Annotated in this window: 77 protein-coding genes and 1 tRNA gene; 36 read left to right on the top strand and 42 right to left on the bottom strand. The window is 62.3% G+C overall.

The window, feature by feature from the left end; translation table 11 throughout:
* Window positions 1-728 precede the first annotated feature (728 nt).
* The 3 genes from PQQ52_RS29325 to PQQ52_RS29315 form a co-directional block, all read right to left on the bottom strand.
* Window positions 729-2129 (bottom strand): sigma-54-dependent transcriptional regulator, encoded by a 1401-nt coding sequence (locus PQQ52_RS29325; protein ID WP_408219320.1) that lies wholly within the window; start codon window positions 2127-2129, stop codon window positions 729-731.
* Window positions 2130-2445: 316 nt separating this feature from the next.
* Window positions 2446-2724 (bottom strand): hypothetical protein, encoded by a 279-nt coding sequence (locus tag PQQ52_RS29320; RefSeq protein ID WP_408219317.1) that lies wholly within the window; start codon window positions 2722-2724, stop codon window positions 2446-2448.
* Window positions 2725-2772: 48 nt separating this feature from the next.
* Window positions 2773-3090 carry an ElaB/YgaM/YqjD family protein gene (locus PQQ52_RS29315; protein WP_408219335.1) on the bottom strand — a complete coding sequence of 106 codons (318 nt, stop codon included), beginning with the start codon at window positions 3088-3090 and terminating at the stop codon, window positions 2773-2775.
* 367 nt (window positions 3091-3457) lie between these two features.
* On the opposite strand from PQQ52_RS29315, the gene PQQ52_RS29310 reads away from it, so the two are divergent.
* The 3 genes from PQQ52_RS29310 to PQQ52_RS29300 all read left to right on the top strand — a co-directional run bounded on the left by PQQ52_RS29310 (window position 3458) and on the right by PQQ52_RS29300 (window position 6095).
* On the top strand, window positions 3458-4519 hold the full coding sequence (locus tag PQQ52_RS29310; RefSeq protein WP_408219315.1) for a sigma-54 interaction domain-containing protein: 1062 nt from the start codon (window positions 3458-3460) through the stop codon (window positions 4517-4519).
* Between the two features lie 362 nt (window positions 4520-4881).
* The gene (locus tag PQQ52_RS29305) at window positions 4882-5478 is read left to right on the top strand and encodes a hypothetical protein (protein WP_408219312.1); all 597 of its coding nucleotides are present in this window, start codon (window positions 4882-4884) and stop codon (window positions 5476-5478) included.
* Window positions 5475-6095: a hypothetical protein gene (locus PQQ52_RS29300; RefSeq protein WP_408219309.1), complete on the top strand. Its 621-nt coding sequence runs from the start codon at window positions 5475-5477 to the stop codon at window positions 6093-6095. The genes PQQ52_RS29305 and PQQ52_RS29300 overlap by 4 nt, the downstream gene beginning before the upstream one ends.
* Before the next feature lie 60 nt (window positions 6096-6155).
* Here PQQ52_RS29300 and PQQ52_RS29295 read toward each other — a convergent pair whose 3' ends face one another.
* The gene (locus tag PQQ52_RS29295) at window positions 6156-7502 is read right to left on the bottom strand and encodes an ABC transporter ATP-binding protein (protein ID WP_408219306.1); all 1347 of its coding nucleotides are present in this window, start codon (window positions 7500-7502) and stop codon (window positions 6156-6158) included.
* An 18-nt stretch (window positions 7503-7520) separates the two neighbouring features.
* A complete protein-coding gene (locus tag PQQ52_RS29290) occupies window positions 7521-9272 on the bottom strand; it encodes an ABC transporter permease (protein WP_408219303.1) in 1752 nt (583 codons plus the stop codon).
* 723 nt (window positions 9273-9995) lie between these two features.
* On the opposite strand from PQQ52_RS29290, the gene PQQ52_RS29285 reads away from it, so the two are divergent.
* Both PQQ52_RS29285 and PQQ52_RS29280 read left to right on the top strand, forming a co-directional pair.
* A complete protein-coding gene (locus tag PQQ52_RS29285) occupies window positions 9996-11687 on the top strand; it encodes a sensor domain-containing diguanylate cyclase (protein ID WP_408219300.1) in 1692 nt (563 codons plus the stop codon).
* A 195-nt stretch (window positions 11688-11882) separates the two neighbouring features.
* Window positions 11883-12149 (top strand): hypothetical protein, encoded by a 267-nt coding sequence (locus tag PQQ52_RS29280; protein WP_408219297.1) that lies wholly within the window; start codon window positions 11883-11885, stop codon window positions 12147-12149.
* Between the two features lie 107 nt (window positions 12150-12256).
* On the opposite strand, the gene PQQ52_RS29275 is transcribed toward PQQ52_RS29280, so the two are convergent.
* Window positions 12257-13573, bottom strand: coding sequence for an ATP-binding protein (locus tag PQQ52_RS29275; protein ID WP_408219294.1), 1317 nt, complete (start codon window positions 13571-13573; stop codon window positions 12257-12259).
* Window positions 13557-14282 (bottom strand): response regulator, encoded by a 726-nt coding sequence (locus tag PQQ52_RS29270; RefSeq protein ID WP_054035058.1) that lies wholly within the window; start codon window positions 14280-14282, stop codon window positions 13557-13559. Before PQQ52_RS29270 ends, PQQ52_RS29275 begins: the two co-directional genes overlap by 17 nt.
* A 219-nt stretch (window positions 14283-14501) precedes the next feature.
* Between PQQ52_RS29270 and PQQ52_RS29265 the strand changes: the two genes are divergently transcribed.
* Entirely contained in the window at window positions 14502-15023 is a 522-nt protein-coding gene (locus PQQ52_RS29265; RefSeq protein WP_408219291.1) for a Spy/CpxP family protein refolding chaperone, read from the top strand.
* 236 nt (window positions 15024-15259) lie between these two features.
* Here PQQ52_RS29265 and PQQ52_RS29260 read toward each other — a convergent pair whose 3' ends face one another.
* Window positions 15260-15970: a pirin family protein gene (locus PQQ52_RS29260; RefSeq protein ID WP_408219288.1), complete on the bottom strand. Its 711-nt coding sequence runs from the start codon at window positions 15968-15970 to the stop codon at window positions 15260-15262.
* Window positions 15971-16551: 581 nt separating this feature from the next.
* Here PQQ52_RS29260 and PQQ52_RS29255 point away from each other — a divergent pair.
* From PQQ52_RS29255 to PQQ52_RS29235, 5 genes are all read left to right on the top strand, one after another.
* Window positions 16552-17328 (top strand): ABC transporter substrate-binding protein, encoded by a 777-nt coding sequence (locus tag PQQ52_RS29255; RefSeq protein ID WP_408219285.1) that lies wholly within the window; start codon window positions 16552-16554, stop codon window positions 17326-17328.
* 266 nt (window positions 17329-17594) lie between these two features.
* Complete coding sequence (locus PQQ52_RS29250; RefSeq protein WP_408219282.1) at window positions 17595-18284, top strand: ABC transporter permease; 690 nt, start codon at window positions 17595-17597, stop codon at window positions 18282-18284.
* Complete coding sequence (locus tag PQQ52_RS29245) at window positions 18281-18994, top strand: ABC transporter permease (RefSeq protein WP_408219279.1); 714 nt, start codon at window positions 18281-18283, stop codon at window positions 18992-18994. Before PQQ52_RS29250 ends, PQQ52_RS29245 begins: the two co-directional genes overlap by 4 nt.
* 49 nt (window positions 18995-19043) lie before the next feature.
* Window positions 19044-19823 (top strand): ABC transporter ATP-binding protein, encoded by a 780-nt coding sequence (locus tag PQQ52_RS29240; RefSeq protein WP_408219276.1) that lies wholly within the window; start codon window positions 19044-19046, stop codon window positions 19821-19823.
* A gap of 592 nt (window positions 19824-20415) precedes the next feature.
* The gene (locus PQQ52_RS29235; RefSeq protein WP_408219273.1) at window positions 20416-21570 is read left to right on the top strand and encodes a porin; all 1155 of its coding nucleotides are present in this window, start codon (window positions 20416-20418) and stop codon (window positions 21568-21570) included.
* A gap of 239 nt (window positions 21571-21809) precedes the next feature.
* Here the strand turns inward: PQQ52_RS29235 and glnK are convergent, their stop codons facing one another.
* Both glnK and PQQ52_RS29225 read right to left on the bottom strand, forming a co-directional pair.
* Complete coding sequence (gene glnK / locus PQQ52_RS29230; protein ID WP_006048444.1) at window positions 21810-22148, bottom strand: P-II family nitrogen regulator; 339 nt, start codon at window positions 22146-22148, stop codon at window positions 21810-21812.
* Between the two features lie 144 nt (window positions 22149-22292).
* Window positions 22293-23993 carry an NAD+ synthase gene (locus tag PQQ52_RS29225; protein WP_408219271.1) on the bottom strand — a complete coding sequence of 567 codons (1701 nt, stop codon included), beginning with the start codon at window positions 23991-23993 and terminating at the stop codon, window positions 22293-22295.
* A gap of 131 nt (window positions 23994-24124) precedes the next feature.
* Here PQQ52_RS29225 and PQQ52_RS29220 point away from each other — a divergent pair, with 131 nt between their 5' ends.
* Window positions 24125-25294, top strand: coding sequence for a GNAT family N-acetyltransferase (locus tag PQQ52_RS29220; protein WP_408219268.1), 1170 nt, complete (start codon window positions 24125-24127; stop codon window positions 25292-25294).
* Window positions 25295-25304: 10 nt separating this feature from the next.
* Window positions 25305-25637 (top strand): GIY-YIG nuclease family protein, encoded by a 333-nt coding sequence (locus PQQ52_RS29215; RefSeq protein ID WP_408219266.1) that lies wholly within the window; start codon window positions 25305-25307, stop codon window positions 25635-25637.
* A gap of 140 nt (window positions 25638-25777) precedes the next feature.
* Here the strand turns inward: PQQ52_RS29215 and PQQ52_RS29210 are convergent, their stop codons facing one another.
* Window positions 25778-27883 (bottom strand): FUSC family protein, encoded by a 2106-nt coding sequence (locus tag PQQ52_RS29210; RefSeq protein ID WP_408219264.1) that lies wholly within the window; start codon window positions 27881-27883, stop codon window positions 25778-25780.
* A 248-nt stretch (window positions 27884-28131) separates the two neighbouring features.
* Complete coding sequence (ppa, locus tag PQQ52_RS29205) at window positions 28132-28659, bottom strand: inorganic diphosphatase (protein ID WP_325045585.1); 528 nt, start codon at window positions 28657-28659, stop codon at window positions 28132-28134.
* 261 nt (window positions 28660-28920) lie between these two features.
* Between ppa and PQQ52_RS29200 the strand changes: the two genes are divergently transcribed.
* From PQQ52_RS29200 to PQQ52_RS29190, 3 genes are all read left to right on the top strand, one after another.
* On the top strand, window positions 28921-30360 hold the full coding sequence (locus PQQ52_RS29200) for an aldehyde dehydrogenase family protein (protein WP_408219262.1): 1440 nt from the start codon (window positions 28921-28923) through the stop codon (window positions 30358-30360).
* A 74-nt stretch (window positions 30361-30434) separates the two neighbouring features.
* Window positions 30435-31193: an SDR family oxidoreductase gene (locus PQQ52_RS29195; protein ID WP_408219260.1), complete on the top strand. Its 759-nt coding sequence runs from the start codon at window positions 30435-30437 to the stop codon at window positions 31191-31193.
* An 84-nt stretch (window positions 31194-31277) separates the two neighbouring features.
* A complete protein-coding gene (locus PQQ52_RS29190) occupies window positions 31278-32597 on the top strand; it encodes an MFS transporter (RefSeq protein ID WP_408219257.1) in 1320 nt (439 codons plus the stop codon).
* A 214-nt stretch (window positions 32598-32811) separates the two neighbouring features.
* On the opposite strand, the gene PQQ52_RS29185 is transcribed toward PQQ52_RS29190, so the two are convergent.
* Genes PQQ52_RS29185 through hemC form a run of 3 tightly spaced genes read right to left on the bottom strand, consistent with a single transcriptional unit; the run spans window position 32812 to window position 37027 of the window.
* The gene (locus PQQ52_RS29185; RefSeq protein WP_408219254.1) at window positions 32812-34002 is read right to left on the bottom strand and encodes a heme biosynthesis protein HemY; all 1191 of its coding nucleotides are present in this window, start codon (window positions 34000-34002) and stop codon (window positions 32812-32814) included.
* 2 nt (window positions 34003-34004) lie between these two features.
* Window positions 34005-36023 carry a fused uroporphyrinogen-III synthase HemD/membrane protein HemX gene (gene hemDX / locus PQQ52_RS29180; protein WP_408219251.1) on the bottom strand — a complete coding sequence of 673 codons (2019 nt, stop codon included), beginning with the start codon at window positions 36021-36023 and terminating at the stop codon, window positions 34005-34007.
* Complete coding sequence (gene hemC / locus PQQ52_RS29175; protein WP_408219248.1) at window positions 36023-37027, bottom strand: hydroxymethylbilane synthase; 1005 nt, start codon at window positions 37025-37027, stop codon at window positions 36023-36025. Before hemC ends, hemDX begins: the two co-directional genes overlap by 1 nt.
* Before the next feature lie 395 nt (window positions 37028-37422).
* On the opposite strand from hemC, the gene ppc reads away from it, so the two are divergent.
* Window positions 37423-40647 (top strand): phosphoenolpyruvate carboxylase, encoded by a 3225-nt coding sequence (gene ppc, locus PQQ52_RS29170; RefSeq protein WP_408219245.1) that lies wholly within the window; start codon window positions 37423-37425, stop codon window positions 40645-40647.
* Window positions 40648-40732: 85 nt separating this feature from the next.
* On the opposite strand, the gene PQQ52_RS29165 is transcribed toward ppc, so the two are convergent.
* Window positions 40733-41101 (bottom strand): hypothetical protein, encoded by a 369-nt coding sequence (locus PQQ52_RS29165; protein ID WP_408219242.1) that lies wholly within the window; start codon window positions 41099-41101, stop codon window positions 40733-40735.
* 133 nt (window positions 41102-41234) lie between these two features.
* Complete coding sequence (locus PQQ52_RS29160; protein WP_408219239.1) at window positions 41235-41987, bottom strand: class I SAM-dependent methyltransferase; 753 nt, start codon at window positions 41985-41987, stop codon at window positions 41235-41237.
* 182 nt (window positions 41988-42169) lie between these two features.
* Between PQQ52_RS29160 and PQQ52_RS29155 the strand changes: the two genes are divergently transcribed.
* From PQQ52_RS29155 to PQQ52_RS29135, 5 genes are all read left to right on the top strand, one after another.
* Window positions 42170-42982: a helix-turn-helix transcriptional regulator gene (locus tag PQQ52_RS29155; RefSeq protein WP_408219236.1), complete on the top strand. Its 813-nt coding sequence runs from the start codon at window positions 42170-42172 to the stop codon at window positions 42980-42982.
* Between the two features lie 99 nt (window positions 42983-43081).
* Entirely contained in the window at window positions 43082-44488 is a 1407-nt protein-coding gene (gene argH, locus PQQ52_RS29150; protein WP_408219233.1) for an argininosuccinate lyase, read from the top strand.
* 410 nt (window positions 44489-44898) lie between these two features.
* On the top strand, window positions 44899-45450 hold the full coding sequence (gene tolA / locus PQQ52_RS29145; protein WP_408219332.1) for a cell envelope integrity protein TolA: 552 nt from the start codon (window positions 44899-44901) through the stop codon (window positions 45448-45450).
* Window positions 45451-45810: 360 nt separating this feature from the next.
* Window positions 45811-47118, top strand: a complete 1308-nt coding sequence (locus PQQ52_RS29140) for an MFS transporter (protein ID WP_408219230.1) — start codon at window positions 45811-45813, stop codon at window positions 47116-47118.
* A 98-nt stretch (window positions 47119-47216) separates the two neighbouring features.
* On the top strand, window positions 47217-47396 hold the full coding sequence (locus PQQ52_RS29135) for a hypothetical protein (protein ID WP_408219227.1): 180 nt from the start codon (window positions 47217-47219) through the stop codon (window positions 47394-47396).
* 158 nt (window positions 47397-47554) lie between these two features.
* On the opposite strand, the gene PQQ52_RS29130 is transcribed toward PQQ52_RS29135, so the two are convergent.
* Together PQQ52_RS29130 and waaC are read right to left on the bottom strand one after the other, a co-directional pair.
* Window positions 47555-47689 carry a hypothetical protein gene (locus PQQ52_RS29130; protein ID WP_256390474.1) on the bottom strand — a complete coding sequence of 45 codons (135 nt, stop codon included), beginning with the start codon at window positions 47687-47689 and terminating at the stop codon, window positions 47555-47557.
* A 729-nt stretch (window positions 47690-48418) separates the two neighbouring features.
* Window positions 48419-49423 carry a lipopolysaccharide heptosyltransferase I gene (waaC, locus tag PQQ52_RS29125; protein ID WP_408219224.1) on the bottom strand — a complete coding sequence of 335 codons (1005 nt, stop codon included), beginning with the start codon at window positions 49421-49423 and terminating at the stop codon, window positions 48419-48421.
* A gap of 212 nt (window positions 49424-49635) precedes the next feature.
* Here waaC and PQQ52_RS29120 point away from each other — a divergent pair, with 212 nt between their 5' ends.
* A complete protein-coding gene (locus PQQ52_RS29120; protein ID WP_408219221.1) occupies window positions 49636-51051 on the top strand; it encodes a chloride channel protein in 1416 nt (471 codons plus the stop codon).
* 233 nt (window positions 51052-51284) lie between these two features.
* Here the strand turns inward: PQQ52_RS29120 and PQQ52_RS29115 are convergent, their stop codons facing one another.
* The 6 genes from PQQ52_RS29115 to map all read right to left on the bottom strand — a co-directional run bounded on the left by PQQ52_RS29115 (window position 51285) and on the right by map (window position 55717).
* Window positions 51285-51596 carry a hypothetical protein gene (locus tag PQQ52_RS29115; protein WP_408219218.1) on the bottom strand — a complete coding sequence of 104 codons (312 nt, stop codon included), beginning with the start codon at window positions 51594-51596 and terminating at the stop codon, window positions 51285-51287.
* 348 nt (window positions 51597-51944) lie between these two features.
* Window positions 51945-52208 carry a cell division topological specificity factor MinE gene (gene minE, locus PQQ52_RS29110; protein ID WP_028196771.1) on the bottom strand — a complete coding sequence of 88 codons (264 nt, stop codon included), beginning with the start codon at window positions 52206-52208 and terminating at the stop codon, window positions 51945-51947.
* Window positions 52209-52222: 14 nt separating this feature from the next.
* Entirely contained in the window at window positions 52223-53038 is an 816-nt protein-coding gene (minD, locus tag PQQ52_RS29105) for a septum site-determining protein MinD (RefSeq protein ID WP_063495093.1), read from the bottom strand.
* Between the two features lie 104 nt (window positions 53039-53142).
* Complete coding sequence (minC, locus tag PQQ52_RS29100) at window positions 53143-54003, bottom strand: septum site-determining protein MinC (RefSeq protein ID WP_408219214.1); 861 nt, start codon at window positions 54001-54003, stop codon at window positions 53143-53145.
* A gap of 208 nt (window positions 54004-54211) precedes the next feature.
* Window positions 54212-54745: a GNAT family N-acetyltransferase gene (locus PQQ52_RS29095; RefSeq protein WP_408219211.1), complete on the bottom strand. Its 534-nt coding sequence runs from the start codon at window positions 54743-54745 to the stop codon at window positions 54212-54214.
* Window positions 54746-54931: 186 nt separating this feature from the next.
* Window positions 54932-55717, bottom strand: a complete 786-nt coding sequence (gene map, locus PQQ52_RS29090; RefSeq protein ID WP_408219329.1) for a type I methionyl aminopeptidase — start codon at window positions 55715-55717, stop codon at window positions 54932-54934.
* 391 nt (window positions 55718-56108) lie between these two features.
* Here map and PQQ52_RS29085 point away from each other — a divergent pair, with 391 nt between their 5' ends.
* From PQQ52_RS29085 to PQQ52_RS29075, 3 genes are all read left to right on the top strand, one after another.
* A complete protein-coding gene (locus PQQ52_RS29085; RefSeq protein WP_408219208.1) occupies window positions 56109-57086 on the top strand; it encodes a ferritin-like domain-containing protein in 978 nt (325 codons plus the stop codon).
* Between the two features lie 121 nt (window positions 57087-57207).
* On the top strand, window positions 57208-58512 hold the full coding sequence (locus PQQ52_RS29080) for an Nramp family divalent metal transporter (RefSeq protein WP_408219205.1): 1305 nt from the start codon (window positions 57208-57210) through the stop codon (window positions 58510-58512).
* Between the two features lie 38 nt (window positions 58513-58550).
* On the top strand, window positions 58551-59606 hold the full coding sequence (locus PQQ52_RS29075) for an alpha/beta hydrolase (RefSeq protein WP_408219202.1): 1056 nt from the start codon (window positions 58551-58553) through the stop codon (window positions 59604-59606).
* A 92-nt stretch (window positions 59607-59698) separates the two neighbouring features.
* Here PQQ52_RS29075 and PQQ52_RS29070 read toward each other — a convergent pair whose 3' ends face one another.
* The 9 genes from PQQ52_RS29070 to PQQ52_RS29030 all read right to left on the bottom strand — a co-directional run bounded on the left by PQQ52_RS29070 (window position 59699) and on the right by PQQ52_RS29030 (window position 69339).
* On the bottom strand, window positions 59699-60211 hold the full coding sequence (locus PQQ52_RS29070; RefSeq protein ID WP_408219199.1) for a chalcone isomerase family protein: 513 nt from the start codon (window positions 60209-60211) through the stop codon (window positions 59699-59701).
* A 1-nt stretch (window position 60212) separates the two neighbouring features.
* Window positions 60213-61424 (bottom strand): class I SAM-dependent methyltransferase, encoded by a 1212-nt coding sequence (locus PQQ52_RS29065; RefSeq protein ID WP_408219196.1) that lies wholly within the window; start codon window positions 61422-61424, stop codon window positions 60213-60215.
* A gap of 12 nt (window positions 61425-61436) precedes the next feature.
* On the bottom strand, window positions 61437-62282 hold the full coding sequence (locus tag PQQ52_RS29060) for a DUF1365 domain-containing protein (RefSeq protein ID WP_408219193.1): 846 nt from the start codon (window positions 62280-62282) through the stop codon (window positions 61437-61439).
* Window positions 62279-63583: an NAD(P)/FAD-dependent oxidoreductase gene (locus PQQ52_RS29055; RefSeq protein WP_408219190.1), complete on the bottom strand. Its 1305-nt coding sequence runs from the start codon at window positions 63581-63583 to the stop codon at window positions 62279-62281. The genes PQQ52_RS29060 and PQQ52_RS29055 overlap by 4 nt, the downstream gene beginning before the upstream one ends.
* Before the next feature lie 244 nt (window positions 63584-63827).
* Entirely contained in the window at window positions 63828-64982 is a 1155-nt protein-coding gene (locus tag PQQ52_RS29050; RefSeq protein ID WP_408219187.1) for a transporter substrate-binding and LysM peptidoglycan-binding domain-containing protein, read from the bottom strand.
* Window positions 64983-65024: 42 nt separating this feature from the next.
* Entirely contained in the window at window positions 65025-65789 is a 765-nt protein-coding gene (locus tag PQQ52_RS29045) for a hypothetical protein (RefSeq protein WP_408219184.1), read from the bottom strand.
* A 532-nt stretch (window positions 65790-66321) separates the two neighbouring features.
* Window positions 66322-66411, bottom strand: a tRNA-Ser gene (locus PQQ52_RS29040).
* 183 nt (window positions 66412-66594) lie between these two features.
* Window positions 66595-67890: a serine--tRNA ligase gene (gene serS, locus PQQ52_RS29035; protein WP_408219181.1), complete on the bottom strand. Its 1296-nt coding sequence runs from the start codon at window positions 67888-67890 to the stop codon at window positions 66595-66597.
* A 135-nt stretch (window positions 67891-68025) separates the two neighbouring features.
* Entirely contained in the window at window positions 68026-69339 is a 1314-nt protein-coding gene (locus tag PQQ52_RS29030; protein ID WP_408219178.1) for a replication-associated recombination protein A, read from the bottom strand.
* A gap of 396 nt (window positions 69340-69735) precedes the next feature.
* Here PQQ52_RS29030 and cytX point away from each other — a divergent pair, with 396 nt between their 5' ends.
* The gene (gene cytX, locus PQQ52_RS29025) at window positions 69736-71052 is read left to right on the top strand and encodes a putative hydroxymethylpyrimidine transporter CytX (protein WP_408219175.1); all 1317 of its coding nucleotides are present in this window, start codon (window positions 69736-69738) and stop codon (window positions 71050-71052) included.
* A 117-nt stretch (window positions 71053-71169) separates the two neighbouring features.
* Here cytX and speB read toward each other — a convergent pair whose 3' ends face one another.
* Window positions 71170-72159, bottom strand: a complete 990-nt coding sequence (gene speB, locus PQQ52_RS29020; RefSeq protein ID WP_408219174.1) for an agmatinase — start codon at window positions 72157-72159, stop codon at window positions 71170-71172.
* Between the two features lie 169 nt (window positions 72160-72328).
* Here speB and PQQ52_RS29015 point away from each other — a divergent pair, with 169 nt between their 5' ends.
* Complete coding sequence (locus PQQ52_RS29015; protein ID WP_408219171.1) at window positions 72329-73249, top strand: LysR family transcriptional regulator; 921 nt, start codon at window positions 72329-72331, stop codon at window positions 73247-73249.
* Window positions 73250-73332: 83 nt separating this feature from the next.
* On the opposite strand, the gene lolA is transcribed toward PQQ52_RS29015, so the two are convergent.
* Both lolA and PQQ52_RS29005 read right to left on the bottom strand, forming a co-directional pair.
* Window positions 73333-74070: an outer membrane lipoprotein chaperone LolA gene (lolA, locus tag PQQ52_RS29010; protein ID WP_408219169.1), complete on the bottom strand. Its 738-nt coding sequence runs from the start codon at window positions 74068-74070 to the stop codon at window positions 73333-73335.
* A 232-nt stretch (window positions 74071-74302) separates the two neighbouring features.
* Window positions 74303-76618, bottom strand: coding sequence for a DNA translocase FtsK (locus PQQ52_RS29005; RefSeq protein WP_408219166.1), 2316 nt, complete (start codon window positions 76616-76618; stop codon window positions 74303-74305).
* A 335-nt stretch (window positions 76619-76953) separates the two neighbouring features.
* Here PQQ52_RS29005 and trxB point away from each other — a divergent pair, with 335 nt between their 5' ends.
* The 3 genes from trxB (at window position 76954) to PQQ52_RS28990 (ending at window position 79663) form a co-directional block, all read left to right on the top strand.
* Window positions 76954-77952 carry a thioredoxin-disulfide reductase gene (trxB, locus tag PQQ52_RS29000; protein WP_408219163.1) on the top strand — a complete coding sequence of 333 codons (999 nt, stop codon included), beginning with the start codon at window positions 76954-76956 and terminating at the stop codon, window positions 77950-77952.
* 303 nt (window positions 77953-78255) lie between these two features.
* The gene (locus tag PQQ52_RS28995; protein WP_408219326.1) at window positions 78256-79029 is read left to right on the top strand and encodes a Smr/MutS family protein; all 774 of its coding nucleotides are present in this window, start codon (window positions 78256-78258) and stop codon (window positions 79027-79029) included.
* Between the two features lie 13 nt (window positions 79030-79042).
* Window positions 79043-79663, top strand: coding sequence for a trimeric intracellular cation channel family protein (locus PQQ52_RS28990; protein WP_408219323.1), 621 nt, complete (start codon window positions 79043-79045; stop codon window positions 79661-79663).
* 147 nt (window positions 79664-79810) lie between these two features.
* Here the strand turns inward: PQQ52_RS28990 and fliD are convergent, their stop codons facing one another.
* Window positions 79811-81319, bottom strand: a complete 1509-nt coding sequence (gene fliD / locus PQQ52_RS28985) for a flagellar filament capping protein FliD (RefSeq protein WP_408219161.1) — start codon at window positions 81317-81319, stop codon at window positions 79811-79813.
* 345 nt (window positions 81320-81664) lie between these two features.
* Here fliD and PQQ52_RS28980 point away from each other — a divergent pair, with 345 nt between their 5' ends.
* Together PQQ52_RS28980 and PQQ52_RS28975 are read left to right on the top strand one after the other, a co-directional pair.
* On the top strand, window positions 81665-82324 hold the full coding sequence (locus PQQ52_RS28980) for a glutathione S-transferase family protein (RefSeq protein ID WP_408219158.1): 660 nt from the start codon (window positions 81665-81667) through the stop codon (window positions 82322-82324).
* Window positions 82325-82506: 182 nt separating this feature from the next.
* On the top strand, window positions 82507-83424 hold the full coding sequence (locus PQQ52_RS28975) for a LysR family transcriptional regulator (RefSeq protein WP_408219155.1): 918 nt from the start codon (window positions 82507-82509) through the stop codon (window positions 83422-83424).
* A gap of 143 nt (window positions 83425-83567) precedes the next feature.
* Here the strand turns inward: PQQ52_RS28975 and PQQ52_RS28970 are convergent, their stop codons facing one another.
* The 4 genes from PQQ52_RS28970 to PQQ52_RS28955 all read right to left on the bottom strand — a co-directional run bounded on the left by PQQ52_RS28970 (window position 83568) and on the right by PQQ52_RS28955 (window position 88020).
* Window positions 83568-84683, bottom strand: a complete 1116-nt coding sequence (locus PQQ52_RS28970) for an ABC transporter ATP-binding protein (protein ID WP_408219152.1) — start codon at window positions 84681-84683, stop codon at window positions 83568-83570.
* Window positions 84684-84786: 103 nt separating this feature from the next.
* A complete protein-coding gene (locus PQQ52_RS28965; RefSeq protein ID WP_408219149.1) occupies window positions 84787-85644 on the bottom strand; it encodes a carbohydrate ABC transporter permease in 858 nt (285 codons plus the stop codon).
* Complete coding sequence (locus PQQ52_RS28960) at window positions 85634-86575, bottom strand: carbohydrate ABC transporter permease (protein WP_408219147.1); 942 nt, start codon at window positions 86573-86575, stop codon at window positions 85634-85636. Before PQQ52_RS28960 ends, PQQ52_RS28965 begins: the two co-directional genes overlap by 11 nt.
* 197 nt (window positions 86576-86772) lie before the next feature.
* Window positions 86773-88020: an ABC transporter substrate-binding protein gene (locus PQQ52_RS28955; protein WP_408219144.1), complete on the bottom strand. Its 1248-nt coding sequence runs from the start codon at window positions 88018-88020 to the stop codon at window positions 86773-86775.
* A gap of 531 nt (window positions 88021-88551) precedes the next feature.
* Here PQQ52_RS28955 and zwf point away from each other — a divergent pair.
* From zwf to PQQ52_RS28940, 3 genes are all read left to right on the top strand, one after another.
* Entirely contained in the window at window positions 88552-90015 is a 1464-nt protein-coding gene (gene zwf, locus PQQ52_RS28950; RefSeq protein ID WP_408219141.1) for a glucose-6-phosphate dehydrogenase, read from the top strand.
* 196 nt (window positions 90016-90211) lie between these two features.
* Window positions 90212-90934 carry a 6-phosphogluconolactonase gene (gene pgl, locus PQQ52_RS28945; RefSeq protein WP_408219138.1) on the top strand — a complete coding sequence of 241 codons (723 nt, stop codon included), beginning with the start codon at window positions 90212-90214 and terminating at the stop codon, window positions 90932-90934.
* Entirely contained in the window at window positions 90912-92828 is a 1917-nt protein-coding gene (locus PQQ52_RS28940; RefSeq protein WP_408219135.1) for a bifunctional transcriptional regulator/glucokinase, read from the top strand. The genes pgl and PQQ52_RS28940 overlap by 23 nt, the downstream gene beginning before the upstream one ends.
* Window positions 92829-92901: the final 73 nt, after the last annotated feature.

Here is a 92901-nt window from a genome sequence, read left to right as displayed (position 1 = left end):
CAGTGGTGCATCTGGAATCTGTGTTCTCGCCCACTCCGCGTGAGTGACCAGGCAGTCATGCTTCCCGCCTCGCACTACGCGCTCGCCAGAAGAGTCCATCAGGAAACATGGGCTTCGTTTGGGCGCGTTGGGGCCATCGGCTTCGCCTCGGCGAAATGCCAACGGACTCCGTGTTTCGGAATCGTCGCCGACACAAAACATAGCCCGTATGACGTGCGACTGGCGCCGAAAACGGTAACCTGCCCTTTGACGTGCCGAGACCATCAAGTACGACAGAAAGCTTAGCGAATTGCCACGAGCAGCAAGCACGGCAGACGGCTTTGTGAAGTACCGCGCGCATCGAGTACGGCAAGGCGGCTTTGTGAGGCACCGCGCGCATCGAGTACGGCAGGCGGCTTTGTGAGGTACTACTGGGCGAAAAAAGGCGGTGGGTGGTGAATGAAGCACCGCGACGGCGCGCGCAGCGCCGCCGGATGTATGACGGCCTTGTCACCGAGGCTGAAGGTGCGAGAACACAGATTCCAGATGCACCACTACCGTGGCTGCGCGCGGGACCCGCTTAAGAATTAGCGGTGTGAGCCGCTTTCTTTGCTTACTTTCTTTGCGGTGGCAAAGAAAGTAAGTGCCTGCCCCGCACAGGGGCGAACGCTAATAAACCACTAAGAAAACAAGGAAAGGCCAACGCCGCAGGCAATCAACCCCATCGCCAAAGGCAAAAAAACCCACCTTCAGGCATCCGCCCCCCCCAAAGCCCGCGACTCATCAGCAGCATCGCCATCATCACGCGCATCATTGCCATACTCAACGAGACGGTTATAAAGCGTCTTCAAACTAATCCCAAGGATCTCAGCAGCGCGCGTCTTCACGCCACCACATTGCTCGAGCGTAGCCAGAATCAACTGACGGTCCGCTTCGGCAAGCGAAGTGCCAAACGGAATCGTAATCGCCGTGCCGGCGGCCGGCTTCGACAACGTGATCTGCAACGGCACCGTCGCCGTGCTGTCCGAATCCGTACCCGACATGATGTGCGCGCGCTGCACGTAATTCTTCAGTTCACGCACATTGCCCGGCCACGGATACGACATCAGCATTTCCTTCACAGCGGGCGGGAAATGCTTCTTCGTACTGTGACGCTCATTGAGATCGTCGAGGAACGCTTGCGCGAGCAGATCGACGTCCTTACCCCGGTCGCGCAACGGCGGCAGACTGATCGGAAACACATTCAGACGGTGGTACAAGTCGAGCCGCAACTTGCCTTCCAGCACCGCCTGCTCAGGATCGCGGTTAGTAGCCGCGATCAGGCGCACGTCCGTTTCAATTTCCTTAGTCGTGCCGACCCGCATGAACATGCCGGTTTCCAGCACGCGCAGCAGTTTCACCTGCAACTCGATCGGCATTTCAGTGATTTCGTCGAGGAACAGCGTGCCGCCGTTCGCGCGTTCGAAATAGCCTTTGTGTTGACGGTCCGCGCCGGTGAACGAGCCGCGCTCGTGGCCAAACATTTCCGATTCGATCAGATTCGGCGAGATCGCGCCGCAGTTCACCGCGAGAAACGCATGCTTGCGGCGCAAGCTGAGCTGGTGCAGCGTCTGGGCGGCGACTTCCTTGCCGGTACCGGACTCGCCCACCAGCATGACCGAGGCCGCCGTCGGCGCAACACGGCCGATCTGGTCGTAGACCTCCTGCATGGCGGGTGAATTGCCAAGCATCAAGCCAAAACGGCCCATGCGGCGCAACTCGCCGCGCAAGGTGCCGATTTCCGCCTTCAGGTCGCCAGCGCGCGGCAGGCGCGACAGGATCGCCTTCACGCGCTGCATGTTGATCGGCTTCACCAGATAGTCGGTAGCGCCCATTTTCAGCGCATTGACCGCCGACTCCACCGTGGCGTGGCCGGTAATCACGATCACCTCCACGCCGGAGCGCGGATCGAGATCTTCAAACAGATCGACCCCACTGCCGTCAGGCAGCTTCAGGTCGGTAAAGACCACGTCCGGCATCTGCCGGACCAGTTGAATGCGCGCTTCGCGCAAATCGCCCGCAGTGGCGGTAGTCAAACCGTCTTCCCCGATGATGGCGGCAAGCGCCTCGCGGGTACCGGCATCGTCATCGACAATCAGTACGTGTGGCATCGCGTCTCGAGAGCCCGAAAGCGTGAATGAGGGAACATTTAACACCGTATGCTGGACAGCCAGCCGACGGCTTGCCGCTGCGCCGCGTATGCGTTCAGATGTGAGCACACGCTAACCTTTCATAGCAGCGCCGAACCTTCGACTTGATTCAATATCGCAACAATCTGCGGGGAAACCCCGCCACAAGGCGCGACATTGTTGTCTATTTACCTATTATACGGCTTTATCGAGACAAATCTGTAATGTGGCCAGACGCCGCATCCCGAAGCGGCACGCAGACGAAGGCGGCGCGCGCAGGCGTCCTCAAGCGCGGTACTCAACTGCGCGGAAACGGCCACGCGCCTTCTTTTCCATTGGGATGCGCCGAGCCATTTGCGCCGTGCGCGGTATCTGGCGTAGACGCGACGGCACTCGCGGCGGTCACGCTGCCGGCCGGCGTAGGCGGCGTTGCCACCGTGCCGCCCTCGTCTTCCCAGCGGCTCAGCTCACGTGCCACCGGAATCTGCGCGGCACGGTTTCGCTGCACATAGCGCAAAGCCAGAAAGCCGCCCAGCGCCATCAGCGCGCCAAAAATACCAATTTTGGGTCGTCCCATCACGAACTCCTTGTTATCGTCAGACGGATTGGTGTCGAGCACGGCGCGTTAGCGCGCGCTCAAAACGCCAAGCAGAAAGCCGGCGCCCGCGGCAATACCGATCGAGCGCCACGGGTTGTGCCGCACGTAGCGTTCGGTATTGACCGTCGCGACCCGATAGCGTCGCTGCGCGTTCTGCTGCGCATCGCCGAGCGCCGATTGCAGCGTTTCGACATGCGCGCCCAGCCGGTCGCGCAGCGCGTCGACGCCCTCGCCCGGCACATTGGCGGCAAGTCGCAGCATCTCTTCCGAGTCCGTCAGCAGTACCCTCAGATCCTCGACAATCTTCTGACCGCCGAGTGCAAGCTGTTGCGTGGTGTCAGTCATCATTCACTCCTATGTCTGAATTCGGTATTTGCGCATTGTTTGAGCCTTATTCCCGGCGCGTCGAGATCAATCGACAACCCGCATCCGTTGCCGGCGCGCTTTGAACCGAGTCGCTCAAAAAGCATTCGCGTGTCGGAGGAACAACGCAAACGTCGTGCCCGGTAAATTTGCCGCCCTCATTCGATGCCGGCACGGATTAAGGCATTTTCGACCGCTGGGCTATTTCGCCGACCGTCACATGGATTGCCGGAAGTCGCGCCAAAGTGGTTAAATCGAATTTCTGTGAGATAGTGGCCGCATGGGTCCGTCTTGCTCCAAGGCCTGCGCGCCGCAACACCGAACCCCATTTGCACAGGATTCCCCGTTTATGGCGTCAATCGATCTGGACTCGCCCACCGTCACCACCGGCGGCAATGCTCCGGCACAAGCGAAGCAGCGCGTCGCGGACGGCATCGCGGGACTGAAATCGTACGGGCTGCTGTATGGCTCATCGCCGGTGATGCTCGATCTGTACGAACAGATCGAACGCGTCGCCAGCACTGACGCGACCGCGCTGATCATCGGCGAATCCGGCACCGGCAAGGAACTGATTGCCCGCACGATTCACGATCAAAGCAGCCGCAAGGACGCGCCGTTTGTTGCCGTGAACTGCGGCGCGATTCCCGACGAACTCATTGAAGCCGAATTGTTCGGCCACGAAAAAGGCAGCTTCACCGGCGCGGTCCAGGGCCGCATTGGCTACTTCGAACATGCGAACGGCGGCACGCTGTTTCTCGACGAAATCACGGAAATGGCGCCCGTGCGCCAGGTCAAGCTCTTGCGCGCGCTCGAGACCGGCACGTTTTTCCGGGTCGGCGGCAACGAACTGATTCGCGGCGACGTGCGCGTGATCGCAGCGACCAATCGCGACCCCGCGGTAGCCGTGAAGGAAAATGGCCTGCGCGAAGACCTGATGTACCGGCTTGCCGTTTTTCCATTGCGCGCGCCGCCGTTGCGCGAGCGTGAGAGCGATCGCGAACTGCTCGCGCAACACTTCCTCGCCTTGCTGAACCAGCAGGAAAGCGCAAGCAAGAGCTTCAGCAAACGGTCGATCGAAACACTGCGAACCTGGTCGTGGCCGGGCAACGTGCGCGAGCTGAAGAACGCGGTGTATCGCGCGTTCATTCTCGCGGAGAAGACGGTCGAGCTGCCGCACCCGCATCTCGCGTCGCGCGTGAAAAAGCCTGTGACCCAAGGCGACGCGATGAGCGTGTGGATCGGCACTCCGCTCGCCGATGCGCAAAAGCAGATCATTCTCGGCACGCTCAAATACTGCGGCGGTGACAAGCGGCGCGCCGCCAAAGCGCTCGGCGTGAGTCTGAAAACGCTGTACAACCGCTTGAGTGTGTACGGCGGTGACGAAGGCGCTGAAGAAGAAAACGAGCAATAAGCCGTGCCAGGCACTCATGCGGCTCGCCCGCGTGAGCCTGTGTTTTTGACGCTCACCCTCTACTTTTTACATCGCTCTTGGCCGCCTGCTTTGCATCCCCTCGCTGCTGAAACGTCCGTTTCTGCACACCAGTCATCTCATAATTAATCCCTTCGCACCCCCAATCAAATCGGCGCCGGCCAAGCAGAAACTGATTTGACTCGCACCATCTTTTGCAATTGCTTGCACTTTCCCACTGCCAATTACAAATGGCATCCTGCAAAATGCGGCAGCGCATAGTGCAGCAATGAGAAAGACGTGCCGCTCGTTTACACATCTGCTTCGCGTGAACGAAAGGCAGTCGCAGGAGCAGAGACAGGGAAATGCAAAAAAGTATGGTGTGGGCCAAATGGGCAAAGCAAACAGCCAACGCGGCTAAAGCAGTCAAACGCGGACGTCCGAATGCAACGGCGCTCGCCGCGTTGGCCGTGGCGATCACGTCGGCGTTGAGCGGATGTAGTTCGCTCTATTCGGAAGGCGCCACCGCCGGCGCCGGTATCGCAGGCGCCGCGCTCGCGGCCAAGGTCACCAGCAATGCGGCAGTCGCTACCGGCATCGGTCTCGGCGCGCTGGCCGCGGCGCGCGCCGGCGTGCAGTACTCGGAGCGCGTGGTGCACACGAATACACAGGACGGCATCGCCAAAATTGCCGGGCCGCTCGAAGTCGGCGCGATCGCACCGTGGAGCGTGACGCACTCGGTGCCGATCGAAGACGACGAACACGGCCGCGTAACCGTTAGCCGCACGATTAGCGCCGGCGCGCTCGACTGCAAGGAAATCGTCTTCTCGGTCGATCAGACCGCCACCAAGAATGTGCCGGCGAGCAGCGCGTTCTACGTCGCGTCGATCTGCCGTGACGGCGACAACTGGAAATGGGCCTCGGCCGAACCTGCAACCGAACGCTGGGGCGCGTTGCAATGAGGGCGCTGTCACCTCCACGCACCCGGAATGAACACGCGCTGTCCGGGCGATGCCTCGCCGATGATGCGCGTGCCGCCCTGGTCCCGCGCACCTCTGCTGCAGCGCTTTCAGGCAACCGGCTGCGGCTCGTGCTGGCTGGTGCGATCTGCGTCGGCGCCAGCCTGCTGACGAGCGGCTGCTCGTCGGTCGGCGCGGCGAGCGGCGCCGCAGCCGGTGTCGCGTCAGGCCTTGTGACGTCCAACCCGGCAGTCGGCATCGGTGTCGGTATCGCCGTCCAGGCCGCGACCGACGAAGCCGTCGGCCGCTATATGCGCAACATGCATACCGATCAGCAGAACATGATCGCGGCGTTGGCGGGTGCAATGCCGGTCGGCGAGACGCGGCCTTGGGCAGTCAAGCACACGCTACCGATCGAGAACGGCCACGGCCAGGTGCGCGTGACGCGCGCGTTCAGCTCCGCGCTCGCGCTGTGCAAGGATTTCGTGTTCTCGGTACAGGACGGCGACGGCCCGAACGCGCATGAAGCCTGGTACACGGCGAGCGCCTGCCAGCAGGACAAGGGCTGGAAGTGGGCGTCGGCGGAGCCAGCGGTCGAGCGCTGGGGCAATCTGCAATAAAAAAAGCGGCAGGTTCTCCCCTGCCGCTTTTTGCCTGAAGCCGTCTTGGCCAACGCGGGTTTAAGACTCCACGTCTTCCAGACTGAAAATTTCCGTCTGGTCGTTGTACGAGAAGATCTCGCCATAGCGGCCCCAGTTGATCACTGCGTCGAGCGTCTCTTCCGCGGCGCTGTCCGACAGAAAATCCTCGAGCTCCTGTTCGAAGCGCACGCGCGGCGCGCGATGCCCTGGCCGTTCGTTCAACACCTTCTTGATCCGCGCGGCGAGCGGCACATGGCGCAGCAGATGCTCGGCGAACATCATCTTGCGCTCCTGGGTACCGAATTCAGAGAACACACGGGCTGGCGGCGTCAGGAAAATATCGCCTTCGCGCACGTCGGCGAAGCCCAGGTGCTGCAACACTTCGGCGACCGGAAACAGATCGTCCACCTCCAGATGCAGCGAACGGGCGATTTCCGGCATGTCCGCGCGGCCATGGTACGGGGCGGCGGCCAGCGTTTCGATCAGACCGGCCATCAGGTTGGTCGACACATGCGGCAGCCAGCTATGCAGCTCGAGGCCCTTCTTGGTCTTTTCGTCGGTCTGACGCGCGGTCATCTTCGCGTAGATCTCGTCAACCAGACGACGGAACGCCGGGTCCAGACGGTTACGCGGATGCTTGAACGGCACCTTGATCTCGGCGATCACACGCCCCGGATTGGACGACAACACCAGAATCCGGTCGCACATGAACACCGCTTCCTCGATGTTGTGCGTAACGATCAGCACCGCCTTGATCGGCATGCGGCCTTGTGTCCACAGGTCGAGCAAGTCGGTACGCAGCGTTTCGGCGGTCAGCACGTCGAGCGCGGAGAACGGTTCGTCCATCAGCAGCAGCGTGGGGTCGACCACCAGCGCACGAGCAAAGCCGACGCGCTGACGCATGCCACCCGACAACTCGCGCGGATAAGCGTTTTCGAAACCGTCGAGACCGATCAGGTCGATTGCCGCGAGTGCGCGAGTGCGCCGCTCGCTCGCGCCCACACCCTGCGCTTCGAGACCCGCTTCCACGTTTTGCAGCACGGTCAACCACGGGAACAGCGCGAAGGTCTGGAACACCATCGCCACGCCCCTGGCCGGGCCGTCGAGCGGCTTGCCCATATACGTGACTTCGCCGTCGGTCGGCTCAATCAGACCGGCGATGATGCGCAGCAGCGTCGACTTGCCCGAGCCCGAGCGACCCAGCAAACCGACAATCTCGCCTTCGCGCAAAGAAAGATTCGCGTCGTCGAGGACGAGCAGTTCGCCCTGCGACTTGTTGAACCCGCGGCACACGTCCTTGACGCACAGGATCTCTTCGCCGAGGCGCGGCGGCTTCGGCGGGGTCTGGATCGGCGCGGCGGTCATAGCAGCTTTAGGATTTTGCATCGCGTTTAGCCTTTATTCTCAATCTAGCCGGAGCTTGGCTTCGGCATAGGCGTACATCGGACGCCACAGCAGGCGGTTGAACAGAGTCACGAACAGGGACATCACCGCGATGCCCAGAATGATCTTCGGATAGTCGCCCGCCGCGGTGGTCTGCGCGATATAGGCGCCGAGGCCATGCGCGGCGACTTTGGTGTCGCCCCACTGGACGAATTCCGCGACGATACTCGCGTTCCACGCACCGCCCGAGGCGGTGATCGCGCCCGTCACGTAGTACGGGAAAATGCCCGGCAGCATGATCTGGCGCCACCATTGCCAGCCGCGAATGTGGAAGTTCTTGGCCGCCTCGCGGTAGTCGTTCGGATACGAACTCGCGCCGGCAATCACGTTGAACAGGATATACCACTGGGTGCCGAGCACGATCAGCGGCGACAGCCAGATATCCGGGTTCAGATGAAAGCGCACGATGGCGATCACGAACACCGGGAACAGCAGGTTCGCAGGGAACGCGGCGAGGAACTGCGCAATTGGCTGCATCTTCTCCGCCAGCGCCGGCCGCAGGCCGATCAGCACACCGATCGGCACCCAGATCACCGAGGCGATTGCGATCAGCAGCACCACCCGCAGCAGCGTGATGAGCCCCAGGACGAACACGTGCCAGACTTCGTCGAGCGACACGCCAGTTCGCACGTAGGTGATCACGCGGAACACCACATAGACCGTGGTCACCAGCACCAGAATCGCCCAGGCAATATCTCCCAGGCGCGAGGACTTCTCGCGCTGCGGAATATGGAAGCGCGGGCCATGGAATACCGGCAACCGGAACGGCATACGCGCGGCCTTCGCAAACATCCAGCCGAGCGGCACCAGCAAGCGGTGAATCAGCCGGGTGCGGCGGATCAGGTCGAGCAGCCACGATTCCGGCGCATTGCCCGAGCTGGTGGTTTCCATGCGGAATTTGTCGGCCCATGCGACCAGCGGGCGGAACAGAAACTGGTCGTAGGCGAGAATCACGACCGTCATGGCGAGGATCACCCACCCGACCGCATGCAGGTTCTTATCGGAGATCGCCTGCGCAAGGTAGGCGCCGATACCCGGCAGCGTGATCGTATTGTTGCCGACCGTGATGGCTTCGGAAGCGACCACGAAGAACCAGCCGCCCGACATCGACATCATCATGTTCCAGATGAGGCCCGGCATCGAGAACGGCACTTCGAGTTTCCAGAAGCGTTGCCATGAAGTCAGATGAAAGCCGCGCGAGACTTCGTCCAGATCGCGCGGCACCGTGCGCAGCGACTGGTAGAAGCTGAATGTCATGTTCCACGCCTGGCTCGTGAAGATCGCGAAGATCGCCGCGAGCTCGGCACCGAGCACACGTCCTGGAAAGAGCGCGAGGAAGAACGTGACCGTAAACGAAATGTAGCCGAGCACCGGCACCGACTGCAGGATGTCGAGAATCGGCACCAGCACGAGGCCGGCGCGGCGGCTCTTGGCAGCCAGCGTGCCGTACACCAGCGTAAAGATCAGCGAGGCGACCATTGCCGCCAGCATGCGCAGCGTGGTGCGCATGGCGTACTCGGGCAGATTCGACGGGTCGAGCGAAATCGCCTGAGTCTTGAGCGTCGACATCGGCGCCAGGGTTTCGTGGAAACCGATCGCGGCCATCGCGATGATGCAGATGATCAGCGGAAAGGCGACGAAGTCCCAACGGTTGGGCAACACCCGCCATGCCGACGCATTGGCGGTGCGCTTCAGGTTGAAGCTGAAATCCATCAGACGCTCTCCCTATTCATACAGGCATTCAAACGCACGAGGGGGGCCGCGGCTTCGGCGCGGCAGTCTGAAGATCGGTCCGGAAAGCGGAAATCAGGCATGGCAAAAACGCATGTGCGCGGTAAATCGTTAGCGTTGGAGACACGTGACCCGGTGACGGATGTGTCCGCGGGCGAGCCGTCCGGGACCGCAACTGTCAAGCCGGGCTCCTGTCGCCGCAGGCGCCGCCCGAAGGCTGGCGGGCTTTCCTTGTTTTGGACGGCACGACACTACACCATCCTATGTTTCAGGCACAACCTTTCACGGCAAATAGCGGCAAATAGCGCTGAACGCCCCGGCAACGGCCTTCGCCAGCCGCGGCCCAAGGCGGTAAAGCGAGCCATCGACTCCCGTGCGCCAGCCACTTTTCCCGCCATCGCGATGACAGCCTGGGCTAGTTTCAAACACCCGGAAAACCCGCGCTGCCATTCAGAAAGCTGACACGTTGCCGTTAAGAATCGGATGGACGCGGTGGGCGCACTTCGCATTCCCGCAATAACGGTGGCGTCAAGCCCCATGACGGTTAAAATCAAGAGACGACGCACCTCTTTGCGGTTATGCCGGACCAGCGCGCGGCCCACACCGAGGGCGTATCGCCGGCCGCTTCCGCAGGGGCGAAACAGCGCCAGCGCGCTGCCACGAATGAGCTAGTTGCATGTCACAGCCAGACGGATCAGAGGGTCGATGAACAGGACAACCTTGCGCCAGGCAACCGGACCGATCAGCTTCGCGCTGATCGTGCTCGTTTGCTGGTTCGTGGCTGGCATGGTCGCGGACCGGATGGTACAGCAAGAGCTGGGCGCGGCCTTGCGCACGCAGCGGCAAATGTCCACGTCAATCGTCGACAACATGGCGGAGGTGATTGCCAGTGACCTCGCGATGTCTCGGGCCATCCCCGCAACCATGGCCGAAATGGACGTGATCCAGCACGCGCTGGTGCAATCCCAGAATTATGCCGCGAACAACGGAGCGACGGAACCCGCCCTACGCACCGCGTTGTTAAAAGACCCGCAGATGACCGCGGTGAGTGATTTCCTGCATGACGCGCAAGGCTTCTCCGGGCTCGACCAGGTCTGGCTCGTCAACGCCAACGGCATCTGCGTCGCATCGAGCAACTCCATCAATCACCCGCTCGGTGCGGAACACTCCTTCGTCGGCGTCGACATGCGCACGCGCGGCTACCTGACGAATGCCCTGCTCGGCGCGTTTTCGGAAGCCTATGGCGTCGGCCGCAATAGCGGCGAGCCTGGCATTTTCATCGCGGCGCCGGTGTACGGCGAAGGCCTGCTGGTCGGCGTGGTGGTGGCCAAGGTGGGGATCGCGCGACTGCGCCACTGGGTCGCGCATGCAGGTACCTTCGTCGCCGATGAAAACGGCGTCATTATCATGGCGCACAACAGCGAACTCGAAGGTCACGCGCTGCCGAACTCGCGCGTCGCGCAGATGAGCGCAGCCGAGCGCATGACCATCTATCGCCGCGAAATCCTCCCCGACATACGGATTCAGGTCGACCCGCAAGTGCGCGAACAGGCGCCCTGGGTGCCCACAAGCGTCGCCGGACAGCTGTTCGGCATGAGCGAGCAACCAGCGCCGGCGCTGTATCAGGCACGCAGCGGCTTGAATTCGGGGCTGTCGGCGCATCTGGTCGATCCGCTCGCGGCCTGGCCTGAACTGTTGCGCAATCACAAGCGCGATCATCTGCTGGTGTTTCTGACGCTGGCCGGCACCGTCGCGCTCGCGTGGGTCATCACCGTGTCGTACGTGCGCGAGCGGCGCCACCATCGCGCCACGCGCGATCTCGCCGAGCAATTGCAATCGGCCAACACCCTGCTCTCGGCCGAGGCGCGCCACGATGCGCTGACCGGCGCGCTGTCGCGGCGCTACTTCCTCGATCTGCTACGCCGCGAGATCGAACATGCGCATGCGGCCAACGAACCGCTGTGCATGGCAATCGCCGACCTCGACCACTTCAAGCAGATCAACGACCGCTTCGGCCATGCCGCCGGCGACCGCGCGCTCGAACATTTCGTCGACACCTGCCGCGCCGAGTTGCGTGGCTCCGATGCGGTTGGCCGGCTGGGCGGCGAAGAATTCGGCTTGCTGCTGCCGGCCACGGACCTGGCCGGCGGCCGCGAAGTCGTCGAGCGCTTGCGTCTGCGTCTGAAGGCGGTTCCTTCGCCGCAGTTGCCCGCCTCGGTGGGCTTGAGCGTGAGCATCGGCATCACCGAACTCTCGTCCGACGATCTGCCCGAACGCATCATGAGCCGCGCCGACACCGCGCTTTACGCAGCGAAGACAGGCGGCCGCGACCGCACCGAAGCGCTTCCGCCCGACGACACCGCGCCGCCCGCGCGAACGGTGGCCACCGCGTGGTGACGTCTGGTGAGTCCGGCTGATACCTGGCAGCGCGCCGGTCACCGCCGGCAATCCATGTCCATTCAGTGCAATCCGTGCCCCGGTGAGTCAGCTCACTGACGCAAAGCAAGTCCCGGCCTCGGGCGTCCCGTAACGAAGCAGGTATCATCGACCCTGACATTGAGGTTGCCGCTACCGCTTTAACGGGAGATTCGCATGAAGGGAAATTTGGTCATCGTCTGTCGCGATCACGATGCTGACGCATTCGATCATCTGCTGGCCGAATACGGCGCGTTCCAGACTCGCCTGTCGTCGACTGCGTGGTATCTGAAACTGGAAGTCGCGCCGGAACTGATTCAGGAAGAAATACTCGCGCGTCTTGGCAAGTACACCACGCACTACATCTTCGAAGCCGAAACGGTGACGTGGAATACGGTGGATGGTGACGCGGCGAATGCGTTGAACACGCTGTTTTCAGACTAGCGCATCGGGCCCGGGACGCCGTATTCCGAACATTGCGTCCGGACATCGCATTGCGGCACAGACATAGCGGGGCGGGCGCCTGCCGCCCTTGCCCCGCTCAGCTCAACCTACCAGACGCTTTCCGAGATCGCCTGGACCCGCGGGACCACTTCGAACGGAAAGCTCATCATGACCCGCAAGCCACGGCCGCCGTGGTTGCCAATCTCCCACTCCCCGCCCGCACGCCTCACCAGACGCTCGACGATCGCGAGCCCCAGCCCGCTATGGCCGTTGCCGCCGCGTGCCGGGTCGAGCCGGACGAACGGCCGGCTGGCATTGATCAGGTCCTGCGCGGCGATACCGCTGCCGTTATCGCTCACCGAAAGCGTGAAACCCTGTGCCGTGCGCGCCGTGGCGACGACGATCGGCGGCGCACCGTAAGCATGTGCGTTGTCCAGCAGGTTCGACAGGATCCGGTCGAGCGTCGCCGCGGGCAGCAGGAAACCAGGACCCGCGTTGAGTTCGGTCCGCACAGTGGGCGCACCGGCAGCAACCGCACGATAACTGCGGACCACGCGCTCGCATTGCGCGTCCACTTCGACCGCTTCGCTGCGATCGGCGCCGTCATGTGCGAACACCAGGAACTGTTCGACGATATGCGTCATTGAATCGACGTCACGCACGACACCGTCGCGCATCTTCACTTCTTCCATCATTTCGGCACGCAGCCGCAAGCGCGCCAGCGGCGTTTTCAGGTCATGCGCGACGCCGGCCAGCATCACGGCCCGGTCGTTTTCAGTACGTGCCACTTCCTGAACCATCTGGTTGAAGCCGTGCGTCAACTGCCGCAATTCGCGCGGACCGCGCTCGGGCACCGGAGGCACCGGCAAGCCGCGGCCGAAGCGCGCCACCGCCTGGGCGAGCGAGCGCAACGGCTGCTGCAGCGCCCACGCGGCAAAGAGCGCCGCCATTACCGCGAACGAGAAAATGATCGCGAGCCACAGCACCGTGCGATCAAGCGAACGGGGCGGGCGCAACGGCTGCACCGGCACCACGATCCAGCTGCGATCCGTCGTGGTGCGCACCCACAGCGTGGGCGGACGGCCTGGCTGACCGACCCGCACCTGAGTGCCGGCGGGCATGCGATCGCGCACGTCCTCGATAAAACGTTCGAGCGGCGGCGGCAGCGTGGCGATATCCGGCGGCACGTCAGCGCTCGTTGGATCGACCAGCCTGACGCGTGACGGCAAGGGCTGGTCCGGCGTACGGGCGACGTGCTGGCGCACCGCGTCGACGAGGAAGGTGGCTTCCTCGACTGCGTAGCGCGTTTGCAGCTGGCTGCGCTCGAGCCGCATCAGCGCATACCACGCGAAATGCGACAGCAGCAGCACCGCAATGACTAGCAGCGCGAGGCGCCCGAACAGCGAATCAATGGGCCGGCGCATGCTGTTCGCCATCCGGCACGAACACGTAGCCGCGTCCGCGCACCGTTTGAATGAAGCGCGGCGTGGACGGGTCGGTTTCGAGAATGCGACGCAAACGCCACACCTGTACATCGATACCGCGGTCGGTGCCGTCGTATTCCGGGCCATGCAGCAGTTCGAGCAGGCGCTCACGGGTGAGCGTGCGCATGGGGTGATTGACGAAAATCTTCAGCAGCGCAAATTCGCTGCCCGACAGCGTAAGCGGCTTGTCTTCGAGATGCAGCGTGCGCGACTGGAAATCCAGCGTGAAGCGGCCGAAGTTGAACGGCTCGCGCTGCTCCGGCGCAGCCGCCGACGGCAGCGTGCGGCGCCGACGCAGTACCGCCTGCACGCGTGCCAATAGTTCGCGCGGATTGAACGGCTTGCCGAGATAGTCGTCCGCGCCGAGTTCGAGCCCGACAATCCGGTCAACGTCATCAGCACGTGCGGTGAGCATGATCACGGGGATGTCGTCGCCCGACGCACGCAGCTTACGCAGCGCGGTCAGCCCGTCTACGCCGGGCATCATCAGGTCGAGCACGATCAGATCCGGACGCTCGCGTTCGAGCCTGCGCTCGAGCGTGCCCGCGTCGTGCAGCACCGAGACTTCGATGCCCTGACGGGCCAGATAGTCGCGCAGCAGATCACGCAATTCGACGTCGTCGTCAACAACAAGTATTTGAGTAGCCATGGCATGAAGTTTAACGCGCAGCAGGAAGGGTTTTCGATTTCAGACGGCCCGCAAGGGTTACCGGGTGTTACGGTGAAAGGCGTACGTAATGGCCCGTAATAGCGACATTAACCCACGTAACACAGCGCCGGGCGCAGTTCTCTACGCTGTGACTTACCGAATGCAGGCCGTCCACATTACCGGTTGCATCGTCGGCTATTCCATTACAGGGAGTCTTAAATGTCCACCAAAAAAATGTCGCGCGTTCTCGCCGTTGCCGCCACTGCCCTCGCCATCGGCGCGGGCGCTGCCTATGCCGCACAGCCCGCCGGTCACGACGGCCCCGGCGGCTGGCATGGCCACTTCATGAAGGAACTGACGCAACTGCATGATCAGTTGAAGCTGAACGCGGATCAGGAAAAGCAATGGCAGGCCGCGCTCGACACGATGAAGCAGAATCACGAAGCCATGCGTGCCAATCATGAGCAGATCAAGAACCAGATGAAGGCCGCGCAGCAGCAGCCGATCCTGGATCTGAACGCCATGGCTTCCGCGCACCAGCAAGTCGAGCAGAAAGATGCGCAGCTGCGTCAGCAAACCACGGACGCGTGGCTCAAGTTCTATAACGGTTTGAACGACCAGCAGAAGACCACCGTCAGCACCGCGCTGAAGCAGCGTTTTGCGAAGATGGAAGCGCGTCACGAGAAGATGCGCGAGCGCTGGGAGCATCGCAAGGGCGCGGCGCCGGCGGCGAATCAGTAATCGGTAGGACGTCGGTGGAAGGCGGCCTGCGCGGCCGTCGTCCGAATGCAAAAACGCCACGGAAGCGCTTCCGTGGCGTTTTTGTTTGCGTACAGCTTGCGCTTCAAGCTGGGGTGCTCGTTGCGCTAGCCGCTACTAAATAGCACCTCTGGCACCTGGCAGCTCCCAGATAGCACCGGCACCCATCAACCGTCGGCCGAGGAATGGAACCGCCGGTGATGGGCGCTTACCCGCACTTATCCGTTGAGCGGGCCGAGATCGAACAGCAGCACTTCAGCGTTCTGGCCCTTTTCGAGCATCACCCGATCAGTCTCGCTGAGCCTGGCGGCGTCGCCGGCCTGGAGCGCTTCGCCATTCACAGTCAGCGCGCCGCGCGCCACGTGCACATACGCCAGCCGGCCTTTCGGCAACGTGAAGGTAGCCTGTTCCGCGCCGTCGATCAGCGCCGCGTAGATCGAGGCATCCGCATGAATCGTGACGGAACCGTCCCGGCCGTCAGGCGAGGCGATCACGCGCAGACGCCCGCGCTTATCGGCATCGTCGAAGCGTTTTTCCTCGTAGCTGGGCTGGTCGCCCGCGCGTTGCGGGATCACCCAGATCTGCAGCAGGTGCGCCGCCTCGTCCTGCGATGCATTGAATTCGCTGTGCTGCACGCCCGTGCCGGCGCTCATGCGCTGCACGTCGCCGGGGCGGATGGTCGAGCCGTTGCCCATGCTGTCGCGGTGCGCGAGCGCACCTTCGAGCACATACGTGACGATTTCCATGTCGCGATGGCCGTGCGTGCCAAAGCCCTGCCCGCCGGCGATGCGGTCTTCGTTGATCACCCGCAGCGGTCCGAAATGCACGTGTTGCGGGTCGCGGTAGTCAGCAAACGAAAAGCTGTGATACGAGTCGAGCCAGCCGTGATTGGCGTGGCCGCGTTCGTCGGAACGGCGAATCTCGATCATGGGGTGTCTCCGGGAGAGTAAATAGCAATGCCCAGAATGTATGGGTGCGAAGCACGCTAAACAATCGGCAACGGTGCACCGGATCGTTTCATAAATCCGTGCAATCGTGCGGCGGTCGGGCGCGCGGCACTGCCTGAGCGGCGGCTGGCAGCCATTCTCTCAATACTGGCCACCTGTTTGCCGATCATGAACCTGAATGCGCGCGAATGGGCGCGCGCCAAAGGTATCTCTACCGCGCCCCGGCAACGTCGCGCATCCACAACGCATGCACCCCGCCACCGGCAGGCAGCGGCGTCCGGCACTGGCGCCCGGCCCTTGTTCGGGTAAAATACCGCCCTTTTCGAGACACGTGGACGCTCAAGCCGCGCCGGCGGCCCCGGCTGCCTGGGCCGCGACGGGGCAGCCACGGGTTTCAGCGCCTCGCCAATTTCCCTCGATAACGCCGAAAAGACGTCGGCATGACCGAAGCGAACCCATACGCGGCGCGACAATTTTGACCGCCTAGAATAGCGACGGCCGGCCATGAGCCGGCGGTCGTCGAGATCGGCACACCACGACGATCAGTTTGATCCAGGAGAAACATGAAGAAGGCCGCACTGTGCGTGGCGCTCGCCGTCATGGCCACCAGCGCGATGGCGAAAGAATGGAAAACCGTGCGCATCGGGGTAGACGCCAGCTATCCGCCGTTCGAATCGACGGCGGCCAGCGGCCAGGTCGTCGGCTTCGACGTCGATTTGACGAAGGCGCTGTGCGCGAAAATGAACGTCAAGTGCGTGTGGGTCGAGCAGGATCTGGACGGGATCATCCCGGCGTTGAAAGGTAAGAAGTTCGACGCGATCGTGTCGTCGCTGACCGTCACGGACAAGCGCCGCGAGCAGATCGACTTCTCCGACAAGCTGTTCGATGCGCCGGCCCGCATGATCGCCAAAGCCGGCTCCCCGCTGCTGCCCACGGCTGAATCGCTGAAGGGCAAGCATGTCGGCGTCGAGCAGGGTTCGACTCAGGAGGCCTACGCCAAGGCGTATTGGCAGCCCCAAGGCGTGACCGTGGTGTCCTATCAGAACCAGGATCAGGTGTATGCCGACATCGCGTCAGGTCGTCTCGACGCCGCGTTGCAGGACGAATTGCAAGCCGACGCCGGGTTCCTGCAGACGCCGCGCGGTAAAGGCTTCGCCTGGGCCGGCCCGGAAGTGAAAGACCCAAAGACAATCGGTGAAGGCACGGCCATTGGCCTGCGCAAGGATGACGTCGAGCTGAAAGCGATGTTCAACCAGGCGTTGGCGCAAGTGCACCAGGACGGTACGTTCAGGAAGCTCGAGAAGCAGTACTTCGACGTCGATATTTATCCTGGTCGTTGAGATGGTCACTAACTCGGGGCTCGCCCGCATGGGCTTTCCCGAGGCTTCGTAATACAGTCGCAAGAGATTCAAAAGCAGCTTCAACCCCGATTCAGAACGAGAGTCGACAAGCGCGCTGCAAGACTGGCAACGGTCATGCAGTCATGATTTGCACAGCGGTGCGCTGTGCGCCGCAGGAAACGGCGAGCTCAGGCTCGCGGCAAACGCGGCGCAGAGCTGGCCGCGTCTTTCGCGGTGCGCCACAAGCGCATCGTCAAGGACCCCATATGTTCCTTCAAGGCTACGGCCCGCTGCTTCTTAACGGCACCTGGCAAACCGTCAAACTGGCGGTGTTGTCGCTGGCGTTCGCTTTTGTGCTGGGCCTGCTCGGCGCGGCGGCGAAACTGTCGAAGAATCGCTTTACCTATAGTGTCGGCACTGTCTACACGACGCTCGTGCGCGGCGTGCCCGACCTGGTGCTGATGCTGCTGCTGTTCTACAGCATCCAGATCTGGCTGAACAACCTGACCGATCTGCTCGGCTGGGACCAGATTGATATCGACCCGTTCGTGGCCGGTGTCGCGGTGCTGGGTTTCATCTACGGCGCGTACTTCACCGAGACTTTCCGCGGCGCGTTTCTCGCGGTGCCGCGCGGCCAGCTCGAAGCGGGCTCGGCCTACGGCATGAGCAGCTGGCAGGTGTTCTCGCGGATCATGTTCCCGCAGATGATGCGCTTCGCGCTGCCTGGCATCGGCAATAACTGGCAGGTGATGGTGAAAGCCACGGCGCTGGTGTCGATCATCGGTCTCGCGGATGTGGTCAAAGCCTCGCAAGACGCGGGCAAGGGCACGTTGCGGTTCTTCTTCTTCACCCTGCTCGCAGGGGCGATCTATCTCGTCATCACCACAGTGTCCAACTTCGTGCTGATGTACCTCGAAAAGCGTTACTCGACCGGCGTACGAAAGGCGGATCTATGATCGAGATCATTCAGGAATACTGGCGCAACTATCTTTATAGCGACGGCTACCGCCTCACCGGCGTCGTGATCACGCTGTGGCTGCTGGTGGTGTCGATCGGACTCGGCTTCTGCCTCTCGATCCCCCTCGCGGTCGCGCGCGTGTCGAAGAAGAAGTGGCTGGCCGGCCTGGTGTGGCTGTATACGTATATCTTTCGCGGCACGCCGCTCTATGTGCAACTGCTGCTCTGCTACACCGGCTTGTATAGCCTCGAGATCATCCGCAATCACGAGCTGACCAACGCGTTCTTCCGCGACGGCATGCATTGCACGCTGCTCGCGTTCACGCTGAACACCTGCGCGTACACCACCGAAATTTTCGCGGGCGCGATCAAGGCCACGCCGTATGGTGAAATCGAAGCGGCGCGCGCCTATGGCATGTCGTCGTTCACGCTGTACCGGCGCGTGATTCTGCCGTCGGCGCTGCGCCGCGCATTGCCGTACTACAGCAATGAAGTGATCCTGATGCTGCATGCCACCACCGTCGCGTTCACCGCGACCGTGCCGGACATTCTCAAGATCGCGCGCGACGTGAACTCGGCCACGTATCAGTCGTTCAATGCGTTCGGCCTCGCCGCCCTGCTCTATCTGTTTATTTCTTTTGCGCTCGTGTGGCTGTTCCGCCGCGCGGAGCGTCGCTGGCTCGCTTACCTGCGGCCGCAAGGCAAGTAATTAAGAAAGGGCACCGCGCCCCAAGCAAGTAAGCCCGCCAAGGATCCTGATGAACACCAAGAAGCAAAAGCTCTTCGTTGACGAGCTTCACAAACAGTACGGCGACAACGAAGTCCTCAAGGGCGTGTCGCTGAAGGCCAACGCCGGCGACGTTATCAGCGTGATCGGCTCGTCGGGCTCGGGCAAGAGCACGATGCTCCGCTGCATCAACTTCCTTGAACAGCCGAACTCCGGGCGCATCTTTGTCGACGGCGAAGAGGTCCGCACGCAGATCGCCAGGAACGGCGCCTTGCGCGTCTCCGATCCGAAACAGTTGCAGCGCGTGCGCACCAGGCTGTCGATGGTGTTCCAGCACTTCAACCTGTGGTCGCACATGAACGTGCTCGAGAACATCATCGAGGCACCGGTCAACGTGCTGGGTCTGAAGCGCAAGGAGGCCGAAGAGCGGGCGCGTGAGTATCTGGAGAAAGTGGGCCTCGCACCGCGCCTGGAGAAACAGTACCCGTCGCATCTGTCGGGCGGCCAGCAGCAACGCGTGGCGATCGCGCGTGCGCTGGCCATGCATCCCGATGTCATGCTGTTCGACGAACCGACTTCCGCACTCGATCCCGAGCTGGTCGGCGAAGTGCTCAAGGTCATGCAGACGCTTGCCGAAGAAGGCCGCACGATGATCGTCGTCACCCATGAGATGGCGTTCGCGCGCAACGTGTCGAATCACGTGATGTTCCTGCATCAAGGCCGCGTCGAAGAAGAAGGTCATCCGGACGAAGTCTTCAGGAACACGAAGAGCGAACGGCTCAAACAATTCCTTTCCGGCAGCCTCAAATAAGACTGTCGTGTAACCTGGTATTTGGGTTGTAGTCAAAGTAGCATTACAAGGCGCTTACGAGCGCCTTTTTTACTTCGCTCACCTGTGCATTCCGGCCGTTCTGGCCTCGAAAATGGGCTTGAACCACGCCCAAGGCGCCCTCTCCCCGCCTTACTCTGCCGCATTTGAAGCGTCAATAGTGGCAATCCTTAACGTTGTTCGTCCCAATCCGTGATTCCCTTACGGCATAAGGGTTTCCCGGCTTTTTTGGGACGTTGCGACGCTTCCTCGCGCACATTCGTATTGCAATTTGGAGACACCGGCCCAGGCCGGTACTAATTTCTTCTCCCAGCCAGGGGTATTTTTGATAAATTAGTAACCAAAGTAGCAAAACAAAGTTCATTAAAAGTAGTTTCACTTCAAAGCAACAGAGGAGAACCGGTCGGCGAGGGATCGGCATGACGCAAAGAATAGCCCGCTGAGGCTATCCGTCACGGCAGGAGACCCAATCCACCCGCTAATCTCCCTGGTACCGATTTCTGTTCGGCGCGCTTGCGTCCGAACACCATTCGCAGTACTGGGTTTCACTTTTTGACAGGGTATGGAGGAGAAGATGAAGAAAGCTTTGCTCGCCGCTGCGCTAATGACAGCCGGTGTAGTTGCTCACGCCCAAAGCAGCGTGACGCTGTACGGCCGCCTTGACGCTGGCCTGGAATACATGTCGGGCGTTCCGCAAGGCGTCGGTGCAAATGGTCAGGCAACTGGCAGCACGAACCGTTTCAAAGCAGAAAGCGGTGACTGGGGTACCAGCCTGTGGGGTATGAAGGGCGTTGAGGACATCGGTGGCGGTAACAAGGTCCTGTTCCAGTTGGAAGGCTCCTTCAACACGATGAACGGCACGGGCCCTGGCGGCGGCGGTCTCTTCAATCGTTGGGCGACGGTCGGTATGTCGAACGACGCATTCGGTACGCTGTTGTTGGGTCGCGAACTCTTCATCTCGAATGGCGTGTGGGACTTCGATCCGTTCGGTCAGTCGAACTGGTCGTCGGCGTCGCTGGTGCGTGGCCGCAACTGGCCGCAATCGAGCAACAACATTTCGTACCAGTCGCCGAAGGTCGCAGGCTTTGACTTCTACGGTCAATACGCCCTGTCGAATGCAACGAACTGGAACGGCAACGGCACGACCGCTCAAGGTCGCGAAGCTGGCGCACAGGTCACTTACACGAACTCGCTGTTCCAGGTTCGCGGCCTGTATGACGAAATTCGCAACCCGGGCAACGGTGTCCTGTACGGTCCGGCTGCCGCCACTCCGGCCAATGCGGCTAACATCTCCACCGGCATCTTCGCGGCATCGCGCGAATACTCGGCTCTCGTGAACGTGTTCCTCGGCCAGTTCAAGATTCAGGGCGCATTCCAGGCTGTCCGTTCGGCAGGTGCTACGGGCGTTCTGCCGGGCCAGCCGACCACCCTCGATCACGAATGGGGCGGTGTGACGTGGCAAGCAACGCCGGCTGCAGCACTGATCGCAGCGGTCTATCACGTCAACGGCAACAATGGCGCAGGCAATGCGACGATCTACACGATCGGCGGCTCGTACAACCTGTCCAAGCGCACGCTGCTGGATATCCAGATCGCTACGGCACGCAACAGCAAGAATGCCAACTTCGGCCTGAATGCTGACAATGCCGGCACGTCCACCGCAACGGACAACCCGCTGCCGGGTCACAGCCAGTCGGGTGTGTATGCAGGTATTCAACACTCGTTCTAATCGAACGGTGTGCCCCGAGGGGATTTCCTTCGGGGCGCTGTAACGAGTTCTTCAAGAGAATCTTTTTCACGCTGCTGCGAGAGGCGCGTATCGGTGCGATGTCCGAAAGGGTATCGCACCGTTTTTTATTTGTGCGCACAGTTTTGCCACCGCCCCGGCGCACCTGATCGGTGCGTGCGTGACGCGGGGGTCAATACCAGCGCTTTAACTCTGCGCTTCAACCGTACGAGTCGAGCCGCTCAAACCGCCGCTTCGTTCTCCTCGCCCGTGCGAATCCGGATCACACGCTCCACGTCCGCGACGAAAATCTTGCCGTCGCCGATCTTGCCGGTGCGCGCCGCGCCGATGATCGCGTCGATCACCTGATCGCACTGATTGTCCGCGACCACTACTTCGATCTTCACTTTCGGCAGAAAGTCGACCACATACTCTGCACCACGATAGAGCTCAGTGTGGCCTTTTTGCCGCCCGAAGCCTTTGACTTCAGTAACGGTCAACCCCGTGAGGCCGACTTCAGCGAGCGCCTCGCGCACTTCGTCGAGTTTGAACGGTTTGATGACTGCAGTGATGCGCTTCATGGCGGACCTCGTCTCGTGATTGGAAGGTTGAAAGGGAAATGGATGATTTTGATTCTACGCCGCGCTGGATGCGTTGCGGCATTCCGGCATTCCGGCGCGCGCTTCTGGGCTGCTTCGAGTAAGCCCGCAGCAGCCGTTCGCTTCTCACTGAACCGGTTCGGTGTAGCGCGATGTAATGGGATACCGCCAGTCGCGGCCGAACGCGCGATGCGTGACGCGAATGCCGATCGGCGCCTGACGGCGTTTGTACTCATTGATCTTGATGAGGCGCGTGACGCGTTTCACGTCGTCGACCGCGTAGCCGGCCGCGATGATTTCCGCCAGCGAGCGGTCCTCTTCCATGTACATGCGCATGATCGCGTCGAGCACTTCGTATGGCGGCAAGCTGTCCTGATCGGTCTGGTTATCGCGCAGTTCGGCCGACGGCGCGCGCGTCAGAATCCGCTCGGGGATCACGTCCTGCTTATCGAAGGTCGTGGCCTGGTTGCGGTAATGGCACAGCTTGTAGACCAGCGTCTTGGCGATATCCTTGATCACCGCGAAACCGCCGGCCATATCGCCGTAGAGCGTGCAGTAACCCACCGCCATCTCGCTCTTGTTGCCGGTGGTCAGCACGATCGAGCCGAACTTGTTCGACAAGGCCATCAGCAACGTGCCGCGGATGCGGGCCTGAATATTTTCTTCCGTAGCGTCTTCGGCGCGGCCCGCGAATTCTTCGGCCAGCGAGCCACGGAACGCGTCGAACATCGGCGCGATTGCGATTTCGTCGTAGCGTACGCCGACGCGGCGTGCCATCTCGGCGGCGTCGGTGGTTGAAATGTCCGCGGTATAGCGCGACGGCATCATCACCGCGCGCACGCGGTCGGCGCCCAGCGCGTCGCACGCAACAGCCAGCACCAGCGCCGAATCCACGCCGCCCGACAGGCCGATCAGCGCGCCCGGGAAGCCGTTCTTGTTGATGTAGTCGCGCACGCCCATCACGAGCGCGGCGTACACCTGCGCCTCCAAAGAGAGCTCTGGCGCGATCGCGCCGGCCAGCGGTTTGCCGCTGTCGAACTCGACGATCGCATTGCCCTCTTCGAACTGTGCCATCTTCGCGACGAGCTGACCTTCACCGTCTAGCACGAACGAGCCACCGTCGAACACCAGTTCGTCTTGCGCGCCAACCATGTTCACGTAGACCATGGGCAAGCCGGTCTCGCGAATCCGCGCGCGCAGAATGTCGAAGCGCACCGCTTCCTTGTTCAGGTGATACGGCGAGCCGTTCGGAATCAGCAGCACTTGCGCGCCCGCCGCCTTCGCCATTTGCGCGGCCGACGCGTGCCACGCGTCCTCGCAAATCACCACGCCGTACTTCACGCCGTCCAGTTCGAACACGAACGGCTTCGGGTCGGAAGCGAAGTAGCGCTTCTCGTCGAACACCTCGGTATTGGGCAAATCCTGCTTGCGATAGGTACCGACCACTTCCCCGTCGACGATCAGCGAGGCCGCGTTGAAGGTATCGACCGGCGGCACGCCGCGCTCAATCGGCGCGTTTGCATTACCATGGCCGTGCGCCGCGCTGTGCGCAACATCACGCAGCGGATGGCCGACGATCACGTGCAAGCCGGCGAAGGGCTTCAGTTCCGCGGCCAGATCGGCGAGTGCCGCGGCGCTCGCGGTGTAGAACGCGGGACGCAGCAACAGATCTTCGGGCGGATAGCCGGATAGCGCGAGTTCAGGCGCGATTAGCAGCTTCGCACCATCGTTGTGCGCGGCGCGCGCGGCAGCGACAATCTTCGCGACATTGCCGGCGAAGTCGCCGACGGTGACATTGATTTGGGCAAGAGCGATTCGGGTCTTCATGGCAGGATCGACAGGCAAGCCAGACGGCTTGCGAGTACCGCGGCTGGTTAGCTCGACGGCAACGGACAATCGGATAAACGAACGACGCATCGCTACAAGCCTGCGTCGCTCATTGGGAACAGTCACACAGATTGAACCAGGAACGCTTTGATTATCGCACGGGCATTCTGGCGTCGCCTTCCGAGGTGGATGCCGCTGAATGGAATGCCCTCCTCGCCCAGCAAGCGCAGCCCACGCCGTTTTTGCGGCACGAGTTTTTGAGCGCGCTGCACGCGACCCGATGCGCGGTTGCCGATACCGGCTGGGCGCCGCAATTCGTCACGCTCACCGACCCGCGCACCGACAAGCTCGTGGCGGCCGCGCCCGTGTATCTGAAGGGACACTCGTACGGCGAATACGTCTTCGATTGGGCTTGGGCCGACGCGTACAAACGCAACGGTCTGCCGTATTACCCGAAGCTGCTGTGCGCGGTGCCGTTCACACCGGTGCAAGGCAACCGGCTGTTATCGGCGGATACCCATGCGCTCCGGCATCTGGCCGCAACGCTGATGGCGTTCGCCGAGCAAGCCGACGTGTCGTCGCTGCATGTGCTGTTTCCGACCGAAACGGAAGGCGCTGCGCTGACCGAGATGGGCATGATGCAGCGCGAAGGCGTGCAGTTCCACTGGCTGAACGACGGTTATCGCGACTTCGACGATTTCCTCTCCACGCTCGAACAGAAAAAGCGCAAGAACATTCGTGCGGAGCGTCGCAAGGTCCAGGAGGCCGGCGTGACGATGCGCCGGATTCGCGGCGAAGATATCCAGGACGCCGACTGGCGATTCTTCAGCAAGTGTTATCGGCAAACCTACCGCGAACACTTTTCGAGTCCGTATCTGAACCTCGATTTCTTCCGGATGATCGGCGCGTCGATGCCGGAAAATCTGCTGCTGGTGATCGCCGAATACGAAGGCAAGCCGATCGCCAGCTCGCTCGTGGTCTACCAGCGCGACGGGAAAACCGGCGGCACGCTCTATGGCCGTTACTGGGGCGCTTTGGAACACGTGCCCTGCCTGCACTTCGAAACCGCGTACTATCAGCCGCTCGAATTCTGCATCGAAGAAAAGCTCGGGGCATTCGAAGGGGGCGCCCAGGGCGAGCACAAGATGGCACGCGGCTTTCTGCCGACTGTCACGCGCTCGGCGCATTGGCTCGCGCATCCGGCCTTCGCCGACGCGGTCGGCCACTTCCTCGACAACGAAAAGAACAGCATCCACGCGTATGTGGACGAGCTGCGCGAACACAACCCGTTCAAAGGCTAAAAGCGTACCCATGGCGTGGTTTCTGTATCTGCTCGAATGCTCGGACGGCAGCGTCTATACCGGCATTGCCACCGACGTGCAGGCGCGCTTCGACAAACACGTGAGCGGCGAGGGCGCGCGTTATACGCGTTCGCGCAAGCCGGTGCAGGTGCTGGCGTCGTTCGAGTTGGCGAACCGTTCGAGTGCATCAAGTGCGGAGTATTGGGTCAAGCGGTTGTCGCCTTCCGAAAAGCGGGCGCTGGCTGGGGGGCTGCGTACGCTCGAATCGGTGCTGCCGCTGCCTGAGCCTGAGCCTGAGCCCGTGGCCGTCGACGAAAAGGAAGAAGAAAGCGGCGCGTCCTGACTGCGCTTTGCGCACCTTCAAGGTATTCGCTCTTTTTAGCGGTTTGGCTTCCTGTCACGCATTCGCTTGCTCTAGCGCGTTGACCGTGGCGCTGCGCGCCATTAAATGGCTGGTTGGGCGGTTGCGCTTATCCGCTTCCGCTATCCCCTCGCCTCACGCATCCGCTCAGTCAGCAGCCGATGCATCAGCGCGATTTCCCCCACCGCATCCGCCTCCAGCGACGTCAACCGCTCTCGCGCAGGCAGATCGCGCCGTATCGGGCGCAGGGTTCGATTCAAGGCAGCCTCGATGTCGGCGCTCGTGGCGGCAATCCACGCGCCGAGCTCATCGTGCATGCCGCGCCGGTTCATACTCAAGCGCAGTTGGGTCGCCGTTCCCGCCATTTTTCGCAACACGCTCAGCACAGTCAGCGTCACCGTATCGACCATCGAGTCCTCGAGCTTTTCGAGTCGAATACGGCCAATCGCCTCCTCGGCGTTATTGCTGCCCAACCCGGCGGCTCGGCGCAAGCGTTCCATGTCCTTCTCGCTGCGCTCCGGTGATTCCAGTGCCGCCCTCAGATATCCGAGATTGGCTCGCACCGCCTCGCCCAAGTAGGCGCGATAGTCGACTTTCTCGCGCGTCGGCCACAGATAGAACGTTGCCAGCAGCGCCAATACGCAGCCGAGCACATTGTTGCCGAGTCGCGTCAGCGCGTAGGCGAATTCGTTCGCGCCGGGCGTCGCAAAGTCGGCCACGAGCACAAAGGTCGGCGTCAGGAACAGAACGAACAGGCTGTAGCTGACGGGGCGCAGCGCCATCGTGGCCACCACCAGAGGAAAGACCGCCAATGAAATGCCGATGGGCGAATGGATCGCGTAGCCGATACCTGCCGCCAGCACACCGCCGACGATGCTCCCGGCCGCGCGCTCGATACTCCTCGGCCAGGTCGCGGCAATGGACGGTTGCAGGATCAGCAGCGTCGCCATGGTGGCCCAATAGCCGAAGGGAAGCCCGAGCGCCCGTATGACCAGAAAGCCCGCCGTCGTCGTGACGCCCACACGGGCAGCGTGACGCAAGCCGACCGACTGGCTCGAAAGGTTCGCCTTGAGGGTCGACCATGTCCGCGTCAGCAGTCTGGCGGCACGCTCCGGCCACCCCAGCGGCTCAGCGTACGTCGGCGCGAAGTCGACCAGTTCGAAATCAGACTTCAACGTCACCGGTTCCATCAATGCGGATTCGAGCCGTCTTGCGAGGCGGCGAAAACGGCGTTGCAGGTCAGCGAGACGGTTCCATTGCGCTTCATTGGTGGCCGTGCCGATTCTTCGCAGCACCTCGCCTATCCCGGTCAGCAGACGAGCCGCGCGTCTGGCGTGACGTGCGTCTTCCGGCGTTTTTTCACAAGCACCGGTGACCGCAATCAGATAAGCAAAGAGCGCTTCACTCTCGGTTAGCAAGGCGAGGAGATTGTCGTAGGTTTCCCGGCCGGCCGTTCTCGAGTCCGGCACGTTCGCCAGCGCCTTGCGCGAGCGCTCAAGCGTTGCCCGCGCATCGGCGCGAAACTTCGCGGCATGCGTGGCCCATTGTCCAGGGGCTGCGCGCTGCTCGAGCAGGCGCGCGCTGTCGAATGCGATGTCAGCCAGACGCAAATACACAGCACGCAGCGAAGCGCGGCTCGTGCCGAACGGATGAATGCGCCAGACCGTCAAGCTCAGCACAATGGCAAACAGGCATCCGACCAGGTAGGTGCCGAGAAACGCCATGCCTTCGCGAACGTCGTGCATCGGCCGGTCGACCATCACGACGCAGGCGGTCGCGGCAAGAATCGTCACCTGCGATGTCGCGGCCCCCCAGATCCTGCCGAACCCGCCGAGCGTTGTGAATATCAGAATGGCGAGCGCCGCGAACGCGGTCCCCTCGCCCGATGCGAAGGCGGTCACGCCACCGCACACGGTAGACAGAAGCGCGAAGCCCATCATCGAGGCGAAGCGCGCACGATTCGAACCGGCCGCGTCGGCAAGACAGGTCCAGAAAGCGCCAATCGCGGCCCATGCGAAGGCCGGGTCGTGCAGCAGATTGCCAAGCACCAGCATGGCCGTGGACGCACAGGCGGCTCTCAGTCCTTCCGACAGATTGGCCTCGCTCGTCGAAAACGAAACCATCCATACCGGCCGTCTGCGGTAGATCGCGGTGACGAGCGCGTATAGAGCCGCGTAAAGGCGGCTCGACCAGCGCGGCGACGAAGGGTTGGACTTGCGATTCAGCATCCGGACGGTGGGCTCCCAAAAACGCGCATTGGCGCTGCGTCAGCGCATTAATACCCCGCCAGCAGGAAACCGGCTACGGTCGCCGAATGCTAAGGGTTAACACTGAGATATAAAAATGCCTTCGGTTCATCCCATTGATGCGTTGTGTCTATGGGCTGGAACGGACGCTCTGACAACGCCACCCATGAAAAAACCGCGCGGCCCTTGCAGGCTCGCGCGGTTTTTATCGATCACCGGTGCAACGCAGCTTACTTCTTGAAGTTCGCCACGCCTTCCGTGATTTCCTTGTGCGCGGCTTCGATGCCCGCCCAGCCTTCGACCTTCACCCACTTGCCCTTTTCCAGCGCCTTGTATTGCTCGAAGAAGTGCTTGATCTGGTCCTTCAGGTACGCCGGAACGTCGTCGATCGACTTGAGATCGGCGGTCATCGGGCAGACCTTGTCGTGCGCGACGGCGACCAGCTTTGCGTCCACGCCCGATTCGTCGGTCATTTGCAGCATGCCGAGTGCGCGTGCGCGGACCACCGAGCCGGCCAGCAGCGGGAACGGCGTGATCACCAGGACGTCGACCGGGTCGCCGTCACCCGACAGCGTTTGCGGAATATAGCCGTAATTCGCCGGATAGCGCATGCCGGTGCCGATGAAACGGTCGACGTGCAGCAGGCCCGTTTCCTTGTCAGCTTCGTACTTCACCGGATCGCTTTGCGCCGGGATTTCGATGATGACGTTGAAATCTTGCGGAAGGTCTTTGCCTGCGGGGACGTGATTGAAGCTCATGAGCGCTCTCTGATCAGATGGAATTCGGAACACGGCGTGCGGCGCGTGAGTTCGACCGGCGTGAATCGTGAAATGCGCCAGGACGAGGTGCCGCGGCCGGACAGTGCGGAATACGCCATTATAGCCAATCGGCCGATGGCGCCTCTGGTTGGATCGGCGCGATAATCATCCGGCGTCTCTCGATTGTGCCTCTCGTTTGTGAACACCGCGTATCTGAACTTCGGCCTGGACGTCGGTTGCGCGACACCCCAAGGAGCATGCATGGAAGAAGCCCGGCATTTCATCGGCGGCGAATGGTCCGCTGCATCAGGCGGCGAGACGATCGCCGTGCTCGATCCCTCCGACGGCCAGCCGTTCACCCGGCTTGCTCGCGGCACCGCAGCGGATATCGACGACGCCGTTCACGCCGCCCGCCGCGCCTTCGAAGGCGCATGGGGTGAAGCAAGCGCCGCCGAACGCGGCCGCGTGCTGTACCGGCTGTCGATGCTGGTGGCCGCCCACCAGGAAGAACTCGCCCAGATCGAAGCCCGCGACACCGGCAAGCCGCTCAAACAGGCGCGCGCCGATTCGGCGGCGCTGGCCCGCTACTTCGAGTTTTACGCCGGTGCGGCGGACAAGCTGCACGGCGAAACGCTGCCCTATCAGGCCGGCTACACGGTGCTGACGATCCGTGAGCCGCACGGCGTGACCGGTCATATCGTGCCGTGGAACTACCCGATGCAGATCTTCGGCCGCAGCGTCGGCGCGGCGCTTGCCACCGGCAATGCGTGCGTCGTCAAGCCGGCGGAAGACGCGTGCCTCTCGGTGCTGCGCGTCGCCGAACTGGCGGCCGAGGCGGGTTTGCCGGCCGGCGCATTGAATATCGTCACCGGATTTGGGCACGAAGCGGGCGCGGCACTCGCGCGTCATCCCGGCATCGATCACATCTCATTCACCGGCTCGCCGGAAACCGGCAAGCTCGTGACGCAGATGGCCGCCGAGAACCACGTGCCGGTCACGCTCGAACTGGGCGGCAAATCGCCGCAAATCGTTTTCGCCGACGCGGATCTCGACGCGGCCTTGCCCGTGCTGGTGTCGGCGATCGTGCAGAACGCCGGGCAAACCTGCTCGGCGGGCAGCCGCGTGCTGATCGACAAGGCAATTTACGAGCCGCTGCTCGACCGGCTGAGCGGCGCGTTCCACGCGCTGCGGGTCGGCCCGTCGCATGCCGATCTCGACTGCGGTCCGCTGATCAACGCCAAGCAGCAACAACGCGTGTGGGACTTCCTCTCCGATGCGCAGCACGACGGTATTGCGATGGCAGCGCACGGCGAAGTGATTCCCGAAGCGCCGGAGAGCGGTTTTTATCAGGCGCCCACCCTGCTGCGCGACGTACCGGCAAACCACCGCCTCGCGCGCGACGAAGTGTTCGGCCCGGTCCTCGCCGCCATGTCGTTCACCGGCGAAGACGAAGCGCTTGCGCTCGCCAACGGCACGCAGTACGGCTTGGTCGCGGGTATCTGGACGCGCGACGGTGCCCGTCAGATGCGCCTCGCGCGGCGTCTGCGCTCCGGCCAGGTGTTCATCAACAACTACGGCGCGGGCGGCGGCGTCGAGTTGCCGTTTGGCGGCGTAAAGCACTCGGGCCATGGACGCGAGAAGGGTTTCGAAGCGCTGTACGGCTTCACGGTATTGAAGACCATCGCGATCCGTCACGGTTAGGCACTCGCATTCGCAGCAAACGGAAACAAACAGATGCAAGCGCATCACCATCCACAACAAACAATGGAGACATCATGCGGTTGACAGGTAAAACGGCCATCGTCACGGGTGGCGGCTCGGGTTTCGGCGAGGGCATCGCGAAGACCTACGCACGCGAAGGCGCGAATGTGGTGATCAACGATCTGAACGGCCCAGCGGCCGAACGCGTGGCGAGTGAAATCGCGCTCGCCGGCGGCAAGGCGATCGCGGTGACCGGCAACGTCATGCAACGTGAAGACTGGCAGAGACTGCGCGAGGCCGCGCTCGAAGACTTCGGCAGCGTACAGATCGTCGTCAACAACGCTGGTACGACGCATCGCAACAAACCGGTGCTCGACGTGACAGAAGCCGAGTTCGACCGTGTCTATGCGGTGAACGTCAAAAGCATCTACTGGAGCGTGCAGGAATTCGTGCCGTATTTCCGCCAGCAAGGCGGCGGCGTTTTCATCAATATCGCGTCGACAGCCGGCGTCCGGCCGCGGCCGGGCCTCATCTGGTACAACGGCAGCAAGGGCGCGGTAATCATCGCCAGCAAGTCGCTCGCCGTCGAACTGGGCCCGGACCGCATTCGGGTCAACTGCGTGAACCCCGTGATGGGCGAGACAGGGCTGCTGTCGGAATTCATGGGTGTCGAAGACACGCCGGAGAACCGCAAGCGCTTTCTCGCCGGCATTCCGCTCGGGCGTTTTTCCACGCCGCAGGATATCGCCAACGCGGCGCTGTATCTCGCCTCGGACGAGGCCGAGTTCATCACCGGTGTATGTCTCGAAGTGGACGGCGGGCGCTGCGTGTAAACGCCATGCAAGCCAAACCATCCGGCACGGCTAGAATCGCGATCGAAGCAGGTACTTCATTTCCACAAGAAAAAAGGAGACACCATGGCTAGTCCCGCAAATCCGCTCCACCATCCCGGCGCGGGGGCGCCACCTTCCACGTTCGAGGAGGCGACCTATCGCAAGGTGACCTGGCGGCTCGCGCCGCTCCTGATGCTCTGCTATGTGGTCGCGTATCTCGACCGCGTCAACGTCGGCTTCGCCAAGCTGCAAATGACCACCGACCTCGGCCTGAGCGACGCGGTCTACGGCTTTGGCGCGGGGATTTTCTTCGTCGGCTATTTCATCTTCGAAATTCCGAGCAATGTGATCCTGCATAAAGTGGGCGCGCGCGTGTGGATCGCGCGGATCATGGTGTCGTGGGGCGTGATCTCGATGCTGACCATGTTCGTCACCACGCCGGCCATGTTCTACGTCATGCGCTTCCTGCTCGGTCTCGCCGAAGCGGGCTTCTTTCCCGGCATCATCCTGTATCTCACGTACTGGTATCCGTCGCACCGTCGTGGCCGCATGACCACCTGGTTCATGACGGCCATCGCATTGTCCGGCGTGATCGGCGGCCCGATGTCGGGCTATATCCTGAAGAGCTTCAACGGCATGAACGGCTGGCATGGCTGGCAGTGGCTGTTTCTGCTCGAGGGGATTCCCTCGGTGATTGTCGGGATCATGGTGTTCCTGATGCTCGACGACCGCGTCTCGAAGGCGAAATGGCTCACCAGCGAAGAGAAGGAATTGCTCGAACGTCAGGTATCGGCCGAAGAAGCCACCAAGCACGACATGCCGATTCGTCAGGTGCTCACGAGCGGCCGCGTGCTGATGCTGAGCCTCACGTACTTCTCGTTCGTGATGGGCCTGTATGGCGTGAGCTTCTGGCTGCCGACCATCATCAAGGCGACCGGCGTGACAGATTCGTTCATGATCGGCTTGCTGTCCGCGATTCCGTTTGCGGCAGCGGTGGTCGCGATGGTGTTTGTGTCGCGCAGTGCGGACCGCCTTCGCGAGCGGCGCTGGCATATCGCGTTGCCGGCATTCGCAGGGGCGGTTGGCCTCGTGCTCTCCGTGGTGTGGGCGCACAACACGGTGCTGGCGATGGCCTCGCTCACGCTCGCGACCATGGGCATCCTCACCACCCTGCCGCTGTTCTGGAGCCTGCCGACGGCGATCCTGGCCGGCACAGGCGCGGCAGCCGGCATCGCGATGATCAACTCGATCGGCAATCTCGCGGGCTTTCTCAGCCCGTATGCAGTCGGCTGGCTGAAGCAGGCGACTGCCGCGAACGACTCCGGCATGTATATGCTGGCGGCGTTCATGATCCTTGGGGGTCTGCTGGCGATCAGTGTGCCCGCGAAAATGGTCAACAAATGAGGGGATTCGCTTCGTGACGTAAGGCAGGAGGCGCCGTCAAACGCCGCTCGTCACGAATCATGAGTCGCGGGGCGCGAGCCCCGGTTCACGTTTCAAGTAATGCGCACCACGCATCACATCGCCAATGAAAAAGCCCCCGGCATCTAACTCATGCCGGGGGCTTTTTCCATCTACCGCAGCGCGCAATCAAACAAGCGCCGCAGCGATCAAGGCGTCACACGATATTCATCGCCAACGCGCTTTCACGATAATGCTGGCTCGCCTTATCGGCATCGCCGATCTGTTCATGCAAACGCGCCAACGCGCGATGCGAGCGAATCTTCAATGTCTCGTTGTCGGCCAGTTTCAGCGCACGCTCGAGGAACGATTGCGCCTTGCCCCACAATTGCTGATGCAGGCACAAGCGACCCAGGGCGAACATCAAATCCGCGTCTTCCGGGCGATCCTTCTGCCACCCTTCGGCCTTCTGGATCAACGGCAACGCGTCGCCCCCGGCCGTGTCCGGATAACGGCGCAACAGCCGCGCGTCCCAGTTCTGCGCCAGCGCTTCTTCGACGATCTTGCGTGCTTCCTGCGGACGGTTCAACGACACCAGCAGTTCGGCCGCAAGATCGGCGAGACGCGGCGAATGACGCTCGGTGGCCGATAGCGAATTCCACAACTCCAGCAGTGCATCAGCGTTATGACGCCGGTCGCGCAGGAGGTTTTCCGCTGCGAGCTGACGCAAGCGCACCGCTACCGCCGGATGGATCGCTTCGCGTTTTTCCAGCGTCTTGACGAGCTTGAGCACTTCACCCCAGTTCTTCAATTGCTGTTGCGCGCGCAACGTGATCTGCTGCGCGTGAATCCGCCGTGCGCCCTGCGACTGCATTTCAGTCAGCGCGGCGAGTGCGCCGTCCGCGTCGCGGCCATCGGCACGCATGTCGGCGGTGGCCATCAGACGTGCGTCCTGCCAGTCGGCTTCGTCGATCTGGGCGAGCCATTCGTCGCGCCGCGCATATTCATGCATGCGGTGCGCCGCGGTGGCCGCGATCAAACCGGCCGCGCCCTTGTTGTCGCCATTCGTGAGCGAATCTTTCGCGGCTTTTTCGGCGCGCGAGAAACGCCCGGCGTACAGATTGCCGATCGCGTCACGCAATGCAGCGTGTGCCTTCGCGACACGCGAGCGCGCACGATAGGCCGCCACGCGCTGCGGCATGCGCCAGATATTGCGCACGATGCGCAGCAGCGCGTACAGCAGGATGAACAGCACCACCAGCCCGACCACGAACAGATTCAGCGAGATGTCGACGCGGTACGGCGGATAGATCAGCAGCACCTGCCCCATGTCGAAGCGTCCGACCACCGCCAGCACCACCGCGATGGCGAACAGCAACGCGAGCCATAGAAGTCCCCGGATTGCCATGATTAACCTCGGCTCCGGTATTGATTGACAGCCTGCAGGCTGGTGTTCAGATTCGGCAGTTCAACCGCGGCCGAGCCCGCATCCACCTGCTTGACCAGATCGACCACGGTCTGCGTTTTCTTTGACGTGTTGTCGAAGTAGCGCGTGAGCGCGGCCTGCGCCGCCTGCAGGTCGGACTTCAGCGTGGTCTGGTTGCGCGAGAGCAGCGCGAGCCGCGCCGACAGCAAACGCAGCTTCAGATTCTCGCGCACGAAGTAGCCCTGATCGGGCGTGACGAGCATGGCGTCGGCGTTGTCGATACGGCGTACCTGCACGAGGCTCGTCAACTGCTGGCCGATGCCGGTCGTGACTTCGCGCCACCACACTTTCCAGCGCGGCTCGCCGGTGGCCGCGGCCACCTTGGCCGTGTCGGCCCAGCTGGCGGCCTTCGGCGTGGCATGGGCAATCGGTGCTTCGCCGGAGAGCGGCAGGCTGTCGATCTGGTCGATCGCGTTATCGAGCTTGATCGCCATACCGGTCAGGTCCGTGGAAGGCGCGGCCTTCAGCTTGTCGATGTCTTGCGCGATCGCCTTGCGCACGGTCACGGCCTGCGGGCTGTCCGAGGCGGCGAGACGCGTGTCCGCGCTTTGCAACGCAAACAGCGCGAGTTGCGTATTGCCGGTGAGCTGCAACTGCTGGCTCGCGGCCGACAGCATCTGGCCGACTTCAGCCATCGTCCAGTCGTCGCGATTGCGGGCGAGATCCGTGTATTGCTGCTGCAGCGCTTGCTGCGCGGTTTGCGCGTCAGCCAGCTTGCCTTCGAGTTGCGCGACCTGCGAGTCGGACTGATGCACCGTGGCCAGCGCCTGATCGGTCTTGACGCGCAGTTCGCTGGTCTGCGCGTCGTTCGCCTGCTGGCGTTGCACGAGCTGCTGCTCGGTGCGCTCCACCTTTCGATTGAGCGCATAGCCGCCCACACCCGCCGCACAAGCGATGATCACGACGACAAACCACAGCAGCGGTCCGCTCGCGCTGCGGCGCTTTTGCGCTTCGTAGGGCGTGAAGGGTGGATTCGGCGGCAACGCGCTGGTTGCGGCCGGCTGGGGTGAAGCGTTCGTGGATGCGTTCGTTTCAGTCATGCGTGATTTAGCCGGTGAATGAGCCGGGTTGGACGGTACCGGTTGAACAACGGTCGGGACGGCGGCAAGCAAGGCACGGACAATCCGATCATCGCCCGCACCGGACACCGTAATGCTATCAAAACCCAATGCCCGCGCGGTCTGCGCGATACGGGGATGCGGCGTAACCAGATTGGCGTGCTTCAGTTGCGCAATTTCGCCGGCGGTCAGATGCTCTTGTGCGAGCTCATGCAGATTGCGCACACCTTCAGAACTGGTGAGCAGCCAGGCGTGCGGCTCGCCAGCGAGCAATGCGTGCACGCGTGCCCAGCCGCCGATCGACGGTTCCGGCACGAGGCGCCGATAGGCCGCAACCGTTTCGACTTCGGCGCCCGCCTCGCGCAAGCGATCGGCGAGCCATTCGCGGCCGCCGTCGCCGCGCACGATCAGGACGCGCTTGCCTTCAAGCGCGCTCGCGCCGAGCGCGGTATCGATCGCAGCGAACAGGCCTTCGGAATCGAAACGTGCCGTATCGTCGTCGGCTGCGGACGGCGGGCTGATGACGTTGTATGCCGGCGCCGTGACGCCGTGACGCACCAGCGCCTGCACACTCCCCGGCCCGACCACGCCGATCGGCAGGGCGTGCGGCCAGATTGCATCGCTCCTGGCAAACGCGTGATCGACCGCATTGGGCGAGACGAACACCACCAGTGCATAGCGCTCCAGAGAAGCCAGCGCGGCGCGCAACGGTGTTTCGTCGACGACCGGCGCGATGTCGATCAACGGAAAGTCGAGCACGGCAATGCCCGCCGCCGCGAGTTGCGCGATCATTTCGTTCGACTGACCGGCCGGTCGCGTAATCACGACCGTGAACGCCGCCTTGCCGGCGGATGAGGATGTGTTGCCCGGGATATCGGCCGCCATCACTCGCCGGTCGCCGCGCTGTCCGCGGCCCCTGTTGCGGGCCCGCTGGCCGTGCTCAGCGCGCGGACGATTTCCATCGCGCCTTGCTGCTCGAGCGCGCTCGCCACTTCCTGGCCGAGCGCGATAGCACGTTCGACGGTGGGCGCCGGCGCCGACGCCTGCGCGCTCAAGACGCGCTGGCCGTCGGGCGTAGCGACGATGCCGCGCAGATGCAGCGCGCCGTCGTGCCAGTGCGCATAGGCCGCGAGCGGCACTTCGCAACTGCCGCCAAGGGCACGCGAGACCATCCGCTCCGCTTCGACGGCCGCGGCCGTATGTTCGTGATGCAGGGGCGCAAGCCATGCCGCGAGTTCCGCGCGATCGGCGCGGATCTCGATGCCGAGCGCGCCCTGACCGGCTGCGGGCAAGCTGTCTTCGGGATCGAGCAGCGCACGGATGCGCTCGCCGAGACCCAGGCGCTTCAGACCGGCAGCCGCCAGAATGATCGCCGCGTAGTCGCCGCGATCGAGTTTCGACAGGCGCGTGTCCAGATTGCCGCGCAACGGCCGCACCACGAGGTGCGGGTAACGCATGCGCAGCATGGCCTCACGGCGCAGGCTGGAGGTGCCGACCACGGCGCCGGCCGGCAGCGCGGCAAGCGAGTCGTAATCGTTAGACACCAGCGCGTCGCGCGGATCTTCGCGTTCCATGATGGTGGACAGCGCAAAGCCCGTGGGCAATTCCATCGGCACGTCTTTAAGCGAGTGCACTGCCAGGTCAGCGCGGCCGTCGGCCAGCGCGGCTTCCAGTTCCTTGACGAAAAGGCCCTTGCCACCAACCTTCGACAAAGTGCGATCGAGAATTTGATCGCCACGTGTCGTCATTCCGAGGATTTTTACGTCACAAGATGGATATAATTTGTGCAGCGCACATCGCACATGCTCCGCCTGCCACATGGCAAGGCGGCTTTCTCGCGACGCAATCACAAGCGTGTGGGGTGGCGTAGAAAACGTCTCGGTGTTCATTAGCTTGCTGATCGAATGACGGGATGTAATAACAATCAATGTTAGCACGCGACCCCGTGTCTCAAGGCACAGCGGAGCGCCGTGCCGGCGCGGTATCGATGGAGGAGACGGGTCTCGCAGCGCGCGCGCCTGCCCCATCCCAGCCTGTTCAAGCACGGTCGTTCGCGCACCGGGGCGCGGCATGCGGGATGATGCAATGCGGCGCAACGTGCCTGGCGTGCATTCAACGCATGCCATGCGCCTCGTGCGTTTTACGCACAATGCGCGCGGCCACCTCTCCGGCGTATTGCCATCGGCGCATACCGTTTCGTGCAGTTCACGTTGCAGCTCATAGTGCAGTTCCGCAGTAGCAGTTCATCACTCAACAGACCCTGGCTTCCCTGAGGAAACCCATCGTGACGTCTTCCGGATCGGCGCGCCCTGCCCGCCGCAACACTGCATCGCCCAACGCTCAAGCGGCTGACGCCGCCGCGGCACCCGCCGCTTCCGCTTCCGCTGCAACGGCTGCCCAGTCCACACAGGCCAAACGCGCCGGCAAGACTGCCACGGCAACCCAGGCCGCGAGTATCGCCAAAGCCACCCGGCCCGCCAAAGCCTCGTCGCCCGCCAAGGCGGACAAGGCGGTGAAGGCCGTCAGGACAGGTAAGGCAACGCAAGCTGCGAACACCGCCAAGGCGCTGAAGCAGGCCAAAGCCAAGTCCCCGAAAATCAAGGTCGTCGTGAGCGAAGCCGCGCCGCAAGCCGCCAAAGCGCCCAAACTGCAAGCCGTTTCACAGAATACGGTCGTGCCGGCGTCGAAAAGCAGCGGCCGCACGCGTGAGGACAAGGATCATCCGCTGTTCCAGGACATCCGCTATCTGGGACGCCTGCTCGGCGACGTACTGCGCGAACAGGAAGGCGACGCGGTGTTCGATGTCGTGGAAACGATCCGCCAGACCGCCGTGCGGTTTCGCCGTGAGGACGACAGTGCCGCCGCGCAGACGCTCGACAAGAAACTGCGTTCGCTGAGCCCGGAGCAAACGGTTAGCGTGGTGCGCGCGTTCAGCTACTTCTCGCATCTTGCCAATATCGCTGAAGACCGCCACCGCAATCGCCGGCACCGGATTCACGCGCTGGCCGGCTCGACTTCGCAACCGGGCACCATGGCGCACGCGCTCGAACGCCTCGTCGAGGCGGGCAACGCCGCGACGCCGGTCCTGCAGCAGTTCTTCAACGAAGCGCTGATCGTGCCGGTGCTGACCGCGCATCCTACCGAGGTACAGCGCAAGAGTATTCTCGACGCGCAGCACGACGTCGCGCGCCTGCTGGCCGAACGCGATCAGCAGTTGACCAACCGCGAACGCGCGCATAACGAAGCCATGCTGCGTGCAAGCGTCACGTCGCTCTGGCAAACGCGGATGCTGCGCGATTCGCGGCTGACGGTGGCCGATGAAATCGAAAATGCGCTGTCGTATTACCGCGCGACCTTCCTCGAAGAAATTCCGGCGCTTTACGCCGACATCGAGGAAGCGCTCGCCGAGCACGGCCTCGCCGCGCGCCTGCCGCCGTTCTTGCAGATGGGCAGCTGGATCGGCGGTGACCGCGACGGCAATCCAAACGTCACCGCCGAAACGCTCGAGCACGCGATCACCCGCCAGGCCGCGGTGATCTTCGAACACTATATGGAGCAGGTGCACAAGTTGGGCGCCGAGTTGTCGGTGTCGAACCTGCTGGCCGGCGCAAGCGACGCGTTGAAAGAACTCGCGGCCGCCTCACCTGACCAGTCGCCGCACCGTACCGACGAACCGTATCGCCGCGCCTTGATCGGCATGTACACGCGGCTCGCCGCCAGTGCGCGCGTGCGTCTCGGCGAAGGCAGCGTACCGGTGCGCAGTGCGGGCCGCGGCGCGGCGCCGGTGCGCGCCAAACCGTACGGCGACTCCGCGGAATTCGTGCGCGATCTGCACGTGCTGATCGATTCGCTCGCCGAGCATCATGGCGCGCCGCTCGCTACACCGCGTCTGTCGCCGCTCGCGCGCGCCGCCGAAGTGTTCGGCTTCCATCTGGCGAGTATCGACTTGCGCCAAAGCTCCGACATTCACGAAGCGGTGATCGCCGAGTTGCTGAAACGCGCGGGCGTCGAAGAAGACTATGCGTCGCTCTCCGAAGAAGACAAGCTCAAGGTACTGCTCGCCGAATTGGCTCAACCGCGCCCGTTGCGTCTGCCGTATGCGGAGTATTCCGATCTCGTGAAGAGCGAACTCGGCGTGCTCGAAGAGGCCCGCATCACGCGCGAAAAGTTCGGCACGCGCGCGGTCCGCAACTACATCATTTCGCACACCGAGACCGTCAGCGATCTGGTCGAAGTGATGTTGCTGCAGAAGGAAACCGGCCTGCTGCACGGACGTCTGGGCGACGCGAACGATCCGGCGCGAGCGGGCTTGATGGTGATCCCGCTGTTCGAAACGATCCCCGACTTGCGCAACGCGCCGCACATCATGCGCGATCTGATCGCGCTACCGGGCGTCGACGCACTGATCGAACATCAGGGCAACGAGCAGGAAGTGATGCTCGGCTATTCGGACAGCAACAAGGACGGCGGTTTCCTGACGTCGAACTGGGAACTGTATCGCGCCGAACTCGCGCTGGTGTCGCTGTTCAATCAACGCGGCGTGACCTTGCGCCTGTTCCACGGTCGGGGCGGCACGGTTGGCCGTGGCGGCGGTCCGACTTATCAGGCGATTCTGTCGCAGCCGCCAGGCACGGTCGACGGCCAGATCCGTTTGACCGAGCAAGGCGAAGTGATCGCAAGCAAGTTCGGCAACCCGGAAATCGGCCGGCGCAATCTGGAAACGGTGGTGGCCGCGACGCTTGAAGCCTCGTTGTTGCCGCACGGCATTGCGCCCGCGCAACTGCCCGCCTTCGAAGAGACGATGCAGCAATTGTCCGACGCGGCGATGGCGTCGTATCGCGCGCTGGTCTACGAAACGCCGGGCTTCAAGGAGTATTTCTTCGAATCGACGCCGATCTCGGAGATCGCCGAGTTGAACATCGGCAGCCGTCCGGCTTCGCGCAAGTTGCAGGACCCGAAGCAACGCAAGATCGAAGATCTGCGCGCGATTCCGTGGGGCTTCTCATGGGGTCAATGCCGTTTGCTGCTAACCGGCTGGTACGGTTTCGGCAGCGCGGTGGCCGCGCATCTGGACAGCGCGCCGAGCGATGCCGAGCGCACCCGCCGTCTGGCGCTGCTCAAGAAGATGCACAAGACCTGGCCGTTCTTCTCGAACCTGCTCTCCAACATGGACATGGTGCTGGCGAAGACCGACCTCGCGGTCGCGTCGCGCTACGCACAACTCGTGTCGGACAAGAAGCTGCGCAAGCATGTGTTCGAGCGGATCGTCGCGGAATGGGAGCGGACGTCGAAGGTGTTGTCGGAGATTACCGGCAAGAGCGAACGGCTCGCGGAGAATCCGCTGCTCGCGCGTTCGATCAAGAACCGCTTCCCGTATCTCGATCCGTTGAATCACTTGCAGGTTGAATTGCTCAAGCGTCACCGCGCGGGCGATACCAACGCGCGCGTGCGGCGCGGGATTCATTTGAGCATCAACGGGATTGCGGCGGGGCTGCGCAATACGGGTTGATCGAGTCAGCCAGGCGGGTGGTTTAACCGCCCGGCCTGACAGGCGGCCTTGTCAGAATCGCTTGAAAAACGAAGCCGAGCGCGGATCACTTAGCCGTAATCGGCTTCGGCATTTCTGCCGCAGGAATGTTGAATTTGAGCGGAGGTTCGCGGCGTGCCTGGATCCGCTTGTCGCGCTCCGCGTTTTCGAACTGGACGCGCGAATCGAGGTCGCGCCGCGCTTGCCGCGACATGTTCGCATTGGAACCGGGCGCGATGACGGTGAACGGCCCGCTGGTTGAGGAACTTGAATCAGGAACCGGATCGGAGGACAGTGAGCGCGACAAGGTGTTGTCGTAGGAATAGCCGTTGTAACCGTTATAGGCGTTATGGCTGTCATTGAACCGAACGCCCTGCGCCGACGTAGTGCCAGGCAGCGCAACCGTTGTCGCCACAAAAAGAATCAGCCTCTGCATCTACATACCTCTGAATTGATTAGCAATCCAGAGATTATCACGGCACGCCCGCCCTTCTTTTGAGATCGACATCAAATTCGGGTGGGCGCGTCGCCATGCCGCACCAGCGGCTGCAGCAGCGCCGTATGCCGGCTTATTGCGCCTCGACCATCAGCGCGTCGAGCTTGAACGAGCCGTCTTCCTGCACGTCGAAATACTGACGGACTTCGTCGGGCGAGTTGCTCCACAGCGAGCGAATCGCCACCACGCGCGGCTCCGGCGTGCGCATGCGCGCCACCCACGACGTGAATTCGATGTCGATGCGCCAACGCTCGCGAATCGCTACCTTGAAACCGGCCGCTTCGAAGAACGCAATCCATTCGTCAGCGCGGTAATCGCGAATATGCGAGCCGTCGCGCAACACTTCGACCGCCTGAATATGCGTGTCGAGCAGCGGATGATCGGCGCCGGCGATGTCGATGAACAGCACCTTGCCACCTGGCTTCAACACGCGCCGCACTTCGGCGAGCGCGAGCGGCACGTCGTGCCAGTGATGCGCGCTCATCCGGCTGATGATCCAGTCGAACGAATGATCGTCGAACGGCAGCGTTTCGGCAGCACCCTGTTGCGTGCGGATGTTGGTCAGGCCGCGATCCTTCGCCGCACCGTCGACCGTCGCCAGCATTTGCGGCGCGATGTCGTACGCGACCACCTCTTTTGCGTGCGGCGCCACCGCGAAACTCGCGTGACCCGCGCCGCAGCCCATGTCGAGCACCGTGGCATCCGGCGTCGCGGCGATCGATTCGGCCAGCGTCTGCAGATCGGCGCCGGTGGCATGCGTCTGACTCGTCAAATACGCGGCGGCGGTCGAGCCGAAGGCGTCGGCGACCTGATCGTGATGCTTCATGGAAGGCTCCGGTTATCTGTGTGGGGTTGGGCCGGGCTTGGGCCGGGTTGGTCTGGACGGTGTTGCGCCGTTCCAGCCGTTACAATAGAGGCCGCCGTGTACCAGTACAAGTTAAGCAATTATTCTGGTATCAATAGCACCACCCGACACCACCTCCCCTTTCCACGCGCTGCCTGACAAGAATGACCACGCCGTCCTCCGCCGACAACCCGCCGCCGCTCGACGCCACACCTGCCCGCGCGCTCGGCGATTTCATCCGCGCTCACCGCGAACGGCTCACGCCGCAAGCGCTCGGCCTGCCGCCCGGCCCGCGCCGCCGCACCCCCGGCTTGCGGCGCGAGGAAGTCGCGCAGCTGTGCGGCGTGAGCCCGACCTGGTACACGTGGATCGAACAGGGCCGCCCGGTCTCCGCCTCCGCCGAGGCGCTGGCGCGAATCGCCGTTGCGCTGCAACTGTCGCGCGCCGAGCGGGCCTATCTGTTCGAGCTGGCGGCCCAGCGCGACCCGGCCGAGCCCGATCCGGCCGCCGCCGACGCGCCCGCCACCCTGCTCGAAACCGTGCAGCTCGTGAACGCGCCGGCTTACGTGCTCGACCGGCAGTGGAACGCGCTCGCCTGGAACGAGCGTGCCGCCGACCTGTTCGTCGGCTGGCTTGACGGCGCGCACGACCGCAATCTGCTGCGCTACACCTTCACCGAGCCGGCCGCGCGCGAGCTGATCGTCGACTGGGAAACGCGCGCGCGGCGCCTCGCTGCCGAATTCCGCGCCGACTCGATCCGTCATTTGAACGACGCGCCCACCCGTGGGCTGATCGACTCGCTCACCACCGCCAGCGACGCGTTCGCCCGCTTCTGGGCGTCGCAGGACGTGGGCGGCCGCGAAGGCGGCCGGCGCGAATTCAATCATCCGCGCGACGGCCGCATTGTCTACGACCAGATCACCTTCAAGCCCGCGCATCGCGAGGATCTGAAGCTGGTCGTGCTGGTGCGGGAATAGCCCAGTGTTAAAATCACCGTCTTTCTTCGCTTCGGCGGCGCCTCTGCACTGATGCAAACGCCGTCAGCCTCTTCACCGCTCGCTCAACTGCCCAACACCATGACGTCCCAACTGCACAAAAAAGGCGAAGCCTGGTCGGCTCGCTTCTCGGAGCCGATGTCGGAGCTCGTCAAACGCTACACGTCGTCAGTTTTCTTCGACAAGCGTCTGGCGCTCGTCGATATCGAAGGGTCGCTCGCGCACGCCTCGATGCTGGCCGCGCAGAAGATCATCGCCGACGACGACCTCGCCGCGATCCAACGCGGCATGACGCAGATCAAGGGTGAAATCGAGCGCGGCGAATTCGAGTGGCAACTCGATCTGGAAGACGTCCACCTGAACATCGAAGCGCGCCTGACCGCACTGATCGGCGACGCCGGCAAGCGCCTGCACACGGGCCGCTCGCGTAACGACCAGGTCGCGACCGACATCCGTCTGTGGCTGCGCGGCGAAATCGACCGGATCGGCGGGTTGCTGACGGAACTGCGCACGGCCCTGCTCGACATGGCGGAGAAGAACGCGTCAACCATCATGCCGGGCTTCACGCACCTGCAAGTGGCACAGCCGGTCACCTTCGGCCATCACCTGCTCGCCTACGTTGAAATGTTTTCGCGCGACGCCGAGCGTATGGTGGATTGCCGCAAGCGCGTGAATCGTCTGCCGCTTGGTGCAGCCGCTCTGGCCGGCACCAGCTATCCGATCGACCGTCATGCGGTGGCGAAGACGCTGGGCTTCGACGGCATCTGCGCGAACTCGCTCGACGCGGTATCCGATCGTGATTTCGCGATCGAATTCACGGCCGCGTCCGCACTGATCATGACGCACGTGTCGCGCTTCTCCGAAGAACTCGTGTTGTGGATGAGCCCGCGCGTCGGCTTCATCGATCTGGCCGACCGTTTCTGCACCGGTTCGTCGATCATGCCGCAAAAGAAAAACCCGGACGTGCCCGAACTCGCGCGTGGCAAGACGGGCCGCGTGAATGGCCATCTGATCGCGCTCCTGACCTTGATGAAAGGCCAGCCGCTCGCGTACAACAAGGACAACCAGGAAGACAAGGAGCCGCTGTTCGACACCGTCGATACCGTCGCGGACACGCTGCGCATCTTCGCTGAAATGGTCGCCGGCATTTCGGTGAAGCCGCAAGCCATGCGCGACGCCGCGCTGCAAGGCTTCTCCACGGCAACCGATCTCGCCGACTACCTCGTCAAGCGCGGTCTGCCGTTCCGCGACGCGCACGAAGCGGTGGCGCTGGCGGTTCGCGTGTGTGCCGATCGCGGCTGCGATCTGGCCGACCTGACGCTGGAAGAAATGCGTCAGGAACTGCCGAACGTCGCACATCTGATCGGCGAGGACGTGTTCTCGTATCTGACGCTCGAAGGTTCGGTGGCGAGCCGCAATCACCCGGGCGGCACGGCGCCTGAGCAGGTGCTCGCGGCAGTCAAGGCGGCACGGGCAGCGTTGAAGTAAGGCAAAGCCAGGCGCGCGTTAGCGCGTCCGGCCCGGCAACGCGTGTCACGAGACTGCGCTGTGGCTTGCATTACCGCAGGCATCGCTGCAAGCACCAGGCGGCACGCGAAAACAAAGGCGAACTCATCGGCGGGTTCGCCTTTTTCGTTTTTGAGCCCGAATTGATTGATTGCGCGAAGCGGCGCACAAAAAAGAAAGCCCGCGCGAAGCGGGCTAAATGAAAGACTTCCACCGATGCCTCTCGAAAGAGGCCATCAAAGTGTAGGCTCGTTTTGGCCACGAACCAATCCGGTCATATTTCAGCCTGTTACAAGCACGCAAATCGCTCTCGGCGCGGGTGAACGACAATTGCATCCTGGCGGTTTTTGACTACCATCAAGGTAGATCCTTTCCCCATGCTTGCCACGACGATGCTCACCCGCACGCGTCACCTTCGCCGCTTGATCGGACACTTCGCTTCCCGCGTTGGCGCATCCCCATTGCATGCACATGGCGCGATTTCGGCGTTGACGGTGGCTTCGGTTTTGGCGCTCGCAGTCCTGGCAGGCTGCACGATCACGCCGCCGCAGCGCCCGCTCATCATCGCGCCAGCGGCGCCCCTCAACAGTGCCGCGCTCGATCAGTACCGCAGCGCGGTCGCCAAACGCATCATCGAACGCAGCCCCTCCTATGTGTTGCACGGCACGCCGCAAGCAATGCTGCGCTCACTGGTTGTGGTGTCGTTCACGGTGGATCGCAATGGCGAGGTGCTGCAATCGTCGGTGTATCGCACCAACGGCGACGACGAAGCCGAAAGTACCGCGCTCGCCACCTTGCGACGCGCCTCGCCGCTGCCGCAGCCACCCGGCAAACTGCTGAACGGTCGTGGCCAGCTCGAGCTGTTCGAAGACTGGCTGTTCAACGACAACGGCAAATTCCAGCTGCGCGAGTTCGCCTCGCCGCAAGCACAGACCATCGACTGAACGCGGCGCCGAAACAGCACCCTCATGGGCAAGACGCAAGGCAAGTCATACACTGCCTTGCTGCGCCGCCGCCGCGCTCGCTATAATTTTCCGATCCCCACGCCGGAGCTTTCCGGCACGGCTCACGCCGCCCGCGCACCTGTTGGCACGGCGCGAGCCCAATTGCAGCGCCGCCGCTCCATCCGCGTGGGCGGCCTGCCGTTGTATCCTGTCGCATCGTCGCCCGCGCCGGGTATGGCTTCAACCGCCAGCAAGACGCGCCGAAGCGCTCGAATCTAAACAAAGATGCCGCTTGACCACGCGCCGCCCGCACATAAAAAGTACGGCGTCCAACGGCATCACGACATAGGGAGACCCTGCATGTCCACTTCGCCGATTTCCGCGGCCCAGCCCAATGCGGCCGGGCAGAACAGCAGCGCGCGAATCATCTTCGCAAGCTTCATCGGCACCGCAATCGAGTTCTACGATTTCTACGTCTATGCGACCGCCGCGGCGCTCGTTATCGGACCGGTATTTTTCCCGCATGGCTCGGCGACCGCCCAGGCTTTGTCGGCTTTCGTCACGTTCGGCATCGCGTTCGTCGCGCGGCCGATTGGCTCGTTCATCTTTGGTCACTTTGGCGACCGGATCGGGCGTAAATCGACCTTGGTGGCTTCGCTGCTGGTGATGGGGGTGTCGACCACGCTGATCGGTTTCGTCCCGGGCTACGACTCGATCGGCAGCCTCGCGCCGATCCTGCTGTGCGTGCTGCGCTTCGGCCAGGGGATCGGCCTCGGCGGCGAATGGGGCGGCGCCGCGCTGCTCGCCACCGAGAACGCACCGGCCGGCAAGCGCGGCTGGTTCGGCATGTTCCCGCAACTGGGGCCGTCGATCGGCTTTCTGGCGTCCAACGGTCTGTTCTTCGCTTTGGCGCTGTCGTTGAGCGACGAACAATTTCGCAGCTGGGGCTGGCGCGTGCCGTTCCTCGTCAGCGCGGTGCTGGTCGCGCTCGGCTTGTACGTGCGCCTGAAAATCGCCGAGACGCCGGCGTTCAAGGCTGCCATCGAACGCGAGGAACGCGTCAAGGTGCCGATCGCCACGCTGTTCTCGCAGCACTGGCTACCGACCCTCCTCGGCGCACTGGCGATGGTGGTCTGCTACACACTGTTCTATAACGCCACGACGTTTTCGCTGTCGTACGGCGTGTCGGTCCTGCATATTCCCCGGCCGACTTTCCTCGGCATGCTGTGCATCGCAGTTGTGTTCATGGCGCTCGCCACACCGCTGTCGGCCTGGGCGAGCGACCGTTATGGCCGCAAGCCGGTGCTGATCGTCGGCATCATCGCCGCGATCCTGTCGGGCTTCACGATGGCGCCGTTGCTCGGCAGCGGACAGACGCCGCTGGTGCTGCTGTTTCTCGTGATCGAACTGTTCCTGATGGGCGTGACTTTTGCCCCGATGGGCGCGCTGCTGCCGGAACTGTTTCCGACCAACGTGCGCTATACCGGTGCAGGCGTGTCATACAACCTCGGCGGGATTCTCGGTGCATCAGTCGCGCCGTATATCGCGCAGGTGCTGGCCGCGCACGGCGGACTGCCGTGGGTGGGCGCTTATGTGTCGATTGCGGCGGCCGTCAGCATGATCGGTGTGCTGTGCATGCGTGAAACACGCGACGCAAGTTTGATGTGAAGGAGCGCAAGGCGCGCTGGTAAATTCCCTGCCTTGCGCGTCTTTTTGACTTGCCTATACTCGAATCAAATAACCCTATGGCAAGCAGGGAGGCTCTGATGAACATTCATCTTCACAACGCGGACATCGTGATGATCATCGCGCTGGCGTTGCTGTGTTCGCTGCTGCTGGCTTTGCGCTTTCGTCCCGCGACGTGGAAAGGCATCGTCGTGGAAGCGCTGGCCGCGAACGCGGCTGCCATCGCCGCGGTGATCGCTTTCGAAATGCTGCTCGCCTGAGCGGTCGACCAGAAGGCTGCTACGCCCGCTTGGGCGCAGCGGCGGAACGCGGTCTGGCGTAATCCGAAGCGGTCGAACGGGCTGCCCAAGCCTGTGCAGGCAAGCGGCAGCCGTCAGCATTTGGCGCTACGTCCAGGCCGGACACGCGCCGCGGGCCGTTACCGGTAATAGTAGCCGCCGTGATGGTAGTAACCGCCGCCGTAGTAATAGCCTGGCGCCGGTGCAACGATGCAGCCTCCGAGCGCCGTTGCGAGCAACGTGCCTGCGATCAGGGTCAGGATCAAGCGTTTCATATTGTTCTCCTTCGAGTCAGATTCATTCGAGCCGAAACCCCGAATGACTCGATTGAACACGACCCTGGCCCGCGCGAACGTAGCCATTTGTAAGGGAAGATCACTGAGGCGTTACACGTTTGAGCCCCGCAGGCGGCTGCATCCCAGGCATGGCGACAACAGACTCACGTCAGACGAAAACACCACCTATACTGGTTTAACCGGGCGGCTTCCATGCAAGCCCTGCCCGTGGCGGGTGCGCGGGTCAAAGTAAGAATAATGGGTATGGGGTAGGCGCTTTGATGCGCCATGAATAAGTCAGTGGCCACGCAAAAGAAGGCGCGGGTAGCCAATTAGGCACTCAACGAAAAGCGACAGATTTAACAGACGTGTAATGCGCGACGCTTATCCGGACGTGGAAAGCGGCCATAAAGCGCGGCGACAGGACGTTGGTGAGCGGCACACGAATTCGCCCGCATTCGCGCCGTATGCCTCGGCGAATACACCTTTGAACTAGACCGCCCGTGGGCGGTCTCTTTAGAACCGAGCCGGCCATTCCGTGTGGCCGCTCCGTGCATCAATCCGTTCTTGAGTCAGTTTGTTCATTGCAGCGATTCCTCTTCGCCCGTCGTTCCCCGACGCGGGCGTTTTTCGAGGCGTTCCGTGGCAGCGCTCGTTTGATTGGGTACTGTGCGTCGCGCCTCTTTTCTTTTAGCCAAACGATTGCGCGAAAGCGCGAGGAAGCTGCGCTCAGGCTGCGGCCGATCCGTGCTGCGTGGCGACGGCGTGCGACTCGCCGTGCACGTAGTCGATCGCCCCCAATGCTTCAGCAATAGACGGCACTGAATGGCCGTCGCCAATCGAAATCGAGCGAAACGGCGCTTCGATGCCGCAATGCGACGGCGAGGTCGCCACAAAAATCATCACCGTGCGCTTCTGCAATGCATGCGCCAGATGAACGAAACCCGTGTCGGTGCCGACCACGAGTGCGCACGTGTCGATCATCTGCGCGATTTCGGTCACGCTCAGCTTCGGCAGGACGGTCGAACCCGGCACCTCCGACGCGATTTGCTCCGCCTCGACTCGCTCGCCTTCCGAGCCCCACGGCAGCACCACGTGGAAACCGCGCTCCGCCAACTCACGACCGACCGTCGTCCAATGGGAGAGCGGCCACTTCTTGTCGTCTTTGGAGGTGGCGTGAAACAGTGCCGCGACTGGCGCACCGTTAGCCGCGAACGGCACGGCGGCCGGGTCAGGCAGGCGCAGATTGTAGATGGCCGGGCCTTCGACCTCGTATCCCAGCGCCTCGCCCGCACTGATGCGCATGCCATGCCATGCATTGCACTGCGGACGCGGGCCGAAGCGGCCGGTGTAGGCAAATGCGGCGCCCCGCTCCCCCAGATCCTGGGATTGGTAGCCAATACGCTTCGACGAGCGTGCCAGAAAGGCGATGATCGCGCTCTTGTACACGCCGTGAATGTCAATGATGAAGTCGTAGCGGTAGGCGCGCAATTCGGCGATCGACGCCGCGATCGCCCTGAAATCGCCCCAGCGGCGCGCTTTCTTGAAGCGGCGCAGCGGCGCGCAAAGCACGCGGTCCACGCTCTCGCTCCAATGCACCACTTCGGCGAATGTCTCGTCTGCGGCCCAGTCCACTTCCACGCCGGGAAATGCGCGTTTGATGTCGGCGACGACTGGCAGCGCCTGCACGATATCGCCGAGTGAAGTGACCTTGACGATAAGGACTCGCTTCATTGAGGACCTGTTAGTTGTTCGAACATCAACACATTTTAGCTGACGATTGGAATAATCTTCGCCGAACTCGACAGTGCGCCATGGCATCATTAATACAATGCGTTACATTGCAAGCCTTACAAATTTACCTTTTACTATATTTCAAAATACTTTCATACGGTTATGCCGATGCGGCACGCTTTATAATTCAGTCTTTGCGCCAGCACATCGTCATGTCCCGGGCATTTCTTCCCCTCTCCTCCAGTATCGTGCGGCGCGCCAGACGCCTGTGGCGGCAATATGGCGTGTTCTGGCTCGGCGCGGTCGCGGTCGGCCTGGTAGCGGTGCTCTATGCAAGGCTGATCGACTGGGGCTACGGCGAATTTCGCGCAATGCAGCAACAGCACGTGTGGGCGCCCTTGATCGTCACGCCAGCCGTCGCAGCGCTCGCCGTCTGGCTCACGCGCAAATTCTTCCGTGGCGCCGAAGGCAGCGGCATTCCGCAAGTCATTGCCACCCTGCATTCCAAACCCGGCGAATTCGGCGCACGGCTGCTGTCGTTCCGGATTCTGTTCGGCAAGATCGCTGTGTCGTTTCTGGCGATTCTCGGCGGCTTCACGATCGGCCGTGAGGGACCGACCGTGCAGGTCGGCGCGGCGCTGATGTTCAATCTGCGGCGGCTGTATCCACGCTCGAACGCGCAGATCGAACGGCAACTGGTGCTCGCGGGCGCGGCAGCGGGCTTGTCCGCGGCGTTCAATACGCCGCTGGCGGGGATCGTATTCGCGATCGAGGAACTCACGCGCAGCTTCGAGGCCCGCGCGAGCGGCGTGCTCATTACGGCAATCATCATCGCCGGCGTGATCGCGCTCGGGTTGAACGGCAACTACACCTATTTCGGCACCATCCAGATCGGCGCGCACTTCCCCGATCTGCTGGCGGTGGCCGTTCTGCTCACGGCGATCGTCACCGGTATTGCGGGCGGCGTGTTCGGCTGGCTGCTGCTGAACACCGCACGCTGGATTCCGGCGCCGCTGCGCCGATTGCATGGCGAGCGGCCGGTCGTGTTCGCCGCGCTGTGCGGTTTCGTGATCGCGGTGGTCGGCCTCATCTCCGGCGGTACGACCTTCGGCAGCGGCTATGCCGAAGCGCGCGGACTGCTCGACGGGCACGAGCACCTGTCCGTGTTCTATCCGTTTCTGAAGATGATCTCGATGGTCGGCTCGTATCTGCCGGGCATTCCGGGCGGCATCTTCGCGCCGTCGTTGTCGATCGGCGCGGGCTTCGGCAATCTGCTGCATATGGTGTTCGGTTCGATGCAATTGCCGATGCTGATCGCCCTCGCGATGGTGGGCTATCTGGCCGCCGTCACGCAGTCTCCGATTACCTCGTTCGTGATCGTGATGGAAATGATCGACGGTCATGCACTGGTGATCTCGCTGATGGCCACCGCGTTGGTTGCGAGCCGCGTGGCTCGTTTCTTCGCGCCGCCGCTGTACGAGTCGCTGGCGGAGCGCTATATGGCGCCACTGCCACAGCCTGCCCCCGCACCGGTGCCGGAAGTCCCCGAAGTCGAGCCGCCCGAACCGGCGGCGGTCGACGAGACCAACGGCGGCGCGCCCGCTGAAGACGGCGCTCCGCGTCAGTAGACGACAACCCCCGGCGCGCGCAGATAAAGCGGCCGCGCCGGCACAACCACGCAGCCGGCCAGCACGACCGCCAGTACGGCGATCAGAAGCAGATTCTTTTTCATCATGTGTTCCTCTGAGACACAGGCGCGCGCTGCGCCAGGCACGCGCGTGACGCCTGTGTCGTCAAGCTGGTGGGAGCGGCACGAGCGGGATCAGCCACGCCGTGCCGCGCACTGCTGAAGCCTCGCGACTTACGCCCAGTGGCCCTGGATCCAGCGATAGTTCGGACCGTGTTCGACCCAATGGCCCGGCACCCAGTGGTAGCCGACACGCTCGGCCTGCCAATGACCCGTGACCCACACATAACGGCCGTGGTCCCAACGCCAATGGCCGTGATCCCACACATAGCCGACGCGCGGCGCCGGCACGGCTTCGTAACGCACGGCCGGCGGTGCGGACGGCGCGATCACGACGACTTCCTCGGCCGAAGCGGATGCCACAGCGGACGCGCCAGCAGCGACCAGAACAGCGTTGACGATCAGTAAGCGAAAGGTCTTGTTCATGTTTCCCTCTGTAGTTGGACACCGAATACGGCGTTATCCGTTTAATGCGCGAGGGGCCAAAAGCGCTGACCGCGGCCGTGTAACGGCACACGCTGAAGTGCAACGGATTATTTCCCCGCGCATTTCGACAAGGCGGCCTGGCAACGTGCGCACGTATGCGGCCGTACACGGCGAAGCAACGCGTTCGAGCAGAAGGGAAGCAACGAAGGGACAGACGGCGCGTAAAACCCGCATCCGCGCGTCAAATTGAACAGCCGGAAGAACAGCAGAAGAAACAACGAGGGGACCGTGCTACGCGCTCCACTTCGTCACGCCACATCGACGAAACGAAGCGAAGCGCGCAGCACGTTATGCGGAACCAGCCTGCGGTATTTCGATCTTGACCTCGAGCACTTCGAGGTCGTCCTGACGCTCGAGGCTCACGCGAATATCGTCGTTGGAGATCTTCACGTACTTTGAAATCACGGCCACCAGTTCGCGTTGCAACGCAGGCAGGTAATCGGCAGGCGCATGGCCGCCGGCGCGCTCGTGCGCGATGATCAACTGCAGGCGTTCCTTCGCTACCGACGCGGATTTCTTCTTCTCGCCCAGCAAAAACGAAAGAATCGACATGACGTGCGCTCCCCTTACTTGGTGCCGAAGAGGCGCTGCAGCAGCCCTGGCTTCTGGTAATCGGTAAAGCGAAGCGACTTCTGCTCGCCGAGGAAACGCGATACGACATCTTTATAGGCTTCAGCGACATCCGTACCGTCCAGGTGCACAGCCGGCAAGCCCTGGTTCGACGCATGCAGCACCGCTTCCGATTCGGGGATCACCCCGATCAGATCGATGCGCAGGATTTCCTGGATGTCGGTGAGCGACAGCATCTCGCCTTCGCTCACGCGCTTCGGGTTATAGCGGGTGATCAGCAGGTGTTCCTTGATCGGCTCCTTGCTTTCGATCGCGCGCTTGGTCTTCGACGACAGGATGCCGAGGATACGGTCCGAGTCGCGCACCGACGAGACTTCCGGATTCGTCACGATCAGCGCCTCGTCGGCGAAGTGCATGGCGAGCAGCGCGCCCGATTCGATACCGGCCGGCGAATCGCAGACGATGAATTCGAAGTCCATCGCGATCAGGTCGTTGATGACCTTCTCGACGCCTTCCATGGTCAGCGCGTCTTTATCACGCGTTTGCGAGGCCGGCAGGATGAACAGGTTCTCGCATTTCTTGTCTTTGATCAGCGCCTGGTTGAGGTTGGCTTCGCCCTGGATCACGTTGATCAGGTCGTACACCACGCGGCGCTCACAGCCCATGATGAGGTCGAGGTTACGCAGGCCGACGTCGAAGTCGATCACGGCGGTTTTGCTGCCACGCAATGCGAGGGCCGATGCAAAACTCGCGCTCGTGGTCGTCTTGCCCACGCCACCCTTGCCCGAAGTCACCACAATGATTTTTGCCATTACCCTTACCTTGTGTTCGTCAAATTCGTCAATTATGTGCGGCCATATTTGTCGTGGAGCGCCGCGTGCCGTGACCGTTCAGGACAGCGCGCGCTTCACGTCGATCAGGTGAGCCGCAGCGGTTCAATCATCAACTTTTCTTCTTCGAGCCAGATCTGTACCGGCTTGCCGAGCACGTCGGCCGGCAGCGGGTTCTCGGTCGTACGATAGATACCCGCGATCGAGATCAGTTCCGGTTCGAGACACGTGCAGAAAATGCGCGCGTCGTGATTGCCCTGCACGCCGGCCAAAGCCCGGCCGCGCAGCGGCGCATAAATATGGATGTTGCCTTCCGCGATCACTTCCGCGCCGTAGCTCACCAGACCGAGCACGACCAGATCGCCCTTTGCGTAGATGCGCTGGCCCGAGCGCAGCGGCTTGTCGACCACCATGGTCTGAGACGACGTGGCGAGACGCACGGGCTCGGCGGCGGGTGCGGGTTCGACCGCGGCGGCCGTGGCCGGGGTGCCGCTTTCCGGGATCGTGCCGGCCGGGCTGAGCGCTGCGGCCTCAAACAGATCGGCTGGAGGTGTGGCCGTCGCGGCGGTGGCCACCGGTACTGCAGCAGCATTGGCGCCCTCTTCGTCCGCGGATTTGGCGGCGCCGCCGCGACGGTCGCGTGCCTCGAGCAAGGGCAGCGCGGATTCGGCGGCCCACGCCTGCTGTGCATTGGCCACCACGCCGACCGGGCGCATGCGCACGCTGTCGAGCAGTTGCGCGATGTCGGCGAGCGGCACGCGTTCGTTCTCGGCGAGCCGGCGCACGTCGATCGCGACAACGTCGTTAGCGAAAAATTCGGGGGTCGCCTCGAAGCGCCGGGTCAGTTCGGCACGCATCGCGTCGAGGTCGGTTGTCTTGACCACAAACAGGAGCGTGTCGACAGAGCCGCTGCGGAGTTCGAAAAAGGGCGATTTCTTGGGCGACATAGCGTTCGGCAAAAAATTTTGCGTATTTTACAGGCGTCCAGGCGAGCAGCGAGCTTTTTTGCCGAGAGAGCACGCCGCCGCGGCCTGAATACCCATGGCGTGGCCACGCCTCGGCCATTCAGGCCGCGCTTAGGCCGGTTATTCGGCCATGAACGCTGTAGCGACGCGGATGGGACTCGAGCGGCAGGCTGACGCGCCGCTCGCGGGATCACTGCTGAAATACCTGTGACGTAGTCGGCACGTGGCGCACCAGCAGGCTTTCGGCCTGCTCGGGCGCACGCGCGACGCGCCGATGCTCGCCAGTCGGACCGAACCCGAGCGCCTCGTAAAAGCGCATCGCATTGCGGTTGGCGTCGGCGACCCACGCGTAGATTTCCATGGCGCCTTCGCCGGCCAGCCAGCCACTGGCGGTGTCGACCAGCAACTCGCCGCCCCGCAGATGACGCACCGCCGGCGCCACCCATAACTCGCAGACGAACGCGCGGGGCGCCGCGGTGTCGTCGAAATAGGCTTCGATCAATCCTGCCGGATGGCCCTCGGTGTAGAGGATGAAACTGGTGGCGGTAAATGAAACAGCGTGTTCGGCGGCGGTGGCGTCGAAACTGGCGGCGTCCGCAGACAACGCGTCCTCTAGCGTTTCGCCGAAGGCATAGGGCGCCTCCCGCAGTGACGCAGTACGGAGTTCGCGGAAAACGGCGCCCTGATCAGCGGCGATACGGCGAACGGTCAATGACGGACTCATGCAGACGAAAACCCCTTGAAACCCTAAGGCGTAGCTTTAACCGAACCGGCGCGCGAGTCAAATCCTTATTTACTGAATCGGACCGCGGCGCACACCCGGGCTACCGGAGCTGCGCACCAATGGCACAGCATTTCGCGCGCCCACCGCCTTGAAAAGCCGGTTCGTGAGGCGCGCAGACCACCGCCTTCAAGGCGCTTCGTAATCGCCGGTGCCGTCCGGCCACGGCGTGAGCAGCTCGTAGCCCTCTTCGGTCACGGCGATCATATGCTCCCATTGCGCCGACAGCGAACGGTCTTTGGTGACCACCGTCCAGCCGTCACGCTGCACCGTGGTGCCGGCCCGGCCCGCGTTGATCATCGGCTCGATCGTGAAGACCATGCCCGGCTTCAGGCGCACGCCCTGCCCCGGCTGGCCGTAGTGCAACACTTGCGGGTCTTCGTGATAAACCTTGCCAATGCCGTGCCCGCAGTAGTCGCGCACGATCGAGAAGCCGTCGCGCTGCGCGATCTTCTGGATGGCATAGCCGACGTCGCCGAGCGTAGCACCCGGCTTGACCTCACGGATGCCGGCAAGCATCGCTTCATAGGTCGTGTCGATCAACTGGCGCGCCACCGTGCTCGGCTGGCCGACGCAATACATGCGGCTGGTGTCGCCGAAGTAGCCATCTCTGATGATCGCGACGTCGATATTGATGATGTCGCCATCTTTCAGGATTTCGCTGCGGTTAGGAATGCCGTGGCACACCACCTGATTGACGGACGTGCAGACCGTCTTCGGAAAACCCAAATAGCCGACATTTGCCGGAATCGACTTTTGCGTATTGACAATGTAGTCGTTGCACAGTGCGTCGAGCTCGTCGGTGGAGACACCGGCCTTGACGTGCTCGCCGATCATCGCCAGTACGTCGGCCGCGAGGCGGCCGGAAATGCGCAGCTTGGCGATGTCGTCGGGAGTCTTGTAGGTAATGGCCATGAATTCGGTCGGGGTGTGTCGATGTTGACGATCGGCCAATTGTACAGAGGATCGCCGGACGGCCTCCGCGAGCCGGGCCGAGCCTGCTCCCCGGATATTTTCCGCGCGGGCGCCGAACGATGTGCAGGAGCCAGCAAAACAACGACGTTCAGTCTCATGCTGCGAGCGCACACAGAAATCTTTTGTGAGGTTTGCATCTGGCAGCGCATTCGCTCCGTAAAGTCGGTTGAGGACTCGCTTCTTCTCCCTCCATCGTTTAGTTCTTCTCTGAAGAACGGGGCCCTCTTTTGCGTCCGCGATTTGCGTTTGTGCATCGCGTGAGTAGCAGTTGTCCGCGCGTATACGTCGCGAGTTAGCGGCATTGGCAGCGAACCATCTGAGGAGCATCGCCATGTCGGAGTCCAGCAATAAATCAGCAGAACTTATCGATGTACTTGACCGCCGGGTTGAACGGCGCCTGCAACGCAGACAGTTTTTCCGCAACGCCGGCGGCCTCGGTCTAGGTTTAGTCGGCGGCACGCTGATCAGTGCGTGCGGTGGGGGTTCGGGCTCGAGCGTGGCGGCAGCCAGCGCACCGACCGATGCGGAGATTCTGAACTTCGCGCTGAACCTGGAATACCTCGAATCGCAGTTCTATACCTATGCGACGTCGGGTTCGGGGTTGGCCGCGAGCATGACTGCCGGCGTGGGCGCGATGGGCACGGTGATCCCGGGGCAGCAAGTGCCGTTCCAGGATCCCGTGGTACAGGCCTACGCGAACGAGATCGCCAACGACGAACGCGAGCACGTCAACTTCTTGCGCTCCGCGTTGGGCAGCGCAGCGGTGGCGATGCCCTCGATCGACATCGGCGGCACCAATCCGAACGGTGCATTCTCGAATGCGGCGCGCGCAGCGGGACTGGTCGGCGCCGGTGTCGCCTTCAATCCGTATGCGAACGACAATAATTTCCTGCTTGGCGCGTTCATCTTCGAAGACGTCGGCGTGACGGCCTATAAGGGCGCCTCCCCGCTCATCACCAACAAGACCTTCCTCGAAGCCGCTGCCGGCATTCTCGCGGCCGAGGCGTATCACGCAGGCCTCGTACGCACCGTGCTGTTCTCAAAAGGTGTCGACACGGCGAGTATCTACACTGCCGCCAATGCCATCTCCGCCGCGCGCGACAGCCTCGACAACAACGGCCACGACGATCAGGGCATCACCGGCGCGACGGCCGGTTCGTCGAACATCGTGCCGCTCGACAGCAACGGGCTCGCCTTCAGCCGCGGCTATGGCAACGTGCTCAACATCGTGTATCTGACGAGTTCGGTGGCGACCAAGGGTGGCTTCTTCCCGAACGGCGTGAACGGTTCGCTCAACATGAGCGCCTGAAGCACGTCACGTGCTGCGCCAGTTGCACCGGCAGCGGGTCGCCGCGATGACGATCGCGCTCACCCGTTGGCCGGCCTTCATCTGCATTGTTTTGAACGCCTGAAGATGGACAGGAGCAGTCATGAACGAAGCGATGAGTCAGGCCGCCGTGCCTCAGACCCTCACCGAGCAGACTTGTTTCGACATCCGCGAGACGCTGGCCGGAAGGCGCCGCGGCTTGCGCGCGATACTGCCTTTCGTCGGACCCGCGGTTGTGGCCTCGATCGCGTATATGGACCCGGGCAACTTCGCGACCAATATTCAAGCGGGCGCGGGCTACGGCTATACGCTGCTCTGGGTGGTAGCGGTAGCGAATATCGTGGCCATGCTGTTTCAATCTTTGTCCGCCAAACTTGGGCTTGTAACCGGTAACAATCTCGCCGAGTTATGTCGCTCGGCACTCCCGCGCCGTTGCGTGCTTACGATGTGGGGCGTCAGCGAAATCGCGGCAATGGCGACCGATCTGGCGGAATTCGTCGGCGGCGCGATCGGCGTTTCGTTGCTCACCCATCTGCCGATGATGCCGAGTATGCTGATCACCGCGGCCGTCACCTATGGTTTGCTGCAGTTCGAGAAGCGTGGCTTCCGCCCGCTCGAACTGGCAATCGCGGCGCTGATCGGCGTGATCGGGCTGTCGTACCTCGCGGAGTTGCTGATTGCGCCGGTGCACTGGCCGTCGGTCGTCAAGCATACGTTCACGCCGGGCATGCCCGATCGCAATGCGTTGACGATTTCCGTCGGTATCATCGGCGCAACGGTGATGCCGCATGTGCTGTTTCTGCATTCGGGACTCACGCAGAATCGCGTGACGGCTCGCAATGAAGGCGAGCGCGCCAGGTTACTGCGATTTTCGAATATCGAGGTGGTGGTTGCCCTCGGCGTCGCCGGGCTCATCAACATGGCGATGGTGATCATGGCGGCGAGCGCGTTTCATGCCGGTCACGCGGACATCGCCAGCATCGAAACGGCGTGGCGCACGCTCACGCCGCTGCTCGGCGGCGCGGCGGCGGGTCTCTTTCTGGCGGCATTGATTGCGTCCGGGGTGTCGAGTTCGGTGGTCGGCACGATGGCTGGACAGATGATCATGCAGGGCTTTGTCGGCTTTCATATCCCGGTGTGGGCACGGCGGCTCATTACGATGGTGCCGGCCTTCGTCGTGGTTGCCTGCGGGGTGGATGCGACGCGTGCGCTGGTGCTGAGCCAGGTGGTGCTGAGCATCGCGCTGCCGGTGCCGATGATCGCGCTGGTATGGTTCACGTCGCGCGGCGATTTGATGGGCCGCTACCGGAATCGCCGCTCGACGACGATTGCGGCGATGACCGGCACGGTCGTCGTGCTGGCGCTCAATATCGTTCTGCTACTGCAAGTGGCTGGCATGATGTCGTGACCGCCGTTCCACACAATCTCCGGACCGACCCGACTCCCATGCCTCGACGCCTGCTTACCCTGACCGCCACGCTGGCACTCGCCGCGCTCGGCGGCTGTAGCGCCGCTAGCGTGCTCAACGCCGCCGTATCGCCCAAGAGCTTCCAGGCCGAGGCGGCCCTCGCGTACGGCAGCGCGCCGCGCCAGAAACTCGACGTCTACATGCCGACATCAAGCCGTGCGCGGCAAACCGGTTCGCGCGGCCGTCCGATCGTCGTCTTCTTCTATGGCGGCAGTTGGCAGAGCGGCTCGCGCGACAGCTATCTGTTCGTTGGCGCGGCGCTGGCTTCACGCGGGTTTGTGGCCGTGGTGCCCGACTATCGAACATGGCCGGAAACTGCCTTCCCCGGCTTTGTCGACGATGCCGCCGCGGCCGTGCGCTGGGCTCGCGATCACGCGGCCGAGTTCGGCGGCGACCCGTCACGGATCTTTCTGATGGGTCACTCGGCTGGCGCGCATATCGTGATGCTGCTGGCCACGGACGGCCGCTATCTCGCCGCGCAGCAGATGAGCAAGCGCGATTTGAGCGGCGTAATCGGCCTTGCCGGCCCGTATGATTTTCTGCCGCTGAAGGACGCGACGCTTGAAGAGATTTTCCCGCCCGCATTGCGCGCTGCGAGTCAGCCGATCAATTTCGTCGAAGGCGACGAACCGCCGATGTTCCTCGCCGCGGGCAAGCGCGATACGACAGTCGATCCGGGCAATACCGACCGGCTCGCGGCAAAACTGCGCGCCGCCGGCGATACCGTTGAAGTAAAGCACTATCCGCGAATTGGGCACGCGCTACTGGCCGGCGCCTTTGCCGGACCCTTGCGCGGCTTTGCGCCGGTCCTCGACGATACGAGCGCGTTTATCGATGCACAGGTGAGCCGCGAGGCCCAGCGCGATGGTGACGCACAATCGTTGCCCGCATCTTCCGATACGCCGGGCAACGTCTACCAGATGCGGCGGCGCACGAAAGCGGAAACGGTGCCGTGCGCGGGCGCTTCGTCAACATCGGCGTTGAACGTGAACGCCGATTGTCAGAAGCAGAGCACGCTCGGCCACAACGATTGAACACAGACGAGGCGCAACGCAGGCCCTGCACACACTGCAACGCCATGCCAGACAATTGCTGCGCCAGGTCAGCGCGCGTGTCGCAGCACGCCTTACTGCGTCACGCCAAGCAACTGTTTGCGCAAAGTAGGCGCGCGCGTCGACGGATCGAGCCAGATGCCGAAGAATGCCCGCGCGAAGGCGGGATCGTCGAATTCGCCGGTCATACGGTCGCCAGCATAAAAGCGCACGCCCTTATCCGGCAAATAGACCGCGCTTAACTGGTCACCGGGGCCGACGTCGACGAACGCCTGCATCATATCCGCGCGCCAGCGCTCCAACGTATCGGCCGGAATCGGCGCGCTCGCAAGACGCTTGATCTCGTGCATACCCGTGTCGACGAATCGCTCGCGCTTGACGCCACGCGCGTAAGTAATGTGCAGCGCGAAGCGTTCGTCATAATCGACGGGTACGCGTTCGCTCCACATCTGCGCGCGGTAGAGCGTGAAGCCGAGCACGCTGAAATCACCCTCGCCCACGAGTTTCGCGGACTGCACGTCGCCGCTCCAATCGGCACAGGCGGCAGTCGCCCACAGCACCAGCACGAGAGCCGCGAGCACACGCATATCAGTCCGCCGACGCAAGCACGAACTGCATCACGTCCGTGCGTCCTTCGTCGAAGCCGGCTTCGCAGTACGCCAGATACAGCCGCCACGTCCGCACGAAAATCTCATCGAAACCTTGCGTATGGATCGTATCGATCTGTGCCTCGAACCCACTGCGCCAGCGGCGCAGTGTCTCGGCGTAGTCGCGGCCGAACGCCAACGACGTGCGCGCCGCGAGCTTGCCACGCCGTGCCGCTTCGATGAAACGCTGCGGACTCGGCAACATGCCACCCGGGAAAATGAATTCGCGGATGAAGTCACTCGTTGCGCGATACGCGGCGAAGTGTGAGTCGTCGATCGTGATGGTTTGCACGAGCGCGCGTGCGCCAGGCCGCAGACGTTCGCGCAAAATGCGGAAGTACGTCGGCCAGAATTTTTCACCCACGGCTTCGAACATTTCAATCGATACGATGCCGTCGTACTGGCCGGTCAGCGTACGATAGTCGCGCAATTCAAGGTGCACCCTGTCGCTCAAACCTGCTTCGCTCACGCGTTTCTGGGCGAATTCGAGCTGCGCCGGCGAGATCGTTACGCCGTGTACATGGATGCCCTGGCGCGCTGCGTGCATCGCAAAACCGCCCCAGCCGCAACCGATTTCCAGAATGCGCATGCCTTCGCACAAACCCAGCGTATCGATGATGCGTTGGTATTTCGCATGCTGCGCGTCTTCGAGCGATTGATAGAAATTGCCGTCGAACACCGCACTCGAATACGTAAATGTCGGGTCCAGCCACTGCGCGTAAAAGGCGTTGCCGATGTCGTAATGCGCGTGAATATTGCGGCGGCTGCCCGAACGCGTATTGGGCCTCAGCTTATGACGCAATCCATACCAGAGTTGTGCGAGCCAGCCGCCGTAGACGGTGCGTTGCAGTGCGCGTTCGTTGCGGATTGCGACGCGCAACAATGCGGCCAGATCGGGCGTATCGACCCAGAACGAGCGCCATGCATCGGCGAAACCGATATCGCCTTTACGCAGAATCGCGCCGCACGCACGCCAGTCGCGCAACTCCAGACGCGCGCCCGGCGCCGCGTGCGGATCGCCGAACACGCGCTGCTGACCGTCAGGCGTGATCAGCACCAGATGCCCAACCTGAATCCGTTCGAGCAGAGAGAGGAACAGACGGCCCGACGCGGGGATGGTTCGGTGCCCGCTCAGGGTTCTTGAAAGCGCCATGGCTGAATCTCCTCAATCGGACGAAATGGGGCGCGCAGCAGCGGACGGCTGGCCGGCGGCGGTGTGGTCGGTGGGCGCGTCGGCCGCGCGGCCCGGCACGGGGTTTTTGCCGTAGAACGGCGCTTTTTTTATGGCGAGGCGCAACGCCTGCCAATAAATTCTTGCGACGACACCGACGGTCAACAATGGCTGACGGATCAGCGCAGTGAGCGCCGTCGAACGCGTTAAGGGCTTTAAGCGACCGCTCAAAGCCGTGCGGATCAGCAAACCGTCAGCGTCCTGGTAATTGATCGAGACCGACGCATGGTTCGGCGTCTCTCTGACACAAAATTCGTAGCTCCCCTCGACACGGCAAAACGGCGACACGTGCAGCACTTTGCGGCATTTGAGTTCCGTTTCGGCCGTGATGGGCGCGTTGCCCGCAGCGCTCAGCAGATAACTGTGTCGATCGCCGAAGGTATTGCGCACCTCGGCCAGCAGCGCACGCAAATGGCCATCGCGGTCGTGGCAAAACCAGAAACTGACCGGATTGAACGCATAACCGAACACACGCGGAAATGCTTGCAACCAGACCTTGCCGTCCGCTTCTTCAATACCCGCCGCTGATAGTTGTGCGCGCATCCATGTGGCAAGATCGCTGCCGTCGCGCGGGCCGTGGTCGCGTGGGTGAAAGCTAAGCGGACGCCAGCGGTCGATGCCGAACCAGCCGCTATCGAGCGACGCGAGACGATCCAGGTCGCAGCGCACGTAGAACACCGGATACGTGAATCGATGAGGCTTCGGCCGCAGACGCTCGTGCATCACCTGGCCCGTCAATAGCCAGGCAGCCGGATCGACGGTGAGGCGCGCGGAATTCATAGCGCGGCCCATGCCGGCGACGCGTCGAAATCGGCGGCCACGCGCAGTGCCGATTTCAGACCGTCTTCGTGGAAACCGTAACCCGTCCATGCGCCCGCGAACCAGGTGCGATGCCTGCCTTGCAGCGACGGCAGGCGGTGCTGCGCGTCGATGGCGGCCAGATCGAACAGTGGATGGTCGTATACGAAGCGGCGCAGTTCGGTACCCGGCGCCGGCTGTGTCACCGGGTTGAGCGTCACGACGAGCGGCGTCTTGAACGGCAGTGGCTGCAGCTGGTTCACCAGATAGCTGACACACACCGGATGCGTGCCGTCCACGCCGCGGCTCCCCAGATAATTCCATGCCGACCACACGCGCTGACGACGCGGCAGCAGATTCGTATCCGTATGCAGCACGGCGACATTCGGCTGGTAGCGCACGGCGCTCAGCACGCTGCGCTCGTGCTGATCCGCGTCATTGCCCAGCAGGCGCAGCGAGGTCGGCGCGTGAGTCGCGAGCACCAGCGCGTCGAAGCGCTCCGAGCCCTTGTCCGTGAACACATCGACGCCATCGGCATCGCGCCGCACGCCTTGCACTGCAGTACCGATGCGAACATCGTCGAGCGCGCCGACAATGCGGCGTACGTATTCGCGCCCTCCTCCGACGACCGTCTTCCACTGCGGCCGGCGGTTCACCTGAAGCAGCGCGTGGTTCAGACAGAAGCGCAGGAATGTGGTGGCCGGGAAGGCGAGAATATCGGCGGTCGCGCTCGACCAGATCGCTGCGGCCATCGGCAGCAGGTAGTGGCGCTGGAACGCGCCGCCGTAGCCGCCGGCCGTGAGCAGTTCGCCCATCGACGCGCGCGTTGCTGTCGCGAGCTCGAGATTGCTTTGCGCGCTGCCGTTGAAACGCATGATGTCGCGCAGCATGCCGATAAAGGTCGGTGAGAACAGGTTGCGACGTTGCGCGAACACCGTGTTCAGGCTGGTGCCGGCCCACTCGAGGCGGCCTTCGTCGAACGAGACCGAGAAGGTCATTTCGCTCGGGTGCGACTCGACGCCCAGTTCAGCGAAGAGCGCGATCAGGTTCGGATAGGTGCGGTCGTTGAAAACGAGGAAGCCAGTGTCGACGGGGTGCGTGTGGCCCTCGAGGGTGACATCCACGGTATTGGTGTGACCGCCCGCGTAGCCGGCCGATTCGAACAGCGTGACCTGATGGTTGCGCGTCAGCAGATAGGCACTGGCTAAACCCGAGATACCGGCGCCGATGACCGCGACCCGCGAGCCGCGCGGTAGGGCTGAGGTCGGTGCGGGATGGGTCACGGGCGCGTCTCCTGGTCTCGGGGACACGCGCTCGGTTAACAGGGTGTGGCGGGGCTTGCGCGTCCTTGAGGGGATTTACGCAGCGGGGGATGAAATGGATGCAAATCTGGCGGATTTTGCGTGGCACCCACGCGTGCCCGGCCCGGCAAGACAGCGGCACCGACATACACGGCGACTCCGCGTTGCCGGTCAGGGATTTTTGTTCCTGCCGGGCCGCGAGGGCCCGGCAGAAAAATCTACCGCGTCAGCGCACGGGAATGATCAGATGCTGACCGATCAGGATGAGGTTGGGGTTTGGAAGGTTATTGCGCTTCTGCACCTCCACAAATCGCGCTCCGCTTCCCAATTGACTCGCGGCAATGGCATTCAGCGTGTCGCCTGAACGGACCACGTAGGTCTTCTCGCCGCCGGTCGCCGCAGTGGTGAGCACCTGGTCGCTGATGAAGTATTTACGCAACAGGTCCAGATACGCCGGCGACTGCTTGACCTTCGCAATCGCGGAGTTCAGGTAGATCAGGAGCGCGCTGTCTTCCTTGCGTACGCCGATTTTGTACGCGAGGTTGGAGCCGTCCAGCTTCGTGACCGCGAACGTCAGGTCGGTGCCCTTGATCTCCGATACGCCAAACGGATAGTCGTAGACGATAGCGTCGACCTGATGATCGTCGAGGAAGTGCGACATCCAGGACCGTTGCCCCTCAATGCTCGCATCCGACAGTTCGACGATTTTGCTATTCGGGAACGCTTTCTGGACAAACGCTTTCACATCCGGGTCGCCCTGCAGCACGCCGACCGTTTTACCTGCGAGGTCGTCTGCGGAGCGGACCGGCGAACCCTTGGGAACGATCAACGAATAGCCGAAGTCCTCCACGTAGGGAATCGAATAGACCACGCCGCTCGGGGTGTTGTCGGGGAACGTCAGGCCGTCCATGGCGACGTCGACGACGGCGTTGCCTTGCTTGTCGGTTTTCGTCAGTTGATCCGGGACGGCCGGATACGTGTCCACGCCGTGATGCGTATCGACGGCGATGGTCGAATGGTCGCCCGAGGTAAATTCCTTCTGTGCGAACAGCAGATTGGCGAAATCGACGTTGAAGCCTTGCGGCTTGCCGTTGTCTTCCGAGTAAAACGGCCGCGAGGGGTTCTCGACGCTGACCCGCACGACGCCGTTGCTCAAGATCGACTTCAGCGTGTCCTTGTTGGCCACGAAGCCGTCCGGGTTGCTTGGGGCCGGCGTTTTGACATCCGCGCTGCTGCTGTTGCCGGTGTCTATCCCGTTCACCGCGGCGGTGTCCTTGTCAGCGCTCTGGCCGTAATTAAGGGTTTTGAAGCCGCCTTCGTGGATATACCAACCGGCAGCCAGCAAGATCAGGAAAAGAATCGAACCCAGAATTTTCTTCATTATTTTTCGATCGAGTTGAGTAGTCGAGCAGCATGCGCCTGATTATTTGGGTGCCGCGGGCGAGCCGAGTTGCTGGGCGGGCGGATTATTGACCGCGCCCATTTCAGTGGCGGCGGCCTTGGCTTGCTGCACTTCCGCACTTTCCATCAGCGACGTTTCCATTTCTGAAAATGCCTTGTTCACCGAGTTCATCACGGAGTCGAGCGCGGCATCCGTTTTGATTTGCGCGAATGTGTCGCTGGATTGCATGCCGGCGATCTTGTTCATGCGTTGTGCGGATTGCGACATATCCCATAGGGCTTTGGCGCGATCGATTGCGTCGGAAAATCGCTTGAGTTCGTCTTGCACCTGCTTATAGCGCCCCTCGCGAAACGCGAGCAGTTTTCTCATCGTTGCGAGTTGAGTCTCAAAACGCTCGGCGTCTTCGGGATATTGCTTTTTGAACTGCGCGGTTTTGTCTTCGAAGTTTTTCACTTCGGTGCGAAAATCTGTGATGCTCTTCTTGAACCGCTCCGCGCCTTCCTGCTTTTCGGCCAGTTCGTTGTAGAGCGTTTCGATCGGGTTCGACTTCGCTTCGTTCACGAACATCTTGACCTTCTGGTTCGCGAACTTCATGGCCAGGACGGGACCGAAGTTGATCGCCGCAAGCCCGATCACCGCCGCAAGGATCAGGCCGACCAGCCCCTTGACCAGCAGGATCGCGAGCGGCGCACCGATGGCGATGCACAGCCCGATAATCGACCACTTGATGACTTTATATTTGGTGCTGCTCGTGGTCGTGTCAACGACCGAATTGCCAACTGACATGTGAATCCCCTTTTGAAGCTTGTTTTACAAAAACTGATTTTGCAAACTGTTCGGGACATCGTTGTGGCTATGCGTTTTCGGTCTGGTTTTTCAGGCTGACGCGAAAACGCTGTATGACTTTACAGGCACTCAGGCGGCGGGGGAAGTGTGTCTTATTTTTGTGGGTAGTACGCGGGGAATGAGTATGCGAATTGCCACGGCAGTAGGCGCTGGCGCGGCTCAAATTTATGCCGGCATTTTATCTGACAAATTTATAACAATATTATTTCTAATCGCTTTCAATTGATTAATTCAACGCTCTGGCGAAGGCATTGCCGGAAAATCCGTGCTCGAACGAAGGATTTGCTTAATAGCCATTGGCATTACGTGTCATAACTCTCAGGACCTGCACACCGTCGAATCGCTGCGCAGGGCACTTCGTGTGTATCGCGGTAATGAAGCGTAAGTTCGCAGCCGCAGCGAAAACCTCAATGCCCAGCTCTTTTCGTGGGCAGAAACGAAAACAGGCCCCGAAGGGCCTGTTTTCTAAATTTGGCGGAAAGGGTGAGATTCGAACTCACGGTACCCCTAAAGGTACACTGGATTTCGAGTCCAGCGCATTCGACCACTCTGCCACCTTTCCGGGTCTTCCAACTCACAACAACGAGATTGCTTGGTTGCTGATGAATCAGATCCAAGCGGGTCGTTGCTTGGGAGAGAAAGATTATAGAACAGCTGAATCCAATTTCCAAGCCCCTCCTCGAGAAAATTTCGACGGGACCCGGCAATCGGTAGCGGCATCAGCCATGCATCAGCGGCACATCAATCAAGCCGCCGGCACTTCCAGCCGTTCCACCCCACCGAGGTAGGGACGCAGCGCCGCCGGCACCGTGACCGACCCGTCAGCGTTCTGGAAATTCTCCAGCACAGCCACAAGCGTGCGGCCGACCGCCAGCCCCGAACCGTTCAGCGTATGCACCAGCTCCGGCTTGCCTTGCGCATTGCGGAAGCGCGCCTGCATCCGGCGAGCCTGGAACGACTCCGTATTCGAGCAGCTCGAAATCTCGCGATACGTATTCTGCGCAGGCACCCACACTTCAAGGTCATACGTCTTCGCCGCCGAGAAACCCATATCACCCGTGCACAACGTAATCACGCGGTACGGCAATTCAAGCTTCTGCAGAATCGCCTCGGCATGGCCGACCATCTGCTCCAGCGCGTCATACGATGCTTCCGGCGCGACGATCTGCACCATCTCGACCTTGTCGAACTGATGCTGACGGATCAGACCACGCGTATCGCGGCCATACGAGCCCGCTTCCGAGCGGAAGCACGGCGAATGCGCGGTCAGTTTGATCGGCAACGTGTCCGCTTCGACAATGCTGTCGCGCACCGTATTCGTCAACGAAATTTCCGACGTCGAAATCAGATACTGCGTGACCGTATTCTCATCACCGCCCTTCTCGACGCGGAACATATCGTCGGCGAATTTCGGCAATTGGCCGGTGCCGTACAGAATCTCCGGATTCACGATGTACGGCGTGTACACCTCGGTATAGCCGTGGTGCAGCGTGTGCGTGTCGATCATGAACTGCGCCAGCGCGCGATGCAGCCGCGCAATCTGTCCGCGCAGCATCGTGAAACGCGCGCCCGACAGTTTCGCGCCAGTCTCGAAGTCAAGGCCGAGCGGCGTACCGACGTCGACGTGATCCTTCACTTCGAAATCGAACTGGCGCGGCGTACCCCAGCGACGTACTTCGACGTTCTGGGTTTCGTCCTTACCCATCGGCACGCTTTCGTGCGGCAGGTTCGGCACGCCGAGCAGCAGGTCGGACAGACGCTTCTGGATATCGTCCAGCCTGGCCGCCGACGCCTTCATCTCGTCGCCGATACCGCCCACTTCGGCCATCAGCGCCGACGTGTCCTCCCCCCTCCCCTTCATCCCGCCGATCTGCTTCGACAGGGTATTGCGGCGCGCCTGCATCTCTTCGGTACGGGTCTGGGTGTCGCGGCGTTCCGCTTCGAGCGCGGTAAAAGCCGCCACGTCGAGGGTATAGCCGCGGTCGGCGAGGCGTTTGGCGACGCCGTCGAGGTCTTTGCGCAGCAGCTGGATGTCGAGCATGGGATGGGGCGGGTGTTCGTTATATGAAGCTGGGATTTTAGCGCACCGGCGCGGGCGGCCGGTGCGCTAGATGGTCAAGGCGTGCGGAATGGCGACACGGGCCGTGAAACGGCATAGAAGCACACGCAGCGACGTTCAGCCCTTTTTAGGCTTGTTCTCGCTGCGCCACTGCGCGTCAAGCTCAGCCAGACGCGCCATCTTGTCGCCAATCTTGCCCTCGAGACCGCGCGGCGTCGGCTCGTACCAATGCGGGTCGCGAATGGTGTCCGGCAGATAGGTCTCGCCGGCCGCGTAGGCATCGGGTTCGTCGTGTGCGTAGCGGTATTCGTGACCGTAGCCGAGTTCCTTCATCAGCTTGGTCGGCGCGTTACGCAGATGCACCGGCACGCCGCGCGACTGGTCCTTGCTGACGAACCGCCGTGCCTCGTTGTACGCGTTGTACCCGGCGTTCGACTTCGGCGCGACGGCCAGATAGATGATCGCCTGCGCCAGCGCCAATTCGCCCTCGGGCGTGCCGAGGCGCTCGTAGGTTTCGGCGGCGTCGAGCGCGATACGCGCCGCGCGCGGGTCGGCGAGGCCGATGTCCTCCCATGCCATGCGCACGATGCGTCGTGCGAGATAACGCGGGTCCGCGCCGCCGTCGAGCATGCGGCAGAACCAGTACAGCGCGCCGTCCGGGCTGCTGCCGCGCACCGATTTATGCAGCGCGCTGATCTGGTCGTAGAATGCGTCGCCGCCTTTGTCAAAGCGGCGCAGATTCTCGGCGAGCGCGCTGCCGAGCAAGGCGCCGTCGATTTCGGTGCTCTTCTGCTGGGCCGCCGCGCGCGCGACGATTTCCAGATTGTTCAGCAGCTTGCGGCCGTCGCCGTCGGCGGAGCCGATCAGGGCGTCGCGGGCTTCGTCGGTGAACGTGAGGCCGCCGAGCTCTTTCTGCGCACGGTCGAGCAGTTCGCACTGCTCTTCGTCGGTAAGGCTCTTCAGCACGTAGACAGCGGCTCGCGAGAGCAACGCGCTATTGACCTCGAACGACGGATTTTCGGTCGTCGCGCCGACAAACACGAACAGGCCCGACTCGACATGCGGCAAGAACGCGTCCTGCTGGCTCTTGTTGAAGCGATGCACTTCGTCGACGAACACCAGCGTCTGGTGGCCGTTCGCGCGATGAATCTGCGCGGTCTCGACGGCTTCGCGGATATCCTTCACGCCCGACAGCACTGCGGACAACGCGATGAACTCGGCGTGAAACGCGTCGGCCATGAGCCGCGCGAGCGTGGTTTTGCCGACGCCGGGCGGACCCCAGAGGATCATCGAGTGGGCTTCGCCGGATTCGAACGCGACCCGCAACGGCTTGTTCTGGCCGAGCAGGTGCTTCTGGCCGATCACCTCGTCGATATTGCGGGGCCGCAGGCGTTCGGCGAGCGGAACATTGGCACGGGTTTCTTCAAACATGACGTTTTGGGGATAATCTCGGCTTTTCCGGACGCGGTCCGTGTGAAGGCGGCGTGCTGCCGGTGAGCAAAGCCGGCACGCAGGGCTGCGGGCAACACCTTGCATTATGACAGTGACGGCGCCTGGGCGATGGGCGCGCGCTGTGCAGGAGAGATTCGGGCAGCACGGTTCGAGCAAGATCATCAGCGATGAACAACGCAAAAAGCGCCCAAATCAGCAGGCTAACGAGACCGATAACCGAGCAGATCGCTCAGCTGGCAAAATCGCACGCCAATGGACGCGCCGATTAGCCCGTAATCTCGCCGACAGCCTGACGAGCTAACATCGCGCGCGGATTGGCCGGCAACACCGGCTCGCACACGAAGATATAAGCAACACCAACAGGGACAAGATTAGATGGCACAAGATCCACTCGTCGGCGACGCCGGCACCACCTACGCACCGCTCACGCCGGTGCCCGACGCGCGCCGCGCGTTCCGCACCGGCGACGCTTTCGCGCTCTGGTTCTCGCTCGGCATCGGCCTCCTGGTCGCTCAGGCGGGCGCGCTGCTGGTGCCCGGGCTGTCGTTGCCGCATGCGTTGCTGGCGATCGTGATCGGCAGCGTGATCGGCGTCGTATTGCTGGCGCTGGCCGGCGTGATCGGCACGGACACGGGTCTCGCGGCCATGTCGTCGCTGCGGCCGACGCTCGGTGTGCGTGGCGCCTCGGTGCCGGCGGTGCTGAACGCGGTGCAACTGGTCGGCTGGGGCTCGTTCGAAGTGATCGTGATGCGCGATTCCGCCGATGCGCTCGCCAAGCAGGCCTTCGGTTTCTCGATGCCGCTGATCTGGACCGTGATTTTTGGTTTGCTCGCAACGCTGCTGGCCATCAGCGGCCCGCTGTCGTTCGTGCGGCGTTTTCTGCGTACGTGGGGTATCTGGCTGCTGCTGGCGGGCGCGGCGTGGCTCTCGTGGAATCTATTGGCCAAGCATGATCTCGCCGCGCTGATGCGCCGTCCTGGGACCGGCGAGATGTCGTTCGGCGGCGCCATCGATCTGGTGGTCGCGATGCCGCTCTCGTGGCTGCCGCTGATCGCCGACTACACGCGTTTCGGCCGACGCCCCGGCGAGACCTTCCGCGGTACGTTGCTCGGTTATGGCATTGCGAATATCTGGTTCTACGCGCTCGGCGCGATCTACGGCCTCGCGGCAGGCGGTGGCGATGCGCTGCTGACCGGCGCATTGGCTCAAGCAGGCGGCGGCCTCGCTCTACTGCTGATCCTGATCGACGAAGTGGACAACGCATTCGCCGACATCCACTCGGCAGCGGTCTCGACCGGCACGTTCTGGACGCGCGGCAGCGTGCCGTTGTTGTCGGCGGCGTTTGGCGCGCTGTGCACGGCGATCGCCTTGCTTGTACCGATGGCGAAGTATCAGAACTTCCTGCTTCTGATCGGCTCAGTGTTCGCGCCGCTGTTCGGCGTGGTGCTGGTAGATCACTTCATCGTACGCAAGCGCCGCATTGAAGCCGCCGTGCTCGGCGATGTGCGCGGCCGTTACGGCTTCTCCGGCGGCTGGCATCTGAGCGCGTTCGCGTCGTGGGCAATCGGGATTGTGTCGTACCAGGCAATCAATCAATGGCTGCCGGATCTAGGCGCTACGCTGCCCGCGCTGGTGATCGGCGCGGTGTGTTATCTGGCGCTGGTATCGGCTCGGAAGACTGCGTACGCTTGAGTCGCGCAAACATCGTCGCAATACAAAAAAGGCCTGCGTTCGCAGGCCTTTTCTCTTCATGCGTCATCAAACTTCATCAGTCCAACTCGCCGCTCAACTCGCAATTCAACCGGCAGTTCAACGCCTGGAAGCCCGATACTCGACGCCTGGCAACACGCACAGCAATTCGAACGCGAGATTTGCGCCAAGCAATGCGGTCGTGCCGAACGGATCGTACGGTGGCGCCACTTCAACCAGATCGCACCCGACGATGTTCAGCCCATGTGAGCCGCGAATGATTTCCAGCGCCTGCGGCACCGTCAACCCGGCGATTTCCGGCGTGCCCGTACCCGGCGCGAAGGCCGGATCGATACCGTCGATATCGAACGTGATGTACACCGGACCGTCACCCATGCGTTCACGCACGCGCGCCATCAGCGGCGCGAGCGACTGGTTCCAGCACGCCTCGGCCTGCACGACTTCAAAGCCCTGATCGCGGCACCAGTCGAAATCTTCAGCCGCGTAACCCGTGCCGCGCAAACCGATCTGCACGACGCGGTCGCAATCGAGCAAGCCCTCTTCCACCGCGCGACGGAACGGCGTGCCGTGCGCGATCTTCTCGCCCATCATCGTGTCGTTGACGTCAGCATGCGCGTCCACGTGAATCAGGCCAACCTTGCCGTGCTTGCGATGAATCGCGCGCAGGATCGGCAGCGCGATCGTGTGGTCGCCACCGAGGGTGATCGGCTTGCAGTTGTGCTGGAGGATTTCGTCGTAGGCGGTTTCGATACGCTTGATCGAATCGTGCAGGTTGTACGGATTGATCGCAACGTCGCCGAGATCGGCCACGCGCAGCGAATCGAACGGCGCGGCACGTGTGGCCATGTTGTACGGGCGCAGCAGCACCGATTCGCTGCGGATCTGGCGTGGCCCAAAGCGCGCGCCGGTGCGGTTCGAGGTGCCGAGATCGAATGGCACGCCGACGAAGCAGGCGTCGAACCCTTCGGCCGAGCCGACGTTCGGCAGCCGCATCATCGTAGCGATGCCGCCGCAGCGGGGCATGGCGTTGCCGGACAACGGTTGCGGCCGTTCACCGGCTTCGGGGGAAATGAAGGAGGAAGTATTCATCGTGTCTCGGCAATGAAAAGGGGGCAGTAAGCAAAATCGTGCAACCGGCCGTGGGGTCAATAAAAAAGCGCACTTTGCCGGGCGAATCTCGATTCTTGAGCAGTTTCCCTCAAGTTAAAATACAAACAGAATAAACTTCACATTGATTGATAGCGATGTATCCTGACGTATGTTCTCCCAACTTACCGATCTCGACCTGCGGCTGATCCGCGTCTTCCTCGCCATTGTCGACGCCGGTGGCGTCTCGCCGGCCCAAGCCACCCTCAACGTCGGCCAGTCGACCATCAGCACGCAACTCGCCACGCTGGAAACACGCCTCGGCTACCGCCTGTGCGAGCGTGGCCGCGGCGGCTTCAGCCTGACCGCGCGCGGCGAGCAATTCATCGACGCGGCTCGTGCCCTGCTGTCCGCGGTCGACACCTTCGGCATGCAGGCGCGCAATGTCGGCCGCAAGCTGGTCGGCACGCTCGATATCGGCATGATCGGCCATACACCGGTGTCGGCAAGCGCGCGTATCAGCGACGCGATCGGCCGGTTTCGCGCGCGCGATCAGTCGGTGCGATTTTCGATTCTGGTGCGCTCGCCGGGCGAACTCGAAGAACTGCTGCTGAATGGCCGGATTCAGATCGGCATCGGCTATTTCTGGCATCGCGTGCCGTCGCTCGAATACACCGAAGTGTTCGCCGAAGATCAGTTCGCTTATTGCGCGAAAGGGCATCCGCTGTTCGCGTCAGCGGGAGAGGTGTCACCCGCCGACGCCGCAGCTCACGAATGGGCGTGGCGCAGTTATCCGCTTCCCGAGGCCGAAAGTTCGACCACGCCGCAGAACGTCACCGCCGTTGCGGACAACATGGAAGCGGTCGCGATGCTGGTGCTGTCGGGACATCATCTCGGCTATTTGCCGGGGCATTTCGCAGCGCCGTTCGTCAAGCAAGGTCTGCTCGCGGCGGTGAATCCGGCACAGATGCGCTATCGCGTGGCGTTTCATATGGTCACGCGGGCGCGGCAGCATCGAACGGATATCGTTGAAGCGTTTATCGACGATATGAAGGCCGCGCATCCGGCGCAGGTGCTGGAAGTGGATGGTTAGCGGTTCTGCGTTGCACACGCCGCCAAAAGAAAAGCCGCGCAATGGATGCGCGGCTTTTTTATTGCATAGGTGAGCTGGGCAGCTTACCCGTTGATCACGTCCGCGCCCTTCGGCACCGTGAACTTGAAGGCATCGGCCGACAGCGGCGGGTTCTTCTGGATGTTCGAGAACGTCAACAGCGTCACGTTGCCGAACACATCGTGCAGCTCCATCGCTTCAAGATTGCCGTCCTTGAAGCCGATACCGACACGCTGAAATTGCGTGTCTTTCGCCTTGGGCGTCAGTTCGAGCCAGTCGATGCCGGCCTTCACACCCGCATCACGCAGCGTGAAGTTCTTGTCCAGATCGTTGCTGCCGAACAGGATCGCCGCCGGGCTCGCGCCGAGCGCGCCGCCGAGACTGCGCACCGTCACCTGGTTCAGATCTTTGTCATACACGTAGAGCTTGTCGCCGTCGGCCTGCAACAGTTGCGCATAGGGCTTCTCGTATTGCCAGATGAACTTGCCGGGACGCGCGAACGTGAACGTGCCGCTCGAGGTCCCCGTCTTGCCAGCGGTGGATAGCACGCCGTTCGTGCCGCTTGCACCCTGCGCCTTGCTTGGCGCGCGCACTTCCTGCTGCACAAACGTGCCGCGCGCGGAATGCACTTGCGCGACGAACGCCTTCAGTTGCTCGGTGCCGCTCGCGAATGCTTGCGACGCGACAAGCATCGATGCACCGATCGCCACACTGCCGACGCCACGTACGATCGTGCGAGCAAGTTGGCCGAAACGGCTGGGTTGAGCACTCTGTCGAGCGTGCTGCTGCGCGAATAGCTGCATGGTGTTTTCTCCCTTGATTGAATTCGTTGAGCGGTCACGGCGGCGGGCGTTGAGGGCAGCGGCCGGGTGACCGTGGCGGCTGGCTTGAACCGCAAAGCCAAGGGGCGAACCCCAAGCCTTTGACAAACAGCTTAAGCAAGAAGCCTTAAACGGGACTTATGCGCAAAACTTACGCACGGGGCTTATACGCTGTGCTTTGCAGCCGGCCCGGCGGAATAGCCTGATGGATGGCCTATTCCGCTTCCCGCGCCGGCGCAAGAATCTCGCGATTGCCGTTCGACGACATCGACGACACCACGCCCGAGTTCTCCATCTGCTCAAGCAAACGCGCCGCCCGGTTATAGCCGATGCGCAAATGCCGCTGCACAAGCGAGATCGACGCACGGCGGTTCTTCAGCACCACGTCGACCGCCTGGTCGTATAACGGATCCGCCTCACCGTCGCCCGAGCCGGTTCCGCCTGCGCCCGCGGAGCCTTCGTCACCCTCGCCTGTTACGCCGCCTTCGAGGATGCCCTCGATATAGTTCGGCTCGCCCTGCTCCTTGAGTTTGTCGACGACGCGATGCACTTCCTCATCCGACACGAACGCGCCGTGCACACGCATCGGCAAGCCGCTGCCCGGCGGCAAGTACAGCATGTCGCCCATGCCAAGCAGCGATTCCGCGCCCTGCTGGTCAAGAATGGTGCGCGAGTCGATCTTCGACGACACCTGGAAAGCCATACGCGTTGGCACGTTAGCCTTGATGAGGCCGGTAATCACGTCGACCGACGGACGCTGCGTAGCCAGAATCAGATGGATGCCGGCCGCGCGCGCCTTCTGCGCAATCCGCGCGATCAGCTCTTCGACCTTCTTGCCGACGACCATCATCAGGTCAGCCAATTCGTCGATTACGACGACGATGTTCGGCAGGCGCGACAGCGGTTCCGGATCGTCCGGCGTCAGGCTGAACGGATTCGGCAGCTTCTCTTCGCGCTTGGTGGCTTCGTCGATCTTGTTGTTGTAGCCGGCGAGGTTACGCACGCCGAGCTTGCTCATCAGCTTGTAGCGGCGCTCCATTTCGGCGACTGCCCAATTGAGCGCATGGCCCGCCTGGCGCATATCCGTCACCACCGGACACAGCAGATGCGGAATGCCTTCGTAGACGCTCATTTCGAGCATCTTCGGATCGATCAGGATCATGCGGACCTGCTCAGCGCTCGCCTTGTAGAGCAGCGACAGGATCATCGCGTTGATACCCACCGACTTACCCGAGCCTGTTGTACCGGCCACCAGCAAGTGCGGCATTTTTGCGAGATCGGCACACACCGGCTTGCCGCCGATGTCCTTGCCGAGGCCCATGGTGAGCGGCGAAGCCGCGTCCGCATAGACTGCCGAGCCGAGAATCTCCGAGAGACTCACCGTCTGGCGGCGCTGGTTCGGCAGCTCCAGCGCCATGAAATTCTTGCCCGGAATCGTTTCGACCACACGAATCGACACCAGCGACAACGAACGCGCCAGATCTTTCGCCAGACCGACAATCTGGCTGCCCTTCACGCCGGTAGCCGGCTCGATTTCGTAACGCGTGACAACCGGCCCTGGATAGGCGGCGACCACGCTCACTTCGACGCCGAAGTCCTTGAGCTTTTTCTCGATCAGACGCGAGGTGAATTCGAGCGTATCGGCGGAAATGGTTTCCTGCGCGACCGGCGCCACGTCGAGCAGCGAGATCGGCGGCAAGGTGGAGTCGCCCGGCAAGTCCGTGAACAGCGGCACCTGCCGCTCTTTCTCGACGCGCTCAGATTTGGCGGGCGTGGCGAGCGGCGGCACGATCATGACCGGCTCATGTTCCTCGATCCGCACGCGGCCCTTTTCGACCTTGCCTTCGCGCTTCACGGCGGCGGCTTCGCCTAATTTACGGTCGCGGCCGGCCTCGCGGCGCAGCTTCGCGAACGTGACCGCCGAAATGATCGATTCACCGACCTTTTCCGACACCGACAGCCACGAAAAACGGAAATACAGCGACAAACCAATGGCCAGCACGATCAGCAGCGCCAAGGTGCCGCCCGTGAAGCCCAGTGCATGCGACACCCCGCGCGCGACCGCTTCGCCGATCACGCCGCCCGGCGCACGCGGCAACGGCACTTTCAGCGACCACATGCGCAGCGCTTCGATACCGTCGCAAGCGAGCAACACCAGCATGAACGCGAATGCGTCCGCGAGCCAGCCGGCGTCACGCGGCGCATCGTCCTGCAGTTCCTCGTGACGGGTAATACGGCGGTAATTGGCGGAGATATGGCGGCCGAGCAGCACGATCCACCAGTAGGCGGAGAGGCCGAACAGCAGCAGCAGGATGTCGGACGTCCACGCGCCGACACGGCCCGCCCAGTTGGCGATGCGATCGACCTGCGCAGCGTGCGTCCAGCTCGGATCGTGCCGGCTGTAGCTGACGAGCGCCATGAGCAGGAACACGCCGAGCGCGACCTGCAAGATCCAGCGGATTTCGGTGAAAAGGCGCGACATGCGGTGCGGCAATGCCTGCGCGCTCGCGGAATAGGGAGCTTTTGCCATTGATCCTGTTGCTTGTGTGGCCGATTTGCTGCCAGAGTCGCGGCCGAAGCGGCGCCTAAGGCGGCTCCGGACCCGGTCCCGGCGGCCGGGTCCATCGATGCGGCCTATTGTAAACGCAGTGCCTCACGCAAGGCTGTAAATGACGGTAACTTAGCCGATTGGCCTCACGAAAGGCGGCCTGCACCCGCGGCAACGCTATCGCCGCGATCGGAAAGCTTCATGGAGCAGGCCGGCGTGCCGCCCTTTATAATGCCGCTCTGATACCCATCTATAGTTTCAGCTCAAGTCGCGCGGCCTCGCATGGGCGAGCCGGGCGCCGTAAAAGGATTTCGATCATGCCCGCAACTTCCACGAAACACGCCAAAGTTCTGATTCTCGGTTCAGGCCCCGCCGGCTACACGGCAGCGGTCTACGCGGCGCGCGCCAACCTGTCGCCGGTGCTCGTCACGGGTCTCGCCCAGGGCGGCCAGCTGATGACCACGACCGACGTCGAAAACTGGCCGGCGGACGGCAACGGCGTGCAAGGCCCGGAGTTGATGCAGCGCTTCCTGGAGCACGCCGAGCGCTTCAACACCGAAATCATTTTCGACCACATTCATACGGCCAAGCTGGATGAGAAGCCGATCCGCCTGATAGGCGACTCGGGCGAATATACCTGCGACTCGCTGATCATTTCGACCGGCGCATCGGCTCAGTACCTCGGTCTGCCGTCCGAAGAAGCGTTCATGGGTAAAGGCGTGTCGGCTTGCGCCACCTGCGACGGCTTCTTCTACAAACAACAACATGTGGCCGTGATCGGCGGCGGCAATACCGCAGTCGAGGAAGCCCTCTATCTTTCCGGCATCGCCAGGAAGGTGACGGTGATCCATCGCCGCGACAAGTTCCGCGCCGAGCCGATCCTGATCGACCGTCTGCTGGCGAAGGAAAAGGAAGGCCTGGTCGAGATCAAGTGGAACAGCACGCTCGACGAAGTGACCGGCGACCAATCCGGCGTGACCGGCCTGCGTATCAAGAACACGAAAAGCGGCGATACCACGGACATCGCGCTGCAAGGCATCTTCGTCGCGATCGGCCACAAGCCGAACACGGACATTTTCGAAGGCCAACTGGAGATGAAGAACGGCTACATCATCACCAAGGGCGGTCTGAACGGTTTCGCCACGGCAACCAGCGTGGCAGGCGTGTTCGCGGCGGGCGACGTGCAGGACCACGTCTATCGTCAGGCGATCACCAGCGCGGGCACGGGTTGTATGGCCGCGCTCGACGCACAGCGCTACCTGGAAACCATCGAAGAGATCGGCGAGCACGTAATGAGCGCTGAAGCCGCGCGCTGATCTGCAACACCAGGCGCGACGGTAAAATGGCGGCTGGGCATGGCCCGGCCGTCCGCTTTGAAGAAGGCCGCGGCTGAGAAGCTGGCGGCCTTTTTTGCATCGTGGCTGCGTCGTGGCTGCGTCATGTTTGCACGGCCTCTGCGTCGTATTTACGTCGTTCCGGCGGCAGGCTGGCCTCGTTCCAGCGCCCTTGCGTGTACGCTTGCCCAGCCCGGCGGCCAGGCATTGCGATGCGCCGTGGCACGTTTGGGCGCCACCACCCGCGTCGCGCGATCGATCTACCTTTCTGCGTGTATTACCGATATGCCGAAGAACCAGCCCCACCCCAGCGAACCGAAGCGCGCCCGTGCCGTTGCCAGGCCGGCGCCTGAGGCGGCCCCGCCTGAGCCGGCCGCGCCTGTCGTCAAACCGAAGATCGAGCCGGCTGCTGGATTAGCCGGCCTCGGCGCGTTGCGCGATGCGTTAAAGGGCGACACGCAACGGCGTGAACGCGAACGCGCGGCTGCAGTGGCAGCGCAGCGCGAAGCCTCGGCGGACGCCGATCTGTTTCGCCGCGAAATCGGCGCGGTTGCGCCACTCGCGGTCCCGCCGCGCGCCACCTTGCCGCGCAATCCCCCGCCGCCGCTGCCGGTGCAAACCCAACTCGACGAAGAAGCCGTGCTGCACGAAGCGATCTCCGATGAGTTCGATCCCGAGATCCTGCTGGAAACAGACGAAACGCTCTCCTATTGCCGACCCGGCGTGAGCCAGGAAGTCGTACGAAAACTGCGGCGTGGCGATTGGATCGTGCAAGCGCAAATCGATCTGCACGGCATGCGTCGTGAGGAAGCGCGCGAGGCGCTGGCCGAGTTCATTCGTGAATCGGTGAAGCGTGGCCTGCGGTGTTTGCGCGTCATTCACGGCAAGGGCCTCGGCTCGATCGGTAAAGAACCTGTATTGAAGGGCAAAGTGCGCGCGTGGCTCGTGCAGAAGTCCGAGGTGATCGCCTTCTGCCAGGCACGTCCGCATGACGGCGGCGCGGGGGCGGTGGTCGTGCTGTTGCAGCCCGGCGCATTGCCGGCGCACTCCAACTCCTGACGGAGTCCCGGTGATCCATCCGAGGCTGACGCTAGCGCTGACCATCATGGAGGCACTGGCTATTTTCGCGTATGCGATTTCCGGTTTTATCGAAGCGAGAACCCGACGGCTCGACGCCGTGGGGACCTTCCTCGTGGCGATCGCGACGGCCTTCGGCGGCGGTACATTACGCGACGTGCTGCTCGAGCGGCGGCCTTTCTACTGGGTCGAGCATCAGGCCTATCTGATCGCGATCTTCGTGATGTCGTTATTCGCACCGACCCTATTGAAGATGGCGTCGCGCCTGCTCTCCGAGCGGGTCCTGCTGGTGGCCGATGCGGTAGGGCTGGGCCTGTTCAGCATTTCAGGCACTTCGATCGCACACGACGCGCAGATGCCGTGGTTCACGTCGGTGATGATGGGGGTGTTGACAGGCGTATTCGGCGGTGTGATTCGCGACGTGCTGTGCAATGAAGTACCGCTGATTTTGCGCGATTCGCGGCCGTATGCAACCTGCGCTTTTGTGGGATGCTGGCTGTACGTGCTGCTGGATTACATGAACGTCGATACGGTTTATAGCGTGTTGATTGCCACCGCTTTTATCCTGCTCGCGAGACTGGTGACGTTCAGGCTCAACGTCCGGCTGCCTCATTGAGCTTGATTCACTGAGCTTGATTCATCGAGCTCGATTCACCAAACTTGATTCACTGAGCTTGCCTCCCTAAGCTCGCTTCACCAAACTCGCCTCATTAAAATAAAAGCGCGCCGCCTGGAACCAGACGGCGCGCACTTTGAAGCAGCCTTACTTGTTGGTCGCCAACGCTCCCGCACTCTTCGAGCCGCCAAACAGCGCCGTCAAGTATTGCGAGTTGTTGTTCATCGTGGCCATTAGCGTGTTGAGCGCCGTGAACTGATTCTGGTACTGCGTCGTCAACTGCGCACTGTAATTGGCGAGCGTGGTCTGCTGGGCCGTGAGGCTCTTCAGGTCGGCATTCAACGCCGTGCTGCGAGTGTCGATAATGCCGCCCGTCTTCACGAAATCAGCAATGCTCTTGTTCAACTTGGCGCCAATGCCGTTGGTCGAGTTGAACAACGTGGCAATCTGCGCCGGGCTGCTGGTGAACGACGCGCTCAGCTTCTTGCTGTCGATGACGAGCGTGCCATCCGCCGGATCGCCCTTCAGCGTAATGCCGATCGAAGCAAGACCGACTGCTGAACTTCCCGAGCCGACGCCACCGCCAATGATCGACGCCAACGAATTCTTGATCGTCATCAGCGTCGAATCGCCGAGCAGCGCGCCGCCGGTCTTCGACGACTTGTCGTACGAGGACAGCGAATTGATGGTCGTGACGACGGTATTGTAGAGATTGGCGAAGTTGGTGATGGCCGTGTTCTGAGCAGTCGTGTCCGGCGCGATCGTCAGCGTCTGCGTGGTGCCGACCGCGGCGCTCGACAGATTCAGCGTGACGCCGGAAATCGCCGACGTGACCGCGTTCGTCGAACTGCTCGCCTCGATCCCGCCGACGGTGAATCGCGCGTCCTGAGCGCCCTCGCTTTGCCGCCAGGCCTTGTTGGTATCCGAGGACACGATCGTGGACGCCGCGCCGTCCGCGCCAGGCGTGGACGTCACGCCGAGGCTCGACAGACCGTTGTCGTTCTCGACATTGCTGGTGGACACGTCGATCGTGTTGGCCGCGCCAGTGGTAGCCGAACGCAGCACGAGGTGGGCACCGCCCGTGCCGGTCACGATGGTGGCCGTGACGCCCGGATTGTTGCCCGCTTTGTTGATCGCATTGGCGATACCGCTCAACGTGTTGTTGGTGCTGTCGATCGTGACATCCATCGACTTGCCGCCGACCGCGATGGTCAACTTGCCGGTGCCCAACTTGGCGTTGCCGTCGAACGCCGCCGACGACAGGCTTTGCGAGGCGGCGATTTGCGCGACGTCGATCGTGTAGCTGCCGGCGACGGCGCCGGGACCGGCTTTCGGGTCCAGGCCCTTGCCGCTCGCGGTGGCCCCGAAGGTCGACAGGAGGGTTCCGTCCGAGAGATTCTTGATCGCCGCCTGCAAGGCATTCAACGCGGAGCTCAGGGCGCCATAGGCGGACAGGACCGTGCTATCGCTCGTCTGTTTGGCCTTCAGCGCCGCCGTCTGGCCGGCCGTCTTCGCATTCACGAGGGCCGACACCAGCGACGCCACGTCCATCGCCGAATTGCCGGTGGAGCCGCTAATAATCGATTGCGCCGCTTGCTGCACCAGGCTCTGCGCGTTGGCAGTCGCGCTATTAACAGACGTAGTGATCGATGACATGCAAAGGCTCCGTGCGTCGAATTATTCGTTATTCACTGCGTGACGCCCCGGTGGTCTTTCTGATGACGGCGGCAACCCGGTTACTTCGTGGTCACGTCGGTTTTCTTACAATTTTTTCAAATGTTACACTATCTTTCTAAAAAGTTTGTCGCGTTTTGTCGTAACAAATCACTGCGCATCAGATTTTGTCGCCCCCGGTCTTTGGCGAAAGCAGATGAAACAACCTGCTGCCGCTAAAATTCTCGCGTCTGTCGATTTCCTCCGCCGTCGTTCGTCGTCAGGTAAGCGGCCCCTCCGGCCGTTATCGCGCTACAGCGCTCCGAGTAACCGCCACAGGTGACCACGATGACCCTGAAGCTCTATGCCCACCCCTTCTCTTTCTATTGCCAGAAGGCGTTGACCGCGCTTTACGAAAACGGCACGCCGTTCGAACTACGCCTGTTGGCGCACGACGATCCGCAAGTCATGACGGAATTCGCCGCGCTCTGGCCGATCAAGCGTTTCCCCGTGCTGGTCGACGGCAGCCGTGTGGTGGTGGAGGCGAGCATCATCATCGAATATCTCGGCCTGTATCACCCGGGGCCGGTGCCGCTTTTGCCGACTGACGCCCGCGCCGCGCTGGAAGTGCGCAGCATGGATCGCTTCTTCGACAACTACATCGCGACGCCGCAGCAAACGATCGTGTACGACAGTCTGCGTGGCGAGCCGGAGCGTAATCCGCACGCCGTGGCCGAAGCCCGCGCAATGCTCGACACCGCCTACGGCTGGCTCGACAAGGTGATGGCCGGGCGCGAATGGGCGGCCGGCGATACGTTCAGCCTCGCCGATTGCGGTGCCGCACCGTTCCTGTTCTATGCCGACTGGACGCATCGCATCGGCCCGGCGTTTCCACACGTGCTGGCCTACCGGAAGCGGCTGCTGGCACGGCCATCGTTCGCACGCGCGGTCGACGAGGCTCGCCCGTACCGCTCGCTGTTTCCGCTCGGCGCGCCCGACCGGGATTGAACGCGCCGACGCGGCACGGCCAGGCATAAAAAGGCATAACGAGGCACGACGGGGCAACCGCGCGGGCAAACTGACAGGCACCCCCGTCCGCGCGCCCGCGGACCTCATTGCGACAACGCCATTTCCAACCTATACACTTCACTTCGAAGCTCACTTCAGCCCATCACTCACCAAGGCAAAACATGGACCGTTTCGAAGCGATGGAGATATTTACGCGTGTGGTCGAGGCGAACAGCTTCACCAAAGTATCCGAATCGCTCGACCTGCCCCGCGCCAAAGTTAGTCGGACCATTCAGGCTCTGGAAGAACACGTCGGCGTGCGCCTCCTGAACCGTTCGACGCGACAGGTCAGCGTGACCGAAGACGGCGCACTGTTCTACGACCGTTGCGTGCGCATCCTCGCGGAAGTCGCCGATGCCGAATCGTCGCTGTCTAACAAGCGCGAACATCCGAGCGGCACGATTCGCGTCGACACCTCCGGCACACTTGCCCGCGCGCTGCTGCTGCCCGCGCTCGACGATTTCTACCGGCAATACCCCGAGATCGACGTGCGGCTCGGGCTGGCGGATCGCAACATCGATCTGATCCAGGACGGCGTGGATTGCGTGATCCGCATGGGTACGCCGGAAGAGTCGAGTCTCGTCGCGCGGCACATCGGCGATGCGCGGATTGTGACCTGCGCGTCGTCGGCCTATCTGGAGAAGTACGGCACACCCGCTACGCTCGATGAGCTTGGCGAGCATCGCGCGGTTAACTACGTTTCCGCGCGCAGCGGCAAGACCTTCCCGTTCGAGTACCAGGTGGACGGCGAGATCGTCAAGGTCACGCTGAAGAGCGTGCTGGCAGTGAATGATGGCAGCGTCTACATCGGTGCGGCGGCGCTCGGCCACGGCATCATCCAGCCGTCGCGCTTTATGGTTGCCGATCTGATTGCGCAAGGCGCGCTCAAGGAAATCCTCACAAGCTACACGAGCCCTGGCACGCCGCTGTCTATCCTGTATGCGCATCGCCGCAATCTGAGTTCACGGCTTCGCGCCTTCACCGAGTGGGTCACCGAGCTGGCACGAAACAATCCGGATCTGCGTATTACAGGCGTTTGATGTCTTGCCGCCGCGGCGCCAGGCGCCAGGCTTCTGGCCTCACCTGCGCAAACAGCACCTGGCAAACGAAAAAAGCCCCATGCGTTGTGAAACGCATGGGGCTTTTTTCAGTTCAGTTCGAATTGCCCGGCGAATAACCCGCCTCAGGCAATCCGCTCTTCATTGGCCGGATCGAACAACACGGCCTTCGACGCATCGAACAGCAGCGTCGTACTCGTCAGCGGCTGCGGATTCGACGCCGGGTGAACGCGGCTCACAATGCGCTTGCCGTTGACCTGCGCGAACACCAGCGTGTCCGGTCCGGTCGGCTCGATCACGTCGACCTTCACTTCGATCGGCTGCAGATTCGCATTGTCGCCATGCGCGCCGCGCGCATCGGTAATCCGCTCCGGACGCAGGCCGAGAATCACTTCGCGCCCCACGTGCGACTTCACCTTCGCGGAGTCGAACGGCAGGTTCAGCACGCCGCGCATGCCGCCCGTGTCCAGTTCGATGCCCACGCCCGAACCCTGCTCCACCAGCTTGCCCTGGATGAAGTTCATCGGCGGCGCGCCGATAAAGCCGGCCACGAACAGATTCGCCGGCGAGTCGTAGATGTCTTGCGGCGCACCGAACTGCTGGACGATACCGTCTTTCATCACCGCGATGCGGTCGCCGAGCGTCATCGCCTCGATCTGATCGTGCGTCACATAGACGATCGTCGTGCCGAGGCGTTGATGCAGCAGCTTGATTTCCGAACGCATCTCGATACGCAGCTTCGCGTCAAGGTTCGACAGCGGTTCGTCGAACAGGAACATCACCGGATCGCGCGCGAGCGCACGGCCCATGGCCACGCGCTGACGCTGACCGCCGGAGAGCTGGCCCGGCTTGCGGTCCAGCAGGTGCGTGATCTGCAGCGTGTTCGACACGCGGTCGACGATCTGCGCCTGCTCCTGCTTCGGCACCTTGCGGATGCCCAGGCCGAACGAGATGTTCTCGCGCACCGTCATGGACGGATACAGCGCGTACGACTGGAACACCATCGCGATGTCGCGATCTTTCGGCGACAGGTTGTTCACCGTCTTGCCGTCGATCTGGATCTCGCCCTTGGTCACGGTTTCGAGGCCGGCGATCATATTGAGCAGCGTCGACTTCCCGCAGCCCGAGCCGCCAACGAGAATCAGGAACTGGCCGTCTTCGATGTCGATATTGACACCCTTCAGAACCGGCACCCCGTTCGGGTAAGTCTTGTACACGTCACGGATGGAAAGGCTTGCCATGCTGTGAATCCTCTTGTCTCTGGTACAGCTTGAAAACTTCTTCGGATGACGGCGGCGCACTGTCAAAGAAACGCCGCCGCGATGCGTAGGGTCTAGCCCGGGTTTAGCCCTTCACTGCGCCCGCCGTCAGGCCGCGAACGAAATAGCGTCCGGCGACGATGTAGACGAGCAAGGTCGGCAGTGCGGCGATGATCGCGCCGGCCATGTCCACGTTGTATTCCTTCACGCCGGTCGAGGTGTTCACGAGGTTGTTCAGCGCCACCGTGATCGGCATCGAATCGACACCGGAGAACACAATCCCGAACAGGAAGTCATTCCAGATCTGCGTGAATTGCCAGATCAGGCACACCATGAAAATCGGCAGCGACACGGGCATCAGAATCTTCGTGAAGATCGTGAAGAAACCTGCGCCGTCGATCCGTGCGGCCTTCACGAGTTCAGCCGGAATGCTCACGTAGAAATTGCGGAAGAACATCGTCGTGAAAGCGATACCGTAGATCACGTGCACCACCACCAGACCGGTGGTCGTATTCGACAGACCGAGCATGCCTTCGAAGCGCGCCATCGGCAGCAGGATCGCCTGGAACGGAATGAAACAGCCGACCAGGATCATCGTGAAGATCGGATCCGCGCCGCGGAAACGCCAGTGCGTGAGGACATAACCGTTGAACGCGCCGATGATCGACGAGATCAGCACAGCGGGAATCACCATCCGCACCGAGTTCATGAAGAACGGCTGCATGCCGTCGCAACGCACACCCGTACAGGCGCCGCTCCATGCCTTGATCCACGGGTCGATGGTCCAGTGAGTCGGCGGCGTCAGCAGGTTGCCGGTGCGTAGCTGAGCGACGTCCTTGAACGACGTGGACAGCATCACGTACAGCGGAAACAGAAAATACAAGGCGAACAGAATCAAGGCCGCATAAATGACGGCACGGCTGATCGTCATCTTAGGCTGCATTGCGCGTGCTCCTCGATTCCAGATACATCAGCGGCACGAGCACGGCCACAACGGTAGCGAGCATCATCATCGACGATGCCGCGCCGACGCCCAGCTGCCCGCGATTGAACGAAAACGTGTACATAAAAATAGCCGGCAACGATGAAGACGTACCCGGACCGCCGGCGGTCAACGCGACGACCAGGTCGAAGGTCTTGATCGTGATGTGGCAGAGAATCAGCAGCACGGAGAAGAACACCGGGCGCATGCTCGGAATCACGATCTTGCGGTAGATGGTGGGCAAGCCTGCCCCATCCATCTGCGCGGCCTTGAAGATTTCACCGTCGACACCGCGCAAGCCCGCGAGAAACAGCGCCATCACGAAGCCGGTGGATTGCCACACCGCCGCGATCACGACGCAGAAAATCGCCTTGTCGGGGTCGCCGAGCCAACTGAACGAGAAGCTCGTCCAGCCCCAGTCGTGAAACACTTTCTCCAGACCGACGCTCGGCGTCATGATCCATTGCCACGCCGTACCCGTCACGATGAACGAGAGCGCCATCGGGTACAGGAACACGGCGCGCAGCGCGCCTTCATTGCGGATCTGCTGATCAAGCAGGATCGCGAGGAACAAACCAAGGCCGATGCAGATACCGATGAACGGAATACCAAACCAGCCGAGATTGGCAGCCGAAGTCCAGAACACATCGTTATCGAACAGTTCGCGATAACGATCGAGACCGACAAATTCATAACGAGGCATCAGTCGCGAATTCGACAGCGACAGAAAACCGGTAATAGCGATGAAGCCATACACGAAGATCAGGCTGATCACGACGCTGGGTGCGAGCACCAGCTTCGGAATCCAGCGATCGGCAAGGGCCGCCATCGGCGACGTGCGGCGGGTCACGGTAGCCGTGGTTTTCCCGTTTCCGCTGATAGAAGCAGTCACTACTCGACTCCTGCTGAAACTGTACCGCCGGGGCGCTCACGCATGAAAAACGCAAGACCGGAACGGCATAGGTATGACTCGATGAAACCAGGGGTGAAGTCTCTCGCCCTAAGTAACGCAACGGCTGCAAGCACTCTGAAGAGCGCGCCCGGCGCCCACGAGGGGAGTAGCCGGGCGCGCAACTTCGCTTACTTCACTTACTTGGTCTTTGCTGCCTTCGCGAGCGCGGCAACCGCGGTCTTCGAATCTTCCTGCGAGTTCATGAACTTCGTGACCACGTCCGAGATCGCGCCGGCTGCTGCATCCGGTTGCGCCATGCCGTGTGCCAGCGAAGGCACATAGCCGCCCGACTTGATCGCCACTTGTTCATCCGCGTACGACTTCTTCGCGCAGTCGTCGAACTTGGCCATCGACACGCCCAGACGAACCGGGATCGACCCCTTGTTCAGGCTGAACTGTTCCTGGAAGTCCGGCGACATGATCGTCTTCGCAAGTGCCAATTGACCCGGCGTTGCAGTCTTCTGGCCCTTCTGCTGGAAGAACACGAACGAGTCGACGTTGAACGTGTAAGCCTTTTCCGTGCCCGGAACAGCAGCGCAGATGTAGTCCGAGCCTGCCTTCTTGCCGGCGTTGGCGAACTCGCCCTTCGCCCAGTCACCCATGAACTGCATGCCGGCCTTGCCGTTGATGACCATCGCCGTCGCCAGGTTCCAGTCACGGCCCGTGCGGCCCGCGTCGAAGTAACCCTGGATCTTGCGGACCGTGTCGAACACGCCGACCATCTGGTCCGAAGTCAGCGTCTTTTCGTCGAGGTCGACCAGCGCCTTCTTGTAGAAGCCCGCGCCTTGCGAGAGCACGACGTCTTCCCACAGCGTCAGGTCTTGCCACGGCTGACCGCCCATCGCGATCGGCTGGATGCCGGCGGCCTTCATCTTGTCGGCCACAGCGAAGAACTCAGGCCACGTGGTCGGCGCCTTGCCGCCTGCCTTGTCCAATGCGGCCTTGTTGATGTACAGCCAGTTCACGCGGTGCACCGAGAACGGTGCGGCAACGTAATGGCCGTCGGCATGCATGATCTTGTCGATTTCAGGCGGCAGGTTCTTCTTCCAGTCGGCAGCGGCCGAGTCGATCGGCACCAGCACGCCTTGCGAAGCCCAGTCCTGGATCAGCGGACCCTTGATCTGCGCAGCGCTCGGTGCGTTGCCCGAGATCACCTGCGTCTTGAGTGCCGTCATGGCAGCCGCACCTGCGCCGCCAGCAACCGCGAAGTCCTTCCACGTGTAACCCTGCTTCGTCATGTCGTCCTTGAGGACGCCGACGGCTTTCGATTCGCCGCCCGAAGTCCACCAGTGCAACACTTCGATCGACTCGGCGGCTTGCACAGCCGAGACGCCACACATCAGACCCGCGGCGCACAAAGCGCCCATGATCGCGCGAAATTTCATTGCTTATCTCCTCCAGACACCTGAACAAAAAACAAATGGCCCCTGATGTCGCCAGGGTGCTGTGGTTGGTTCAAACAGGCAAAACACTGGGCGATCGAGCACGGTCGGGCACATGCTTAAAGCATGTGCCGGCGGACCGATATCCGGCCGCTGGAAGCTCAAGAGATGAGTGGTTCGGGATGCAACTGACTGTCTCCTCTTTTGATTTTTGCCTGCCCGCGTCGCGCGCGGCAGACTCGAGGTGCCTCACACGTTAACCCTGACGCCAGATCAGCCTTCCGGCTTTCCGTAAGGGCCGCCGGGGGCATGCTGGCACGTGCCCGCACGCAATGTCCGTTAACATGCAGGGAGCGCCGGCCGATTCGGGAAAACGCGCATCCGGCCTTGCAACGCACGCTTTTTTCATCGAATTAGCGCTACCTCTTGATTTGGATTGTAGTTAAACTACAATTCAGTGTCAAAAATTATTTTATCGGACTACGGTCGCCCTTTTCGGCCAGCGCGGCGACCCCAGGATATCGACGGAGACTCATGCAAACCGATTCAAGTTTCACCTTCGTTCTCTTCGGCGGAACCGGCGATCTGTCGATGCGCAAGATCCTGCCGGCATTGTTTGAAGCGCACCGTGCAGGTGGCATGCTGGCCGACAGCGGCAAGATCGTCGCAGTGGCGCGGCATGTGGCCGATCGGGCTGCCTACATTGACTGGGTCAATGAGCACGTCAAGCCACACGTGTCGAAGAACGGTGTGGATGAAACAGCATGGGCGAGCTTCCTCGAGCGTATCGAGTTCGTGAAGATCGACCTCGGCAACCCCGAAGACTTCACGCTGCTGCGCGACGCCCTGAGCAGCCGGCCCGGCATCCGGGTGTTCTATCTGGCCACGGGTCCGTCGCTGTTCGTGCCGATCTGCCGCGCGCTGGCGTCGGTGGGGCTCAACGAAAATTCGCGCATCGTGCTGGAAAAGCCGCTCGGCTACGACCTCAAGTCGTCCAACGCAATTAATGATGCAGTCGGCGAAATCTTCGCTGAAGAACAGATCTACCGGATCGATCACTACCTCGGTAAGGAGCCGGTGCAGAACCTGCTCGCGCTGCGCTTCGGCAATGTGCTGTTCGAACCGTTGTGGCGCCGCGAATGGGTGGAAAGCATTCAGATCACGATTGCGGAAGAACTCGGCGTGGAGGCGCGCGGCGACTTCTACGACAACACCGGCGCCTTGCGCGACATGGTGCAGAACCATTTGCTGCAGCTGCTTTCCATCGTGGCGATGGAACCGCCGCATTCGATGGATTCCGACTCGGTGCGCGACGAAAAGCTGCGCGTGCTGCGCGCATTGAAGCCGATCGATCCGCGCGATATCGGCAAGGTCGCCGTGCGCGGCCAGTATCATGCGGGCGTGATCCGCGGTAATGCGGTGCCGGCGTATGCAACCGAGCCTGGCGTCAAGCAGGACAGCACGACCGAAACCTTCGTTGCAGTGAAGGTGGAAATCGAAAACTGGCGCTGGGCCGGTGTGCCGTTCTTCCTGCGCACGGGCAAGCGTCTCGCGGATCGTGTCGCTGAGATCGTGGTGAATTTTCGTGCGGTGCCGCATTCGGCGCTGGGCGCGTCCGCATTGCGCGGCGGTGCGAACCGTCTCGTGATCCGCTTGCAGCCGAACGAAACGATTCGCCTCTACTGTCTCGCGAAGCAGCCGGGCGAAGGCATGAACCTCGCAAGCGTCCACCTCGACCTCGCCTTCGACCGGTTCTTCCGCGAAGGGCAGATGGAGGCGTATCAGCGTCTGTTGCTCGACGTCATCAACGGCCGTCTCGCGCTGTTTGTGCGGCGCGACGAGCAGGAGGCGGCATGGCGCTGGGTCGAACCTATCCTCAACGAATGGGCTGCTTCCAACAAGCCGCCCAAGCCGTATGCATCAGGTACGTGGGGACCGGCCGCGGCGAGCGCGATGCTGGCGCAGCACGGCACCTGCTGGCTCGAAGAAGAGAATTGAATCAACTGAATTACGGCGTCATACCATGCCCGATTCCGATCGAAGCACGGCAGAGCGCCTGCAAGACCCACCGACGAACTGAACGGAATGGCGCCGGCATCACGAAGGCGCCTGCAAGGCATCCCGCTTGCAGGTATCGCGTGAAAGCAGTACGGCACGTTCCGCAGATCTAACAAGAAAGCAGCACGGAGGAGAAGTGATCGAGCTTCACGCTTTCGACGATCAACGCGCCCAATCCGACGCGTTGGCGAAAGCGGTCGGCGACGCGTTACATGCGTCGCTCGCCGCACAGGCGGCCACGGCCGCAGCGGGCACGTCAACCACTGGCGTGCGCCCGGCAATGCTTGCAGTGTCCGGCGGCACCAGTCCGCGTCCATTCCTGGAGACGTTGTCCACGCAATCGTTCGACTGGGCACGCATTGCCGTGACGCTGGTCGACGACCGCTGGGTGCCTGAAGCGGACGGCGCGAGCAATTCGCAACTCGTGCACGACACGCTGTTGCAAAACGCCGCAAAGCACACCGCTTTCTGGCCGCTGGTCGACACGACGCAAGACCTGAACGCGCACGTTGCCGCGCTGAACGCCGACCCGCGCTTTAGCGCCGTGCCGGACGTCGCGATTCTCGGCATGGGCGAAGACGGCCACACCGCGTCGATTTTCGCGGACGCGCCCGAATGGGACCACGCGATTACCACCACTGAACGCTTCGTTGCCGTGCATCCTGGCAGCGCGCCGCATGCGCGCGTGAGCTGGTCGCTCTCGGCCTTGAAAGAAGTGAAGCACCTGTATTTGCTGATTGCAGGACCGCGCAAGATGGACGTGCTGAATGCCGCCGCCGCTTCGCTACAAAAAAATGCCATCTCGCAGTTGGCAAACGACAAGGGAGTGAGACTCGATGTCTACTGGTGTGCAAACTAAGGCTGTTCCGGGCGCGGGCCAGCACGCCGATGGACCGAGGCTGCTCGCCGACATCGGCGGCACCAATGCGCGCTTCGCGCTTGAAACAAGCCCTGGCGAGATCAGCTCGGTGCAGGTCTATCCGTGCGCGGACTATCCGGGCGTTGCCGAAGTCATCAAAAAGTATCTGAAGGACACCAAGATCGGCCGCGTGAATCACGCGGCGATTGCGATTGCGAATCCGGTCGACGGCGATCAGGTCAGCATGACCAATCACGACTGGAGCTTTTCAATCGAAGCCACGCGCCGCGCGCTCGGCTTCGACACGCTGCTGGTGGTGAACGACTTTACCGCGCTGGCCATGGCGCTGCCCGGCCTGACCGACGCGCAGCGCGTACAGGTGGGTGGCGGCTCGCGTCGTCCGAACAGCGTGATCGGCCTGCTCGGCCCGGGCACCGGCATGGGCGTGTCCGGCCTGATTCCGGCCGACGACCGCTGGATCGCGCTCGGCAGCGAAGGCGGCCACGCCACCTTCGCACCGGCCGACGAACGCGAAGACATCGTGCTGCAATACGCGCGCAAGAAGTGGTCGCACGTCTCGTTCGAACGCGTGGCCGCGGGCCCCGGCATGGAAGTGATTTACCGTGCGCTGGCGGGCCGCGACAAGAAGCGTGTGGCGGCGAACGTCGACACGATCGAGATCGTCAAGCGCGCGATGGAAGGCGAGCCGCTCGCGGCCGAATCCGCCGACGTGTTCTGCGGGATTCTCGGCACCTTTGCCGGCAATATCGCGGTGACGCTCGGTGCATTGGGCGGCATCTACATTGGTGGCGGCGTCGTGCCGCGGCTCGGCGAGTTCTTCGCGCGCTCGTCGTTTCGCAAACGATTCGAGGCGAAGGGCCGCTTCGAGGCGTATTTGCAGAACGTGCCGACCTACGTGATTACCGCTGAATACCCGGCGTTTCTGGGTGTTTCGGCGATTCTCGCGGAGCAGTTGTCGAACCGCGCGGGCGGCAGTTCATCGGCCGTGTTCGAGCGGATTCGCCAGATGCGCGATGCGCTGACGCCGGCGGAGCGCCGCGTGGCCGATCTCGCGCTGAATCATCCGCGTTCGATCATCAACGATCCGATTGTCGACATCGCGCGCAAGGCCGACGTGAGCCAACCGACGGTGATCCGCTTTTGCCGCTCGCTCGGCTGCCAGGGTTTGTCGGATTTCAAGCTGAAGCTGGCGACGGGTTTGACCGGTACGATTCCGGTGAGTCATAGCCAGGTGCATCTGGGCGACACCGCGACGGACTTCGGCGCGAAGGTGCTCGACAACACCGTGTCCGCGATTTTGCAACTGCGCGAGCATTTGAATTTCGACCAGGTCGAGCGGGCCATCGATCTGTTGAACAGCGCGCGGCGGATTGAGTTTTACGGACTCGGCAATTCGAACATTGTCGCGCAGGATGCGCACTACAAGTTTTTCCGGTTTGGTATTCCGACGATTGCCTATGGCGATCTGTATATGCAGGCGGCGTCGGCGGCGTTGCTCGGCAAGGGTGATGTGATTGTGGCGGTGTCCAAGTCGGGACGTGCGCCTGAGCTACTGCGTGTGCTGGATGTCGCCATGCAGGCCGGGGCCAAGGTGATTGCCATTACGTCGAGCAATACGCCTTTGGCAAAGCGGGCTACTGTTGCTTTGGAGACCGATCATATTGAGATTCGCGAGTCGCAGTTGTCGATGATTTCGCGGATCTTGCATCTGGTCATGATCGATATTCTTGCTGTTGGAGTGGCGATTCGGCGTGCTATGCCTAGCGCGGATGTGGCTGAGACCGTCGCTAAGGCGCGACAGGGCGCGGATGATGATGCTACCGCTGTCCTCGATTGGTTGAGTCATGGGGCGGCTTCTTCGGCACGGGATTAGAAGGGGGTTTGGCCTGCGCGGCGCTTTCGGGTTGTTCGCCTACAGCGTTGGGTTTTTTTGTTTGCTTGCGGCG

The organism is Paraburkholderia sediminicola (assembly GCF_046030555.1).
GTDB classification, from domain to species: domain Bacteria; phylum Pseudomonadota; class Gammaproteobacteria; order Burkholderiales; family Burkholderiaceae; genus Paraburkholderia; species Paraburkholderia sediminicola_E.
Note: the sequence above shows the minus strand (reverse complement) of the source record. Positions and strands in the feature narration are given on the sequence as shown.

What these genes read in the sequence shown, in the direction of transcription:
- PQQ52_RS29085 (WP_408219208.1), top strand. Translation starts at nt 56,109, where the DNA reads ATGTCGGAGTCCAGCAATAAATCAGCAGAACTTATCGATGTACTTGAC.
- PQQ52_RS29275 (WP_408219294.1), bottom strand. Translation starts at nt 13,573, where the DNA reads ATGCGCCGGCCCATTGATTCGCTGTTCGGGCGCCTCGCGCTGCTAGTC.
- PQQ52_RS29045 (WP_408219184.1), bottom strand. Translation starts at nt 65,789, where the DNA reads ATGTCAGTTGGCAATTCGGTCGTTGACACGACCACGAGCAGCACCAAA.
- PQQ52_RS29185 (WP_408219254.1), bottom strand. Translation starts at nt 34,002, where the DNA reads ATGGCAATCCGGGGACTTCTATGGCTCGCGTTGCTGTTCGCCATCGCG.
- PQQ52_RS28955 (WP_408219144.1), bottom strand. Translation starts at nt 88,020, where the DNA reads ATGAAATTTCGCGCGATCATGGGCGCTTTGTGCGCCGCGGGTCTGATG.
- PQQ52_RS29080 (WP_408219205.1), top strand. Translation starts at nt 57,208, where the DNA reads ATGAACGAAGCGATGAGTCAGGCCGCCGTGCCTCAGACCCTCACCGAG.
- PQQ52_RS29270 (WP_054035058.1), bottom strand. Translation starts at nt 14,282, where the DNA reads ATGGCTACTCAAATACTTGTTGTTGACGACGACGTCGAATTGCGTGAT.
- PQQ52_RS29300 (WP_408219309.1), top strand. Translation starts at nt 5,475, where the DNA reads ATGAGGGCGCTGTCACCTCCACGCACCCGGAATGAACACGCGCTGTCC.
- PQQ52_RS29155 (WP_408219236.1), top strand. Translation starts at nt 42,170, where the DNA reads ATGACCACGCCGTCCTCCGCCGACAACCCGCCGCCGCTCGACGCCACA.
- hemC (WP_408219248.1), bottom strand. Translation starts at nt 37,027, where the DNA reads ATGAACACCGAGACGTTTTCTACGCCACCCCACACGCTTGTGATTGCG.
- PQQ52_RS29190 (WP_408219257.1), top strand. Translation starts at nt 31,278, where the DNA reads ATGGCTAGTCCCGCAAATCCGCTCCACCATCCCGGCGCGGGGGCGCCA.
- PQQ52_RS29320 (WP_408219317.1), bottom strand. Translation starts at nt 2,724, where the DNA reads ATGGGACGACCCAAAATTGGTATTTTTGGCGCGCTGATGGCGCTGGGC.
- PQQ52_RS29210 (WP_408219264.1), bottom strand. Translation starts at nt 27,883, where the DNA reads ATGCTGAATCGCAAGTCCAACCCTTCGTCGCCGCGCTGGTCGAGCCGC.
- PQQ52_RS29140 (WP_408219230.1), top strand. Translation starts at nt 45,811, where the DNA reads ATGTCCACTTCGCCGATTTCCGCGGCCCAGCCCAATGCGGCCGGGCAG.
- PQQ52_RS29225 (WP_408219271.1), bottom strand. Translation starts at nt 23,993, where the DNA reads ATGAAGACCCGAATCGCTCTTGCCCAAATCAATGTCACCGTCGGCGAC.
- ppa (WP_325045585.1), bottom strand. Translation starts at nt 28,659, where the DNA reads ATGAGCTTCAATCACGTCCCCGCAGGCAAAGACCTTCCGCAAGATTTC.
- speB (WP_408219174.1), bottom strand. Translation starts at nt 72,159, where the DNA reads ATGAATACTTCCTCCTTCATTTCCCCCGAAGCCGGTGAACGGCCGCAA.
- serS (WP_408219181.1), bottom strand. Translation starts at nt 67,890, where the DNA reads ATGCTCGACATCCAGCTGCTGCGCAAAGACCTCGACGGCGTCGCCAAA.
- cytX (WP_408219175.1), top strand. Translation starts at nt 69,736, where the DNA reads ATGGCACAAGATCCACTCGTCGGCGACGCCGGCACCACCTACGCACCG.
- PQQ52_RS28975 (WP_408219155.1), top strand. Translation starts at nt 82,507, where the DNA reads ATGGACCGTTTCGAAGCGATGGAGATATTTACGCGTGTGGTCGAGGCG.
- PQQ52_RS29060 (WP_408219193.1), bottom strand. Translation starts at nt 62,282, where the DNA reads ATGAATTCCGCGCGCCTCACCGTCGATCCGGCTGCCTGGCTATTGACG.
- hemDX (WP_408219251.1), bottom strand. Translation starts at nt 36,023, where the DNA reads ATGGCGGCCGATATCCCGGGCAACACATCCTCATCCGCCGGCAAGGCG.
- PQQ52_RS28980 (WP_408219158.1), top strand. Translation starts at nt 81,665, where the DNA reads ATGACCCTGAAGCTCTATGCCCACCCCTTCTCTTTCTATTGCCAGAAG.
- PQQ52_RS29015 (WP_408219171.1), top strand. Translation starts at nt 72,329, where the DNA reads ATGTTCTCCCAACTTACCGATCTCGACCTGCGGCTGATCCGCGTCTTC.
- PQQ52_RS29130 (WP_256390474.1), bottom strand. Translation starts at nt 47,689, where the DNA reads ATGAAACGCTTGATCCTGACCCTGATCGCAGGCACGTTGCTCGCAACG.
- PQQ52_RS29315 (WP_408219335.1), bottom strand. Translation starts at nt 3,090, where the DNA reads ATGACTGACACCACGCAACAGCTTGCACTCGGCGGTCAGAAGATTGTC.
- PQQ52_RS29050 (WP_408219187.1), bottom strand. Translation starts at nt 64,982, where the DNA reads ATGAAGAAAATTCTGGGTTCGATTCTTTTCCTGATCTTGCTGGCTGCC.
- PQQ52_RS28965 (WP_408219149.1), bottom strand. Translation starts at nt 85,644, where the DNA reads ATGCAGCCTAAGATGACGATCAGCCGTGCCGTCATTTATGCGGCCTTG.
- minD (WP_063495093.1), bottom strand. Translation starts at nt 53,038, where the DNA reads ATGGCAAAAATCATTGTGGTGACTTCGGGCAAGGGTGGCGTGGGCAAG.
- minC (WP_408219214.1), bottom strand. Translation starts at nt 54,003, where the DNA reads ATGTCGCCCAAGAAATCGCCCTTTTTCGAACTCCGCAGCGGCTCTGTC.
- PQQ52_RS29295 (WP_408219306.1), bottom strand. Translation starts at nt 7,502, where the DNA reads ATGCAAAATCCTAAAGCTGCTATGACCGCCGCGCCGATCCAGACCCCG.
- fliD (WP_408219161.1), bottom strand. Translation starts at nt 81,319, where the DNA reads ATGTCATCGATCACTACGTCTGTTAATAGCGCGACTGCCAACGCGCAG.
- tolA (WP_408219332.1), top strand. Translation starts at nt 44,899, where the DNA reads ATGCTCACCCGCACGCGTCACCTTCGCCGCTTGATCGGACACTTCGCT.
- PQQ52_RS29200 (WP_408219262.1), top strand. Translation starts at nt 28,921, where the DNA reads ATGGAAGAAGCCCGGCATTTCATCGGCGGCGAATGGTCCGCTGCATCA.
- map (WP_408219329.1), bottom strand. Translation starts at nt 55,717, where the DNA reads ATGGCCATTACCTACAAGACTCCCGACGACATCGCCAAGCTGCGCATT.
- PQQ52_RS29075 (WP_408219202.1), top strand. Translation starts at nt 58,551, where the DNA reads ATGCCTCGACGCCTGCTTACCCTGACCGCCACGCTGGCACTCGCCGCG.
- PQQ52_RS29310 (WP_408219315.1), top strand. Translation starts at nt 3,458, where the DNA reads ATGGCGTCAATCGATCTGGACTCGCCCACCGTCACCACCGGCGGCAAT.
- PQQ52_RS29165 (WP_408219242.1), bottom strand. Translation starts at nt 41,101, where the DNA reads ATGCAGAGGCTGATTCTTTTTGTGGCGACAACGGTTGCGCTGCCTGGC.
- PQQ52_RS29195 (WP_408219260.1), top strand. Translation starts at nt 30,435, where the DNA reads ATGCGGTTGACAGGTAAAACGGCCATCGTCACGGGTGGCGGCTCGGGT.
- lolA (WP_408219169.1), bottom strand. Translation starts at nt 74,070, where the DNA reads ATGCAGCTATTCGCGCAGCAGCACGCTCGACAGAGTGCTCAACCCAGC.
- PQQ52_RS29215 (WP_408219266.1), top strand. Translation starts at nt 25,305, where the DNA reads ATGGCGTGGTTTCTGTATCTGCTCGAATGCTCGGACGGCAGCGTCTAT.
- waaC (WP_408219224.1), bottom strand. Translation starts at nt 49,423, where the DNA reads ATGAAGCGAGTCCTTATCGTCAAGGTCACTTCACTCGGCGATATCGTG.
- PQQ52_RS29325 (WP_408219320.1), bottom strand. Translation starts at nt 2,129, where the DNA reads ATGCCACACGTACTGATTGTCGATGACGATGCCGGTACCCGCGAGGCG.
- PQQ52_RS29030 (WP_408219178.1), bottom strand. Translation starts at nt 69,339, where the DNA reads ATGTTTGAAGAAACCCGTGCCAATGTTCCGCTCGCCGAACGCCTGCGG.
- PQQ52_RS29160 (WP_408219239.1), bottom strand. Translation starts at nt 41,987, where the DNA reads ATGAAGCATCACGATCAGGTCGCCGACGCCTTCGGCTCGACCGCCGCC.
- PQQ52_RS29065 (WP_408219196.1), bottom strand. Translation starts at nt 61,424, where the DNA reads ATGGCGCTTTCAAGAACCCTGAGCGGGCACCGAACCATCCCCGCGTCG.
- PQQ52_RS29120 (WP_408219221.1), top strand. Translation starts at nt 49,636, where the DNA reads ATGTCCCGGGCATTTCTTCCCCTCTCCTCCAGTATCGTGCGGCGCGCC.
- PQQ52_RS28940 (WP_408219135.1), top strand. Translation starts at nt 90,912, where the DNA reads ATGTCTACTGGTGTGCAAACTAAGGCTGTTCCGGGCGCGGGCCAGCAC.
- PQQ52_RS29005 (WP_408219166.1), bottom strand. Translation starts at nt 76,618, where the DNA reads ATGGCAAAAGCTCCCTATTCCGCGAGCGCGCAGGCATTGCCGCACCGC.
- PQQ52_RS29070 (WP_408219199.1), bottom strand. Translation starts at nt 60,211, where the DNA reads ATGCGTGTGCTCGCGGCTCTCGTGCTGGTGCTGTGGGCGACTGCCGCC.
- glnK (WP_006048444.1), bottom strand. Translation starts at nt 22,148, where the DNA reads ATGAAGCGCATCACTGCAGTCATCAAACCGTTCAAACTCGACGAAGTG.
- PQQ52_RS29265 (WP_408219291.1), top strand. Translation starts at nt 14,502, where the DNA reads ATGTCCACCAAAAAAATGTCGCGCGTTCTCGCCGTTGCCGCCACTGCC.
- minE (WP_028196771.1), bottom strand. Translation starts at nt 52,208, where the DNA reads ATGTCGATTCTTTCGTTTTTGCTGGGCGAGAAGAAGAAATCCGCGTCG.
- PQQ52_RS29285 (WP_408219300.1), top strand. Translation starts at nt 9,996, where the DNA reads ATGAACAGGACAACCTTGCGCCAGGCAACCGGACCGATCAGCTTCGCG.
- PQQ52_RS29115 (WP_408219218.1), bottom strand. Translation starts at nt 51,596, where the DNA reads ATGAACAAGACCTTTCGCTTACTGATCGTCAACGCTGTTCTGGTCGCT.
- PQQ52_RS29305 (WP_408219312.1), top strand. Translation starts at nt 4,882, where the DNA reads ATGCAAAAAAGTATGGTGTGGGCCAAATGGGCAAAGCAAACAGCCAAC.
- PQQ52_RS29280 (WP_408219297.1), top strand. Translation starts at nt 11,883, where the DNA reads ATGAAGGGAAATTTGGTCATCGTCTGTCGCGATCACGATGCTGACGCA.
- PQQ52_RS28995 (WP_408219326.1), top strand. Translation starts at nt 78,256, where the DNA reads ATGCCGAAGAACCAGCCCCACCCCAGCGAACCGAAGCGCGCCCGTGCC.
- PQQ52_RS29240 (WP_408219276.1), top strand. Translation starts at nt 19,044, where the DNA reads ATGAACACCAAGAAGCAAAAGCTCTTCGTTGACGAGCTTCACAAACAG.
- PQQ52_RS29260 (WP_408219288.1), bottom strand. Translation starts at nt 15,970, where the DNA reads ATGATCGAGATTCGCCGTTCCGACGAACGCGGCCACGCCAATCACGGC.
- PQQ52_RS29135 (WP_408219227.1), top strand. Translation starts at nt 47,217, where the DNA reads ATGAACATTCATCTTCACAACGCGGACATCGTGATGATCATCGCGCTG.
- PQQ52_RS29095 (WP_408219211.1), bottom strand. Translation starts at nt 54,745, where the DNA reads ATGAGTCCGTCATTGACCGTTCGCCGTATCGCCGCTGATCAGGGCGCC.
- zwf (WP_408219141.1), top strand. Translation starts at nt 88,552, where the DNA reads ATGCAAACCGATTCAAGTTTCACCTTCGTTCTCTTCGGCGGAACCGGC.
- trxB (WP_408219163.1), top strand. Translation starts at nt 76,954, where the DNA reads ATGCCCGCAACTTCCACGAAACACGCCAAAGTTCTGATTCTCGGTTCA.
- PQQ52_RS29250 (WP_408219282.1), top strand. Translation starts at nt 17,595, where the DNA reads ATGTTCCTTCAAGGCTACGGCCCGCTGCTTCTTAACGGCACCTGGCAA.
- PQQ52_RS29255 (WP_408219285.1), top strand. Translation starts at nt 16,552, where the DNA reads ATGAAGAAGGCCGCACTGTGCGTGGCGCTCGCCGTCATGGCCACCAGC.
- PQQ52_RS29290 (WP_408219303.1), bottom strand. Translation starts at nt 9,272, where the DNA reads ATGGATTTCAGCTTCAACCTGAAGCGCACCGCCAATGCGTCGGCATGG.
- argH (WP_408219233.1), top strand. Translation starts at nt 43,082, where the DNA reads ATGACGTCCCAACTGCACAAAAAAGGCGAAGCCTGGTCGGCTCGCTTC.
- PQQ52_RS29245 (WP_408219279.1), top strand. Translation starts at nt 18,281, where the DNA reads ATGATCGAGATCATTCAGGAATACTGGCGCAACTATCTTTATAGCGAC.
- PQQ52_RS29235 (WP_408219273.1), top strand. Translation starts at nt 20,416, where the DNA reads ATGAAGAAAGCTTTGCTCGCCGCTGCGCTAATGACAGCCGGTGTAGTT.
- PQQ52_RS28970 (WP_408219152.1), bottom strand. Translation starts at nt 84,683, where the DNA reads ATGGCAAGCCTTTCCATCCGTGACGTGTACAAGACTTACCCGAACGGG.